At 36.7% G+C, this 90,606-nt stretch carries 81 protein-coding genes, 2 tRNA genes, 2 other RNA genes, 2 pseudogenes and 1 riboswitch (1 of these 88 cut by a window edge); of the genes and pseudogenes, 23 read left to right on the forward strand and 64 right to left on the reverse strand.

What is annotated here, in order from left to right; genetic code table 11:
* A protein-coding gene (locus HMPREF2758_RS00385; RefSeq protein ID WP_070608463.1) for a DAK2 domain-containing protein crosses the window boundary here: on the reverse strand, positions 1-87 show its start. 1,596 nt of this gene lie to the left of the window's left edge; 87 of the gene's 1,683 nt are visible here — the first part of the coding sequence; it begins with the start codon at positions 85-87; its stop codon lies beyond the left edge, outside the window.
* Positions 88-106: 19 nt separating this feature from the next.
* The gene (locus tag HMPREF2758_RS00390) at positions 107-463 is read right to left on the reverse strand and encodes an Asp23/Gls24 family envelope stress response protein (RefSeq protein ID WP_006907474.1); all 357 of its coding nucleotides are present in this window, start codon (positions 461-463) and stop codon (positions 107-109) included.
* Positions 464-663: 200 nt separating this feature from the next.
* Between HMPREF2758_RS00390 and rpmB the strand changes: the two genes are divergently transcribed.
* On the forward strand, positions 664-852 hold the full coding sequence (rpmB, locus tag HMPREF2758_RS00395) for a 50S ribosomal protein L28 (RefSeq protein ID WP_006907473.1): 189 nt from the start codon (positions 664-666) through the stop codon (positions 850-852).
* 54 nt (positions 853-906) lie between these two features.
* On the opposite strand, the gene HMPREF2758_RS00400 is transcribed toward rpmB, so the two are convergent.
* The 10 genes from HMPREF2758_RS00400 to gmk all read right to left on the reverse strand — a co-directional run bounded on the left by HMPREF2758_RS00400 (position 907) and on the right by gmk (position 11,633).
* Positions 907-1,569, reverse strand: coding sequence for a thiamine diphosphokinase (locus tag HMPREF2758_RS00400; RefSeq protein ID WP_070608465.1), 663 nt, complete (start codon positions 1,567-1,569; stop codon positions 907-909).
* Positions 1,562-2,224, reverse strand: a complete 663-nt coding sequence (rpe, locus tag HMPREF2758_RS00405; RefSeq protein WP_070608467.1) for a ribulose-phosphate 3-epimerase — start codon at positions 2,222-2,224, stop codon at positions 1,562-1,564. Before rpe ends, HMPREF2758_RS00400 begins: the two co-directional genes overlap by 8 nt.
* Positions 2,225-3,160: a ribosome small subunit-dependent GTPase A gene (rsgA, locus tag HMPREF2758_RS00410; RefSeq protein WP_070608469.1), complete on the reverse strand. Its 936-nt coding sequence runs from the start codon at positions 3,158-3,160 to the stop codon at positions 2,225-2,227. It abuts the gene before it with no gap.
* Between the two features lie 20 nt (positions 3,161-3,180).
* On the reverse strand, positions 3,181-5,166 hold the full coding sequence (gene pknB / locus HMPREF2758_RS00415) for a Stk1 family PASTA domain-containing Ser/Thr kinase (protein WP_070608471.1): 1,986 nt from the start codon (positions 5,164-5,166) through the stop codon (positions 3,181-3,183).
* Positions 5,159-5,932 (reverse strand): Stp1/IreP family PP2C-type Ser/Thr phosphatase, encoded by a 774-nt coding sequence (locus HMPREF2758_RS00420; protein ID WP_070608473.1) that lies wholly within the window; start codon positions 5,930-5,932, stop codon positions 5,159-5,161. Before HMPREF2758_RS00420 ends, pknB begins: the two co-directional genes overlap by 8 nt.
* Positions 5,933-5,940: 8 nt before the next feature.
* The gene (gene rsmB / locus HMPREF2758_RS00425) at positions 5,941-7,305 is read right to left on the reverse strand and encodes a 16S rRNA (cytosine(967)-C(5))-methyltransferase RsmB (protein ID WP_070608474.1); all 1,365 of its coding nucleotides are present in this window, start codon (positions 7,303-7,305) and stop codon (positions 5,941-5,943) included.
* A gap of 1 nt (position 7,306) precedes the next feature.
* Positions 7,307-8,290 carry a methionyl-tRNA formyltransferase gene (gene fmt / locus HMPREF2758_RS00430; RefSeq protein ID WP_070608476.1) on the reverse strand — a complete coding sequence of 328 codons (984 nt, stop codon included), beginning with the start codon at positions 8,288-8,290 and terminating at the stop codon, positions 7,307-7,309.
* Positions 8,291-8,304: 14 nt separating this feature from the next.
* Positions 8,305-10,719: a primosomal protein N' gene (gene priA, locus HMPREF2758_RS00435; protein ID WP_070608484.1), complete on the reverse strand. Its 2,415-nt coding sequence runs from the start codon at positions 10,717-10,719 to the stop codon at positions 8,305-8,307.
* A gap of 75 nt (positions 10,720-10,794) precedes the next feature.
* Positions 10,795-10,992, reverse strand: a complete 198-nt coding sequence (gene rpoZ / locus HMPREF2758_RS00440) for a DNA-directed RNA polymerase subunit omega (RefSeq protein WP_006907464.1) — start codon at positions 10,990-10,992, stop codon at positions 10,795-10,797.
* Between the two features lie 5 nt (positions 10,993-10,997).
* Complete coding sequence (gene gmk, locus HMPREF2758_RS00445; protein WP_016647676.1) at positions 10,998-11,633, reverse strand: guanylate kinase; 636 nt, start codon at positions 11,631-11,633, stop codon at positions 10,998-11,000.
* 209 nt (positions 11,634-11,842) lie between these two features.
* Here gmk and HMPREF2758_RS00450 point away from each other — a divergent pair, with 209 nt between their 5' ends.
* The gene (locus tag HMPREF2758_RS00450) at positions 11,843-12,193 is read left to right on the forward strand and encodes a hypothetical protein (protein ID WP_016647675.1); all 351 of its coding nucleotides are present in this window, start codon (positions 11,843-11,845) and stop codon (positions 12,191-12,193) included.
* Positions 12,194-12,260: 67 nt separating this feature from the next.
* Here HMPREF2758_RS00450 and HMPREF2758_RS00455 read toward each other — a convergent pair whose 3' ends face one another.
* From HMPREF2758_RS00455 to uvrB, 10 genes and pseudogenes are all read right to left on the reverse strand, one after another.
* Positions 12,261-12,860, reverse strand: coding sequence for a hypothetical protein (locus HMPREF2758_RS00455; protein ID WP_070608486.1), 600 nt, complete (start codon positions 12,858-12,860; stop codon positions 12,261-12,263).
* A 5-nt stretch (positions 12,861-12,865) separates the two neighbouring features.
* Positions 12,866-14,548 carry a ribonuclease J gene (locus HMPREF2758_RS00460; protein WP_070608488.1) on the reverse strand — a complete coding sequence of 561 codons (1,683 nt, stop codon included), beginning with the start codon at positions 14,546-14,548 and terminating at the stop codon, positions 12,866-12,868.
* A gap of 222 nt (positions 14,549-14,770) precedes the next feature.
* A complete protein-coding gene (pnp, locus tag HMPREF2758_RS00465; RefSeq protein WP_016647672.1) occupies positions 14,771-16,885 on the reverse strand; it encodes a polyribonucleotide nucleotidyltransferase in 2,115 nt (704 codons plus the stop codon).
* Between the two features lie 219 nt (positions 16,886-17,104).
* Complete coding sequence (gene rpsO, locus HMPREF2758_RS00470) at positions 17,105-17,374, reverse strand: 30S ribosomal protein S15 (RefSeq protein ID WP_006907457.1); 270 nt, start codon at positions 17,372-17,374, stop codon at positions 17,105-17,107.
* A 129-nt stretch (positions 17,375-17,503) separates the two neighbouring features.
* Positions 17,504-18,064, reverse strand: coding sequence for an NUDIX hydrolase (locus HMPREF2758_RS00475; RefSeq protein ID WP_016647671.1), 561 nt, complete (start codon positions 18,062-18,064; stop codon positions 17,504-17,506).
* Positions 18,057-19,337: a bifunctional folylpolyglutamate synthase/dihydrofolate synthase gene (locus tag HMPREF2758_RS00480; protein ID WP_070608489.1), complete on the reverse strand. Its 1,281-nt coding sequence runs from the start codon at positions 19,335-19,337 to the stop codon at positions 18,057-18,059. The genes HMPREF2758_RS00475 and HMPREF2758_RS00480 overlap by 8 nt, the downstream gene beginning before the upstream one ends.
* 1 nt (position 19,338) lies before the next feature.
* Positions 19,339-20,402 (reverse strand): annotated as a pseudogene (folE, locus tag HMPREF2758_RS09100) (GTP cyclohydrolase I FolE).
* Positions 20,403-20,407: 5 nt separating this feature from the next.
* Positions 20,408-20,758 (reverse strand): dihydroneopterin aldolase, encoded by a 351-nt coding sequence (folB, locus tag HMPREF2758_RS00495; RefSeq protein ID WP_070608491.1) that lies wholly within the window; start codon positions 20,756-20,758, stop codon positions 20,408-20,410.
* A 10-nt stretch (positions 20,759-20,768) separates the two neighbouring features.
* Entirely contained in the window at positions 20,769-21,758 is a 990-nt protein-coding gene (folP, locus tag HMPREF2758_RS00500; protein ID WP_070608493.1) for a dihydropteroate synthase, read from the reverse strand.
* Positions 21,759-21,828: 70 nt separating this feature from the next.
* A riboswitch (THF riboswitch) is annotated at positions 21,829-21,921 on the reverse strand.
* A 59-nt stretch (positions 21,922-21,980) separates the two neighbouring features.
* Complete coding sequence (gene uvrB / locus HMPREF2758_RS00505) at positions 21,981-23,978, reverse strand: excinuclease ABC subunit UvrB (protein ID WP_070608495.1); 1,998 nt, start codon at positions 23,976-23,978, stop codon at positions 21,981-21,983.
* Between the two features lie 256 nt (positions 23,979-24,234).
* On the opposite strand from uvrB, the gene rpsT reads away from it, so the two are divergent.
* On the forward strand, positions 24,235-24,495 hold the full coding sequence (gene rpsT / locus HMPREF2758_RS00510; RefSeq protein WP_006907449.1) for a 30S ribosomal protein S20: 261 nt from the start codon (positions 24,235-24,237) through the stop codon (positions 24,493-24,495).
* A 74-nt stretch (positions 24,496-24,569) separates the two neighbouring features.
* On the opposite strand, the gene holA is transcribed toward rpsT, so the two are convergent.
* Positions 24,570-25,589: a DNA polymerase III subunit delta gene (gene holA, locus HMPREF2758_RS00515; protein ID WP_016647664.1), complete on the reverse strand. Its 1,020-nt coding sequence runs from the start codon at positions 25,587-25,589 to the stop codon at positions 24,570-24,572.
* A gap of 99 nt (positions 25,590-25,688) precedes the next feature.
* On the opposite strand from holA, the gene HMPREF2758_RS00520 reads away from it, so the two are divergent.
* Positions 25,689-26,411: a gamma-glutamyl-gamma-aminobutyrate hydrolase family protein gene (locus HMPREF2758_RS00520; RefSeq protein ID WP_016647663.1), complete on the forward strand. Its 723-nt coding sequence runs from the start codon at positions 25,689-25,691 to the stop codon at positions 26,409-26,411.
* An 80-nt stretch (positions 26,412-26,491) separates the two neighbouring features.
* Here HMPREF2758_RS00520 and HMPREF2758_RS00525 read toward each other — a convergent pair whose 3' ends face one another.
* The 5 genes from HMPREF2758_RS00525 to HMPREF2758_RS00545 are packed head-to-tail and all read right to left on the reverse strand — an operon-like array spanning position 26,492 to position 32,537.
* Positions 26,492-27,190, reverse strand: a complete 699-nt coding sequence (locus tag HMPREF2758_RS00525) for a cysteate racemase (RefSeq protein WP_016647662.1) — start codon at positions 27,188-27,190, stop codon at positions 26,492-26,494.
* A gap of 10 nt (positions 27,191-27,200) precedes the next feature.
* Complete coding sequence (locus HMPREF2758_RS00530; protein ID WP_016647661.1) at positions 27,201-28,376, reverse strand: carboxylate--amine ligase; 1,176 nt, start codon at positions 28,374-28,376, stop codon at positions 27,201-27,203.
* Positions 28,377-28,403: 27 nt separating this feature from the next.
* Entirely contained in the window at positions 28,404-30,311 is a 1,908-nt protein-coding gene (gene asnB / locus HMPREF2758_RS00535) for an asparagine synthase (glutamine-hydrolyzing) (protein WP_070608497.1), read from the reverse strand.
* A gap of 51 nt (positions 30,312-30,362) precedes the next feature.
* Positions 30,363-31,550 carry an FtsW/RodA/SpoVE family cell cycle protein gene (locus HMPREF2758_RS00540; protein ID WP_016647659.1) on the reverse strand — a complete coding sequence of 396 codons (1,188 nt, stop codon included), beginning with the start codon at positions 31,548-31,550 and terminating at the stop codon, positions 30,363-30,365.
* Between the two features lie 18 nt (positions 31,551-31,568).
* Entirely contained in the window at positions 31,569-32,537 is a 969-nt protein-coding gene (locus HMPREF2758_RS00545) for a YihY/virulence factor BrkB family protein (RefSeq protein WP_016647658.1), read from the reverse strand.
* A gap of 159 nt (positions 32,538-32,696) precedes the next feature.
* On the opposite strand from HMPREF2758_RS00545, the gene HMPREF2758_RS00550 reads away from it, so the two are divergent.
* Positions 32,697-33,380 carry a histidine phosphatase family protein gene (locus tag HMPREF2758_RS00550; protein WP_016647657.1) on the forward strand — a complete coding sequence of 228 codons (684 nt, stop codon included), beginning with the start codon at positions 32,697-32,699 and terminating at the stop codon, positions 33,378-33,380.
* Between the two features lie 34 nt (positions 33,381-33,414).
* On the forward strand, positions 33,415-34,371 hold the full coding sequence (locus HMPREF2758_RS00555) for an NAD(P)-dependent oxidoreductase (protein WP_016647656.1): 957 nt from the start codon (positions 33,415-33,417) through the stop codon (positions 34,369-34,371).
* A gap of 134 nt (positions 34,372-34,505) precedes the next feature.
* On the opposite strand, the gene HMPREF2758_RS00560 is transcribed toward HMPREF2758_RS00555, so the two are convergent.
* Positions 34,506-37,400 (reverse strand): insulinase family protein, encoded by a 2,895-nt coding sequence (locus tag HMPREF2758_RS00560; protein ID WP_070608499.1) that lies wholly within the window; start codon positions 37,398-37,400, stop codon positions 34,506-34,508.
* A gap of 115 nt (positions 37,401-37,515) precedes the next feature.
* On the opposite strand from HMPREF2758_RS00560, the gene HMPREF2758_RS00565 reads away from it, so the two are divergent.
* Positions 37,516-37,851 carry a phage holin family protein gene (locus HMPREF2758_RS00565; protein WP_070608503.1) on the forward strand — a complete coding sequence of 112 codons (336 nt, stop codon included), beginning with the start codon at positions 37,516-37,518 and terminating at the stop codon, positions 37,849-37,851.
* A gap of 98 nt (positions 37,852-37,949) precedes the next feature.
* On the opposite strand, the gene trkA is transcribed toward HMPREF2758_RS00565, so the two are convergent.
* Both trkA and HMPREF2758_RS00575 read right to left on the reverse strand, forming a co-directional pair.
* A complete protein-coding gene (trkA, locus tag HMPREF2758_RS00570; RefSeq protein WP_070608505.1) occupies positions 37,950-39,320 on the reverse strand; it encodes a Trk system potassium transporter TrkA in 1,371 nt (456 codons plus the stop codon).
* 10 nt (positions 39,321-39,330) lie between these two features.
* Positions 39,331-40,779: a TrkH family potassium uptake protein gene (locus tag HMPREF2758_RS00575; RefSeq protein WP_070608507.1), complete on the reverse strand. Its 1,449-nt coding sequence runs from the start codon at positions 40,777-40,779 to the stop codon at positions 39,331-39,333.
* A gap of 204 nt (positions 40,780-40,983) precedes the next feature.
* Between HMPREF2758_RS00575 and HMPREF2758_RS00580 the strand changes: the two genes are divergently transcribed.
* The 5 genes from HMPREF2758_RS00580 to HMPREF2758_RS00600 all read left to right on the forward strand — a co-directional run bounded on the left by HMPREF2758_RS00580 (position 40,984) and on the right by HMPREF2758_RS00600 (position 44,884).
* The gene (locus tag HMPREF2758_RS00580) at positions 40,984-42,015 is read left to right on the forward strand and encodes a phosphate/phosphite/phosphonate ABC transporter substrate-binding protein (RefSeq protein WP_006907435.1); all 1,032 of its coding nucleotides are present in this window, start codon (positions 40,984-40,986) and stop codon (positions 42,013-42,015) included.
* A 93-nt stretch (positions 42,016-42,108) separates the two neighbouring features.
* Positions 42,109-42,867 (forward strand): phosphonate ABC transporter ATP-binding protein, encoded by a 759-nt coding sequence (gene phnC, locus HMPREF2758_RS00585; protein WP_070608509.1) that lies wholly within the window; start codon positions 42,109-42,111, stop codon positions 42,865-42,867.
* Positions 42,868-42,878: 11 nt separating this feature from the next.
* A complete protein-coding gene (phnE, locus tag HMPREF2758_RS00590) occupies positions 42,879-43,700 on the forward strand; it encodes a phosphonate ABC transporter, permease protein PhnE (protein WP_070608511.1) in 822 nt (273 codons plus the stop codon).
* A gap of 10 nt (positions 43,701-43,710) precedes the next feature.
* Positions 43,711-44,526, forward strand: a complete 816-nt coding sequence (gene phnE / locus HMPREF2758_RS00595; protein ID WP_070608513.1) for a phosphonate ABC transporter, permease protein PhnE — start codon at positions 43,711-43,713, stop codon at positions 44,524-44,526.
* Between the two features lie 268 nt (positions 44,527-44,794).
* Positions 44,795-44,884: transfer RNA gene (locus HMPREF2758_RS00600), tRNA-Ser, on the forward strand.
* Positions 44,885-45,177: 293 nt separating this feature from the next.
* Here the strand turns inward: HMPREF2758_RS00600 and HMPREF2758_RS00605 are convergent.
* The 16 genes and pseudogenes from HMPREF2758_RS00605 to alaS all read right to left on the reverse strand — a co-directional run bounded on the left by HMPREF2758_RS00605 (position 45,178) and on the right by alaS (position 59,415).
* Positions 45,178-46,490: pseudogene (locus HMPREF2758_RS00605) on the reverse strand (ISL3 family transposase).
* Between the two features lie 242 nt (positions 46,491-46,732).
* Entirely contained in the window at positions 46,733-48,373 is a 1,641-nt protein-coding gene (gene merA, locus HMPREF2758_RS00610) for a mercury(II) reductase (protein WP_006907428.1), read from the reverse strand.
* Positions 48,374-48,397: 24 nt separating this feature from the next.
* A complete protein-coding gene (gene merR / locus HMPREF2758_RS00615; protein WP_006907427.1) occupies positions 48,398-48,790 on the reverse strand; it encodes an Hg(II)-responsive transcriptional regulator in 393 nt (130 codons plus the stop codon).
* 353 nt (positions 48,791-49,143) lie between these two features.
* Positions 49,144-49,505, reverse strand: a transfer-messenger RNA (tmRNA) gene (gene ssrA, locus HMPREF2758_RS00620).
* Positions 49,506-49,566: 61 nt separating this feature from the next.
* Positions 49,567-50,160: an ECF transporter S component gene (locus HMPREF2758_RS00625; protein ID WP_070608515.1), complete on the reverse strand. Its 594-nt coding sequence runs from the start codon at positions 50,158-50,160 to the stop codon at positions 49,567-49,569.
* Positions 50,161-50,175: 15 nt separating this feature from the next.
* Positions 50,176-50,505, reverse strand: coding sequence for a HesB/YadR/YfhF family protein (locus tag HMPREF2758_RS00630; protein ID WP_070608517.1), 330 nt, complete (start codon positions 50,503-50,505; stop codon positions 50,176-50,178).
* 12 nt (positions 50,506-50,517) lie between these two features.
* Positions 50,518-51,150, reverse strand: coding sequence for a response regulator transcription factor (locus HMPREF2758_RS00635; RefSeq protein WP_016647646.1), 633 nt, complete (start codon positions 51,148-51,150; stop codon positions 50,518-50,520).
* A 14-nt stretch (positions 51,151-51,164) separates the two neighbouring features.
* Positions 51,165-52,238 (reverse strand): sensor histidine kinase, encoded by a 1,074-nt coding sequence (locus HMPREF2758_RS00640; RefSeq protein ID WP_070608519.1) that lies wholly within the window; start codon positions 52,236-52,238, stop codon positions 51,165-51,167.
* Positions 52,235-52,993: a cell wall-active antibiotics response protein LiaF gene (gene liaF, locus HMPREF2758_RS00645; protein WP_083304829.1), complete on the reverse strand. Its 759-nt coding sequence runs from the start codon at positions 52,991-52,993 to the stop codon at positions 52,235-52,237. Before liaF ends, HMPREF2758_RS00640 begins: the two co-directional genes overlap by 4 nt.
* 111 nt (positions 52,994-53,104) lie before the next feature.
* Positions 53,105-53,587, reverse strand: coding sequence for a transcription elongation factor GreA (gene greA, locus HMPREF2758_RS00650; protein WP_016647643.1), 483 nt, complete (start codon positions 53,585-53,587; stop codon positions 53,105-53,107).
* Between the two features lie 14 nt (positions 53,588-53,601).
* Positions 53,602-54,222 (reverse strand): uridine kinase, encoded by a 621-nt coding sequence (gene udk, locus HMPREF2758_RS00655; RefSeq protein WP_070608521.1) that lies wholly within the window; start codon positions 54,220-54,222, stop codon positions 53,602-53,604.
* Positions 54,223-54,381: 159 nt separating this feature from the next.
* Entirely contained in the window at positions 54,382-55,569 is a 1,188-nt protein-coding gene (gene mltG / locus HMPREF2758_RS00660; protein WP_070608523.1) for an endolytic transglycosylase MltG, read from the reverse strand.
* Positions 55,570-55,662: 93 nt separating this feature from the next.
* A complete protein-coding gene (locus HMPREF2758_RS00665; RefSeq protein ID WP_016647640.1) occupies positions 55,663-55,962 on the reverse strand; it encodes a DUF1292 domain-containing protein in 300 nt (99 codons plus the stop codon).
* Positions 55,963-55,971: 9 nt separating this feature from the next.
* The gene (ruvX, locus tag HMPREF2758_RS00670) at positions 55,972-56,406 is read right to left on the reverse strand and encodes a Holliday junction resolvase RuvX (protein ID WP_070608525.1); all 435 of its coding nucleotides are present in this window, start codon (positions 56,404-56,406) and stop codon (positions 55,972-55,974) included.
* A 3-nt stretch (positions 56,407-56,409) separates the two neighbouring features.
* A complete protein-coding gene (locus HMPREF2758_RS00675; RefSeq protein ID WP_006907415.1) occupies positions 56,410-56,670 on the reverse strand; it encodes an IreB family regulatory phosphoprotein in 261 nt (86 codons plus the stop codon).
* Between the two features lie 99 nt (positions 56,671-56,769).
* Entirely contained in the window at positions 56,770-59,415 is a 2,646-nt protein-coding gene (gene alaS / locus HMPREF2758_RS00680) for an alanine--tRNA ligase (RefSeq protein WP_070608527.1), read from the reverse strand.
* A 348-nt stretch (positions 59,416-59,763) separates the two neighbouring features.
* Between alaS and HMPREF2758_RS00685 the strand changes: the two genes are divergently transcribed.
* Positions 59,764-60,702 (forward strand): diacylglycerol/lipid kinase family protein, encoded by a 939-nt coding sequence (locus HMPREF2758_RS00685; protein ID WP_070608529.1) that lies wholly within the window; start codon positions 59,764-59,766, stop codon positions 60,700-60,702.
* 9 nt (positions 60,703-60,711) lie between these two features.
* Here the strand turns inward: HMPREF2758_RS00685 and HMPREF2758_RS00690 are convergent, their stop codons facing one another.
* The 4 genes from HMPREF2758_RS00690 to HMPREF2758_RS00705 all read right to left on the reverse strand — a co-directional run bounded on the left by HMPREF2758_RS00690 (position 60,712) and on the right by HMPREF2758_RS00705 (position 66,058).
* Complete coding sequence (locus tag HMPREF2758_RS00690; RefSeq protein ID WP_070608532.1) at positions 60,712-63,195, reverse strand: SF1B family DNA helicase RecD2; 2,484 nt, start codon at positions 63,193-63,195, stop codon at positions 60,712-60,714.
* 150 nt (positions 63,196-63,345) lie between these two features.
* Complete coding sequence (gene mnmA / locus HMPREF2758_RS00695) at positions 63,346-64,491, reverse strand: tRNA 2-thiouridine(34) synthase MnmA (protein ID WP_083304830.1); 1,146 nt, start codon at positions 64,489-64,491, stop codon at positions 63,346-63,348.
* 75 nt (positions 64,492-64,566) lie between these two features.
* Complete coding sequence (locus tag HMPREF2758_RS00700) at positions 64,567-64,902, reverse strand: hypothetical protein (RefSeq protein ID WP_016647633.1); 336 nt, start codon at positions 64,900-64,902, stop codon at positions 64,567-64,569.
* Positions 64,903-64,921: 19 nt separating this feature from the next.
* Positions 64,922-66,058, reverse strand: coding sequence for a cysteine desulfurase family protein (locus HMPREF2758_RS00705; RefSeq protein WP_070608534.1), 1,137 nt, complete (start codon positions 66,056-66,058; stop codon positions 64,922-64,924).
* Between the two features lie 171 nt (positions 66,059-66,229).
* On the opposite strand from HMPREF2758_RS00705, the gene HMPREF2758_RS00710 reads away from it, so the two are divergent.
* Positions 66,230-67,501, forward strand: a complete 1,272-nt coding sequence (locus HMPREF2758_RS00710; RefSeq protein WP_016647631.1) for a replication-associated recombination protein A — start codon at positions 66,230-66,232, stop codon at positions 67,499-67,501.
* A 67-nt stretch (positions 67,502-67,568) separates the two neighbouring features.
* A non-coding RNA gene (gene ssrS, locus HMPREF2758_RS00715) (6S RNA) lies at positions 67,569-67,752 on the forward strand.
* A 369-nt stretch (positions 67,753-68,121) separates the two neighbouring features.
* Here ssrS and pyrR read toward each other — a convergent pair.
* Together pyrR and HMPREF2758_RS00730 are read right to left on the reverse strand one after the other, a co-directional pair.
* On the reverse strand, positions 68,122-68,658 hold the full coding sequence (gene pyrR / locus HMPREF2758_RS00725; RefSeq protein ID WP_016647629.1) for a bifunctional pyr operon transcriptional regulator/uracil phosphoribosyltransferase PyrR: 537 nt from the start codon (positions 68,656-68,658) through the stop codon (positions 68,122-68,124).
* Between the two features lie 195 nt (positions 68,659-68,853).
* Positions 68,854-70,056 carry an acetate kinase gene (locus HMPREF2758_RS00730; RefSeq protein ID WP_070608537.1) on the reverse strand — a complete coding sequence of 401 codons (1,203 nt, stop codon included), beginning with the start codon at positions 70,054-70,056 and terminating at the stop codon, positions 68,854-68,856.
* A gap of 202 nt (positions 70,057-70,258) precedes the next feature.
* On the opposite strand from HMPREF2758_RS00730, the gene HMPREF2758_RS00735 reads away from it, so the two are divergent.
* Positions 70,259-70,339: transfer RNA gene (locus HMPREF2758_RS00735), tRNA-Leu, on the forward strand.
* Between the two features lie 137 nt (positions 70,340-70,476).
* Here HMPREF2758_RS00735 and HMPREF2758_RS00740 read toward each other — a convergent pair.
* Positions 70,477-71,664, reverse strand: a complete 1,188-nt coding sequence (locus tag HMPREF2758_RS00740) for a M20 metallopeptidase family protein (RefSeq protein WP_070608539.1) — start codon at positions 71,662-71,664, stop codon at positions 70,477-70,479.
* A 249-nt stretch (positions 71,665-71,913) separates the two neighbouring features.
* Here HMPREF2758_RS00740 and HMPREF2758_RS00745 point away from each other — a divergent pair, with 249 nt between their 5' ends.
* Positions 71,914-72,870: a glutathione S-transferase family protein gene (locus HMPREF2758_RS00745; RefSeq protein ID WP_070608541.1), complete on the forward strand. Its 957-nt coding sequence runs from the start codon at positions 71,914-71,916 to the stop codon at positions 72,868-72,870.
* A gap of 49 nt (positions 72,871-72,919) precedes the next feature.
* On the opposite strand, the gene HMPREF2758_RS00750 is transcribed toward HMPREF2758_RS00745, so the two are convergent.
* The 4 genes from HMPREF2758_RS00750 to HMPREF2758_RS00765 all read right to left on the reverse strand — a co-directional run bounded on the left by HMPREF2758_RS00750 (position 72,920) and on the right by HMPREF2758_RS00765 (position 78,608).
* Entirely contained in the window at positions 72,920-73,489 is a 570-nt protein-coding gene (locus tag HMPREF2758_RS00750) for a xanthine phosphoribosyltransferase (RefSeq protein ID WP_006907402.1), read from the reverse strand.
* Positions 73,490-73,518: 29 nt separating this feature from the next.
* Positions 73,519-74,841 carry a uracil-xanthine permease family protein gene (locus tag HMPREF2758_RS00755; RefSeq protein WP_070608543.1) on the reverse strand — a complete coding sequence of 441 codons (1,323 nt, stop codon included), beginning with the start codon at positions 74,839-74,841 and terminating at the stop codon, positions 73,519-73,521.
* A gap of 226 nt (positions 74,842-75,067) precedes the next feature.
* On the reverse strand, positions 75,068-76,870 hold the full coding sequence (locus tag HMPREF2758_RS00760; protein WP_016647622.1) for an ABC transporter ATP-binding protein: 1,803 nt from the start codon (positions 76,868-76,870) through the stop codon (positions 75,068-75,070).
* Positions 76,863-78,608, reverse strand: coding sequence for an ABC transporter ATP-binding protein (locus HMPREF2758_RS00765; protein ID WP_070608545.1), 1,746 nt, complete (start codon positions 78,606-78,608; stop codon positions 76,863-76,865). Before HMPREF2758_RS00765 ends, HMPREF2758_RS00760 begins: the two co-directional genes overlap by 8 nt.
* A gap of 198 nt (positions 78,609-78,806) precedes the next feature.
* Here HMPREF2758_RS00765 and HMPREF2758_RS00770 point away from each other — a divergent pair, with 198 nt between their 5' ends.
* The 4 genes from HMPREF2758_RS00770 to HMPREF2758_RS00785 all read left to right on the forward strand — a co-directional run bounded on the left by HMPREF2758_RS00770 (position 78,807) and on the right by HMPREF2758_RS00785 (position 82,309).
* On the forward strand, positions 78,807-79,817 hold the full coding sequence (locus HMPREF2758_RS00770) for an ornithine cyclodeaminase family protein (RefSeq protein ID WP_016647620.1): 1,011 nt from the start codon (positions 78,807-78,809) through the stop codon (positions 79,815-79,817).
* A gap of 106 nt (positions 79,818-79,923) precedes the next feature.
* On the forward strand, positions 79,924-80,586 hold the full coding sequence (locus HMPREF2758_RS00775; RefSeq protein WP_016647619.1) for a metal-dependent transcriptional regulator: 663 nt from the start codon (positions 79,924-79,926) through the stop codon (positions 80,584-80,586).
* 64 nt (positions 80,587-80,650) lie between these two features.
* The gene (locus HMPREF2758_RS00780; RefSeq protein WP_016647618.1) at positions 80,651-81,373 is read left to right on the forward strand and encodes a YebC/PmpR family DNA-binding transcriptional regulator; all 723 of its coding nucleotides are present in this window, start codon (positions 80,651-80,653) and stop codon (positions 81,371-81,373) included.
* Between the two features lie 99 nt (positions 81,374-81,472).
* Entirely contained in the window at positions 81,473-82,309 is an 837-nt protein-coding gene (locus HMPREF2758_RS00785; RefSeq protein ID WP_016647617.1) for a PrsW family glutamic-type intramembrane protease, read from the forward strand.
* Positions 82,310-82,438: 129 nt separating this feature from the next.
* On the opposite strand, the gene mgtE is transcribed toward HMPREF2758_RS00785, so the two are convergent.
* From mgtE to HMPREF2758_RS00815, 6 genes are all read right to left on the reverse strand, one after another.
* Entirely contained in the window at positions 82,439-83,767 is a 1,329-nt protein-coding gene (gene mgtE / locus HMPREF2758_RS00790) for a magnesium transporter (RefSeq protein ID WP_016647616.1), read from the reverse strand.
* 392 nt (positions 83,768-84,159) lie between these two features.
* Positions 84,160-84,807, reverse strand: a complete 648-nt coding sequence (locus HMPREF2758_RS00795; RefSeq protein ID WP_016647615.1) for a P-II family nitrogen regulator — start codon at positions 84,805-84,807, stop codon at positions 84,160-84,162.
* A 13-nt stretch (positions 84,808-84,820) separates the two neighbouring features.
* Positions 84,821-86,290, reverse strand: a complete 1,470-nt coding sequence (locus HMPREF2758_RS00800) for a DUF1538 domain-containing protein (RefSeq protein WP_016647614.1) — start codon at positions 86,288-86,290, stop codon at positions 84,821-84,823.
* A 161-nt stretch (positions 86,291-86,451) separates the two neighbouring features.
* Positions 86,452-87,159, reverse strand: a complete 708-nt coding sequence (locus tag HMPREF2758_RS00805) for a 5'-methylthioadenosine/adenosylhomocysteine nucleosidase (protein WP_016647613.1) — start codon at positions 87,157-87,159, stop codon at positions 86,452-86,454.
* Between the two features lie 9 nt (positions 87,160-87,168).
* Positions 87,169-87,576, reverse strand: a complete 408-nt coding sequence (locus tag HMPREF2758_RS00810; RefSeq protein WP_016647612.1) for a hypothetical protein — start codon at positions 87,574-87,576, stop codon at positions 87,169-87,171.
* Positions 87,563-88,144 (reverse strand): NUDIX hydrolase, encoded by a 582-nt coding sequence (locus HMPREF2758_RS00815; RefSeq protein ID WP_016647611.1) that lies wholly within the window; start codon positions 88,142-88,144, stop codon positions 87,563-87,565. The genes HMPREF2758_RS00810 and HMPREF2758_RS00815 overlap by 14 nt, the downstream gene beginning before the upstream one ends.
* Before the next feature lie 104 nt (positions 88,145-88,248).
* On the opposite strand from HMPREF2758_RS00815, the gene HMPREF2758_RS00820 reads away from it, so the two are divergent.
* Complete coding sequence (locus HMPREF2758_RS00820) at positions 88,249-89,247, forward strand: 5-bromo-4-chloroindolyl phosphate hydrolysis family protein (RefSeq protein ID WP_016647610.1); 999 nt, start codon at positions 88,249-88,251, stop codon at positions 89,245-89,247.
* Between the two features lie 29 nt (positions 89,248-89,276).
* Entirely contained in the window at positions 89,277-90,539 is a 1,263-nt protein-coding gene (locus HMPREF2758_RS00825) for a toxic anion resistance protein (protein ID WP_016647609.1), read from the forward strand.
* Positions 90,540-90,606: the final 67 nt, after the last annotated feature.

A 90,606-nucleotide genomic window follows, 5' to 3' on the forward strand; every position in this document is an offset into this window, starting at 1 on the left:
CACTAAATCAACATTATTTGCTAAGTTGTCAGCACCTGTCATAAACATTTTTTTGAATTCAGATGCTTGCATCGTTGTTAATTTCACACTTTACCTCCTAAAGCAATTAGTCAATCTTAACGCCTTGAACGTGAACATTGACATAAGCGAGTTCAAAGCCTAAAAGTTGTTCAACATTATATTTAACAGCTTGTTGTATATTCTGACAGATGACAGAAATTTTTGTCCCATAAGATACCACAATATAAATATCTACAGAGATGTCACTTCCATCTTGAGTGATAACCACTCCTTTGGAATAATTTTCTTTTTTCAAAATTTCTGTTAAATTGTCACGGAAGAAGTGTTTGCTAACCATTCCCACAACACCATAATTATCAGTAACAGCTGCTCCAACGACAATTGAAATCACATCATTGGTGAGCGTTATTTCTCCGTTAGGAGTTTGAATATTAATAGCCATTCTGATACCTCCTTTTTGATATCTTTATCAGTTTAGCACAAACTAGCCGTAGAATCATCTATTATTCACTGACTAAATAGTAATCTTGAAAAATAATCCATTATTTATATTCAAAACTTGCTACTCATGCGAAATTATGGTAAATTATTCAAGTATGAAATCAAGCAATTCATTTGCTAGCAGAAGAAGGAGGCTAGACTATGGCTAAAGAATGTTATTTCACTGGACGTAAAGCTGTCTCAGGTAACAACCGCTCGCACGCTATGAACAAATCAAAACGTCGTTTTGGCGCCAACTTACAAAAAGTTCGTGTGATGATTGATGGTCAACCTAAAAAGGTTTGGGTATCAGCTCGTGCTTTAAAATCAGGCAAGGTAGAACGTGCCTAAGGCCTTAATTACCAGTCTATAAAAAAGAGATCTTTCAAAATGAAAGATCTCTTTTTATTTGTCAATAGTCTGAATCACTCCAATAATACCCTTTTCAAAACTCAATATAAAATCTTGATCCACTAAAAATTCATTAGAAATATAAGCGCAAGGATGATTGGTTCGTATATGGTCCAACTCATACTTCACCCCTTTTAAAGTCAACCTATCTAAAGGAGTTAGTCCAACAACTGATACATATGGGCTTTGGAATAAGGGATCAATTAGGTGATCACCTGGTAAATAGAAGCGGATAGACGTCTTTTCTTCCAAAAAATGGATTTTCTCAATCAGATTTCTAAATCGTTCTTGATAGACTAAATAGAAATTGGCTATGAGATGATCTATTCGCCCCTTACCATTACCAATTCCCCCTAGTATAGTAACCGACCCTATCTCTGTCATCGATAAAACCTTTAGTAAGGCTAATTCTAAATCAGTGTCGTCTTTTTCGGGAGGAAATTGCTCAAACTCCCCAGCATATTGGCGAATCTGCTTTAGTTCATCCTCTGAAATAGAGTCAAAGTCTCCGACTGCATAATCAAGGGGAAGGCCTGCTTTTTTAAGCAACCAGGCTCCCCTATCCACTCCAATAGAATAGTTTTCTTTCGCATCAAGATCGAATAACCAGCTCAGATCTGGATTAGGACCGCCAGCAACTATGACAATGTTAGTCATCCGAAGCGCTCCTTAATTGATCAATCGCTTGTTGAGGATCTTCATGATTAAAGATGTATGACCCTGCTACTAGCACATCGGCGCCAGCTTTAACACAGTCTCGAGCTGTACGGTCATTAACACCACCATCCACCTCAATTTCAAATTTTAAATCTTCTGAATTGCGTATTTTGGCTAGCTGAGCGACCTTTTTCAATGTGGAAGGGATAAAAGCTTGGCCTCCAAATCCTGGATTTACCGTCATTACCAATACTTGATCTACCATATCTAAAATCGGAATAATAGACTCAACCGAAGTAGCCGGGTTAATTGCAACTCCTGCCTTCTTGTTTAACTGGTGAATCTGTTGAAGTGCTGAATGAAGATGCAAGCACGCTTCCTGGTGAATAGTGATAATATCCGCCCCAGCCTCTGCAACACTTTTAATATATCGTTCTGGTCGATCAACCATCATATGACAATCAAAGACCAAATTCGATTTCTTTCTTAAACCTGCATAAACCATCGGCCCAAAGGAGATATTAGGAACAAATTGTCCATCCATAAGATCAATATGAAGATACTCTACTCCCATCCGCTCAATTCGTTGGATATCGGCTGCTAATTGATTAAAATCTGCACTTAACATGGACGGTGCTATTTTCATGATAGTCACTTACTTTCTGTTATAATTTTTTGGACGTTCCGCCAATTTTTGATAAAGAGATAGATAATTTTGATAACGGGACTCAGCAATTTTGCCTTCGTCAACCATGGATTTCACATGACAATGAGGTTCATTAAGATGAACACAGGTTGAAAAACGACAACCATAACTTGCTTCTTTAATTTCAGGAAAACACAAGGACAAATTTTCGAGGGATAAATGGTCATAGGAAATCGACGAAAAGCCTGGTGTGTCTGCGATTAAGCCATCTTTATAAGCATACAGGCTCACCTGTCTTGTAGTATGCCGGCCTCGATTTAATGACTGCGAAATCGCCGATGTTTCTAATTCTAAATTAGGAATCAAACGATTTAATAAGGTCGACTTCCCAACTCCTGATTGTCCAATAACCACATAAACCCCATCATGAATTTTATCAATTAAAGGACTTAGGTCATTCTGCCCAGTCCTATCCAAGGCTATCACTGAATAACCGATATTTTGATAAAGTGTCATAATTTCCTGTATCCGGTCCTCAGCTTTTTGAGGCGAAATAGACCCTTTTAATAAGTCAACTTTACTCAAAAGAATAATCGGCTTGATTTTATAGGACTCAAGTAACACTAAAAAGTGATCTAATAGATTATAGGAAAAATCGGGTTCTTTTAAAGAGAGCATTAATAGAGCATAATCGACATTTGCTATGGGTGGGCGTAGCAGCCTATTTTTGCGAGGCTCAATTTTAAATATTCGTCCTACAGATGTATCATCTTCTAAATCCATCTCAAATTGGACATAGTCTCCCACCAAAGGTTTTAATTTTTGATGACGAAAATTCCCCCTTGGCTTAGTTGTATAGGATTGACCGTTTGACCACACATAATAAAAACCTGCTACAGCTTGATAGATGATTCCCGTTAGAACTTTTTTATCCACTTCTACCATAGCCCCTCCTAGATATAAGATTATGAATTAAGATATACACTTGAACTTTCTTCAATCACTTCACCATCACGGACAATTCGATATTGTCCATATCCGTCATCGGGAATATAGAGCGTTATCTCTAATTCTTGTGACTGAGTAATCTCAAATTCCTTAGCGACATTATTGATATTATTTCGCTGATCTCCAATAAAAACTTGAATTTTATTAGGTAGTGGCTTTTCTTTTTGATAATCTTGTTTGGCATATTGAGGAACATATTCAATATAAAAACTTTGACTTACCTTTAATTCTTGCTTTTCTTCTTTTCCTTGAGAAATAACCACATGAATGGTATCACCAGCAGTTAGAGGCGTACCTGATAGAGGATCTTGACGAATAACTCGACCCTTAGGTATATAGTCATGATACTCATAAGACTCCTCAATATATAAGCCATACGCATCAGCAAACTTATAAACCATATCCAATGACAAATTATAAAAGTCTTGCATGCTGGTATCTTTAGAATCTGAGCCAATCACTAAAGTAATGGTCGAATCTTCAGCAACAACTTCCTGCCCTGGTTGAATCGATTGCTCTAAAATTTTGCCTGCTTCATCGGACCCTGAAGCCAAATAACGTAAATCAACGATAAATCCAGAATCGATCAATTCTCGTCTTACAGGTTCATAGTCTCTACCCACATAATTACCAATTTTCACACGGGGCTTACCATCAGAAATCACAATGTCTACTGATGAATGACGATTAACACGTTCCCCCGCTTTTGGTTGCGTCTCGATCACTTCGCCTTGTGGAACAGTTTCATCGTAAACTACCTCTGTTTTACCTAGCATCAAATCAAAATCCGCCAATAATGATTGTGCTTGATCCTGAGTTAAATCCGTCAGTTCAGGCACATTAACTCGCCCCATAACCATTCGATAAGCAAAAAACAACATTAATCCTACCAGAGATATTAACAAGGCAGACAAGAAATATTTAAACCCTTTTACCCATTTTTGAGATTTTTTTAGATTATCAGAATAGTCATAACCTGCATAAAGTGTTTCATCTAAAGGTTCAGGAGCTACTAGCTCTTCTGCCTTTGGTGCTTCTTCCAAAAGTTTTTGAGAATCTTTATGAGAAGTTTCCTTTGATTTTGTCTTGCCTGGGGTAAATATTGGCTCGTTCATGCGCTTAAGCGATAAAGCGGTTGTCAAGTCATTCAACATTTCCTGAGCTGATTTATAGCGGTCTTCTGCATCTTTAGCGGTCGCTTTTAATACCACATTTTCTAGACTTTGAGGAACATAATCTAATTGATCTTTAATCCTTGGAAAAGGTTCCTGGAAATGTTTTAAAGCAATCGATACAGCCGATTCCCCATCATGAGGAACTTTACCAGTGATTAATTCATATAAAACAACACCCATAGCATAGATATCTGATTTGGTAGTTGCTGCAGATCCTCTGGCCTGCTCTGGAGATAGATAGTGTACCGAACCCAATAAAGTATTGGTCTGAGTAATTGATGTGTCAGAAAGAGCCACAGCAATCCCAAAGTCCGTTATTTTTGCCACATTTTGATCTGTAATTAAGACGTTTTGTGGCTTAATATCACGGTGAATAATCCGATTGCGATGAGCAGCATCAATACCAGCTACAATTTGACTCATAATGGATACAACAAGTTCTAGTTGAACCGGCGCGTGTTCACGAATAAATGATTTTAAATCTTGTCCTTTCACATATTCCATTACTATATATTGCTGCTTTTCATGTTCATCAACATCATAAACTTCAACGATATTAGGATGAAGTAATTGACTAGCAGAAATAGCCTCACGTTGAAAACGCTTTATTGCATCTTGATTATCCTGAAAGTCATATCGAAGAACTTTGACAGCTACATCTCGATCTAAAATAAGGTCGTGTGCCAAGAATACATTAGCCATTCCTCCAGAACCTATCAAAGCGTTCAAAACATAACGATTCGATAATTTATCATGTATTTCAATCATGGCACTCCTCCTCCCCACTTATTCTAAATTCCTTGGCTAAAATCAGCGTAATATTATCTAACCCACCCGCTTCATTAGCCGCTTCAATTAATCGATCCGCTAAATAATCGAGATCTGACAAATCAATAGTGGAGTGAATAATGGCTTGAATCTCTTCGTCACTTACCATCGTATTTAATCCATCTGAACATAGTAACAATAGACGGAGATCTTCAACCGAAAAATTATTCACTTCCGTTTTTAAATCAACAGGCTGCCCAATCGATTGAGTAACCACATTTCTTCGTGGGTGATTAATTCCTTCTTCAGGGGTAATTTGACCTGATCGAATCAGCTCATTCACTAAAGAATGATCATCCGTTAGACGAATTAACTGGCCTTGATTATTATATGCATAAGCTCTTGAGTCTCCCACATGTGCAACAAGAAGTTGATCTTCGACCTGTGTCGCCAATACAAGTGTCGTCCCCATTCCATGTTGGTCCTCATTATTTTGAGCCTCTAAACTAATATATTGGTTAACCTGACTCATAATTACCTGTAACCAGTCTTTCATTTGTACAAGATCCAATGGATCTTTAAGAGTTAAAAAATGTTGACCAATAAACTCCGTTGTCTTTTTACTCGCCACATCTCCAGCTAGGTTGCCACCCACGCCATCACAGAGAATAAGTAAAGCTTGTTTTCCCGGTGATACAAAGTAATCTGCGTAATCTTGATTGCTGGTCCGCTTTTTACCAATATGCGTATGAACTACGATCTCCATCTTCCACCTCAATCCTTTGATTTTATGAATCGACTAATAAAAAAGCCATCTGTATGATAAACCTGAGGCCACACCCGGATATACCCTTCTTCGGTTAAGAGCTTTTTAGGCACACCCTCTTCTTCCTTTACAGGATCTATCTTAAAATTTGAATGTTTTTTTAGGAAACTTTGAACCTGATACTCATTTTCTTCATATACCAAAGAACATGTTGAATAAATCAATCGACCTCCTGGTTTTAAAAGACTAGCAGCTTTCTCCAGCAGCTGATCTTGAATTTGGCAAAGTGAGTCAATCGATGTTTGATCTTTTCGGTATTTAATTTCTGGTTTCCGACGCATCAGTCCAGTACCTGAACAGGGTGCATCTAAGTATATCACATCAAATAAATCTTGAAAATCTGGAGAATACTTCAGAGCATCCGTTGCGTGTAATGTTACCCGATCGCTCAAGTTCATCCGATCTAAATGATCAGACAAAATTTTCAACTTGCGTTTGGAAATGTCTAGAGCCCATAAATGCCCGTTGTCTAGTAAACTAGCAATATGAGTTGCTTTCCCCCCAGGTGCTGCACAGGCATCCAGAACTTTTTCATGCCCTTTCAATTGTCCAAGTGGAGCTACCAACATGGAAGATTCATCTTGAATGGTTAAAGCACCTTCTTTAAATAGATCAGAGTGAATCGGTGTCTTCTTTTCAAAACGTAACCCAAAACTTGAAATTGGACTTCCTTCAACCGGCGTCCCTCGCAAATTAAACCAATCGATAGCTTGTTTCTGTGTGATCTTCAAAGGATTGATCCGAACGCTGATTAGAGGTTCCTCATTTAGGCTCGCTAAAAATAGTTCTAATGACTCCTCCGAAAGATGCTTGGAGAAATATTCGACAAGCCAATCATCGATTGAATAAGTAATCGCAAGACGTTTAATAGGATCTTTAATGAGCTCTATAGAACGCAGTGGATGACGCATAAACTGGCGTAATACACCATTCACAAATTTACCAAGTCCTTGATGCCCATTCGTTTTAGCAATCGTTACTGCATCATCAACAATAGCATAATTAGGAATACGGTCTAAATAGACCATTTGAAAAACTGACATTCTTAAAAGACTTCGAACCCAAGAATCCACTTTTTTCCCTTGTATGTATGGTTCGATTAAAAAATCAAGCGTCTTACGTCGTTGAACGCTTCCATATACAACTCTAACCAAAAGATCTATATCACGTTGATCTCGCTTACTATTTTGAATATAGCGATCCAGGACCACATTTGAATATTCACCACCCTGGTCAATCTTATCCAAAATGTATAACATATCCCATCTTAAATAAGATTTTAATTTATGTTTGGCCTTGACTTTTACTTTCATATTATTCCCCTATTTCACTCATAAATTGTTGACCAATAAATTCTTTTAAATTTTGTCCTTTCAAAAATTCAGAAACAGGCATTTTCTTTTTCCCAGCAGGCTGGTAAATTTCGACAGCATAATAGGTCTGATTGCCACATTGGACATAAAAAGCTTGATCATCACTTGCAACAATCGTTCCTGGGCTATACTCTTTTGTCGTTAACCGATTCATCACATCCGTTTTTTGAACTGGATGTCCATCCCAAATTTTTACGCGTTGGCCTGATAAAAATGTATAGGTCGTTGGATTGGGCCTAAAAGCACGAATGTGATGATCAATTTCAATCGCTGTTTTTTCCCATTGAATGATTTCGTCGCTTTTTTTCAAGACTGGTGCATAAGTAACTTGATCTTCCTCTTGTTCCACTGGTTGGATTGCTCCTTCAAATATTTTAGGCAAGGTAGAGAGCAACAATTCTTTGCCTATTAAAGCTAATTTTTGAAATAAGCTGCCGGCATCATCGTGTTCTTGAATTGCAAGACTAGTTTGAGCATAAATAGCTCCTGCATCCAACTTTTCAGTCATTGCCATGATTGATACTCCGGTTTCCTCTTCCTGCTGCCAAATAGCATACTGAATAGGGGCTGCACCCCGATATTTAGGAAGCAAAGAGGCATGGACATTAATAGCGCCCTCTTTAGCACTATCCAGTATATCTTTAGGGAGTATCTGGCCATAGGCCGCCGTTATAATCAAATCCGCACCTAATTTGAGCAAAGCAGCATGTTCATTAGAACCCTGAAGCCGTTCTGGTTGATAAACAGGGATTTGATACGATTGGGCTAGTAATTTTACCGGTGGTGGTGTCAAAACCCTTTTTCGACCTACTGGACGATCAGGTTGCGTAACAACTGCCTGCACATGCACATCAACATCTTCGACTAATCCTTGTAGAATGGTTGCTGCAAACTCAGGCGTTCCCATAAAAATAACTTTTTTCACTCAAATCCCACTTTCTATATAAAATACTGCGGCTCATGATCAATTTGGATGTAAATTCCTTTTTTTTCTGCAAGTTGACTATCTAAAGTCTTAAATTGATATTTTGATAAAATATCGCGTTCTTTAAACTTTAATAAAAGCATAAAATGATAATAATCATTAATCCGCTCAATCCCACTATTAGATGGGCCTAGAATAATTACTTCTTTATCCTTTAATATATTTTGTAGTTCCAACTTCACTTCAAAAATAGCTTGCTGTGCTTTGGCTCGGTTTTTGCTTGATAATTTAATGGAACAGGTATAGTAATAAGGTGGATATTTCCCAAGATGACGACGCTTCATTTCGTAATAAAAAAACTCTTCATAATCATGTTGACTAGCGAATTGAATCACATAATTATCTGGATTATAGGTTTGAATAATAACTTGACCCTGCAGTCGTCCTCGTCCTGTTCGCCCAGCAACTTGAGTTAAAAGTTGAAAGGTCTTTTCTCCTGCACGAAAATCAGGTAAATTTAGGCCCGTATCTGCATTAATTACCCCTACTAAGGTCACGTTCTCAAAATCAAGCCCCTTTGCAATCATTTGTGTACCTAGAAGAATCGCTGATTTCTGGTTTGAAAACTCATTCAATAACCTTGCATGAGCTCCCTTTCGTCGAGTAGTATCATTATCCATTCGAATAACTGGGGTATTCGGAAATAACTCTTTTAAATTTTCAAAGACTTTTTGAGTCCCCATTCCCTGTTTTCGTAAATGATCACTCCCACATCGAGGACAATGATGAATCAAAGGAGTATGATAATCACAATAATGGCATTTTAAGGATTGGTCATACTTATGATAGGTTAAGGAAATATCGCAATGCGGGCATTGCAATACATTCCCACAAGATCGACACATAATATAAGAAGCATAGCCTCGGCGATTAAGCAATAGGACTACCTGCTCTTCACGATCAATCCGCTGTTGAATCGCTTTTTCTAACTTTTGAGACAAAATGAGCTGCCCCTGCTCCTCCAGATTTTGCCGCATATCTATAATTTCTACGGGAGGTAAGGGGCGTTGATTAATTCGTTGATCCATATGAATTAATTGATATCGATTCACTTCGGCTCTAGCCCTAGACTCTAAGGAAGGGGTAGCAGATCCTAATAGTAAACAAGCTCCATGATATTTTGACCGCCACTGAGCAACATCACGTGCATGGTAACGTGGATTTTCATTTTGCTTATAGGTTGTTTCATGTTCTTCATCGATAATAATTAACCCAATATTCTTCAGTGGTGCAAAAACAGATGAACGTGCTCCAACAACAATCTTAGCTTCTTGATTAATAATTCGCCGCCATTCATCATACCTTTCACTAACAGAAAGACCAGAATGAAGAACAGCTACTCCCTTTCCAAAGCGTCCGACTACCTGTTTTACCATCTGAGGTGTTAAGGAAATTTCCGGAACTAATAACATAGCTGTTCTCGAATCAGATAGAACTTTAGCAATTAACTGCAGATATACTTCCGTTTTTCCAGACCCGGTAACACCTTCTAATAAAAATGTTTGTGCTTTCTTTTGATCAAGACACTCCGCAAGTTGGTCAAAGGCCAACTGTTGAGATGTTAATAAGGGGCGAGCGGGATTAACTTCAATCTGATCAATTTGATCAGGTCGACGGTATTCATCCGCTTCATAGACTGCTAAAATTTCTTGGTCAATGAGACGATCAATGACCGATTTTGATACCTCAGCCGCTTTCGACAATTGTTGAATGGTCAATGGACTTTTTGGTGGATGATTCTGTAAATACTGTAATACCTGGATCTGCTTTTTACTTCTTTTAGATAAAGTTTGAATCTTTTTTATAAGTTTATCTGGATCGTATGATTCCGGAGAAATGTAGTGCAATTTCTTTTGAGTTTTTTGATCCAAGACTCGATATTCGATTCGTATTTTATTTAATTGAATTAATTGTTTAATTTGATTAGGGGTTAGGTATGTTTCCAGATCATGCTTAGTTATTTCAAGATCCTGATCCATATCAGAAAATCCCACTTTCGATAATAAAGGGTCTTTGTCAAGAATCCTAAAGACGGTTTGATATTTAACTTTAAGCATAGAAGGCAGCATCGCCTGTAGAACAGTTATCCAATAGCATTGTAAACGATAACTCAATTCTTGTGATAATTTGATCAGTTCTTCATTAAGATAAGATTGATAATCTAATACGGCTGTTATATCACGGATTGTTCCTTCAAATTCAACTTGATCTTTGATAGCTACGACAATAGCCATTAACTTACGAGCACCAAAGGGAACTTCAACTCGCATCCCTAATTCCAGCGCATCTTGCCATTCCTTAGGAACATGATATTCAAAAGTATGATTCACTTGAGCACTCGGTATATCAACAACCACCTCAACAAACATCTAATCACCCCCTTAACAAAAAACCCCTATGCCTTTCTAACAAGTTAGACATAGTGGTTTTCATTTAAATTATCATTAAGAACGATCTACAGACAACAAACCTGCATTCACTTCTTCAAGTGCTTTACCGATTGTCTTAACTGATTTATATTGATTCAATTGCATCATTTTGAACTCATGCATCTGTCTTGCCCGCTTACTCGCTAAAATGATTAAAGAATATTTTGAGGGTTCCTTTTCTAAGAGTTCATCAATTGACGGATATAACATCATAATACTCATTCTCCTTTATTATTTAAATACTGATCCATGCCAATCTGGATCTTATCAATCACACGCGAAACACGCAAATGCTCGCATTCTATTATAGCATTTATTTTGCGAACTGCATTATCAACTTGATCATTAACTACTACATAGTCATACTCAGCCATCATTTCAATCTCACGCTTGGCTTGTTTCATACGCTGAGCAATCTTTTCTTTTGAGTCTGTTCCACGATCAACCAAACGAGTCTCAAGCTCATTTAAAGATGGTGGAGCTAAGAAGATAAAAATTCCTTCCGGCATCCTTTGACGTACTTTGCTAGCTCCTTGTACTTCAATCTCTAGAAAGACATCGTAGCCTTCCGCTAAATTCTTTTCAATGTTGTCTAAAGGAGTCCCATAATAGTTTCCAACATATTCGGCATATTCCAACAGAGCTTGATTTGCAATTAAAGATTCAAATTCCTCTCGTTTTACAAAAAAATAGTCTTTTCCATCAATTTCTCCGGGTCTAGCTGAACGAGTGGTGGCAGATACGGAATAGACATACTCACAATCTTCCTGCTTGAATACCGCTGCTCTGACAGTCCCTTTTCCAACTCCTGACGGTCCAGATAGAATGACAAGTAACCCTCTCTGTTTGGTCATAATATACCTCCCATACATAATATGATTTATTCTAGCACATTTTATAAAGAACTCAAAGTTTCTCGGAGCAATTTACTCAAGTATTGATCAATTTCTCAATTAATAAAACGAATTTATGTTCGTATTTCTCTTGACATAATGAACGTACGTTCGTATAATAAGATTATAAAGAAAGAACAAGCGTTCGCATTGAGAGGAGTTATGATTACATGGAGGCAAGTTATTCTCATCGAAAAAAACTATTAGGTCGATTTACTCAAAGATTTTTTCAGCCTTTCCTTCAACCTGCACATTTAGATTCTGATACAGAGATTATGCAAGAACTTAATCATGTAAAGAAATCTTTGCAGGTCCATTATATTAATCAAAAGGCGATCAGAATTCTTTTTGAATATTATGATTCTAATAATACACTCAAGATGACAGAACAAAATTGTCTCATCTTATCACCAATCCTCAACAATGCTTGGATAAAGGTACAAAGCCAAGGAGAAACTTTTTTTCTTGAACTCAATCAAATTATTCGAGTGACTGCCATCACACAAGCGAATATTGCCTAGATTGTTTGAAAGAGATTTTCCACCTATCCCCGCTTATTAAAAAACCGCAGCAAATAGCTGCGGTTTTTTAATCATTTAACAGAGCACTTGTCTCCTTGCGACTTAAATATTTGCTTCTTTTTGGAATTAAGAAAGACGGCTTTAACTTAGCTATAGTAATAAATAACAAACTAACTACGACTGTCATTACTAAAGAACTAATCCAAAAAGACCCAGTCATGATGTTTAAGGGCGATTCTTGTCCCATTGCAAGGGGACCTATATAAAATCTTAGAAAATAAAACAAAACATTGCTTAATAGCGCTCCCGTAATAATATTTAAGCTTGTAGAAGAGTAACGGCGATTATTCAATGTTTTCTGGGTATATTTAGCAAAAAAGCCCATTACAAGAACGCTGATAAATGGAATCATAGCGAAGACAATCACTGATAACCAGTCACTGATGGGAATAGAAATCATTCCACAAACAAGACCAGCTATTCCCCCATAAATACCCGCCGCAGCCGCTCCTTGTCTAAGAGCAAACCACAAAAGTGGCCATATAAAAACAGCCCAATAATAAGGCATTAGAGAAGATTCCATACGACTATAGAAATAAAAGATCAATCCTGTTAAGGCAATAGCTAGTAACCCTTCTCTAATTTGTAGCAAAAGACGTTTATTCATCTTAACTATCCTTTCTTCGGTTGATAACTCGACGCTTCCATAATAATTGGTAAAATAACAGGCCGTCGCTTAGTTTCCTTATAAAGGAATTTTCCGATCTTTTCTTTTAACTCTCCCTTTAAGTTACCCCAATCAAAATTATCTGAAGCGAGTTGGCTTTCTAGGACATCTAAGGTGATATCTGAGCAAGCTTCTACCAAATCAATCGATGCCTTCATAAAGACAAATCCTCGTGAGGTAATCTGTGGTCCCACCAAGACTTGCTTTAACCGCCGAGATATGGTTGCCACTACAACGAAAATACCATCCTCACTCAAAACTTGTCGATCATGTAAGACCACATTTCCAATATCTCCAACACCGCTTCCATCGACTAAGACGTCACCAGCTTCAACACTGCCAGAAATCGACATCTTATTCTTCTGATACTGAACAACATCTCCTATTGCTGGGATAATGATTTGATCCGAAGTCATTCCAACTTGTAAAGCTAAATCTGCATGAGCTTTGAGCATCCGATACTCTCCATTAATTGGGATCAAATACTTTGGCTGAATAAAATTCATAAGCAATTTAAGATCATTCGGGGTAGCATGTCCCGAAGTTTTGTAATGGTCGTTGACACTAAGCACCTTAGCGCCCGCTCGATAAATCATGTCCTTCGTTTTTGCCACATTTGTTTCCATTGATACTGAAGGCGTTGTCGCAATATAGACAGTATCCTTTTCCTTTAATTTTACACTACCATGTTTACCCGTTGCCATACTTTGAATAATATTCAAAGGTTCCCCAACAGACCCCGTTGCTAAAATAACAATTTGTTCATCTTTATAATTTTTAATTTTGTTAAATTGACCAATAATATTTTTGCTTGGAATCTGTATTTTATCTAATTTTAGGGCAACATCCACAATCTCATAAACATCCTTGGTTGGGAAAAAAATGGTTCTTTCAGATTTATAAGCAGCAGTCATAACCTGTTGAATCCGAGCAATATTAGAACCAATCGTTCCAACAATGACTCTCCCTTTTGCATTTCGAAATACTTCAGTAATCTCATCAGCAATCACTAAATCTGAAACATTCTCAATTGAAGACTCTGCCGCTGCAGAATCGCTTAACAAAGCGATCACATTTTCTTTACCCAAATCAGTGAGACGCGAAAAGTCTGTTTTATAAGGTTGACTAGCAGATGGGTCAAAACGGAAATCTCCTGTATAAACAATCGATCCTTCTTTAGTTTCCAATACAATACCGACAGAATCAGGAATCGTATGAGTGGTTGAAAAGAAAGACACGGTTACCTGATCAAACTCAATTTCTGTTTCTGCATCCACGGTAAAGAAGTTCTCCAAGCGATCCTCTAGGTGGTGTTTCCTAGCAGCAATACTCGCTAATTCCATGGTCAACTGTGTCCCAAAGACGGGTGCATCGATTTCGCCTAATAAAAAAGGAAGTGCTCCGACAGCATCGGCATGTCCATGGGATAAAAAGATCCCTACAACGCGATCCGCATTTTCTTTCAAATAAGAAAAATCGGGAATTACAAAATCAATCCCTAATAGATCATCCTCTGGATATAATAAACCACAATCCAATACAAAAATAGATTGATTGACTTCAACAACATACAGACTCTTCCCTTCTTCACGAACACCGCCTAAGGGAATAATTTTTATATTTGTCATTTTTCACCTCTATAATTTTTTATCAAAACTGTCTTGTGTTGATTAACACAGTAACCCTAGTATATCATAGATTAACCAATAATAAAAAGAAGAGGCTGTGATATTCCTATCATAGCCTCTTCCTTGCCAATTATTTTATTACAAAATAGCCTCTCAATGTCTTTTAGCCCATAACTTATGGAGAGTGAATCGAACTCTTAGAACATCCACTTACTCAACGAGCTATTCTGGCTTAGCCATCAAAGCCTTACGGGATAAGTCGATACGCCCTTTGTCATCAATCCCCATCACTTTAACCGTTACCTTATCACCAATATCAAAGATATCTTCTACCCGATCAATACGACGGTGATCAATCTGTGAAATATGTAAAAGACCGGACTTACCAGGCAATACTTCTACAAAGGCCCCATAGTTTTCAATTCTCAAAATGGTTCCTTCATAAGTTTTACCTACCTCGACTTCTTCAACTAATTGTTCAATCATTTCAATAGCCTTTTTAATCATGCTTAGATCACTTGAAGCAACACTAACTAGACCTTCTTCAGTAATATCAATCTTAACCCCTGTTTGATCAATAATTGAATTGATGGTTTCGCCGCCCTTACCAATGACTACTTTAATCTTATCCGGGTTAATCTGAATCATTTCAATCTTAGGTGCATATGGACTCAATTCTGGTCTAGGCTTATCGATGGTTGCCAGAATATTTTCAAGGATTTCCAAACGTGCTCTTTTCGCTTGTGATAATGCTTTTTCAAGGATCTCCGCGGTAATTCCTTGGATTTTAATATCCATTTGGAGCGCTGTAATTCCTTGGCTAGTTCCAGCCACTTTGAAATCCATATCACCTAAGTGATCTTCAAGTCCTTGAATATCTGTTAAAACAGTATATTTGTCATGATCCTCTTCATCCATAATCAACCCCATCGCAATACCTGCTACAGGAGCTTTAATTGGCACACCACCATCCATTAAAGCTAAGGTTCCAGCACAAATGGAAGCCTGCGATGAGGAACCATTGGACTCAAGCACCTCCGCTACTAAGCGAATAGTATAAGGGAAATCTGCTTCACTTGGTAGTACCTGTGCTAAAGCACGTTCTCCTAAGGCTCCGTGTCCTATCTCTCGACGTCCTGGAGAACCGACACGTCCTGTTTCTCCAACAGAAAAATTTGGAAAATTATAATGGTGCATGAAACGTTTCTCTTCTTCCAATCCAAGTCCATCAATAACTTGGTGTTCGCTCAAAGGAGCAAGCGTTAAAACTGAAAGTGCTTGGGTCTGTCCTCTCGTAAACAAACCGGATCCATGCGTCCGATTTAAAAGTCCAACTTCTGATTCTAATGGCCTGATTTCATCAATTTTGCGACCATCTGGTCTAACTTGTTCGTGAGTAATTAATCGGCGAACTTCTTTCTTCTCCAAATCATTCATCGCTGAACTAGCATCAGCTAATAGCAGTTCAATCTCCTCGTTATCTGCTAACTTTTCTTCAAAGTATTCCATAGCCTCTTCTTTTAATTGATTAACCGCTTCTTCACGAGCTTGTTTTTCAGGAACTTGAATTGCTTGGACCATTCTCGATTGGTATTGTTCTTGTACCTCTGATAAAATTGCAGCATCTTTTTGCCGAATATCAAATTCGAATTTTTCTTTACCAATGACTGCTTGCACTTCAATTTGGAATTGGCATAGCTCTTGGATTGCTTGATGACCAAAAAGCAAAGCTTCTAACATTGTCGATTCATCCAATTCTTTTGCTGATGACTCTACCATATTAATGGCTTCGGCGGTTCCAGCTACTGATAAATCCAGGTCGGATTTTTCCATCTGACTCGGTGTAGGATTTAAGATAAACTCACCATCAATCCGTCCCACTTGAACTCCAGCAATCGGGCCTAAAAAAGGAATATCTGATAACGTTAAAGCAAAGGATGACCCTAACATGGCAGCCATTTCCGGCGAACAATCTTGATCAACAGATAAAACTGTATTGGTTATTTGAATTTCATTACGCACTCCATCTGGAAATAAGGGACGAATAGGACGGTCAATCAAGCGGGATGTTAGAGTCGCATGATCAGATGGCCTACCTTCTCTTTTAAGAAATCCACCTGGAACTTTCCCAACAGCATACATTTTTTCAATATAATGTACGGTTAAAGGAAAGAAATCCATTCCAGATGTTTTTTTTGAAGCAACCGCTACGGATAAAACGGCCGTATCTCCATAACGAACCAAGACAGCTCCATTAGCTTGTTTAGCCATTTGTCCAACTTCAATAGTTAAAGGACGGCCCCCCCAAGTCGTTTGAAAAATTTGTTTATTTGACATAAATATACTCCTTTAAATAATGTACCTGTCTACTCGACCACTAAACAAACATCAACTCACTGTAACCAATCAGCTCATGTTTGGTTAGTAGTTGAGAGTAAATCAAGCTACTAGTAATATAACAAAACTCTTCCTGAAAAGCGAATTTGCTTAAATAATAAATCATATTTCTTCAACAAAAAAATGGTTGGGGCTCAACCCCAACCACCTTAACAATGACTAGCGACGTAGTCCTAAACGTTGAATTAATTCACGGTAACGTGTAACGTCTTTTTTACGTAAATAAGCAAGCAAGTTACGACGGTGACCGATCTTCTTCATCAGACCACGATATGAATGAAAGTCTTTCTTATGAATCTTAATATGGTCATTTAAAGTATTGATATCTTCAGTCAAGACAGCTACTTGAACTTCAACTGAACCTGTATCTCCTTCATGACGAGCATATTCCTTCATAATTTCATTTTTACGTTCTTTAGAAATTGCCATCATTTTCACCTCTTTCTATTTTGTCTGTGCCTCAAGCTAAGTATGGCGTTGGTGATTCGCCAAACTGAGCTTGGGTCAAAAGTTCATAGTCGGTATGTTACAGCAACTTAGAACCACTTCATTATGTTACTACAAGTGGCTTTCTGATGCAAGTATTAATTGTGCTTGATTCAGATCTTGAAGCAAAAAATAAGGCTGAAATTCTTCCGGAGCTTCTTCTTGTCTTAAAAGATGCAGTCCTAACTCTCCTTGTCGAAAGCGATTTGTATCCATGCAGAGATTAAATCGAAAATCTATGTGATGGTGGTCCCCTTCATTTTTTATAGGATTAGCTGGTATTGAATGATAATTCACATCCAATAAGAACACGGGTGCTTGAGACAGAGCTTTGAAGCCAGTCTCCTCTTCAAATTCACGTTTAGCAGTCTGAATAAGCTGTTCACCTTTTTCAACATGTCCAGCTGGTAACAACCGCCGATTTAAATAAGGGTGGTCTATAAAACAAGCAGCATTCTCTAGTAACACAAATGCTGATGCTGTTAAATGCAAGCTACTAGATCGGTCATCCAACTGGTCGTTAGCTGTTTTTAAAAGAAGACTTTCAATCTCCTTCAATTTTTTATTTGATAGCCAAGGATAGGTTTGAGTCTTCAATTGTTTGATATAAGCTAATGCTTCTTTTTTAAGCATCACTTAACAGCTCCATTCGTACACATTTAATTAAGTGAAAAGAACCCAGAATAATCAGTGGTTGTAGCTTTGCATCTAAGGCATAATTAACTGCTTCCAAAGGGTTTTTAAATTGCAAAGTCGAAACATTTTCCTTGTCAAAGATTACAGCTAAATCTTCTACCTCTAATGTCCTCCCTGGAAAATCTGGCTGAGTCAATATAAAATCAGCCTTTAACTCTTTTAAGAGCTTAACCATCGAATTAACGTCCTTATCTTTCAAAAAACCACAAATAATATAGATTTTTTGATCTTTAAATTCTTGTTTAAGGGTATCAATCGTGGCTTCCATTGCATCCATATTATGACAGGCATCTAAAATAATCAGTGGACTTTGACTTACTGTTTCATACCTTCCAGGCAAAGAAAGGTCTCGAAGAGCGTGATTAACCCGATTTTCATCGACGAGCAAGCCCTCCTCCTGTAACCAAGCTTGATACCATAGACAAGCTGTCGTAAGATTTTCTACCTGATAGTCTCCCTGGAGTCCTAAAGAAACCTGCAGGGTACAATCATCCGCTAAACGTAGGAGATACCGTCTATTTGGTTGAATCTCAGCTAGCGGCTTAGGCGAATAAACCCAATGACAAGCCAACTGTTCTGACTTCTCCCGAAGAATATCGATCGCTTCTTGCTTTTGATTTGGAGCAACAATGACCGTCTGGTTCGGTCGCATAATACCAGATTTAGTCCTGGTAATTTCAGATAAATTATGTCCTAGAATATTCAAATGATCCAAACCAATTTTAGTAAATACGGCATAATCGGAAGATGTAATGGCGTTGGTAGCATCTAATGCCCCTCCCATGCCACATTCAAAAACAACCCAATCACAAGCTAAATGAGCATAATAAAGTGTAGCAACTAAAAAGGATAACTCAAATTGTGATAGATCCACTTCTGGATTCAACCCTTCTAAGATGGCCGCTTGATATACTTGATCCAAAAGACGATTAAAGGCTGTCTTATCAATCATTTTCTGGTTAACTTGAATGGACTCACACTCACTAAATAAGTGAGGGCTTGTAAATAAACCTACTCGAAGATCGTACTCAGCCAGTATGCAAGCGATCATGTTTGCAGTCGATCCTTTTCCATTAGTTCCGGCGATATGAATAATTCGATAGGCTTGATCAGGATTACCCAATCTATTTAATAAACGCCTTAATAAAGCTAAACGATCTCCCTGACCATAAAGCATGGCTGGAGTTTTGTTTGAAAAATCACTTATCATTTTAGTTCACCTTTGGGAGGGATTGAAGAAACTCATTTCTAAGTTGTATATTTTCCTTAAATTCTCCAACATAATAACAAGTTCGAGTGATCGAATTCATTTTCTTAACCCCACGCATTTCAACGCACATGTGTCTTGCATCGACAATCACTGCGACTCCTCTGGCATTGGTTACTTCCATTAAAATATTCGCCACTTCTCGGGTAATATTCTCTTGTACATTCAATTTTTTTGAGACATAGTCAACCAATCTTGGAATTTTAGAAAGGCCAATAATTTTACCACCTTGCGGTAGATAGGCGACAGAAACCTGACCAAAGAAAGGAAGCATGTGATGTTCACACATCGAATAAAAAGGAATATTGTTAACTGAAACAAATTGGTCATCATCTTCCTGTTCAGTCGGGAACATCTTTCCTTCAGAAAACTCTGTCAAACGAGTTGAAGCGGTTGTTTCCGCCAGCGCTTTAGCAACACGCTTAGGTGTTTCAATTAATCCATCACGATCAGGATCTTCACCAATTTCAATTAAAATTTCCCGTACTAGTTCTTCCACTCGACTTAAATTCATTTCTTTCATTTTTACACTCTTTCTATTTTTTGCTGTCCCTGAACTTCGAGCAATTCAACGGCATCAAGAACGGCATCTTTTTGATAAAAATCATCTTGCATAATTTCCCTTAACGGAATTAGGACAAATAAACGGTTGAAAACCTGAGGGTGAGGCAATATTAATTTAGGATCATCTTGCTTTTTATGATCAAAAAATAAGATATCAATGTCTACCGTTCTTGGCCCCCAACGAATAATTCGTTCACGATGCAACTTGGCTTCGATCTCATGAATATAATCCAATAGACAATACGGCGATAAATTAGTTTCAATCAACAGTGCTTGATTTATAAAATCATCCTGAACAACTCCTCCAACTGGAGAAGTTTGATAATAAGAAGATGCGCGAATGATTTTAATAGCCTCATGCATTTGCAAATACATCTGTGCACTTTTTAATTGCTGAATACGGTCTCCCATATTCGACCCTAAACTCAGATAAACCTGATGCACCACTCCTAAGCCTCCAATTCAATTTCAGCACTATCCATAAAACCTTCGATAGGTAATTGTAGCTTACGAACATTTACCTTTACAGAATCAATTTTTTCGGGGCTCGAATCCTTGATTAGGCGTACAATATCAAAGGCGAGTGTTTCAATCAAATCTGCCCGTGTTTTTTGAATGTACGTTTCAATTATTTGATAAAAATGAGCATATGAAACTGTTTCATCTAACTGGTCAGCTTTCACTGAGTTCTTAATAGTCACACAAAGATCGATCGCTAACTTTTGACCTAATTTTTTTTCTTCTTCAAACACTCCGATATGAGAATAAAAAGACATATTATTTAATTTAATCTTAAACATTCATAACTCCTTACTTCTTCTTATAGGCCGAAAAATTAATATCATCCAATTGATCCGCTAAACGAATATTTGAGCCAATTAATCCAGCAACGACGTGTTCTTTAGCCACATGAACCCGCACAACTTCAATCCCCATATAAGATGCGACAGCAGTCAGTGCTGCGGACGCTTCATCTCTTAATGCAAAACCTTCTTCCTTACTTGGATCCGTATCAAAACCTGCTTCCGCTAACGTATTTTGAATAAATCGTTTTCTTGAAACACCCAAAAAACAAGTAAATCCCCAATCGTGAATACGCTGCGACTCACGAACAAGGTGATAGTTTTCCTTTTTAGTTAATCCAAAACCGATTCCTGGATCTAACATGAGTCGATTTAAAGAAATCCCTGCTGCTTGAGCTATTTCCAAGGTTTTGTCAAAATAAGCCTCCATTAAACTTAAATCATCCATTTGACTGAATGCTTGTAGTTCTTGATGAGTAAAGATGCCTTCTGCGCCAAAATGAGGAAAAATTTTGGCTGAAGGATGTTCTGGACGAACAATGACAGGATTAAACATGGCCACGCAGCCTACTTGGGACTGACTAATTACATTAGCCATTGCCGGATCACCTAATAAGCCAGTAATATCATTAATTATATCTGCCCCGGCTTCAATCGCTGCCTTAGCAACTTCTGCCTTCCAAGTATCCACTGAAATAATAACATCTGAATCTTGTCGTAATGCCCTAATAACAGGTACTACGCGGGCAATCTCTTCATCAATTTCAACATAGCTTGATCCCGGACGGGTCGATTCCCCACCAATATCTATCATTTTACAGCCTGCTTGAATCAAATACTTTGCCCTTTTAATGGCTTTATCTGTTTGAAACCATTGTCCTCCATCAGAAAATGAATCCGGAGTTACATTGACAATGCCGCAAATGATAGTAGCTTGCCCATGACAAATCTTTCGTTGGTTAAAATGAAAATCTCTTACTACTTGCTTTACTTCCATAATATGCTCCTTGAGAAAAATTATCAGAAAAAGAGCACCTTAGATTAACTAAGGTGCCCCCGCAAGGATTAACAGCGGAGGCAATGATCAACCGCGTGATAGCCACTTCGTCTACCGGCAACATCCCATCCGGAAGCACTTAACGTTAATCATTTACTCTGTTCTAATTCCACTCTATTGTAGTGGAATATATTTCTTTTTACAATGCTTATTATAAGAATTTTATTTCATCGAAAACTTAGCTTTTAGCTCCATAATGACATCCCGCATCAAGGCTGCTTGTTCAAAATTAAGCTCTTTGGCATAAGTTTTCATTTGAAGTGTCATCCGCTCCAACTCTTCCTGTCTTTGTAAACGAGATAGCTTTTTGAATTTAGCCAAAGTATTTTCTTCTTTTTCTTCATGACTAACATCCGTTGTAATACGGATTAAATCACGAATATCTTTTTTAATAGTTTTCGGCGTAATGCCGTGCTTTTTATTATAAGCTTCTTGAATCTCACGGCGACGCTTTGTCTCATCGATGGCATTTTTCATCGATTCTGTAATACAATCCGCATACATGATAACCGTTCCATCGGCATTACGCGCAGCTCGACCAATGGTTTGGACCAAAGCCCTCTCAGACCTTAAAAAGCCTTCCTTATCTGCATCTAAAATAGCCACCAAGGAAACTTCTGGAACATCGATACCTTCTCTCAAAAGATTGATCCCCACTAAAACATCGAACACTCCCAATCTAAGATCGCGAATAATCTCAGTTCGTTCGAGAGTTGCAATATCCGAATGAAGATACTTCACTTTAATATCAATTTCTTTGAGATATTCTGTTAAATCTTCCGACATCTTCTTAGTTAAAGTTGTAATAAATACCCGTTCATTCTTGTCGACTCTTCGATTAATTTCATGGACTAAATCATCAATTTGACCTTTAATCGGTCGAACTTCTACTATTGGATCCAGTAAACCAGTAGGTCGAATAATCTGCTGCGCCATTGGAAGAGTGGCTCTTTCCATCTCATAAGGACCTGGTGTCGCTGAAATATAAATAATTTGATGAACATGTTCTTCAAACTCATTTAACTTTAAAGGACGATTATCTAAAGCAGACGGTAGACGGAAACCAAAATCAATCAACTGCTGCTTACGTGCACGGTCTCCATTATACATACCACGAATTTGCGGCATCGTCATATGCGACTCATCAACCACAATTAAATAATCATCGGGAAAGAAATCAAGCAAGGTAAAGGGCGCTTGCCCCGGTTTTCTACCATCCATATGCCGAGAATAATTTTCGATTCCAGAACAATATCCCATTTCTAATAACATTTCAATGTCATAGTTTGTCCGTTGCTCTAAGCGTTGGGCTTCTAATAGCTTATTTTCTTTACGTAAAAATTCCAATTGCTCTTCCAATTCTTGACGGATTGTATCAACAGCCCGCAAAATTTGAGGTTGATCAGCGACGAAGTGAGTAGCGGGATATACTGGAAAATGGGCAACATCATTCTTTACTTCTCCTGTTAGAACATCCACTTCTCGAATACGATCAATTTCATCTCCAAAAAATTCAACCCGAATAACTTCCTTATCACGAGATGCTAAAAAGATTTCTAAAACATCCCCTCTTGCTCGAAAAGTTCCCCGTTGAAAATCTATATCATTACGTACAAATTGCATATCTACTAGGCGCTTCATTACTTCTTCACGAGAAATTTCCTGACCCTGTCGTAAGGATAACACATGATCTCGATAAACTTTAGGATCGACTAACCCGTAGATACACGAAACAGAAGCAACCACGATGACATCATTTCTTTCTAATAAAGCGGATGAAGCGGAATGTCGCAACTTATCAATTTCATCGTTGACTGAAGACTCCTTCTCAATATAAGTATCTGATGAAGGGACATAAGCTTCTGGTTGATAATAATCATAATACGATACAAAATATTCTACGGCATTTTCCGGAAAAAACTCTAACAATTCTGAATACAATTGTCCCGCTAAGGTTTTATTATGAGCCAAAACTAAAGTTGGTTTATTAACTTCTTGAATAACATTCGCAATTGTAAAGGTCTTACCAGTACCTGTTGCCCCCAGTAATATCTGTTCCTTAGTTCCCCTTTGTATACCTTGGGTCAGTTGCGCAATGGCTTCAGGCTGATCTCCAGCAGGTTTATAGGGGGCCTTAATTTTAAATTTATTATTTAACACCTTCTGTACGCCTCCTCATTGGCATCATCTCCCTAAATTTAATGAAGATGACTGACATTGTCAAATAAATCAATCTAATTACTCAAACCGATTTTTAGCCATAATGGTCACTATCAAACTAGTAACACCGATATATCTAGGTATTTGAGCCTAATTGTGCAATAAAAGATTGCATCTTTAATATGACTTCGGTATAATGTTTTCTGTTGACTAAGTTTTAGCTTAGACGATTCTATAGGAAAAGGGGTGACCATAAATGGCCAATACTAAATCAGCCTTAAAACGCGTACGTCAAACTGAAAGTGTGAATTCTCGCAAGCGTTCACAAACAGCAGCTCTTCGTACTGCCATTAAAAAAGTTCGCCAAGCAGTTGAAACTGGCGAAGGTGATAGCCAAGCTTTATTCAATGCAGCGGTTAAAGCCATTGATTCAGCAGTTAACAAAGGCTTAATCCATCACAACAAAGCATCACGTGATAAATCACGTTTAGCAAAATTAGTTAATTCAGCAAAATAAGCTTGAATCAACTCAATAAACAATCAAGGCCAAGGACGACTATCGTTGCTCCTTGGCCTTTTTAAGTATGCTCATTAAGAATGAGCTAACTGACTTAAAATAAGATAAAAAGACGTGTCCGCTTGCACTTTTCCAGTCTTAATAAAAAAATCTGCCTCAATTAAAGAACGGTAAAGTGATTCTAAATCCTGCCGATCCATTGACGTCGCATAATTCATAGCTAATTTAACTCGATAAGGATGTACATTTAAACTTTTTGCCATCTCACCCTGATTTTGACCCGCTGCAAAGAGAATTTGTACTTGTAAAATTAATCGAAATTGTGAAATAATTAAAGCCTGCAAAGCCAAAGGATCGTTCTTCATCAAAATCAAATCTTGATAGATTTGAATTGCATCCACAAAACGACGTCGAAGAATAGCGTCCGTTAATTCAAAAATATTTGACTCGAGACTCCGCGTTACCAAATTTTTAACAACTTCTAAATTAATCGTTTCATTATTTTGGGCATATTGTTCTAATTTTTTAATTTCCGCCATGGTCTGACTCAATTGAAAATTACTACGTGTCAATAATTCTTCAAAGGCTTCGTTTGTAACATTTAGTGAAGCTGTTTTAATATAGTCTTTTAAGTATCGTCTTAACTCTCTTTCTTCTAGAGCCAGAACCTCAATAAATTGACTATATTTTTGAATTTGTTGAGTCAATTTTCGTCGTTTATCTACTTTTTCATAAGGCATCAAAAACACCAGACAGGTCCCAGGGTTAGGATCTTTTAAATAAGCTTGAAGTCTTTTTTCTTCAGCGATTGTCAGCTTTTTCTGAGGATTGGTTGAAATAAAATCTGCCTCCTCCACCATAACTAACCTTAATTCAGCTAAAAAAGAAAAACTCTCAGCCTCATCTAAAACCTGATCCATTGTCACTTCACGATAGTCAAGGACAGATATATCTAAATCACTATAATATCTCTCAACATTTTTCATCAACGTTTCACGAAATTCCTGAATCAGGAAATATTCCTTACCTAATAAAGTATAAATTGCTTGAATATCATTTTGATTTATCGCTTGAATGGCTTCTTGATAACCCATATTTTTCTCCTAATCTTACCATTTCAACACTACAATTATTTACTATCCTATCCATTTTAGCTATAATAACAAACAAATTCAATCGAAAGGATACAGACTATGAAGCCTCTAATTGGTATCACTACTTCTATCACCTCGATTCATAATGATCCTCGTTATCAGCCGTTTGATGCTACCTATCTTCCTCACTACTTAGTGACCGCAGTCGAAAAAGCAGGAGGAATTCCAGTCGCTATACCTATACTGAATATTGATAATCTAGAAGAAATTACTCAACGACTAGACGGCCTAATTCTAAGTGGTGGTCATGACCTTGATCCAAGTTATTACCAAGAGGAACCTCATCCCAACTTAGGGCCGATATTTCCAGCCAGAGACCGACATGAAATGAATCTCATCCGACAGTTTTATCCCCTCAACAAACCAATATTAGGAATTTGCCGAGGAATGCAACTACTTAATATTGCCTTTGGTGGTAGCCTCTACCAAGATTTAAGTCAAAACCCCTCAATACAGATACAACATTGTCAAAGCAGTGAGATGGAATATTCCACCCATTCTATTAACATTGCAGAGGATTCATTCCTTAAATCCTTAATATCCGATGATAATCGAGTAAACTCTGTTCATCATCAAATTATCAAGCAACTGGCGCCTAGTTTGAAAGCAATCGCTTGGTCCCAGGATCAAGTGATTGAAGCACTAGAGGATCGGGATCATCCCTTTTTATTGGGTTTACAATGGCATCCTGAATATACATATAACTATTCGCCAGCTTCCCAAGCTATTTTTAATTGTTTTATTGAAGCTTGTCAAAAATAATCAATAAAAATCCCTAGACTTTTATCAGTTTAGGGATTTTGTTTATTATTATTCGTAAAAAAGTCGAATGACTCTTAAAATTAATGGTAATTTTTAACAATATAATCAACTAACAGCTTCATAGGATCAATGAATTCCACCGAGTAATCCGCTTGTCCTGTAGCTAATTCAATTTCAGTACAACCTGCAATAATAGCCTGTGCACCTTCATCAATGAGATGATGACCCGCTTCTTGCAATAATTGATTAGGGTATGTTCCCACGTGCCCATTTTTTATGCCTTCAGGGCCATAAATTGCCTCCATCACTTTCTCTTGATAATCTCTATTTGGGTAAATGACCTTTTTAGAAAGATGATGTGAAAAGAGATCTATCTTTCGTGTGCCATCAGTACACATGACTCCAACTTTTTCCATACTTGGATAGTTATCTTCGAGAAATCGGTTTAAAACTTGATAAGCATTTAAAATTTTTACTGAAGATTGTGCTTGAAGAGCGTCTATATAATAATGACATGTCATACATGGTATAGCGATCAAGTCACAGCCTGCTTTTTCTAAAAGTTGAACGGATTCCATTAAAGCATCCAAGGGACTAGGACCTTTATGAAGAATTGCCTCTGTACGGTCAGGAATTTGTGGGTGGCTATCTATAACTACCCTAAAATGGTCTTGGTCACAATGAATATCTGTCGTCTGCTGAATAATGTTTTGAAAGAAAGAAGCGGTTGCAGCTGGGCCCATGCCACCTAAAACCCCAATAACGGTTTGTCGTGCCATAGTTTCCTCCTTATTTTTTAAAACGATGAGCGATTAATTGGTAACAGTATGCAAATCCAGGCAATGGATCAGACCAAGACCAAATAGCTCCAACTTTTCGATTAAATAAGCTTTTAATCATAGTTGTCAAACTTAGTTGGCCAGTTCGGTAATAATCTCTCATCGCAACTAAATCTTCTTTTAAATATTGAAAATAAATATGACTATCATAATCAATGACTTTTTGTCCTATTTCATGCCCAGTTAACTCAAGGTAGGCTAAATAGGGCATGTTAATCCCGACCTTTTCAATCATCGCATTAAAATTGGTAGTCCGTGCATTAATCTCAATTAAGAAAAACTCACCCGTTTGAGCATCTTTCTTGAATTCAATTTCAGCAAAACCCTTAAATCCAATTGATTGAAGAAATGGAATTCCTAACTCTGCCAAACGAGGAACATATTCTTGGCGAATATAGGTCGATGCTCCAAAATTGATCGGAAACTGTCGTAATTTATGGCCAGTCATCCAATGAGTTACTTTAGAATTTTGGTCCAAATAAGCATCAAAGGTATACATATGGTCATCAAAACCTTGTATGAATCGCTGGACTACCATTTCATAACCTGCGTTTTGTGTCATTTGGATTTTTTGCATGAGTTCTTCATCTGAATGAATAATAAACAATTTTGTTCTAAAACGCGAAACAAAGCCCATCGAATCAACAGGTTTTAAAATAACTGGATAAGCTAAGTTAGCATGCAACTTAGCTAATAATTCAGGGTCTTGAGCAGACAAAGTGATCGGATAAGGCATCTGATGCCTTTCAGCTAATCGATATAATTGATCCTTATCAATCACTTTTTGCCATAAGCCTTGCTCAGTCATGGTGATTAAATAATAGTCTTTCAATAGATCCATGTAGCGATCAATATATAAAGCTAAGGTATCAGTTGTTGGGAAAAGAACTGGTTTTTCACTTTGCTGTTTCCCATAATCTATTAAAAATTCGAGCATCGCTTCAGGATCTTTATTATAATCTGGTCCGATTAATTTTTCTTGTACGTAACGCGAATGCATCGCAAAAGCTCGACTTTCATCGTAGTCATAGAGAGTAACTGATACCCCTTTTTTACCTAAACACCGTACGATACTCAAACCAATATAATAATTTCCTCCTAAAACTAAGGCCTTATGATTAGCCATCCCCTTACCTCCTTTAATCTGTAGCTCTTATATTTCCTGAATGCATGGGTAAGTTTGCTCAAAGAATCGTTGATACCAAACTAAAAATGCATAACAAACATACAATTTATGTCCATGGTCTGCTTTTCCTTCTTGATGTTCTTTTAATAAGTTCAATAGCGTGCCCACCTCAAAAAATTCCTGGGCTGTTTCCGAGGTGAAACGTTCTTCCATCGCATGATACCAATTACTTTCCTGCATCCATTTTCTAACGGGTGTGGGGAATCCTAATTTGGGTCGTTTAGCCCACTCCTCTGGTAAAACATCCTGGGCTACTTGACGCAAAGCGACCTTGGTTGTCTCATAATTAACCCGCTCCGAATTCTTTAAAGTGCGCGCTAAATGATACATTTCCTTATCTAAAAATGGCGTCCTTAATTCTAACGAATGAGCCATCGACATTTTATCTGCTTTTTGAAGAATATCATGTGGATTCCAAACTCTTAAGTCTAAGGATTGCATTTGATTTAGATCACTTTGACCTCTAAACTCTTCATAATAATCCGATAATAAGTCATAAGGTGTTTCTTCTTTTCGATAACTTGCTTGTAGAACCTCATTAACATCATTTTCTTCAAAGACTTTTGATTGTCCCATAAATTTATGAGAAACATCCATCAAACTGCGTTTAGCCATCTGGCCGATTCGTCCGATTTGACCTTTCTTGTCAGCATATGGTACTAAACCTTTACGAAGAGATTTTGGAAGATGCCGCATTACTTTTTCTTCCATTTTTGAAGGTTTATACCATGTATACCCTGCGAAAAGTTCATCGGCTCCTTCTCCTGATAAGACGACTCGAACATCTTGAGCTGCTAATTTATTTAGAAACCATAATGGAATACAAGAATAATTCGCATCTGGTTCATCCAAATGGTAAAGAATTTCAGGCAATGCTTCAAGTGCTTCATGACTTGACACATAATATGAGGCGTTCTCAATTGATAAATGTTCTGATAATTGTGCTGAAAAGGCTGTTTCATCAAATTGAGGATCTCTCAATTTAGAATTATCAGGATTTTCAAAGCCAACGGAGTAGGTTTTCACAGGATTACATAGACTCGTAATTAGACTGGAATCAACTCCACCAGAAAGAAAACTCCCAACTGGCACATCAGCAATTTTATGATAATCAATCGATTCAATGAGCGCATCTTTAATAGCCGTTTTGGTCTCCTCTTCACTTCTTGATTGATCTTCATATTCATCTCTAAAGTCGACTTCAGCAAAACAGAATTGCTCAACCAATTCACCATCTTTGAACTTCAGATATGATCCTTGAAGCATATGATATACCCCTTTAAAGAATGTTTCATTCATTGGATTATATTGAAACATAAGATATGGACGCAATGCATCTTGATTTAGGCTTTCAATAAATAAAGGATAGTCTAAAAAGGATTTTATCTCTGAAGCAAACAATATAGAGTGATCCTGGGTGTTTTTTGTATAGTATAAAGGTTTTATACCAAATTGATCTCTTGCTAATGATAATGTTCTCTCTTGACGGTCCCAAATAGCAATAGCAAACATGCCCCTTAAACGAGAAAAAACTTGAGATCCCCATTCTTCAAAACCACGAATGATAACTTCTGAATCGGTTGTCGAGATGAATTCATACCCTTTTGCTAGCAAGTCTTCTTTAATATCATGATAATTATAAATTTCACCATTAAAGACCATAACATAGCGCTCGTCTTGTGAATAAAAGGGCTGATTCCCTGCTTGCGAAAGATCGATAATTGCTAAACGGCGAAAGCCTAATTGACAATAGTCATCTCTAAAATAACCCGCTGAATCAGGTCCACGGTGTTGAATCCGGTCCAACATATTCTCTAGTACTTCTGATTCCAATTCCAATTTTGTTTGATTAACAATTCCACAAAAACCACACATCAATAAAAACTCCTTCCAGTATAAACAGCACTCATCATTTAGCAATACAATCTAAAAATGATCCTCTTTAGCAAAAAGATAGGAACGATGATGATAACGCATCGACAAAATTAAACCTACACCGATCATATTTGAAATAATCGCTGAACCCCCTTGAGAAATAAAAGGCAGCGGAACCCCTGTAATCGGTAATAGTCCAATCGTCATTCCCACATTTTCTAGAACGTGAAACAAAATCATTGAAATAACGCCTGAAGCAATATAGGTATAATATTCATTTTGCGTTTCAAAACAAGTTTGAACCATTTGGTAAATCAAGATAAAATACATCACCAAAATAAAAGAAGATCCTACAAATCCAAAGTTTTCACCGATCGTTGTAAAGATAAAGTCTGATTCCCTAACAGGCACCGGAACATTAGATACTCCAAATCCTTTACCACTTAACTGTCCTGAACCTATTGATAAAAGGGACTGAACTAACTGATACCCTTCACCTGAAGTGTCTTGAAAAGGTCTAATCCATGTTGTAATCCGACTTAGTTGATACGGCTTAAAGCCTAACTTAAATAATAGCTCAGGGAAGAAAACCGCAAGAGCAATTAATCCTCCTCCTAATATACTAGCCATTAAAAAGCTAGGAACAAGAATTTTCCAAGAAATTCCTGATAACAAAATCATCCCCGCTAAAATTGATAACATAACCAAGTTGGTTCCCAAGTCGTTTTGCAATTGAACTAAAATCAATACTGGCGCTGTAGCTAATAAGAGCTTTCCTATTAATTGAAAGTCTGATCGAATTGTTCGTTGAGAAAACAGACTATTATGATTAGTAATAATTTTTGCAAGAAAAATTATTAAAGCTGGCTTCATCACTTCGGAGGGCTGGAATGAGAAAGGTCCTACCGAAAACCAAGACTTAGCCCCTGTCTCAGCCGCAGTTGATCGATCGTGAAAGAAGAATACCAGTACTAACAATATAAGCCCTAAAGCATACAAATAGTTCGATAATTTCCAGTATTGTTCACTGTCAAATTGCATCACTGCAATCACAACTAAGGCCCCCACAGAATACCATAGTGCTTGCTGCAAAGTGGGACCTAATCCTTGATTTTGAATAATCGCTGTTGTCGCATAAACAACAACTAACCCAATTAAACAAATTATTAAGACGGTTAATATAATCCCATAATCAATCCGATTATCATGATAATTAGCTAGACGTTTTTTCAGATTCATAGCGCCTCTCCTTTAGCGTTAAAATTCTTTCTTACTGCAGGGCTTTAATTTTCCGGTTAAGTAGGGCCGGTACTGCCATTGAGGATCAAAGTCTATCGAATGAACTTGAAGATTCTTTTGTTGCTTCACTCGATACAACAATTCATCCGACGAGATATGTTTGAAATCAAATACTAATACATTCACATAGGCTCCTGCAAGTAATACAATCCCATTAAAATAGAGCCACATCAAAATAACAATCCCTACACCTAAAGCAGTATTAGACGATGCAGAAGGATTAAAGTGATTGATATATATATCGAACAGTCGGCTAATTAAAGTAAAACCTATCATCGCCAGAACAGCTCCTGGGATTGAATCGACCCATCGACGATGATTATTCGGTAAATAAGTATATAACAAAACTAAACAAATAAACAAGACTAAGCTTGCTAAAAACCATCCTTGTTGAATAAGCGTTATGACTATATTCAAATTGATTAAAAGATACTGATTCAATTGTGTAATTAAATATTCACCAAACATAAAAATGAAGGAAGTAATTAAGGCGACCATCACAATTAACCAGGTAAATAGATAGGCAAATAAACGTTGAAACATAAAGTTCTTAGATCTTTCAATCTTGTAAATTCGATGAAATACTCTCTGTAAAGTATTAAAAACTTGAGATGCTGGCCATAAAGAAAAGACCAACCCTAAAGAAAATGCCCCCGTTGAAGTATGATTCAAGTAGGATACCACAATAGGTATCACAACTTGTGCCACTTCACTTGGTAATATATTCTTAAGTGTCAATGCCACTTCTTGAGGATTGGTTGGTAGTAATGCCAGAACATTGGTAAATACCAAAAGTAACGGAATGACGGCTAATAGAATATAAAAAGTAAGTTCAGCAGCATAAGAAGTCAAATGACCTTGTCCAGAATTTAAGCGAAGTAAATATATGAATTTCTTCAATGGATCCATCTTTGTTTTTTGGCGCATCAATTAAGACTCTCCTTTAATCATTAACTCCTTAAGATTAACACAGTCATGAATAAAATGCACTGGATTCTCCTTATTCATAAATATTTCTTCCTTTTTTAGACAAGCTATCTGAAAAGCACTATAATAATATATGAAAAAATAAATAGGAGGTTTAACATGTCAAAAGGTGTCACTTTTTATTTTATGCGCCATGCTGAAACCTTTTTCAATCGAGAAAACCGAGTCCAAGGCTGGTCCAACGCTGAATTAACACCCCAAGGAATTGAAGATGCACTTGCCTCAGGTCGAGGTTTTGCTGACCTGCATTTTGATGCCGTTTATACAAGCGACTCCAAAAGAGCAATTGAAACAGCTGAATACTTTCTTTCTGTCAACCACTACCGTGATGACTATCAAATGAAACCCATGCAAGAACTACGAGAAGTCAATTTTGGTTCCTATGAAGGGCTGCCTTCCAGTAAATTATTTAACGATCTCAATGAAGCGTTCCATCAAGACAACCCATCTAAGGAGTCCTTTGTACTGCCATATGATAGTCCACAAATCTTACGAATGATAAAACATCTCGATCCCAGTCATACCGCTGAAAACTATGTTGAATTTTGGCGTCGAGTTGAGTCAGGCTTATTAATTCTACTTAACAAACATGCTGGTACCAACCAAAATATCTTAGTGGTGAGTCACGGATGGACTATTCGAAATCTTATTCATGGTTTGGTAGCTGACTATGAAGTCGGAGAACCTTTAAAAAATGCATCCATTTCAATCGTCGAATATATTGACGGTCAATTTCGATTAAAAGCAATAAACCAAGTCAACCATTTCGTTCATACACTTTAATAAATAATAAATGATTAAATAAAGGAGAATAACAATGAAAATAGTTTTAGCAGAACCTTTATCAATTGCCCCAGAGTATCTAGATCAACTAATTCAGCCTTATTTGGATCTAGGGCACGAATTTATCTCTTATGATACAGTTAGTGATAATGATTCAGAATTGATTAGAAGAACCCATGACGCAGATATTGTTTTGCTTGCCAACCATCCTTTTAGTGAAGAAGTTGTTGATGCCTTAGACAACTGTCAATATCTAAATATTGCGTTTACTGGTGTGGATCATGTCGCTGTTCAATCTGCCAAAAAGAAAAATATTCTACTATCAAACGCTTCTGGCTATTCTAATACTGCAGTCAGCGAATTAGTCTTAGGTTTAACACTTGATCTCTATCGAGACATCTCAAAGCAAAATCAAATGATTCGCCAAGGGCATACCTTTTCTGGGCCTATCATGGGACAAGAAATCAAGGGGAAAACAGTCGCTATCTTAGGAACTGGAAAGATCGGTAGTCAAACAGCTGAACTATTCCATGCACTTGGAGCTAAACTTATCGCCTATGATCAATCGGAAAACGAAACTCTAAAACAAGCCCTCCCCATTCAATACTTATCACTAGATAATGTGTTAAGCCAAGCAGATATTGTGACATTACACCTTCCATTAACGGATGACACTCACCATCTGATTGATCAGCGAGCATTGCAACAGATGAAATCATCTGCCGTATTAATAAACGCAGCTAGAGGTCCAATAATCGACCAAACGGCTCTTTGCCAAGCACTAGATCAAGGCCAAATTGCTGGTGCAGCTATTGATGTCTTTGATCAAGAACCCCCTCTCAATAATGATCACCCTTATTTTAAACCTGCAAACTTACTACTCACCCCTCATATCGGCTACCTAACCCAAGAAGCAATGAATAAACGTGCCCAAATTGTCTTCAATAATTTGAAATCCTTCTTAGATGGCGAACCACAAAATCTCGTTTAATTAAAAAGGACCTTGTCAATATGCTAATGCAATTGGCAAGGTCCTATTAATTTTAATAGTTAAAATATGACTTTTTCTTAAGTTTTCACTCTTCCATATCCTACATCAATTTATAACAAACAAATGTTTATTTTTTAGTAGAGATCTCTAATTACGTCAAAATGATCCTTGGTCGCATGAATAGCTGGATCATTTCCAATAACAACGGTTCTAGCCTCTTTTAGACTTGTGTTTAGAGCATTGTATAAACTTTTAAGATCATCTAATTGACAATTAATAATTTCCTTCTTAAGTTGACGTAAATCTTCCCAATCACGTCCAGATAAAGCGAGAGCTAAAGCAGAGTATGCGCGGTCTATCGGTGACTTTGGTGCTTCTAATTGTGAAATTGTTCCAATAATATCCTTCAATAAAGCTTCTTGCGAGAGGTTCAAATTAGCTACATAATCGGGAGTTGCTTTATAAATAGCTAAGGTTCTTTCAATATTAGGATCTCGGTATGAATAAAATCCAATTTGACCAAATCGATTATCTTGGAATCCTGCCCCGTAGGCGCCTCCCTTAACACGTACCTCATTCCATAAATATCCATAATTAAGCTCATTAGCTAATACATGATTGGCTCCTGTAAAGTCATTCGAATCAGGAGTTTTAGAGGCTAAAGCGACATAATTCACATCTTGAGCAGTGACAAAAGCTTCGTTTAATGACTCCCCGCAAGGATAATTAACAGCAGTAGCTAACTCCAATGATTTAATTTCTTGTAATGACTTTTCAATTTGTCCTTCAATATCTTCTTGATCCGAAGCTGGCCCTAGGAAAAGATATGAAAAGCGCTTTTTATTCAGTAGTTGCAAGTATACATCCTGAAGCCGTTCAATAACCTTTCGCCACTCTTTACCCTCAAGCTGAATCTTTAGATTCTTTAAATAATTATAATAATCAATTCCAGCTATGGCTTCTTGCAATTTTTTTACAGGATGAAATTGACTCAGTGCTCGGTTTAAGGCCAGAGCGTTCGCTTGATAATTGATCGTCATTTGGAAACGCGAAATAGATTGATTAATTACTTTGAGAAGCTGATTTTTATCTTCAATCACACTAGTCAACATTACTTCACTCATTAAATCGATCAAATATTGGCGATAAATCTTAAGCCCTTTCGCTTGTAAAGTAAAATAAGGCAGTGGACGACCGTTTTCATCTTGATAAACTCGTAATCCAGCACTAATACCTCCCGTATAAATATCAATCTGTTTACGTAGTTCTGAAGTTGAATATTTCTTAGTTGATAATTGAGTCATCAAACTCGCTAAGAATGACAAGTCACTATAAAAGTCCCAGTCTAAATCTGATAAGTCCCAAAAATATGTAAGATAATCAATCCCCGCCGTATATAGATCTACCTGATAACTTGACTGGCCAAAAGCAATCGAACTCTTTTTTAAGGGTGTTTCTTGAACGCTGGTAGATAAGTCCTCTTTAGTCAATGTTGGAATTTTTAATAGATCCTCTGGCTTGTCAGGGCTTGCTTGCCGTTCAATTAAGGACTGAGTATTTGCCACAAGTTCTTGAATCTGATCTTTGGTGAGCGAAGCCTTATAGTCTTGTAATTTTTGAAAAACTTCTTCTTCTTCACGATCACTTTTACCTGGATTCGCATTCAAAATAACTTCAACTCGGTGTGAATTGTTTAAAAATTTTTCCTGAATAAATGCTTCAAGATAACCTTCTTTAGCTCTTTGACGAATTTCTTCTAAGAGTAGACTCGATTCAAAAACACTATAAGGCGATTGACCATATAACCAAGTTTGGTAACTTGAAATGGCATAAATTACTCCTCTTGGATTAGACTCGGAAATAGCTCTTTCTTTAATAAAGAAGTCAAAGCGGTTTAAAGCTGCCTCAATCAACTCAGGATCAATTTTTTGAATCACTAAATCAGATAAAACTTTATAAACTAATTCTTTAAAGGCAGGCATATTTTCGGCTTCCGCATATTTTCCTGTTACAGAGAATGATTGAACATAACCAGAAAAATCTAGCCCCCCTATCACATCACCTACTAATCCGGAATCTAATAAGGCTTTTTTCAATGGGGCCTCTTGATTGCCTAAAAGAATTTGTTCCAAGACTTCCAAGGTCGCCAATTCTATAACATCCTCAGCTTGACTAACATGCCAAGCTAAGGAAAGATAATCTTTATTTTGTGGATCATCTTTCCCAGCGATTGAATAATCACTAACCACTTCTTTGACCGATTGATCAGCCAGTTTAATTCGTAAATCAACCTTTTCTGACTGTTTTTCATAACGATCAAAATATTCCCCAAGCAAGTCAAAGCTTTGCTCTAAATTTAAATCTCCATATAACATTGTTAATGAATTACTTGGATGATAATAATTTTTATGAAAATCAACAAATTCTTCTTGCGTTAAACTAGGAATCGCTGCTGGAGTCCCGCCAGACTCAAAAGCATAAATTGTATTAGGATATAATGCTTGATTAATCTTACGATTTAATTGCTGTTCAGCTGAAGCCAAAGCTCCTTTCATTTCATTGAAGACAACCCCTTTATAAATCAAATTGTCTTCTGCTGATTCTAAATGATAATGCCAACCTTCTTGAGCCAATACCTGAGGATCTGTTCGGAAATTTGGTTCAAATACCGCATCTAAATAAACAGACATTAAATTCTTAAAATCCGCTTCATTCGTTGAAGCAACTGGATAGATTGTTTTATCGTCAAAGGTCATGGCATTTACAAAAGTATTCAACGATCCCTTGATTAATTCAACAAATGGCTCTTTACTTGGATATTTAACCGATCCATTCAGCACTGAATGTTCAATAATATGACAGATTCCATTATCCGAATAAGGTGGTGTCTTAAACCCAATGGTAAACGCTTTATTAGGATCATCATTCTTTATATAAAATACTTGAGCACCTGTTTCTTGATGCTCATATAGATAGCCTTGACAATCAAGATCTATCAAATAATGTTGGTCGATTAAACTAAAAGTCATACTCTGCCTCCCAAAACTTTAATTAATTATGCCCTCTATTATCTCATAAGTCATCGACTATTTATAGTGAAATCCCTTTAAAGACATGTTAAACTAATTAAAAAGGAGGATAAACATGCTGAATATTTTTATCACGACAGCCTCAATGATGCTTTTAAGTTATATCATCCCTGGTGTTTCCGTCTCAACTGCTTGGGCTGCTTTAGGATTTTCAATCTGGTTGGCAATTTTTAATGCAACCATTGGACGTCTTTTAAAATTTATTGGCTGTGCGATTAACTTTTTAAGTCTTGGACTCTTTAATCTGATTATCAATACATGGATGATCACATTAGCTGATCGTATGATTGAAGGGATTGAAATTAAATCCTTTTTTACTGCCATTCTATTAGGCATCGCACTAAGCTTAATCGCTACCTATTTCTCTAATAAAGAAGCTCGTGAAAACTAAAAAAGGCCAACCTGTGTATAGTGAAAGACCTCAAAGAAGCGGAGTTTTACTTCCAACTTTTTCAAGTCACATCACACTAACACCAGGTGGCCTATTTTTTATTTGACTTTGGCGACAATAAGTTGATTAATATCTGTAATATTTTTTTGGCTGGTGACCACGGTCACCAGATCCCCAACTTGAATTACATCGTTTCCATCAGGAATAATATGTTCACCTTGACGATAAATCCCCGTCACTAAAGTGCCAGATAAAAAGTTTAACGTTTTTAAATCAGCTGCAGTGATCTCACTTTCATTTAAAACCTCAAATTCCAAAGCCTCCATTAGTCCATCTGCTAATTGATAAAAATTCACTAAAGAGGAGTTTTGACTAGCTTTAAGAGAGCGTACCAATCGAATGATCTTATCAGCCACAATTTTTTTAGGAGTAATAATAGTATCTAAACCCAAATCATTAAATGGCTTGAGAAGATAAGGACGATCAATCTTAGTAATAACCTTTCGCATATTATGAGCCTTTGCATAAAGTGACACGATCATATTTTCTTCGTCATTTGAATTTAAAACGACAACCGCATCATAATCATCCATCCCCTCCTCATCCAATATTCGTTGGTCAGTCCCATCGGCATGAATAAACTCAAACTGAGGAAAGGCTAAGGCTAGCTCATGGCAGAGATGATAATTTTTTTCAATAACTTTAACTTGTTTTTTTCGAAGCCCTTTAGAAAAACGCTCTAAAAGATAATAGGTCATCTGCCCTCCTCCCACAATAAATATCCGGTTAGCGGAACGCCTTTGACCACCAAGAGAATTATACAAGCGCCTTAAATTTTCTTTAGTTGCCGTAACATAAACAATATCGCCCGATTGTACTCGGAAAGAACCATTAGGTATGGTAATTTTTCCCTTGCGATCCACCGCGCAAACAATTACCCGCAAATTTAATTCAGACCGCAACTCGTCCAATTTTTTACCATCAATTAAGCTACCAGCTTGAACTGTGACACTCACAATTTGAAGTTTCCCATCAGCAAACTCATCAATCGAATTTGCTGCTGGAAATGTTAGAATCTGATCGATTAACTTCACTGCATCCATTTCAGGATTAATCAATCGAGTCAACCCAATAGCTGATTTCATGAAATGAATGTCTTCTAGATATTCAGGATTACGAACTCGACTAAAGACATAAGGAACTCCCTTATTTTCAGCAATAATTGAAGAGATAATATTGGCTTCATCGGATGAGGTCACCGCCACAAATAAATCTGCCGTCTCGACTCCGGCTTCCTCTAGAGTCTTCATGGAGGTTGCAGAACCGACAATTCCTTGAATATCATAATGCGAGTACAAATCATCAACTATGGACTCATCCTTATCAATTAAAACAATATTAGTTTTCTCCCACAAAGCTTCACAAACGGCACTTCCCACTTGTCCAGCACCACAGATTATAATTTTCATAACAAACTCCTTATCTCTTCTTCCAAATGGATGTGTTGATCAATATTAATACAGGGAAAATCTCTAGACGTCCAATAATCATTAATATAGTCATCACTATTTTTGAAAAATCATTAAAGTCACTAAAATTCATCCGTGGCCCAACCCCAGCAAGCCCCGGTCCAATATTATTTAGAGTGGCTGAAACAGCCGAGAAATCCGTTAAAAAGTCGCCTCGATCAAGAGAAAGTAAAAGCAATCCAGTGATAAAAATAAGCACATAAGTTCCTAAATAAATAAAGGTTTGTTTAATAAAGGCTTCTGAAATTGGATTTCGATCAATCGTTAATGGAAACACACGACGGGGTTGAATGGCTAACTTGATTTCCCGCTTAATTGTTTTTAAATAAACAAGAATACGAGAGATTTTTATACCACCTGCAGTAGACCCCGCCATCGATCCGGTAAACATTAATAACATAATAATCAGTTTACTGAATAAGGGCCACTGATCAAAATCAGCGGTTGCATAGCCGGTAGTTGATACAATCGTCGTCACTGTAAAAAGACTATCTCTAAATAACGGTTCTACTTGATTATAGTTCGTTGAAATATTGATCATAATGAGTACTAAACTGACCAAAACAAAACCTAGATATAGTCGTAATTCCTCATTCTTAAAGATTGTTTTAATTTGTTTATTCAGTAAAAAATAATACAAATTAAAGTTTACTCCAAATAATAGCATAGCAATCGATAAAATATACTCTACAGCCGGATTATTAAAATGCGCAACACTTAAAGCTTTATTTGAAAATCCTCCTGTCCCAGCCGCACCAAAAGCGTGGATCATTGCATCAAATAAATTCAAACCTGACAACCATAATAAAATTATGAAAATTAATGTCATAACTAAATAAATTCGATAATTAATTCGTGCAGTATTCTTATTTTTTGCTACTAATTTTCCAAATTGTGGTCCAGGTACCTCTGCCTTCATAATATTTACTGATCCTTCTCCTTGTTGAGGAGCAAAGGCAAAAGCAAATACTAAAATTCCCATCCCACCAATCAAATGAGAGAATGACCTCCAAAATAGCATCGACTGACTAAGTTCTTCAACGTTTTCCAAAATCGATGATCCAGTAGTTGTAAAACCCGAAGCCATCTCAAAGCAAGCATCAACGAGTGAAGGGATTTGTCCAGAAAAAACAAAAGGTAATGCGCCAAAAAAAGACAATGCAAACCAAGATAAAGAAGTGATGGCCAACCCTTCTTTTAACGTGTAACCATTCTTTTTAGGCTTTAATTGATACGATAAAAAAGATACAAAGATTAATATTATAATCGTTATTAAAAAAGCCTGTAGATTAAGCCAGTTTTCACGATAAATAACAGCAACAATCATTGGTAAAATTAATAGTAGTGCTTCAATGAAGCATAACTTACCAATGAAACTGAAAACTAATTTTTTATTCATAATTTCTCCTTCATGTCATCAGTAGCTATAGTCTATCACTTTCTCAAGATATTTGAAATCCATCAGTCAGTTTTATAGATTTTATAAAAAATCCATTAATTATGAAAGTTCTATGAAAATTAAATTATTTTAATCATCTTTCCCATTCTTCTATCAATAAATGGTACAATATTCTTGATAATATTTTTAAAGGAGGAATTCATAATGAATTTCAAAAAGATGTTAACAGCAGGTTTAAGTGCTTGTTTAGGCCTAGCAATGGCAATAACACCACTTACTCATGCACAGGATGCAACTACGGTTAAAGAACTGACCGTTCAATTCGTTCCTTCTCGAGATCCAGAAGAAATTATGACCGAAACAGAACCTCTTAAAAATCTTCTTAAAGATGAACTAGCAAAATTAGGTTTTAATGTTGAAAATATTGACATCTCAGTTGGAACGAGTTATGAAGCAACCGGAGAAGCCTTAGCAGCTGGTACCGTTGATATCGGTTTTATTCCTGGTGGAACCTATGTTCTTTATGATGATGGTGCAGACGTAATTTTAACGGCGACTAGAGAAGGATTGTCTAATGATTCTGAAAACGCCAAAGACTGGAATGATAATAAGCCAACTGAAAAATCAAGTGAACAAGTAACCTACTATCGTGGCCTCTTCCTTGCTGGACCTTCTGAAAAAGGTCGTGCCTTAGCTGAAAAGGTTAATAATGGTGAAGCTTTAACTTGGGATGATTTAAACAATGTAAATTGGTCTGTGATGGGTACTTCTTCACCAGCAGGATATATCTACCCTTCCCTATATCTATCGAAAAACTATGACGGTAAGACAATTGCCGACCTTAATTCAGCTGTTCAATCCGATTCATACGCTTCCGCATTTAGCCGTTTAGCTACTGGTCAAGTCGATGTCTTATTAACCTATGCTGATGCACGGATGGATTATGAAGACCAATGGCAAAAAGAATTTGGCGGAAAAAATGATATTTGGACCGATGTTGATGTTATCGCGGTAACAGACGGTATGATGAACGATACGATTTCGGTTTCTAAGAATTCTGATCACTTGACACCTGAATTAATTGAAGCTATTCAAGAAGCGATGATTAATATTAGTAAAACAGAAGAAGGTCAAAAAGTCATCGCAGTCTATTCTCACCAAGGATACTCGAAAGCAAAATCTGAGGACTACGATACAGAAAGACAAGCTCAAAAGTTCCTACGTGACATGAAATAATTTATTAGCTAGTCTTGACAGAGACCTTAGAATGAATCATATTATGATACATCTAAGGTCTTTTTTAATACCTATTTGAAGGAGGAAATTTGATTGATCGAATTTACAAATGTGGATAAAGTCTATCCAGGTGGATATAAGGCTTTGAGTAATATTAACTTAACTATCGAAGATGGGGAATTTGTCGCAATCATCGGTCGTTCAGGTGCTGGAAAGTCGACTTTTATACGTACTATTAATAAAATGCATGATATCAGTCAGGGACAGCTAAAAGTTAATGGGGTTGATGTTAGTCAACTAAAAGGCCGTGAATTAAGAGCTTTTCGGCGAAATATTGGAATGATTTTTCAACATTTTAACCTAGTTGATAGAATCTCTGCCCTAAATAATGTACTAACTTCTTTTGTTCCTGATCTAAATCCTGCTCAAATAATATTTGGACTCTATACTGAAGAAATGAAACTCCGTTCACTGGAAGCACTTGATTCAGTGGATATTCTAGATAAAGCTTTTACAAGAACAGACCAGTTATCTGGTGGTCAAAAGCAACGTGTTGCCTTAGCGCGAACGATCGTTCAACATCCTCAAATTATATTAGCCGATGAACCCATCGCCTCTTTAGATCCAGTTACCGCAAAACAAGTCATGACCTATTTTAAAGACTTAAACAAGAAGCAAAATATGACCATCCTTTTAAACATCCACGATGTTGAAATGGGACTTGCATATGCTAGTAAAGTTCTTGGTATCAAAGATGGACAAGTTGTCTTTTATGATGACCCACAAAAGGTTACTCCACAAGTTTTAAATGAGATCTATGAAAATAATCCGATAGATCAAGATTTGGCTTAGGAGGTAGAAAAATGACCTTATACGATAAAATATTCAAGCCAAAAAACTATCAATTATCCAATGGTAAAATGATTCAAGAAAAAAAGAGTCGAACGCCTCTATATTTATTATTAACAATTATCATCTTAATCATTGCATTAAAAGTCACTGAATTTTCCTTAGAGACCATCCTCTCCAAAGGGAAAAATGCCATAGTTATGCTTGAAGCCATGTTTCATCCTGATTGGGATTACCTTCCCAAAGTTATAGAACCACTTTTCGACACCCTGAAGATGTCATTTTTTGGTTCTTTCATCGGTTCTCTTCTTGCCTTACCCGCCGCCTTCTTAGCAGCTAACAACATGATAAAAGTCCCTTTGATAAATTGGTTAATAAAACTTCTTTTTACCTTGATTCGTACCATTCCAACTCTTGTATCTGCATTAATTGCTACCTACATTTTTGGTTTGGGGACTCTCGCCGGAACGGTCGCAATTTTCCTTTTTTCATTCTCATATATCGGTAAAATCATGTATGAAGAAATTGAAACCGTTAATATGGGAGCCCATGAAGCGATGATATCAATGGGATTTTCAGAATCATCGGCCTTTTTAAAAGGAATTATCCCATTGATCATGCCAACTTATATCTCCACATCGCTCTTCAATTTCGAAGGAAACGTCCGTTATGCTTCAATTTTAGGCTATGTGGGCGCCGGGGGGTTAGGTTTACTGATTAATGAAAATATAGGTTGGCGAGATTATGAGCGCGTTGGAACTATTTTATTTTCCTTATTAATCACCGTCTTTATTATTGAACAAATTAGCCGGTACTGTCGGCATAAATTAAGTTAGGAGGTATATTATGGCTCAAAAGTTTACAGAAGTATTAAAGAATGAGCCGAATTTTCGTCTCATCCAAAGCTGTTTAACTCTGATCGTGGTCATCCTCTTGATCTGGTCCTCATCAGTCGTTGATTTTTCGAATTACAGCCAAAACGGTTGGCAAGTGGCCTTAAATATTATCAAAGGAATATTTACACCTAGCCTTGATATGTTAGCTGATTTTTCAACCAAGGGTATTTGGTTTCTGCTTTTTGAAACCATCTGTATTGCAATAATTGGAACACTTATCGGTGGAATTTTATCACTACCTTTAGCCTTTTTTGCAGCACCAAATATCGTCCCTCGATGGTTAGCTTTTATTGTCAATTTTTTAATCATGATGATCCGTACCATCCCTGCAATTGTCTATGGACTGATGTTTATCCGAGTTACAGGACCAGGCCCATTTGCTGGTGTTCTTACAATGACCTTTACCTCGATCGGAATGTTAACGAAACTTTTTTCAGAAAGCATTATGAATATAGATCGATCTGTGATTGAAGCTTTTACTGCAATGGGTGCTAATACCTGGGAAAAAATCCGATTTGGTATTGCTCCACAATTATCTGCTTCGTTTTTATCGACTTTAATTTATCGATTTGATATGAATATTCGAGATGCAACAACACTCGGGTTAGTAGGTGCAGGAGGGATAGGGGCACCGCTGATGTTTGCAATTAACTCCTATCGATGGAATCAAGTTGGTGCCATATTGCTCTCCTTAATCTTATTAGTTATTCTTGTTGAATATGCTTCGACTCGTATTCGAAGCTATTTAGCATATGGGCATCGATAATAGTTTTCGCTTAAAATCAATTTTATAAAAATAGTGATAGGCTCTCTCTAATGTCGTTTTACTTGTCTTAGTATCGACTTTAGGGGGAGCTTTTCATGTTAAGTATCATAAACCATTATCTACTTAACTATCTAATTGATAGAAATGTTCAACTCTTTAAATTTTTAATTTTTCCTAGTCAACTTAATCTCAACGTTTAAATTTTTCTAGTCCTTCCCCCTTTTCAAATCTTAAAGAATATGATACGATATTTTTGTTGTCAAATATTGGAGAGTTGGCCGAGTGGCTGAAGGCGGACGCCTCGAAAGCGTTTAAACGGTGTTGAGCCGTTTCGCGGGTTCAAATCCCGCACTCTCTTTTTTTATAAATTATTCAATCAATCAAATGAATCATAACATATAAAGAGTGTAATACCACTACTTCAATGGCACTTTATATATCATCAGTCTCAAATCAAACCATTCCCATACATTTTAATATGGGGATGGCTTTTTATATACTTTTCTATATCAAGCGTTATTTTTTATTTTCTAGTGCTATATGTCTAGCTTTAGGACTCTAGGTTAAACTTTTTTAGTTAAAAAAATAGACCGCATCAAATTGATGCGGTCTATCATTTATGGGTATTCGGATTTCATGGTGGAAAAGGGCTTATAAATCACCGTTCTCCAAATTCTTAATAAGTGTGGAAAAATCGACACCAAAGTTGTCTGTAATGTTATGATCATTCACTTCATACCAATTGAAATTATCGTGTAACATAGCTTTATTGAAAGCACTTGAATTAAATCGTGGCTTACGCTTTTTATGGAGCTTCTCATTGAAAAGGATTTTGGCTCGTAAGGCATCTCTACCCATTCGCTCTACCTGCCTAATAATGCTGTTAATTGACTCCGTATAAGCGTTAGTGAGCCTTTTATCAAAGTAGTTGAATATTTTTCGACATGCCAGTTGTCTACGGCTCTCACGAGGTCTTTATATGCATCTTTATAGTTACTGGACATACAACGGTGTCTCCATTGACTATAACGAAGACGACCTTCATCTGAATCAGGAGTATCCCATATTCAGTAAAACTCTTCTTTGAGTTCATAGGCTTCTTTTAAGGCAGGAAGATTACCTAACCAAGTCTCTAAGAGGAATGATTCACGTACATTTAGATCGTGTTTACGCTTTAGAAGGATAAACCTTTCACGCATAAGGGTACGTCTTTCTTTTTGGCTCATATGAGCTTTCAAAGACTTTCTGACGTTATCTAAGGCTTGATTAGCCATTCTAACTACATGAAACTTATCTACGACAACTTTAGCGTGTGGAAGGATAGTGTTCACTGCGTCTTTGTAGGGCTTCCACATATCCATTGTGACGTACTCAATATAAGTCCTGTCACTGATTTCTGAAAGACGTTGGATGACTGTTTCCTTGTCACGGTTTGGCTTGATGTCATAAATAGTCCTGCGTTCAATATTAGTCAATACAAGCCGAGGTCTACGGATAATATGTATCTCGTCTATCCCAAGCCACTTAGGAGTTTCAAACTGGTATTCACGTTCTTTGAGTGCCACATAGTCCTTAAAAACGTTCCTAATAGTTTTCTCGTCAACACCAACGCTTTCTGCGACTTCTACAAAGGTCTTAGACATGGATTGCTCTTGAATAGACTTTAAAAGCCTTTTGGTCATACTACGCTTTTCATCTACAGATACTAGGCGTTCCCAGAAGGTAGATCCGCATTCACGACACTTGTATCGTCTACGGTTCAATTGTAAGCCCACTCGCTTTAAACGAATGGGCAAATCCATAATTAGTTGATTTCTTGAACTGTGTTTGTACAACTTGTCAAAACCACATTCAGGACAACGTTCAGGTGGTCCGACTGATTCAACTTTAAACATCATATCGGTTTCATTTTCTTGTGGTGATTCTATTGTTTTAATGTCTGGTAGGGATAATAAGTCTGACATATTGTTCATCCTTTATTACTCTGCGGTGTTACTGTATCAAATATAGATTTGATGTCGAAATCATCAGTGTTAAATTATTTTTGTGACCACAAATGTACTTAGAAAATCCCTTAAAGCATTTATATAATGGGTGATCGCAAAATAGTGTATGAAATCCTTTTGTAGACTTTGCTAAACTACTGCACACTTTAGTACAGTATTAGCTGGTTCACTTGAATAGGGAATTGTAAAAAAAAGTTCCCTTAGCCTGCACAACAAGATAATTTCGAAACATTTTTATCGAACGTAAGTGCAGCTAATTTTAGCCCTTCAGCCATTGTTAAATATGGTGCTAGGGTTTCTGTTAAATCTTCTATCGTTAAGTTAAATTTAACAGCTAATGATGCTGCATAGATGACATCTCCTGCATTCTCAGATACAATATGAACCCCTAATACTTTTAGTGTTTCTGCATCTGCTACTAGTTTAAATACACCGGTTGTTTCATGGTTTACAATTGCTCTTGGAACAGCATCTAAAGGTAATACAGATGTCTTCACATCATACCCTTTCTCTTTTGCTTGTTCTTCTGTTAAACCAACCGTTGCAACCGTTGGATTCGTAAACGTAACAGCAGGAACTACCGATAAATCTATTTTTTTGTTTAACCCACCAATAGCATTATCAGTAATAATTCCACCTTCATAGGCTGCTACATATACAAATTGCGGTCCTAACGTCGCATCTCCTGCTGCATAAATCTTTTCATTACTTGTTTGACCAAAATCATTGATCAGGATTTCATTATTTTTTCCGGTTTCAACACCTGCCGCACTTAAATTTAAAGAATCGGTATTTGGTTTTCTTCCAGTGGCAACAAGTAACTGATCTGATTCAATAACTTCTTTACTGCCATTTACTGTTACGTAAACCTTTTTTATCTCTCCACTTTGTACAACACGCTCAAAAGTTGCCCCTTTGACAAGATTTATACCCTGTTCAATTAACGCTTTTTCAACTGACTCTGAAATCTCAGGATCATACTCCTTTAAAAGTCGCTCACTTCTTTGCATAAGCGTTATTTCTGAACCTAAATGATGAAATAGTTGTCCAAGCTCCATTCCAATGTATCCTGAACCAATTACAGTTAATCGTTTTGGTATTTTCTTTAACTCAAGAAGTGTTGTACTAGTTAAATAGTCCGTTTCTTCAAGTCCTGAAATTTGGGGCAATGAAGGAGATGCACCTGTTGCAATTAAAAAGCGTTTTGCAGATAACTTTGCCCCATTGACCTCAACCGTACTAGCATCAACGAATTTTGCTTCACCTTTAATTAAATCAAAATTATATTCATCAATTAAATCCACATATTTTTGATTCCGAAGTTCGCTCACCAATTTATCCTTTTGCGTGATTAAACTAGCTAAATCCACTTCTCCAGCGGATGTTTGTAAACCTATAAACGGGTTGTCTTTTGATAAATGATTGATTTCCCCTGCCCTAAGAAGAGTTTTTGACGGAACACAGCCAATATTCACACAGGTTCCCCCAACCGTTCCACGCTCAATCATTCCAACTTTTGCACCGTATTCTGTAGCTTTAATTGCCGAAGAAAAGGCAGCAGCACCAGAACCAATAATAAGAAGGTCATAATCGTCTTCATTAATTAACGCCACGTTTTCTAGTGATGATACTTCTTCAATTTCTCCGGCTTGGTAATTTGCTTCATCAATCGCCTTTATTGCACTTTCAACCTCAATATCATCGGGCAGTTCAAATACTGCTTCACCACGACGAAAATTAGACTCAATATTTTTAGCACCTATCTTTTCAAGTGCTGATTCAACGTGTTTTTCACAACCCGCACAGGTCATTCCTTGAATGTTTACCTTAAATTTATTCATAATAAAGCCCCTTTCGTTAATCTCTCATGTTAATGTTTCTATTATTGGACACGAATGTGATTGCTTTTCATCTGGACATCGTTGTTTTAAGTTGTCTAACATAGTTTCAATTCGTTTTAAATCCTCTATTTGTTTTTGAACTTCCATTTGTTTTTTAGAAACAAATTCGAACATATCTTGACAACGAACTTCATCTTTATCTACAACACTAAGTAATTTATAAATCTCGTTTAAAGAAAATCCAAGTTCCTGTATTCGTTTAATAAACCCAACACGCTTAACGTCATCATATGAATATATCCGATAACCAGCTTCCGTTCGGTGAGGTTCTTGTAGTAAATTTTTTCGCTCGTAATATCTAATCGTTTCTTTATTAACACCACATTTTTCTGCAAACTCACTAATGCGGTAAATCATCTTATTTCACCCCATGAATATTATAAACCGTGTACCATAGTACACGGTCAAGTAAATTGGACTATTTTATTTTTTTCCCAACGTATCACTCGTATGTGATTGATACTTTTATAATACTATTGATTGTCCTAACATTACACTAGAAAATCCGATTTAAACACCAGTTGTTTTTAAACTATTAAAAAAGTAATTCCAATATATATTCCGAAGACCCTCATTTATTAACTATAAACTTTACAAGCTAAATTATTATCTAAAAGTCCAATAATTTGTCTGAAATATTTGAAGACTCTTTTTATGAAACCTTATACTATCAACAGCTTTAAGTAACATTTAACTATATTAATAAGTGATTATGGAGATGAGGGGAGTCGAACCCCTGTCCAAATACCTCGCCATCAAGGAATCTACGCCAATAGATTAGTCAATTTAATTTTGCTTACACATAGCCGACTAACAGGCCTCTGTGCTTGCGAGTCTGATTATCTCTTCAATGACTTGCAGACGGAAAGTCATTGCGTATCCCACTAATTTGAGACCAGTAACTAATACATGGGCGATACTAGGCTGATCTTAGCTCGCTGTTTTTAGGCAGCTAAAGCTAAATTATTTTCGTTGTTTGCAGTTATATTTAACTGTAGCGTTGTTGTGGTAGTCGCTGCCTACCTGACGCATCCAAGATTCGAACAATACCTGTCGAAACCATGACACCCCCGAATATAGTTTTATTGTATAAAAGAAAACGATCCTTGTCAACTTATTGTCCTTGACCCATTTTATATGATCTGCTTAACTGCACGCATCAATAGTGGCATCACAAAGGCTGAAAAAATAGCCTCTGGAATTCCATTGACCAAAATAATCCCCATTAAAACAGACCATAAATTAGCCATTGAAGCGCCCTGGATTTGTAGATAGTCTTGCCGTTTGAATACAACGATTGCTGATAAAACCAAAATAGTATTTAATAAGGCACCTGCTAATCCCATTAGTCGATAATAATTTGCTTGAGTTAATCGATTCTTTATAGCGCTGGAAATGGCCATCAAACAAACAGGCATTAAAAAACGAGGCAAAACTGAAACCAGAGGCGATGAAAATATATAAATATACATCGGAGAACTTGGAATAGTATATGCACGAATTAAACTGTTAAGTCCCCAAAAGAAACCAATAAAAGCTCCCGTTTTTCCCCCCATCACCAAACTAGCTAAAATTACCGTTACATGTATAATCGTAATATTTAAGGGGGGAATGGCAATATATCCTAAAAAGGGGATCCACGTTTGAATAAGAATAATAGCCATAAATATACTAATAAGCGTTATCTTTTTTACTGAAAAATTATTTCTAGACTTGAAATATCGCATACTATCACCTTTAATCTATTCAAAAATTTTACCATCTTTTAAAAATTGGTAAGCAGGCTCATTCCTTGTCTTATCATATACAATATGTAAATCATATTCTTTAAAATACCAAGCATCCTGCTCCTCTATGAAGAAAGAAATGCCGTTATCTGCTCGAAAAAAGGCGATTGGTGAATCAGCTTCAGCAGATTCAATACCAATACCAATTCCTGGATCGATCGGGCTAGAAGAATAAATTTTAGTTTTTATACGAATGCCCCAATCTGGTCTCATTCCCACTTCATCCTTAAACCACTCTGCCGCTAAATTATCAACCGTTAATTTCATATGTTTGTGGAATACCACATACCCTCCTTATTAATCGACTAAGTCATGCTGAAAAGCATAAATCGTTGCTTGAGTTCGATCATCAACTTGTAATTTGGCTAGAATATTCGATACGTGTGTCTTAACTGTCTTTAAACTAATAAATAAAGTATCCGCAATTGCTTGGTTAGTATAGCCTTTAGCAATTAACTGGAGTACTTCTATCTCCCGTTTCGTTAATTCATCATGAAGTCCCCCTTGTTTTTGTTGGTCTTCCTGATGGAGGATTTTTTGAGTAACCTCTTCCTGCATAAAGGATTCACCAGAAGCCGTCATTCGAATAGCCTGAACAATTTCTTCAGCTGATGAAGTCTTAAGAATATATGACTTAGCCCCAGCTTCTAAGGCAGGATACACTTTTTCATCATCTAAAAAAGATGTCAGTATAATAATTCGTGCCTCAGGCCAAACTTGGATGATCTTTTGGCTCGCTTCTATACCATCCATCACATCCATCACTAAATCCATTAGAATAATATCTGGTCGAAATTTCAATGCCTGATCATAAGCTTGTAAGCCGTTTTCTGCCTCTGCCACAACTTCAATATCATTTTGAATTTTTAAAAAACTTGAGATACCCAATCGTACCATTTCGTGATCATCAACAATTAATACTCTTATCAATCGTGCCCCTCCTTTTAAGCTGGATGATTAAAAAGCGGTTTATAGGGAACGGTCACGGTTAAGATGGTTCCCTGACCGGGGGAGGAGATAATGTTACTTCTCCCCCCCATCCCCTTAGCTCTTTCTTCAATATTACTCAAGCCATAAGATCCTAATTTAGCTTTCTCCTTTAAGTCAAAACCTTTCCCATCATCGACAATTCGAATCGAAACCGTATCACGACTGGCTGATAAATAAACATCTAACTTCTTAGCCTTGGCATGCCGCATCGTATTTGAGATACCTTCTTGTACAATTCGAAATAAATGATCTTCCATTCCTGTCTCTATCTCGGGATCATCTAGATTCCAAGTAATTTCAAGCGCCACTTTATGCTGTAATTCTCGTAATAATTGCTCAATTCCTTGCTTTAAGGATTTGCCTTGAAGGTCAATAGGCCTTAGATGAAGAAGTAGGGCTCGCATCTCTGTCTGTGCATCATTAATGACTTCATTCACCTTTTTTAATTGATCATCAACCGGTGAAGGTAAGCTTCCCTGTGTGGAGTAATTAATTGCGGATAAGAGCATCATAGCTGCGAATAATTCTTGAGAAACCGAATCGTGTAACTCTCTAGCAATTCGACTTCTTTCTGATTCAATCACTTCTTCTTTGGTCTTTTCACCCAAAAAAACAGGTGCTGAAGTAAACTCTTGCAAGTCAGACGTGAGATGAATCAGTCTTTGGCGAAGATGATCAATATCAGAAGCCAATAATTGCTCATTATCATACCAAGAAGTTGTGACCAACTTAGAATCAAAAATTGTATGGTGATATTTTCCCAATAATAACCAATTAATCTTTGCACGCACCTCTTCAAAAACACTAGATAAATGGACTGCTATATAAAAACTAAAAACTAAATTCAAGGCAACGATAATTGCTAGGATCCATATAAATAGGCGAACATTCCATATTTCATTTTGGTAAAGAAAACTAATCGAAAAGTAAGGTAGAAAATAATGTGCACAAGCAAGAAGAATACCTAAAACAAATAAATTCATCAAACATTGACCCAGAAAAAGCCGGAAAAACAATCTGAAATTCATAAGATAATCACCTCAACATCCCCAAAGACGCTTGAAACAATTAACTTAATTTTCCGCTTAGCCTGTATATAATCAGGACTTTGCCAGCGAAAATTCTCCAGGGCCAGTGTATAACTTTGCGATTCAAAAATCACTTTACCCGATATTAAAGAAATATTAAGACTTAAACCAATGTCCCTAGGTATTATTAAGCGAAGGCGACCGTACATTTTTCGTACCATTACAATATATTCACCCTCTGGAAAAAGGCTATTTCCTAGATCAACAATCGTATTGCCACCAAAGTAAATCAGATTAATATCATCCCATTCAATGATTGACCGATCTGCTGATTTTTGTTCCCACACAGCATTTTTATCTAATATCGATCGTTGAGAAGATTGTGGTTGCACTAATTGAATTCCATGATATTCTCCTAATTTATCATGATTAGGAAGCAACCAATTATCACTTAAATTAATTAACTGATTTACTTGATCATCTTGAAAAACTAAAAAAGTTAATAGTAATGTGACGATGAACAACCAAAAAGACCGAGTCAAAGCTAATGATACCAACACCATTACCAAAGCAGGAAACAAGACTATCTTTCTTAAGGTGGTGTTTTTTATAAACAGACTAAGATAGGATAGAGCCATCCCAGTCGTAAATAAAAGTAAAAAACGAAAATCTAGCACTAATTCCAAAGCGATAAAAGCAATCGTTAATACTAAAATATAAAGAATACGATAACGCCATTTTTTCAAAGACTCCACCCCTTCCCTCTTATTTAAAGCCTATTATCGCATATTTGAAGCCATTCGCCAATATAAAAAGCCAATCTCAGACGAGCTATTAGTGAAAACAACCGCTGGATTGGCCAAAAATTATTTACTTTTTTCAACTTTTAAGATTTCAACATCAAAAGCACCGCCTGGTGTTTCAATGGTGACTGTCTCACCCACTTTTTTGCCAATAAGAGCTTGGGCCATTGGAGAGTCATTTGAAATCTTGAAAGACATTGGATCAGCTTCTGCAGACCCTACAATTGTATACGCTTCTTCATCTCCATCAGGTAATTCTTTAAAGGTTACCTTCCGCCCTAAAGTGACTTCGTCATCGGCATAATCTTGATCATTGATAATTTCTGCGAAGCGAATCATATTCTCTAATGTTGAAATCCTACCCTCCACAAAAGCTTGTTCATCCTTAGCAGATTCATACTCAGAGTTTTCAGATAAATCGCCAAAAGACCGTGCAATCTTAATACGTTCGATAATTTCTGCACGTTTATTAACTTTTAAATCTTCTAACTCTTGCTCTAACTTTTCTTTACCTTCTTGTGTCATTGGAAATGTTTTTTCTACCATTATTTTACTCCTTTTTATTTTAAAATAGATTCTATCTTTGTAATTAACAAATCAACTGCGACATGATTCAGCCCACCCTCGGGTATAATGACGTCAGCATAGCGTTTAGTCGGCTCAACAAATTGATGATGCATCGGTTTCACAACATCAATATATTGAGTTAACACTGATTCAACCGATCGACCTCTTTGAATGACATCACGCTGAATACGTCTTGCTAAACGTATGTCATCTTCAGTATCAACATAAACCTTTATATCACATAAATCACGAATGGAAGGTTCTTGAAAAATTAAGATTCCTTCTAAGATTAAAACTTGACGAGGTGGTTCAAAATGAACTTCTTTGGACCGGGTATGATTTACATAATCATACACTGGGACTTCAATGCTATGTCCTTTCAAAAAATCCTGAATATGTTGATAATACAAGTCATTATCAAAGGCTAAAGGATGATCATAATTCGTCTTAAGACGCTCCTCAAAGGTTAAGTGACTTTGATCCTTATAATAATTATCCTGAGCCAGAATAAGAACAGAATTTTGTGTGAATTCTTCTAAAATTCTTCGAGACACACTGGATTTACCTGATCCAGAACCTCCCGTTACCCCAATTACGATTGGTTTGCCAGTCATAAGCTTACAATCCTTTCTTTAATCTTGGCACATAAAATAAAGCAATCATCCCCTTAGGGATGATTACTTCACTTGAAAATCGCTTTCAAATCTATATCATAGAAAATACCACACTCGATGATTAAATGCAAGTCAATTTTTATAATAATCTTTAAAGATTTATTCAGAAGAACGGGAAGTTTCCTGCTCTTTATTTGATGATTCCTCAAACAAAGGTTGAACATATTCTTTAACTAAAGCATCATGCTCTTCTTGACTCTGTGAATAATAAATCTTACCTGTTTTTAAATCTGCCACAAAATAATAGTAATTATTTGAACTTGGATAAATGCAAGCTTTAATCGCTGATAAACTTGGATTATTAATCGGACCAGGCGGTAAAGCTGAAGCTTTATAGGTATTGTATGGTGAGTCTACTTCCAAATCTTGATACGTTACTAATTCCTTATGCTCTCCTAAAGCGTACGAAACGGTAATATCAGATTGGAGTGGCATACCAGCATTGAGTCGGTTATAGAAGACCCCTGCGACTAATGCACGATCTTCGTCCGTTACTGCCTCACGTTCAACAATCGAAGCGAGGGTCAAAATTTGATGGTAAGAGAAAGCTGTATTATTTAAATCTTCCAGCAATGACTGAAATTCTAAATTGGCCTTGGTAACCATTTGAGTAATTAAATCCTCCGCCGTTGAGCCGGATATATAATCGTAAGTTGCTGGATACAAATACCCTTCTAACGGATGCTTCAAATTTTCTATTTCCGTTAGTGGCTTCAAAAGTGACGGAAAGGAAACCGTGAGTTGATCGATCAAATTCTGATTATCAGCAGCTTTAATAAAATCCTCTGCACTAATCGGAGTATTTTCTTCAACCAACTTCGCAATTTCCTCCAGTTGCATCCCTTCAACTACCGTGAGTGTCGTATCGACATCTTCATAGATAGGTTTACCACCTTCCTCAAGTGTAGCTAAAAGTTCATTAGCTCCCATCTGTTTTGAAAATTCATAGGTGCCCGCTTGAAAATTATGTGACCCTTTAAATTTCATATAAAGTGAAAAAATTTTACTCGATGAAGTTAGCCCCTTATCCTCTAAGATCTGTGCGATATCCGATGAAGTCGATCCCATAGGGATCGTCACCTCAAGCTTTGAGCTATCTTTAACATCTGACGGACTTAAAGCTCCATCAATTTTAATATATGCAAAAATTGTCACTAACAAACCGACTACAAGCAATCCTAACATAAAAACATGGATAATGCGATTAGTCCATAATGTTTCTTTGACATGGATTGTTTCATTTCGTTTTGCTTCTGCTTGAATTTTTTCCCAATTAATTTTTGCCATAGAACCTCCTTAAAGATCTAAAAATTCGATCTAATTTGAATAAATAAGGCTGCGACTTGAAGGTCACAGCCTCTTTCACTATCATCCTAATGGTTACTCATCCTCTGAATCAAGAAAAGTATTCAACACTTCTTCCACTAAGTCCCATTCTTCATCCGTTGTAATAGGTTGTAGGTCTCCACTTGTTCCATCTTCTTGCTCTTGATAAGCATAAGCTTGAAGCTCAACTTCTTCATCTTCAGATGTTCCTGCTGGATAAATCAATACATAGGACTTACCAAAATCTTCCGAGTCAAAGGTAAAAAGAATTTCGTATAGAGATTCATTCCCTTCTTCATCGACAACAGTAATATATTCTTGTTCTTCGTGTTCGTGTAAATCTTTTTCTGTCATAATATTCTCCTAATGTGGTGTGTCTAAATAATTTTGTAAAATCATCACAGCTGCTAACTTGTCAATAACCTGCTTGCGCTTCTTTCTTGAAACGTTTCCTTCTTCAATAAGCATACGTTCAGCCTGAGAAGTAGTTAAGCGTTCATCTTGATAAACAATTTGACAATGAGGGAGTCGCTGTTTAACCGCTTCACCGTATGCCATGGAAGCTTCTGCTCTTTGTCCGATACTATTGTCCATATTTTTAGGTAACCCAATCACCAAAGTAGTTACTTGATAAACATCCACTAATTCTAGCAAACGATCTAAACCAAGATCTCCCTTTTCTTCATCGATTTGGATGGTCTCTAGCCCCTGGGCTGTCCATCCCATTGGGTCGGAGATCGCGACACCTACTGTGCGCGAACCAACATCCAATCCCATACTACGATTTAATGTCACCATCAACTATGATTCCTTTTTTGTCAAATAATACTCAACTAATTTTTCAACGATCTCGTCGCGTTCATGTCGGCGGATAATATTTCGCGCATCTTTATGACGAGGAATATAGGCCGGATCACCTGATAAGAGATAGCCAACTATTTGGTTAATTGGATCATATCCTTTTTCTTCCAATGCTTGATAGACGATTTCCAGACTTTCTCTAACTGTATGTTGATTTAAATCATCCAGTCTAAATAAAATTGTTTCATCGAGAGATTGCATGGACTAATCACCCAACCTTTCTAAATTAAAATTTCACTCTTTGAGCTTCTAAACTACTTTGAGATCCATTTTAACATATTCTGAATTAAATTGCTTGTTTTATAATAATTTTTCAATTTCTCGAGCCACTAGGTCTATCATTTCTTGAATGGCTTCTGGTTTCTTCCCACCGGCTTGAGCCATATCAGGGCGTCCACCACCACCACCACATATGACCTTCGCTAAAGGTTTTATCAAATCTCCTGCTTTTATTCCCATATCATTAGCCTCTTTATCCACTAAAACTAATAATTTGGCACTTTCTCCTTCATGACTTGCTACCACGAAGATATTGGAAATTTCTTTCGTCTTCCATTGATCACCAAGACTTCTGAGGGCGTCCATCGATTGATTATTCAAGGAAGCTGCAATATAACGAACTCCTTTTACTTCTTTAACTTGTTCAAAAATTTCGTTGGAAGCTTCTTTCATCAATTTTGCAGATAGGGCATCGATTTGAGCCTGCTGATCTTTGAGTTCTGCTTGTAATTGATCGATCTTATGGAGAAACTGACTAGATTGAGCTACTTTTAATTTTTCTTGTGCTTCATGAAGTAGATTTTCTTTAGCTTGGTAATCCGCAATAGCTGCCTGACCAGTTAAGGCTTCGATCCGTCGAATACCAGCACCGATTCCTGTTTCAGATAAAATCTTAAAGGTACCTATTTCATTGGTATTAGAGACATGGGTACCACCACACAGCTCAATCGATTCATTCGCAACATTCACTACTCGAACAACATCACCGTATTTTTCACCGAATAAAGCCATTGCGCCCATGGCCTTTGCTTCATCTATAGGCATCTCATTGATATTAACGGCTTCAGCATTTTCAATCATGTAATTCACATAAGTTTCAACTTGTTTTAATTCCTCTTGGGACATTTTCACAAAATGTGAAAAGTCAAAACGTAGGCGATCAGGTCCTACATAAGATCCAGCTTGATTAGCATGTGACCCTAGAACATTCTTCAAACCACGGTGAAGCAAATGAGTAGCCGTATGATTCTTATTAGTTTTTAAACGATTTGCCCGATCAACACTCAAGGTATACGATTGATCCACATTTAATGGCAAATCAAATGTTCTCACTTTGTGCATAAACTGACCATGGGGACTCTTTTGAACATCAAGAACCTCTGCAATCATCGTTTCCCCATCAAAGATCCCTCCATCATCCGCAATCTGACCTCCCATTTCAGCATAAAATGGGGACCGATTAAAGAAGGCATAACCTTCGCTGTGACTTGGTAATTGGTTAACTTTTTGATCTCCAGCCACAAGATACTTTAAGGTTGCATTAGTACTTAATTGATCATATCCTACAAAATCAAAATCATAATCAATCTCTTGTAAAGCAGCTGATTGAACAGACATGGAGCCCTCATTAGAGCGAGCAGATCGAGCTTGTTCTTTTTGTTTAGCCATTGCCTCATCAAAGGCTTGTAAATCAACCTCCATACCAGCTTCTGCAGCCATCTCTTGAGTCAATTCAAGTGGAAAACCAAATGTGTCATAAAGCTGAAAAGCCTGTTGCCCAGGAATCACTTTTACTCCCTCAGCCTTCAATCCCTCAATTACAGTCTCTAAGTGAGCTTCCCCTTCCCCAATTGTTTCATGGAAACGTTGTTCTTCCTTGATCAAAACTTTTTGTACAAAATCAGCATTGGTTTGTAATTCTTGATAAAACTCACCCATGATAGATACGATAACTGGTACCAAATCTGCTACAAAAGAATTTTTAATACCTAATTTACGACCATGCATAATCGAACGACGTATTAATCGTCTTAAAATATATCCACGGCCTTCATTTGAAGGTAATGCACCGTCAGAAATTGCAAAAGTTACTGCTCGAATATGATCGGCGATTACTTTGAAAGAAGTATCGATTTTATCAGATTCACCATAATTATAACTTGTTAATTGAGCAATTTTATCAATAATTGGCTTAAAAAGATCAGTTTCAAAATTGGTTGGTGTATCCTGCATGACTGATGCCATACGTTCCAAGCCCATACCCGTATCCACATTTTTGCTAGGAAGAGGTTGGTAAGTATGGTCCGGCATATGGTTAAATTGTGAGAATACTAAATTCCATATTTCTAGATAACGTTCATTTTCGCCACCTGGATACATTTCAGGATCATCATCAGATAGATTCTGGTATTTTTCACCTCGATCATAAAATATTTCAGTATCTGGTCCACAAGGTCCCTCTCCAATATCCCAAAAATTATCCTCCACTGGTATTAAATGATCACTTGCTAGGCCCACTTTATTTAACCAGATATCGCGAGTTGTTTCATCCTCTGGATAATAAGTAACATAAAGACGACTGGGGTCCATGGCAAACCAATTTTCTCCAGTCAATAACTCCCATGCCCAAGTAATTACTTCTTCTTTAAAGTAATCTCCAATCGACCAATTTCCTAGCATTTCAAACAGAGTATGGTGGCGAGCGGTTACCCCCACATTTTCAATATCATTCGTCCGAATACATTTTTGTGCATTGGCAATTTTAGGATTATCTGGAATTTCTGATCCATCTAAATATTTTTTTAATGCGGCAACCCCCGAATTTATCCATAATAAACTAGGGTCATTGATCGGAATCAAGGAAGCGGACGGAATAATCTCATGATTTTTTGATTTCCAAAAATCCAAAAATTTTTGACGAATCTCTTTACTACTCAAAGCTTGCATTATATTTCCCCTTTTTATAAATTTAATAAAAAAATGCCCTTATATGTAAGGGCGCCAAACCGCGGTACCACCTTACTTATAAGGACTTTCGTCTTTCTTTTATACTGTTAAGGCCAGTCTACCTCAGTCTTTCAACTGACTTCTTAAGAGGAGCACTATCTATCGTGATTATTCTCAGCAATCTAATCTCTCTGTACGGGATAAACAGCATATCTCTATGATAATTTTACCAATTTTTACTAAATAGGTCAATCATTTATCTAATTGGAAAATTCATGATTTCTTTTTAACGCATTTCCAGTATAATGGTTTTTAGACTGTTGAAAATTAATTAGAAGAGGTGACACCTTGATCGAAAAAATATACATTATAGCCTATCCTATGGCTGGATTTGGAAAAGGACAACAGGTCTTAAATCAAGTACGTCAAGAACTTCAAGCTTTAAGAATACCCCATCTTACTTATGAAACTGAATACGCTCAACATGCAGTATCTATCACAAAACAACTTGTTACACAACAATTTGATCCAAATAAGCACCGTTTAGCCGTCATTGGTGGTGATGGAACGCTAAGTGAAGTTATTAATACCCTCCTATCACTCAGATTAAAAATTCCCATAACCTATTTTGCAGCTGGAACAGGCAACGATTTTTACCGAGCACGGTTTAACGAAGCCTCCGTACCGGATATGATTGATAAAATGCTTTATCAACGCCAAGCCAAACATATTCCTATTGGCTATTATCAAAATAAAAGTCAACACAAAGTTGGCTATTTTATTAATTCTTATGGATTCGGTTTTGATGCAGAGGTTATCCATAGTATGACCCATTATAATCTCAAAGAAAAACTAGACCGCTTTAAGTTATCCCATTTATCATATTTTTTCGCGGTCTTCTTAGCCTTAAAAGATATTAAAACATTTTCATTGGATGTGAATCATGAGGGATCTCAGCAACATTTTGAAAATTGTGGGCTCGTCTTGATGATGAACCATCCATTTGTCGGAGGTGGAATTCAGATAGCACCACAGTTTGATCCCCACCAAAAGGATTTTTCACTTTATATTTTTCATCACTTAAATTTCAAGGTTATTCTTAATTTAGTTTGGAATATTCTTTTTAGCCACAAACCCATCAATTCTAATAACCTCACTCACCTTAGAGGAAATCAATTTGAATTGTGGAGTCCTCAGATTATCCGCTCAGAATATGATGGTGAACTAAACACTTCTTCTCCAATTCATTGTCAATTTAAAAAAAACAGCTATCCTTTTTTTATCTAGGCTAGCTGGTTATTTTTGGACTTTCATAAAATCAAATGGGGTTAAATCTCCCATTCCAATCATCGGATCAATCATAAAAATAGATTCATTCGTTAGCTGGATCTGTTCATCACTTAGTTTCGATGAAGCAATATGCAACTGATGATGATTCAAGTCTGGTTGAGTATTAAGAATTGTCAAATCTGAATTTTGGCCTTGAGTAATCGATTTTTGACTTGAAGTAATTGATTGTGATTTTTGATTATCTAATTTCTTATTAAAAAGAAGTTGTAGATAATCATTTAAATGTGTCTCTCGTTCAACTTGTTGTGAGGCTACCGCCTTTTGAAAACTATTTGGATTACCTAATAGAATCAAAAACTTACTAGCACGTGTTACAGCTGTGTAAACAACGTCTCTTCTTAGTAATGGCGAATGCATATCAATTAAAGGAAGAATAACTAGATCATACTCACTTCCTTGCGCTTTATGAATTGAACAACAGTATGCCAGGGTCAATTGGTCTAACTCATTCTTCGTATAGTGTACTTCGGTTCCATCAAAGTCGACCACTAACTCTTCTTGTTTTGAAGGAGATTCTTTGGCGGTCAATATCGCTGAAACCCAACCAATATCTCCATTATAAACGCCCTCATCGGTATTATTCACCAATTGCAAGACCTTATCTCCTTGTCGAAGCACTTGATCATAATGCTTGACCTGTCTTTTCTTAACACTAGCAGGATTCAATTGTTCTTGTAACAAATAATTAATCTGAGTTATCCCGGCCTGTCCCTTATACATAGGAGCTAAAACCTGCATATTTTGCCCACTAAAGCCTTTCTTTTTAGCATAGTCAATTACTTGTTGAATCATATAACTAATCTGTGAAGAATCACAAGGGATAAATGATCGGTCTTCTTGCTTGTCTAAGAAATTACTTGGCAAATAGCCTTTGCGAATGTTATGTGCTAAAGAAACAATCGATGAATCCTGTGCTTGTCGATATATCTTAGTTAGGAATATCGTAGGAATGACCTGAGAAGCAATTAAATCAGCAAATACTTTTCCTGGACCAACTGAAGGAAGTTGGTCTTGATCTCCTACAAATACCACTTGAATATGAGAAGGTATCGCCTGTAACAACCAATTCATCAACCAAACATCCACCATCGACATCTCATCAATAATTAAGAGAGAACCTTCAATTTCCTCTGGAGTAAAGTTTTCAATCACACTCTCTCTGGTAAAACCAATTAAACGATGAATAGTAACTGCTGGTAATTGACTACTTTCTTGCATCCGTTTGGCTGCTCTTCCTGTAGGAGCCGATAATCGAATGGGTGAATTAATATTAGAAGGGGTCAAATCATCTAGATCGTAGCCTTCTAGCTTAGCATGTAAATAGATTAGTCCTTGAACGAGTGTTGTTTTCCCAGTACCTGGTCCTCCAGTAATAATTGACATAGGAGACTGAATTGCTAATTTTAATGCAGCTTTCTGTTGACTATCATAGATAATCTCTAGTAGGTCCTCAATTTCATTAATCGCTTGATTTATCTCATCGTCTTCAATATCAAAGTGCTGACTTTCCTGCATAAAACGATGTATTTTCTGACTGGCACCATATTCTGCATAAAAAATAGACGGAAGCATCAGAGATTCTTGATCTAAAATTAAACGTTCTTGTAATATAGCTTCATCCAAGGCTTGAATTAAATCTTCTTTTAAAATTAATACAGATTGGCATCTTTCAAGAAGGCTTTGTGCTTTTTTTTGAGCTAATGGAACACTAACTGAAGTGTTACCTTGCTGATAACAAATCTGCTTAACAACTTCAACCCATGCTGCTGATAAACGTTGACTTGCACTTGGCTCGAACCCTAAATTTATCGCTAATTGATCGACTTTTTGAAAACCAATCCCATCAATTTTTTCAATTAATTCATAGGGATTATCTTTTATTTTATTGATCGTCTCGGTTTGATAAATTTTGTAAATTTTTTCTGCAATCTTAGGTCCAAATCCCCATAAATTTAGCTGAACAAATATGCGCTCCGTTCCTTGATGCGCCAACAAACTATCCGTTAGATTTTTAGCATTTTTGGCGGATAATCCAGGAACTTTATCTAAACAAGCTGGATCATTCAGGATCTGATCGATTGCATCCTCGCCTAAACAATCAATTATTTTTTCAGCAGTCCGAATTCCTATTCCCTTAAATCGGTCACTCGATAGGTAATTAACTAGCCCCTCTTTCGATTGAGGGGCAATCTGACGATAATGAGATACAGCAAACTGTTGACCATACTTAGGATGTTGGACCAATTGGCCAAAAAATTCATAGGAAGTATCCATTTGCAAGCTAATAAATTGACCTGTCATCACAATCTCGTCATTCTGAATAACTTGTTGAGGATCTTCTTCTACAAATACTCGTACTACTTTATAGAAGTTACTAGGATTTTCAAAATAAACTGCCTGAGCAGAAGCTATAATGTTTATTTCCTCCATGTTATCCTCCCCCTTCACATCTAAGACAAGACCATTATAACAAATGTATTTCTTAAAGTAATTAAAGTTCGATACCTAGCAAAAAAGCTCAGAACTCATTGGTCTAGCAGACTATGAGACTCAGAACTCCTCGATTAGCGGCTATTTATACTAAACATATTGTCTTTTTATACCATCCTTATAAACCGCATCTATCAACCCACCCCCTAGGCACTCTCTACCTTGATAGAAAACGACAGCCTGTCCTGGGGTTACTGCACGGGCAGGTTGGTGAAATTCGACTTTTGCCTTCTGACCATCTTCGAGTAAATGTACTGTAACTGGAACATCTTTTTGACGATATCTAAATTTTGCTGTGCATTCAAAAGAAGAAGAAGGGGGTGTCTTTTGGGTAAAGGAAACTTGTGACGCTATCAAATCATCGGCATAGAGGTTTTCATGATGGAAACCTTGACCTACATAGAGAGTTTGAGTCGACATATCTTTACCTACTACAAACCATGGTTCATTCGATCCATCGGAACCTGCACTTCCTCCAATTCCTAAACCGTGACGTTGCCCAATCGTATAATACATTAGGCCCATGTGATCCCCCATGATACGTCCATCGATCGTTTTCATTTTTCCAGGTTTATTCGGTAAATAGTTAGAAAGAAATTCATTAAAATTTCGTTCACCAATAAAGCAAACTCCCGTCGAATCTTTTTTATTGGCAGTTGCAAGCCCAGCATCTCTTGCAATCTCACGAACTTGTTTCTTCTCAAGATGACCAATTGGAAAGAGCGACCGTGCTAATTGTTCTTGCGAAAGTTGACTTAAAAAGTAACTCTGATCCTTATTTGAATCTGCTCCCCTTAGCAAATGAACATGGCCTTGATCATCACGCTCAACTTGCGCATAATGTCCCATGGCAATATAATCTGCACCTAGCCCCATGGCATAATCCATAAATGCCTTAAACTTAATTTCTTTATTACACATAACATCTGGATTAGGAGTGCGTCCATGGCGATATTCTGAAAGAAAATACTCAAAAACCCGGTCCCAATACTCTTTTTCAAAGTTAACAGCATAGTATGGAATCCCTATTTTTTCCGCCACTAAAGAAACATCTTCATAATCTTCTGTCGCAGTACATACACCTGACTCATCGGTATCATCCCAATTTTTCATAAATAAGCCCACGACATCATAGCCAGCTTGTTTTAATAATAAGGCTGCCACCGAAGAATCTACACCCCCAGACATTCCAATAACCACTCTTTTTTGGGAATTATTTAATAGATCACTTTCCACACTATCACCCTTTCTAAATGATGAAAGACGAACCCTCTTAGATTGGTGTTCGTCTTATTTTTTTAAATGAAAGTATTATACTTCAACCAAGACATTTCGATCAACAAAGCCATCAAAAATAAAGTTTATTTTTTCAATCACCATTTCATTATTAGCCAGTTTTTCAACATTGACTGCTTGAAGTCCATTCGCCGTCACTGTTGAAATTTTCAGCTGATTAATCTTTTGATTGACGGTAACCTTCAGTACTAGTCCTGATCGATGGGTCGAATCTAAAGGACGCTTATATAAATAGTTTCCGCCACTTGTTTCTACAAAACCATTATCTCTAAGTGTATAGGGCTTACATTCAGAGCTCACCTTAAACTGTCGATTAAATCCTTTTAAACTTGCTTCTGTTGAGAATGCCATAGTCTTTTCCTCCTCTATGTTAAATCTTTTTTAATGCCATAACCAATTGATCAATTTGAGCCTCACTTGTATAACGTCCGAAAGAAACCCTTAGACTTTCCCGCCAAAGAGCTTCATTTTCAGGATAATAAGCTTTCAAAATTCGGCTTGGCTTTACCGAACCTGCTGAACAAGCAGACCCTGCCGATAAGTAAATCCCAGCCAGATCAAACTGAATCATCATCTGACTTGCTAAATGCCCCTTTATCCATATGTTGTGAACACGATGATTATGATGAACAATATCCCCATTTTGCTCAAATTCAATTCCTGCTTTCGTCAATTGATCAAAAAAGTATTGAGAAAGTATCTGATAATGATTAGGACTTTTTCGCTGATCCTCTAGCATTAATTCTAATGCCTTAGCTAAACCAACTATATAAGGAATATTTTCAGTCCCTGAACGCATCTTATACTCTTGGCCACCACCTAAAATCATCGGCTTTAATATCATCGCATCATTCCAAGGTTGATAGACCAAAAAGCCAATCCCTTTTGGTGCATAAAATTTATGACCTGATGCACAGAATGAAGTACAGGGCATATTTTCCGGATCAACCTTTTGATATCCAACAGCTTGTGTTGCATCAACATGAAACCACAAGCCCATAAGTTTTGCTTGCTGACCCAAATCTTGAATCGGTAGCACTGAGCCTAATTCATTATTAACAGCCATAGCTGTCCAACCAATTGTATTTTCATTACTTGCATCGACAAATTGATCCACCGAAAATTGATGATCCGACTGAGGATAAATCCATGTGATCTCAAAGCCCTCTTTTTCCAGTGCTAATAATACTTCTCTAACAGCAGAATGCTCAATTGAACTAGCGACAATATGATTACCTAAGCCTAATTCTTTTGCTTTCCTTGCTTGAAACATCAAAGCCCAATTAATGGCCTCTGTAGAACCCGACGTAAAATATAATTGACTCTCTTTAGGCAATCCTAGAAGATCTTTTATCTTTTGACGACTCGATAAAAGAAGATGCTTACTTTCTTTTCCTAAGTGATAGGTTGATGAGGGATTCCCAAAAAACTTTGTCATTGTATCAAAGATACATTCAGCCACTTGAGGATCAACTGGCGTTGTTGCTGCATAATCTAAATAAGTCATTCTATCACCCTTACTTTAACACTTATTCATATTATACCTTAAATCCCTAAATTTGTAATCGAATAAACATCAATTTTCATCGAAAAAGAACTTGAATATAAAACAGAAATGGTTAAAGTCTTAGCTCATTATGCTACAATGAAACTAATCGACAAAGAAAGGAGCGGTCTTATGGAACCTTTAGCTTATCGAATGCGTCCCCAAAACATTGATGAGGTTCTCGGTCAGACACATTTATTGGGCCCAGGAAAAATAATTCGTCGCATGGTTGAAGCCAATCGACTTTCGTCGATGATCCTATACGGTCCCCCAGGTACAGGTAAGACCTCTATCGCTGCAGCTCTAGCGGGTTCTAGCCACTATGCATTCCGTCAAGTTAATGCTGCCACTGATGGTAAAAAAGAACTTGAAATTGTTGTTCAAGAAGCAAAAATGTCTGGTGCAGTCATACTTCTACTTGATGAAATACATCGATTAAATAAAATTAAACAGGACTTTCTCCTTCCCCATTTAGAAAAAGGACGAATTATTTTAATTGGAGCCACAACCGAAAATCCTTTTATTGCGATCAATCCAGCTATTCGTTCAAGATTACAACTTTTTGAAGTGAAAGCTCTAACATCTGATGATATTAAAAAAGGACTTCAACGCGCTCTAGTTGATAAAGAAAGAGGCTTAGGCGACTATTCTGTAAAAATAGATGAGGCAACCCTCAACCATTTTGCAGGTGTTACAAATGGAGATATTCGCTCAGCCCTTAATGCACTCGAGCTCGCTGTGTTATCAACTCCCAAAGATGACCAAGGCAATATTATCATTGACCTTGAAATTGCTCAGACATGTCTTCAACATAAGGGGTTTAGCCATGACAAATCAGGCGATGCTCATTATAATGTTATTTCTGCATTCCAAAAATCTATACGTGGTTCCGATCCCGATGCTGCCCTCTATTATCTTGGTCTACTCTTGGAGGCGGGAGAACTAATTATCGCTTGCCGTCGACTTTTAGTCATTGCCTATGAGGATATTGGCTTTGGCAATCCGGCTGCAACACAACGTACGGTTGCAGCTGTTGAAGCTGCAGAAAAGCTTGGTCTTCCCGAAGCACGAATTCCACTCGCTTTTTCCGTAGTAGATCTTGCTTTAAGTCCTAAGTCAAATACTTCTTATCGTGGAATCAACCAAGCGATGAGTGATATTCGTTCAGGAAAAATCGGACCCATTCCTGATCATTTAAAAGATACGTCCTATGCTAGCCAAGAAGCAAAACAACTAGCCAAGGAATATCGATATCCTCATGACTATCCGCAACATTTTATCAAACAAAGCTACTTACCTGTCAACCAAGCCCATCAACGGTACTTTAATCCACAGCCTACCGGAAAATACGAAGAAGGAATCGCTCGTTACTACCAATCTCTTTGGCCCGACCGAAAAAAATAATTACTTTATAAAAAAGCTGATAACCCTTGCATAAAATGAAAAAACTGCTATAATTAAATCATAGGAAATACATCTGAAGTGTTCGAGAATATTTACACTGTGTTGACCGAACATTTTTTAATTGGGATCCTATGAGCAGCTTTATCTGACAAGCCATCGCATGTGGAAGTCATTAGAAGACTGTGTGGAGCCCACCTGATTGCTAGCGGGTTCAACCTAGCTTTATTGATACGGCACGATACGGATGTATTTCAAGGACTGGTTTTACCAGTCCTTTTTATTATGTTATCTTTCCCTTACAAGCTTGGCTTTTCAAATCGACTTTATAAATTACTTGATTGGAGAATTTTTATGTCCCTTTTATTTTATTGTTTACCCATTTCATTACTCCTATTAGCAGTTTATACTCGAGTCTATTATAAAGAATTAATGGTTCTTCTAGGTATTACATCAAAAAAGACAGTCCACAGATTTTCTTGGACTGTCCTTATCTTTGCAATAACTGGCGCATTATTATTCTATAAAGGAACAAAGTTATTTTGCATAATCTGGTTAATTGCCCTACTTCTTCTTATTGGAATCCTATCTTTCTTCATTTTTAATTTACTCTTAAAAAAAGATTAGGGTCGGGTAATCACCACTTGGTCTTCTCCATCTACTTCTGTTAGACGCACAGCAACGCGCTCTTCCTTAGAAGTTGGAATATTCTTGCCAACATAATCCGCTCGAATTGGTAATTCTCGATGACCACGATCGACTAAAATTGCCAATTGAATCCGTTTAGGTCGATCATATGTTAGAATCGCATCCAATGCCGCTCGAATTGTTCGCCCTGTATATAAAACATCATCCACCAAAATAATTGTTTTATCTTTTAAAACTTGAGTAAAATCGGCTTTTTCAACTTTAGGTAATTGTGATTCATACCTATAAGTTAAATCATCTCGATAAAATGAAATATCAAGATGGTCCAAGGCAACCTCATTGCCATCAATTTCCTGAATCTTTTGAGACAAACGATTTGCCAAGAAAATTCCCCGAGTTTTTATCCCAATCAGAACCAAATCTTCTACATTTGAATGAGCTTCTAAAATTTCATGGGCAATTCGCTTCAATGTCCGATCTAATTTAGCTTGATCTAAAATTACATTCTCCATTAATTGACTCCTTAGATAGTCAAAAGGCTGTGACAATCGAGTCATAGCCTTTTTAATAAAACTTTTTACTTCTAAAGTGTGCCTCCCACTATATGCAATAACTCTTAGACCCATCCCGCAAAGACTAATCAAGTATATGGAAAAGGTCCATAAGCCGCAGTGTGAGGCATTGTTAACTATAGTTTCTTTATAAAATTATTTTCTTAATCGTTCTACATCACGAGCAATCGCAATCTCTTCGTTAGTTGGAATATTAATAACAACCACACTCGAATCATCCGTTGACACAACTGCTTCAGAACGTGTATCATTGCGTTCTTGATCGATTTTGATTCCCATATAACTGAAATTATCCATAACAATTTGGCGAGTTTCTTTAGAATTTTCACCAATACCAGCTGTAAAGACAATCACATCCACACCATTCATTAATGCAATATATTGTCCCACATACTTAATAATTCGATTAAAGAAAATATCTAAGGCTAATTGAGCTCTTTCGTTTCCTTTTTCAGCCGCTTCTTCAACATCACGCATATCTGATGAAACGCCAGAAATACCCAATAAACCAGATTTTTTATTAAAGATACTAATGACTTCATTGATATCTTTGATTCCTTCTTTTTCCATTAAATATGGAATGAGCGAGGTATCTAAATCTCCAGTACGAGTTCCCATTGTAACACCTGCTAATGGCGTGAATCCCATTGAAGTATCAATCGATTTTCCTTCTTTTACGGCAGTAATTGAAGCACCGTTACCTAAATGACAGGTAATAATCTTCAATTCTTCAATTGGTTTACCCACAATTTCTGCAGCACGATGCGCTACAAAATGATGACTGGTTCCATGAGCACCGTACTTACGGATTGAATGCTTTTCATAGTATTCATAAGGCAAGCTATAGAGATAATTTTCAGCTGGCATTGATGTATGGAATGACGTATCAAAAACTGCTGCCATCGTTGCATGAGGTAACTTTTCTTGGAAGACCCGCATAACAACAGCTTCAGCTGGATTATGAAGCGGAGCAAATTCTGAAAGTGATTCAACATCCTTGATAACTTGTTCATCCACTAAAGCAGAATCTTTAAAGATTTCACCACCGGCAACTACCCGATGGCCCACACCTGTGATTTCTTCAAAAGAAGCAATTACGCCTAAATCTAACAAGTTTTTCAGTAGTAATTCAACAGCAACCGCATGATCTGGAATATCTTGTGTTAAAGTGAACTTTTGATTCTGTCCATTTTCATCTGTGTATTTAATCTCAAGATTTGAATCAGCAATTCCAATTCGTTCAACTAACCCTTTTGATAGTAATTTTTCTTCAGGCATTTCAATGATTTGGAATTTCAATGATGAAGAGCCTGCGTTAATTGCCATCGTTTTTGACATAGTCTTATTCCCCATTTCTTAATATATTCCAATAACTTAATTATAACATTGTTTGATGAATAAGTTAAATAAAAATCAAACTTGTCATGCGAATTATCAAAAAAAGGCACTTTTAAGGATAGGATATTAAAATTAACAGTTATGTAAATATCATCTAAGAAATTCTTTACAAAGTTATCTAAAAGCATAAAATAGAAGTTAAGCGGGCGTGGCGGAATGGCAGACGCGCTGTCTTCAGGCGGCAGTTTCTTTTGAAGTGTGAGTTCGACTCTCATCGCCCGCATAATACTAAGTCATATATATAACCCCCATCCTAGCTTTCAAGATAGAGGGCTATATATTTTATCAAAAAGAGCCAGCTTTCAGAGAAAGCTGGCTCTTATAATCAAATAGTCCTAATACTTATTCTTGTTTAAAAGCTTATTTATTGTCTCTTAACCAATTAAAGGCAGCCGTTGCCATTGTGGCAGAACCAACAATAAGTGCTTCTTCATTAAACTGTACAAGCGGATGGTGAACTGGATATGTTTTTCCATTTTCATCCGGTTCGGGACAACCAATAAAGAAATAACAAGTTTCTGGTAACTTTGCTGCAATATGGGCATAATCTTCTGAAGCAAGATAAGGGCCAACATTTTTAACTGGGTACTCACCTTGTAATGCTTCTTCCGCTGAGCTTTGTAATTGCTCAGTAATCGCTTCAGTATTGATTAAAGCAGGAACATCTGCTAAAACTTCAAATTGTGCTTCCGCACGGAATGTCTTTGCGATATGGTCTACCACTTCCGGTAATCGATGCTTCATATGTTCAGCAGATTCTGGATACAAGGATCTGGATGTCCCTTCCAATACAACCGTATCAGGGATTACATTAACCGCTCCACCGGGTGCTGACAGATAGCCCATCGATAGTGAAGCTCCTTTGTTCGATGGTAATTCACGTGCTAGAATTCCGTTGGTTGCATTTATAATTTGACTAGCTACAAAGACAGGATCCACCCCATTATATGGCATAGCGCCGTGTGCTCCCACACCTTTAATCGTAATTCGGAAGTTTAAAGCTGAAGCCAATGAAGCTCCTTTTTGAATCTCTACCCCTACTTCCTTAGCAACTGGCCACATATGAATAACCATTCCAGCATCCGGTTTTGGATTTTCTAGGATACCATTCTTAAGCATCACTTCTCCACCAGTCAGTGTCTCTTCTCCTGGTTGGAAGAGGAATTTAATTTGTCCTTCTAATTTGTCTTCATCTTCTTTAAGCATTTTTAATACCATTAATAAAATAGTCGGGTGAAGGTCATGTCCACATAGATGACCATTGTTATTTTTAGAAACAGCTACCCCTTTAGACATTTCTGTAATGGCAAGGGCATCCATATCTGCTCTTAAAAGTAATGTTTTACCTTTAGATGGGTCTCCAATGGTTCCAGTAATACCATCACTATCACCAACGTTTTGATAAGTAATACCAAATTCATCTAACTTACTTTTAATCAGTCTGGTAGTTTCAGGTAAATCAAACCCTACTTCTGGATTTTCGTGTAATTGACGACGTACCTTGACAGCCTCATCAAACATTTCTCTTGCTCGTTCTAAATAGGTCATACTAACCTCCTAATTTTGTAATGATTAAATTCTACTACAAATAATTAAACTGTCTAGTCTTTTATAAAAAACTTATCGAAAAGAATACCTTTTATTTAGGTTTTAATCGACAATAAATAGTGAGTAACCTCTAGCATCCCAAAATTTACAGTCAGTGTAGGATATTATGAATACTTTCTAAAAAGCTAAGCAATAATCAAAGACAAATTTGATTATTTGAGTTAAACTAGTTAAAAAGGAGGCGATTTAATGGGATTACTCGTTAATGGAAAATGGCAAGATAAATGGTATGATACAAAGTCTACAGGAGGTAGATTTGTTCGTAAAGACTCTCAATTTAGGCAATGGATTACTCCAAATGGGAAAGAATTCATTAATCATCTTGAAACCCTTCCTGCGGAGAAAAACCGCTATCATCTCTATGTCTCATTAGCCTGTCCATGGGCTTCAAGGGTTATGATTGTGCGTGCTCTAAAAGGATTAGAAGAGATACTCCCTGTATCGATTGTTAGTCCTTATATGCTTGATCAAGGTTGGAGCTTTGATAACTACCCTGGAGTCATTGCTGACCCAGTCATCAAAGCAAAGTATCTACACCAAATCTACACCTTATCAGCCCCTACTTATAGTGGAAGAGTCACCGTCCCAGTCTTATTAGACAAAACAACGAATAAGATTGTCAACAATGAATCATCGGATATCATTCGAATGCTAAATACTGCCTTTGATAATCTTGGTGCTAAAAATGGCCACTTCTACCCTCAAGAATTACAGGCTGAAATCGACCAATGGAATGATATTATTTATGATCATATTAATAATGGAGTCTATAAGGCTGGCTTCGCTACAGAGCAAGCGGTATATGAAGAAGAAGTTCAAGCTGTTTTTAAAACACTAGATGAACTAGAAAATCATCTCAGTCAGTCTGAATACCTAGTTGATCATCAGTTTACGGAAGCAGATATCCGCTTATTCGTAACCCTTGTCCGCTTTGATAGTGTGTATTTTGGCCATTTTAAATGTAATCTAAGGCCTCTTACATCTTACCCCAATTTATGGAATTACACTAAAAGAATCTATCATTTGCCAGGTATCAAAGAAACGATTAATTTTGATCACATAAAAACACATTATTACGGATCTCATCCGACGATCAATCCCAATGGAATTATTCCAAGCGGACCCATTTTAGATTGGGGATTATAAAATTAAAAAAGCACTATCACTTTATTTCAGTGATAGTGCTCTTTATTAGCTATTCAAAAATAACCTTACCCTCTTCAAAAGCCTTAATCCTTGCTTGAGAATAAACCTCATAGCCTGCTTGACGAGCCTTGTCGCCTCCGCCTTGAAAGACTTTTTCAATTCCAATTCCAATACCAGCCACTTGAGCTTTAGCTTGATCACAAAGATCAATTAACCCCTTAAGAGCTTCTCCATTCGCTAAAAAATCATCAATGATTAATACACGATCTTGGTCATTAAGGAAACGTTTATCCACTCGAATTTCATAGGTAGTTTCTTTCGTATATGAATATACCTGGCTCACAAAAACTTGATCATTCAAAGTTAGAGATTTAATTTTTTTTGCAAAAACCATCGGTACACCTAGCTCTAGAGCTGCCGTTAAGGCCATTGCTATCCCTGAGACCTCTAACGTTAAAACCTTAGTTATTCCCTTTTCTCTAAAATGCTCTGCAAAATCCTTACCCATGAGCATCATTAATTCAGGATCTACTTGGTGGTTAAAAAAAGAATCAACTTTTAAAATATTCCCATCTAAAACTCGTCCTTTTTCCTGAATTCGCTCCTCTAATGCACGCATAAATATCCTCCTTATTACTCATCAAAGATTTAATCAATGGTCTGTTGATCTTTTAAGATCAGATTTAATAACAGAGCCACAATCGTTCCTGCAGAAATTCCCGATGAAAAAAGACCTGCTAGAAATGATGGTAACTGACTTGTAATTTCAGGTCTAAATGAAACTCCTAATCCAACTCCTACTGAAGAAGCAATAATAATTAAGCTACGTGTATTAAACTCAACACGACTTAATGACTGAATTCCTGCTGCAGCAACCGTACCAAACATTAAGATTCCTGCACCACCAAGGATTGGTAAAGGCATTACTGAAATAATGGTCGCCAATTTAGGGCTCATAGATAATAGTATCATAATTAGCCCAGCGACTAAAGCCACAATTCGAGAAGCATTTCGTGTTAAAGGAATCAAACCAGCATTTTGAGAGAAGGTAGCTGCTGGTCCTGAACCAAATAGCGGTGCAATAAATGAACCAAACCCATCTGCCCTCACCCCAGCAGCTACTTGGTCATCTGTTAGTTCAGTTTGTGTTACTTGTCCTAAAGTCTGCATGACACCTACGGTTTCAATAACGGTAACTAAATAGCCAGATAAAAATGGAATTGCATAACTTGGAGTAAAATCAATACCAATCTTATTAAAACTTGGCAGAGAGATCCATGCTGCTTCTCCCACCTTGGCTAAATCTACCATATCCAATGGAATGCACACTAGATAACCAACAGCCATACCAATTAAAACGGCATAAGACGAAAACTTCGAGGGAGCATAATGATTAATTAACACAACTAATAAAAACACCCCTACTGCAACCGATAGGTTTAAGGGAGAACCGTAGTCTTCTGCTCCAGCACCTCCAGCAACCCAATCCATAGCAGCGGACATAAGAGTGGCTCCCAATAAAGTGATGACCGATCCGGTAACCACCGGAGGAAAGTATTTCATCAGTGGTTTTACAAAATAAGACATTACGATTTCTAAGAGGGATGCAAGCATGGATCCTCCAAAATAAGCTGGTATTCCCCCTAAAGCGATCACTGAGGCTGCCGGGCCAATGAAAGCAAAGTCTGTCCCCATGATAGTTGGAAGCCCTGCTCCAACGCGGAACCACCGAGGGCCAAAACCTTTTGATTGAATGATCGATACTAAACCAGATACAAATAATGCCGCCGAGATCAGATAAGCTATCTCTTCAATCGATGAATTAGCCATTGAACCAATCAAAATAGGAACTGCCACAAGTCCCCCAAAAGATGTGATCACATTTTGGAATCCTAAGAGAATCGTCTCTCCAACTTGTGGTCGATCCTCAACATGATACCTTAATTTAATTGCTGATCCTGAATTTTCCATACTTATCCTCCTTGGATGCTTGATGCCTTTTATTATAAGCAATGATTCTATCTTTATCATGAAAATCCACTAATAAACACATTCTAAAATTCAAACGTTCGGATTTTACCCTAAAAGGTCTACGATTGCTTCCTTGTATTAAAAAAAGATTTAAATAGCTAATTTCTAGTCACAAATAAAAGGTGGCAACCTTGGTCACCACCTCTTATAAAATAGATAATTCATATTAAAAGGCCATATGAACATCCACTGGATTATTATTAAACTGACTGTTATATAGATCAGCATAGACGCCTCCAGACGCTAATAAGGAGTCATGCGTCCCTGTCTCAATAATATTCCCATTCTTCATAACTAAAATGAGATCCGCATCTCGAATGGTTGAAAGACGATGAGCAATGACAAATGATGTTCTTCCTTCCATTACTTTATCCATCGCTTCTTGAATTAATTTTTCTAAACGCGTATCAACTGAAGAAGTCGCTTCGTCTAAAATTAAGATATCAGGATCAGATAACACGGCTCGAGCAATTGTCATTAATTGTTTTTGACCTAAGGAAATATTAGATGCCTCCTCATTGATTTCCATATCATAACCGCTCGGTAATGTTTTAATGAAATGATTTACATTGGCAATTTCTGCTGCTTCTTTAACTTCATAATCTTTAGCATCCAAATCACCAAAACGAATGTTCTCCATTACTGTATCGGTATATAACCAAGCATCTTGAAGTACCATTCCAAAATGTTTTCTCAAGTCTTGACGACTAACCGCTTGTGTATCGACCCCATCAATCAAAATTTGACCACTATCAATATCATAAAAACGCATCAACAAATTAATGAGAGTCGTCTTACCAGCCCCAGTGGGCCCGACTACCGCGATCATTTCGCCAGGGTTCGCCTTAAAAGAAATATTCTTCATTAAAGGCTGGTCCTTTTTATAACCAAAACAAACATTTCTAAATTCAACCCCTCCTTGTATTTTATCAGGGAAGGTTTGGGTCACTTGGGGATCAGATTCTTCCTCTTCATCTAAGAAACCAAAGACTCGATAAGAAGCAGAAAGTGCTGATTGAATAACACCAGATAATTGTGAAATTGTTTGGATCGGTTGAGTGACTTGCCATACATAGGATAAAACAGCATTCAGATTCCCGATAGCTAGTACACCTGCAAATACCAATTGTAGCCCATAAATAACTACAACAATATAGGTTAGGTTAGACATCATTACCATAACGGGCATCATCATTGAAGAAATCAACGATGCTTTAAAACCATGATTTCGTAAATTCATATTTCTTTTTCGAAACTCTTCCACCGAATCCATTTGTTTATCAAAAACCTTTATTTCCGTAAAGCCAGATAATTGTTCTTGCGCATAACCAAATAAATGTCCTAATGCATTAGATTGTTGATTGTATGCCGGCTGTGATTTTTTCAAGAAATAACGAGCAACAAGACTAGTTAATGGGATCATGACTAACATTATGAGCGCAATACGCCATTGAATCCAAAAAACCATCGTCATCGATAATATAATTCCCAATATAGCAATCACTAGTTGAGAAAAAGACTGTTGGATGGCATTTGAAATAGTATCCACATCATTCGTCATCTTAGACAAAATATCTCCCGTTTCTTGTTGATCAAAATAAGAAACAGGTAAGCGATTGACTTTATTCGATAAATCATGACGCAAATCAAAAATTGAATTCTGAACAACATTCGTTAATAAAAATTGAGAAAGGTAGCTCGATCCATAATAGAAAAACCCTCGAATAGCGTACAGAATAAGAATATTTCGAATATAGGAAAATTCAACATGGGCACCTGGAACCCCCCGAGATATCTGAATGACATTCTCAGCTAACTTTGTAATAGCTAACCCAAAAATATAAGGTTCTAAAGCAGAAGAAATAATCGAGATGACTAAGGCAATATTTGAAAAAATAAACTGCCATTTATATGGGCGCATATAGACCCAGATTCTATTTAACACTTGTCTGGTTTTCATTTTAGCCATGAGTTAATTCCTCCTCACTTAATTGAGATGAAGCAATATTATAATAGATCTTTGATTTCTTTAATAGTTCCTTATGTGTGCCTATTGCATCAATTCGACCTTGGTTTAATACAATAATTTGATCAGCATGCATTATCGTACCAACTCGCTGAGCAACAATAATTGTTGTTGCATCTTTGGTCTCTTGCTTCAACGCTGCTCGAACTTGGGCATCAGTCTTATAATCTAAAGCAGAGAAAGAATCATCAAAGATATATATTTCACGATCTTTAATAATTGAACGAGCAATTGATAAACGCTGTTTCTGACCCCCCGATAGGTTTGAGGCTTTCTCTGTTAGTTCTGCTTGATATCCTTGGTCTAGTTTCTCAACAAATTCTTGAGCTTGAGAAATTTGTGTCGCGTGCTCCATATCTGTTTCATCAGCATCATGCTTACCATATCGTAAATTATCTGCAATATTCCCTTTAAATAGTAAAGCACTCTGGGGAGTAAATCCTATTTTACTGCGTAAATCTGCTAAACGATAATGCCGAATATCTACCCCGTCCACCAATATTTGCCCACGGGTCACATCATAAAAACGCGGAATTAATTTAACAATCGTGGACTTCCCAGATCCCGTTGAACCTATAAAAGCCACCGTCTGACCGGGTTCCGATTTAAAGGAGATATCACGAAGAACCGGCTCATCCGCGTCTGGATAAGCAAAGTCAACATTAATAAACTCTAGAGTCCCCTGCTCTTCAATTTGGTCAGGGTCAACGATTTCATCGTCACTTAACTCTCTTACGGTGATGGGTGCCTCCAGTACGGACTTCAACCGATTAGCTGAGACAGAGGCTTTCGGATACATCATAAAAACCCAAGCAAAAACCACTAATGAAAATAAACCCTCAAACATATATTCAATAAATGCAGAAAGAGTCCCCACTTGCAAAGAGCCGGCATCAATTAAATGGGCTCCGATCCAAATAATAAAAACCAGTGCCAAGTTTGTCGTTAAATAGAATAAGGTCGGCGCACTGGCCATTAATTTAAATAATTTACTAGCAGTTCGTCGATATTCTTCATTAACAGCCATAAAACGTTGATTTTGAAAATCCTCACGATTAAAGGCTCTGATTACCCTCAATCCAGTTATAGATTCTCTTAAAATTCGATTGATTTTATCAAGATAAATCTGTTGTTTTTCTGATAAAGGTTTCGAAAATATTGAAATGATAACCACAAAAGTAATAATTACTAGAACAGCTGGAATCAAACGCAGTCCTAAATAAGGCTGCATCCTAATAATCATGATAACTGAAAACAGAATCATCACAGGACCCATTAAGCCTTGCTTAAGAATCATTTCAACAAATTGTAACAGAACAAATGCATCATTCGTAATTCGATTTGTTAATGAAGGTACACCGAACTCCTGAAATTCATGGTGCGATAAGGCCATCATTTTATGATAAACATCATTGCGCATCGCCATCGTCATATCATTCACAACTTTGCTCGCCATATACATCCGGACCGATCTTGCGATAAATCCTAAGGCCGTACATAATACCATTCCCCAAACATAAGGCCAGGCTCGATCCATTTGATTAACCACAATGGCATTGTCAATTAATTTTGCTAGCATCGTGGGCATGCCTAAAATCGCCGCACAAGTTACAGCTGTAGCAATCATTACAGCTGATAACTCAGCCGGATATCTTTTTAAATATTTAAAAATGTAGCCCATAGGAAACTCTCCTTTGTTTATAATACTGATATTGATGGTAAAGGATTTAGAGACTAGATGCAAGTTGTAGGAGGTTTAGCTTCAAAAATTCTAATTTATCGTCATTTTAAGTTTTCGAAAACAATTCTTTAGACAAAAGATCGCTTTCATTTTTAAAATAAGTTATTCTATATATATAGAAATAGGGGGAATGAATTTATGACAAAAACACGTTTACTTGATCGTTCAACGATCGAACAGCTGATTTCCTTTAAATTAGCTAATCAAGTCGTTGACCAAACCTTTCAAGCCTTTGGTCACCGACACGTAAAAAATCCAACTAAAATTACTTTGGATCTAGGTCAAAATTCAATTTGGCCAGCTTATCACGGCTATATGAATGCCATGCCGGCTTATATAAAGACAGATACACTCGATATTGCAGGACTTAAATGGGTGGGTGGATTTGATGGCAAACGAAAAGCCGCTGGCTTTCCTTACATTAATGGTTTAATACTTTTGATTGACCCCCAAATGGGAACTTTTGAAGCGATTCTAGACGGTAGTTTAATCACTAATTATCGTACTGGATCTCAATCAGCTGTTTCTCTTAAATATTTAGGATTTAATAAAAATCAGTCCTTTCGCCTAGGCTTATTTGGAACCGGTGCCCAAGCATCTACTCAAGTTCAAGCATTAGCTGAATGGTTTACGATAAAAGAATTAAAAATATGGGATTATCAACCACATAATATCCAAGATTTTATCACAAAACATCAATCCTTCATTGATGGACCCATTCAAATTGCCGAAAATTCTAAGGACGCTTGTGATGCTGACGTCATTATTACAGCAACTAAGTCAAATCATGCCTTATTTCAAATAAAAGACCTTTCCGGTGATACCGTCATTATTCCAATCGGTTCCGTTCATGAGATTGATAATCAAATTATTAAAGATGCTGATCGAATTATTGTAGATCATGTGGCACAAGCGCTACATCGTGGAGCCCTTGCTGATGCTTATCGAACTTCATTAATTGATGAAGATACAATCGATACAACGATCGGTAATTTAGCAGCAGGTAATACTCAAATTAAACAATTAAAGGGATTAACACTTTGCGTTCCAATTGGAATGGGAGCATTAGATATTGCGCTAGCGGGTACTATCTACCAAATGGCCTGTCAAAAGGAATTAGGGTCCATTTATGAATTTAGTCCTTTTTAAAAAGTCTACTATAAAACTTGCCAATCTTTAAAGCTCTGCTATAGTCACTCCTATAAATAATGTTTATAATATAGTCAAACAAATTGATCAAAAAGAAGGTGAATCCATGACACCCAGTAAAGAAGATTATCTAAAAGCTATTTATATTTTAAAGGGAGATAGTCAATTCATATCCAACAAACAAATTGCCGATCATCTTCGTGTCTCAGCAGCCTCCGTCACTGAAATGAACACTCGCTTGCTTGAAGAAAATTACCTACAACACATTCCATATAAAGGCGTCAAACTAAACCCCAGTGGTATTGAGATTGCACGAAAAGTTATTAGAAAACACCGCTTATGGGAAGTATTCCTTTATGAGTGTCTGCAGTACCAATGGGATGAGGTACATGACGAGGCGGAAATTCTAGAACATGTTTCCTCCGATAAATTAATAGATCGACTCGATCAATTCCTTAAGTACCCTAGTCACGACCCTCATGGTGGTAAAATTCCAAAGTCAAATACGCTTAAGCGAAATAACAAAGGAATCCCGCTTCATGAAATGCCTCTTTTAAGTAAAATTATTATTGATGAAGTAGCTGATGATCCAGAATTATTGAAATATTTGAGTCATATCGGCATTGAGCTTAATCAAGAATATCAAATTAGTCATATTGAAGAATTTGATGGATCTATGACTCTTACTAATGGACAAGATAATGATCTAATTATCGGGGCAAAAGCCACAGAAAAAATATGGGTGCTTAATGCTAAATCTGTAGAATGAATCTTTTTTTAGTATAAGCGTTGTGATATAATTTAATGTTGTTAAATTCTAGAGAGGTGAGATTATGTCAGGACATAATAAATGGAGTAAGATCAAAAATAAAAAAGGGGCAGAAGATGCCAAAAAAGGGGCAATCTTTGGAAAGTTATCGAAAGAAATTTTTCAAGCTGCTAAAAATGGAGGTGGCGATCCAGATATGAACGCTAACCTTCGAACTGTATTAGATAAGGCACGTGCAGCTAATATGCCTAAAGATAATATTAATCGTGCTATCAAGAAAGCTACAGATGCTGGTGATACAACCAATTATGATGAAATAACCTATGAGGGCTATGGACCTGGTGGTGTCGCTATTCTAATTCATGCACTTACCGATAATAAAAATCGAACAGACACCAATATGCATGTTATTTTCAGTCGAAATGGTGGTAATCAAGGATCCAATGGATCAGTAGCCTATCTTTTTGACCGCGTGGGTTACCTAGCAATTGATCGCGAAGACTTAGATGTTGATGAAGAAGCGATGTTTGAACAGGTTCTTAATGCAGGAGCTGAAGACTTAAAGGTTTCAGAAGAAGTTTTTGAAATTTTCTGCGAACCTCAAGATTTTAACCAAGTCAAAGATTCTTTAAAAGAAGCTGGTTTTGAATTTGCTGAAGCTAGTGTCATCATGGAAGCTAAAACTAAGGTTGCATTAAATGATACTGATCAAGGCAAATTAGAAAATCTAATTGATAAATTTGAAGATGACGATGATGTACAAGAAGTTTTCACAAACGCTGAATAATTTAAAAAGCTAATCCAGCGAACTCGACATAAATAAGCAGCTGCGCAAATACTTTGCAGCTGCTTTTATACTAATAAAATTTTATATAAAAGGTGCTTTATGATAATTAATCGAAAAAAAACAACTTCTTTTATCTTAATCCTCTTTCTTTTCTTTTTTGGATTAGATTGGGAATCCGTTCAATTAATGGACTCTAACTTCCTTAGTTATTCAACCAATCAGCAAGTCTACCTAATGATGGGCCCTCTCCTAATGGCCATTGCCATTTTTATATGGATTGGCTACTTAGCAAAACGTTGGAATCAATTCAACTGGTTAACTAGCTGTCTACTATTCTTGGTTTGTAGCTTTGCAACAGGTTGGCTAGCTGCTGAGTATAATGACTTTGTAGATACTTGGCTTGGTCAACAATTTGATCAATCAGCCTTTCTTGATTATCTTCTAGCCTTTACGGGAGCTGTGGGTGAAGAAGTCATTAAATTAGTTTTAGTCGGTCTTTTAGCTCACTGCTTAAATTACAAAACACCCGCCCAATTATTTATTATTGGCTGCCTTGTTGGTTTAGGTTTTCAATGGGTAGAAGACTTATCCTATGTCTTTTTAGCGGAAAATCTAGATGATTCACTTGTCACTGCAATCACACGATTAAGCAATGGATTCTGCTCACACTGGGTCTACACAGGAATTACAGGATATGCCCTTTCACACTGGTTTTCTACTGATCTAAAAATTCAAGGTCCAAAAGTGATAGGCCTCATCTGCTTAATTATTTTACTACATTTTATATGGAATTCACCCCTCAGTGAATTTTTCCTTCTCCCGATTACCTTAAATTTAGTAACAGCACTCATCTACTTGACAATCGTCTTAATATTAGACCATCAATCCATTAATCCTCTTTTTAAGCAACAAACGCTCATATATTTTAAACAGTGAATTGATTAAAACAGGGTTGGTGAAAGAGCTTAGTTCTTTCATCAACCCTGTTTTATATTTTGTCTCTATGACTTTAAAATTTTACAACTCTTATGCAGGCTGTCACATACCAGTTAGAAAAATAATTCATTATAATCCTAACATCAAACTTGCGACTTCAAAATAAATTAATAAAGATACAGTATCCACTATTGTTGTAATGATCGGCCCTGCCATAACTGTCGGATCAATCTTTAACTTTTCTGCAATAAGTGGCAGAATTCCACCCATCATTTTAGAAATAATTACTGTGATAATTAACGTAAATGAAACCGTTAAATTTATGCTAATTGGTACATTATCCATGATCAAAATTCTTAGGAAATTAACTACCGCCAAAATAATTCCGACATATATACCAATAGACATTTCTTTGAACATGACTTGAAAAAAGTTTGCTAAAGTAATATCGCCTGTAAAAAGCGAACGGATCACCGTAGTCGAAGATTGACTTCCTGCATTACCCCCTGAATCCATCAGCATCGGAATATAGGCAGCTAAAGCAACTGATCCTGCTAACATACTCTCATAACGATGAATAATAAATCCGGTGATCGTTGCTGTCACTAGACAAATAACCAACCAAGTCGTACGAGACTTAGCAATTGCAAAGTTGGATGATTCTAAATATCCTTCATCTGGTTCATCAGTAATCCCGTGAATATTGGATAAGTCCTCATCATATTCTTCACGTACAACATCAATGGCCCATTCCACAGGTACTGTCCCGATTAATCGATTTTCACGATCCACTACTGGAATTTGGGATAAATCATAACGTAGGGCTAACTTAGCAACCACTTCTTGATCATCATGAGCCGAAACAGTTCGGTTCACAGACTGCATTAAAGGCATCAAATTATCTTCTTTCGCCCGAAAAAGATCCGCCAAGAAGATAAAACCAATTAATTTTAAATAAGGGTCGGTCACCCAGATTTGTTCAAGCTTGTCAGCATCAAGATCAGAATTTAGGACTGCTTGTTTCACCTTATCAATAGGATCGTTCATTTTACAAGATATAAATCGAACTGACATAATTGAACCGACACTGTCTTCTGGATAGCCTAATAACTGATTAATAATAGGCCGACGATCCTCATCAATATAACGTGTCATAATCTGTTTAACCATATTGGCAGGCATTTCTTGCAGAGTATCAACCAATTCGTCTTCATCAAGCTCCTGCATTAATTCCTGAATACGATCTTGTGATAAAATTTGAATAATTTCTAGTTTTTTATCTTTTGTTAACTCCGCAAAAGTATCTGCTAATAAATCCTTATTCAATAACTTAATTCGAATGGCTACTTCATAAGGGGTTAAGTTGGAAAAATGTTCTGCCAAATCGACAGGGTTCATCTTATTTAGATGTTGCTGTAAGTCTTTTAATTCTTGACTTGAATATATTCTATTAACCATTTAAATCCTCCTTTTTCAACACAAAAACATCGTTTCAGTGTCTTATTCAGTGGATTAAACCGCAAAAAATCGGCGAATCAAATGAATTCGCTGAGATTTAATCTGCCATTTAATCATATGACTAAAACACAAAGGATAATCATCCGATTGACTATCATGCGAATCCATTAAAATCACCTTCCTTCTCACTTACTGACTAAATATACCCTATTCTTTTTCAACTTTCAATCCGTTTTAAGCAAATCAGTAATCAAAATGACTATTTTTAAAAAATTAAAAGTTGCTGATTACTTCTAAGTCACTATTAACGATTAGTCAAATAAGTAGTTATAAGTAGTTCAATTATCAAAAGCAGATAAAAGGCTACGACCCTCATGTCGTAGCCTTAGCCTCTAGACTCCTTCAAATAAACCCGTAGCATTATTAACATTCATTGTAAAAACAATTCCCGCTCCAGGGCGATTAATATCTAATTCATGATCAATGACTTGAACAATTTGGGTCACATTTTTTGATTCAACAACCATCAAAACTATTTCTTTTTCAGGTTCAATCTGAATATTAAAGATTTTAGATTCCATTTTTGATCCTAAGCCTCTACCATGCAAAATGGTTGCACCACTCGCACCAACTTGACGAGCAGCCTTTACCACCTCATCCCCAAGGTCTCGATCTACAATTGTTACAATTAGCTGATGTAATGCCAATCCGTTCTCCTCCTCATTAAAATCCTCATGAATTCGTTGACTCCCATAAACAGAGGTCGTATCAAATGAAAACAAGACCCCTTCACCCTTCTTTGATAGATGACATTCATCCTCTAGTACTCGATGCAGATGCTCTTCTTGAGTTTTCTCAACAAGCATCAATAAAGCTTCTCTTTTTGAATCATGAAGCCCTAAAAAATTTAAAACAGGATGATTAATGGTCCCTTCTGCTCGAATAATTGTGCCACCTCTTGCGCCAGCTTGACGCGCTTTTTCTAAGAAAAATGAGGCGGTATGATTTTTAACAATGGCTAAAAATAAAACTGTTCGCATTGAATAACCTCCTCTAATTTGATTGTGTCTTCTTTAGTTTAATCTTAAAAATTAAGCCCAATAATTGTATCATGACTACTGGTGTCATAGCAACCGTAGCAATTACCCCAAAACCATCCGTCACACTATTAGCCTGAGGAATAAAAGTGGCAGCCCCTTGTGCAAAGGCTAAAATAAAAGTAGCTGTCATAGGCCCAGACGCTACTCCCCCGGCATCAAAAGCAATCCCAGTAAAAAGATCATCGACAAATAAAGATAAAATTACGGCTAGTAAGAATCCTGGCAAAAGATAGTGCCAAATTTGAATAGAGGGAGTCATAATACGGTATAAGGAGGCTGCAAGGGCAATTCCTACCCCGATTGAAAGCGATCCTAAGAGCAAACGATTATTTATGTATCCCCCGGTTACCTCTTCCACCTGATCACCCAAAACATGAACTGCAGGTTCCGCTAAAACAACCACCATACCAATTATAAAGCCTAAAAAGGGTAGGAAGAACAAATAATTTTCAGCCAAGTGTGAACCAAGATAACGCCCCATATCCATGAATCCTTGATTCACACCGATTAAGAACAAGACCAAACCAACTAAAACGTAAATAATCCCCTTAAAAATATCCGTCAACTCAGATTTTTTTAATCGGAATAAGGTCTTATTCATAATAAAGAAGACGATAATTAGGGGAGCTAAAGCAAGTAATGATTCTTTAAAAGTATGCCCGATTGCATGTACAAATGGACTAAGGATTCCTTGGGTATAGACGTACTCAGCCTCAACACCTTGAAAGGTCGTATTAAATATCAATGCCATCAACAACACTGCTAAAATAGGCCCAACTGACATCGCTCCAACCAATCCAAAGGAGTCTTCCTCCGCCTGTTTTCCCCCTTTTCTTGCTGAAACAGAAGCTGATAAGGCTAGAATAAACGGAGTGGTTAAAGCCCCTGTCGTCGCACCAGAAGCATCAAAAGCGATCGCTAAGAAATCGTTAGAAACTAAGAGTGACATCACAGCAATCAATCCATAACATATCGCAAAAAAATACTTCATTGGAAAGGAAGATAGGATCCGATAAACTCCAAAAGAGATCATAAACCCAACTCCGATTGAGACCATAAAAACAATCAATTGTGTGGAAAGTAGCCCTCCCATAGCATCCGAAACCTCTTGACCTAAAATTAGTAAGTCAGGTTCAGCTACAGTAACTGAAAAACCAATCACAAAACTTAATGCACCCACCATCCATCTTGCAGTTGATCGAGCAACTGCTCGCCCCATGTGTTGTCCTATAGGTGCCATTCCAACATCAACACCGAAAAGGAAAATTGTTAATCCGATAATCAAAAATAATCCTCCCAACAAAAATCGAATTAACATATCACTTGAAACATGAACAAAAAATGTACATAGAATTAAGACAATAAAAATAATCGGTAAAACAGCTGCTAAGACTTCTTTTAACTTGTCTAATAACAAACCCATATATGTCCTCCTTTTTTGTTAATTATTTAATAATATTATAGCATAAATCTCTTTTAAAGTTTACTAAAAAGCTTTATTTTTAAAAATCAATATTATTATAATTCAAAAAAAATAAAAAGCACTCATCTAGATCAGATAAGTGCTATTACTTTTAGTATTCTTTAGATTTCATAGTTAATTTGTAGTAAAAGAGCCTTTACCAATTGAGCGGACCGAGCGCCAGCTTGAATTAAAAATTCATCAAAGGAAAAGGCGGCTTCTTGATCACCATTATCGGAAATCGCCCTGATAATCACAAAAGGAACATCTAAAACATAAGACGCTTGAGCAATGGCAGCAGATTCCATTTCAACCGCCCTAACATGAGGAAACTTAGCTTTAATTTGATCAATCGACTGAGCATGGCTAACAAATTGATCGCCTGAAGCTATTTGGCCTACAACAGCTCTCATTTGTAGAGTATCAGCAGCTTCCTTGGCTTTTTGAAGCAAGAGACCATCTGAATAATAAGCAATGGGCATTCCTGCCATTTGACCAAATTCATAATCAAATGCTGTTACATCAACATCATGGTGAACTAAACTCTGACCAATTACTAAATCCCCCACTGTTAAGCCAGGATCAACTCCACCAGCTGTGCCGGTATTAATTAATAAATCAACATCAAATAAAACTTTCATTAAGCTAACACAGATACTCGCATTTACTTTACCGATACCTGATTGACAAAGCACCACTGTATTGCCCGATAGCACTCCTTCATAAAAGTCAAAAGAATGATACGTCGTTTTTTTAATGGAGTCCATCGATTGTAATAACAATCGAATTTCTTCCTCCATCGCTCCAATTATTCCAATTTTTTTTATCATAGTTCCCTCCTAAGCTAAGAATGCAATCAATAGGACTAACAACAAAAGAACACCTACAATGAGGATTCCATTATTTAAAAAGTGATCTATCCGATAGGAATAACGAGACCGCTGAAGATTATGAGAATTTTGATGATCTAGCGTATCATTTTCTACGACATCTGACGTCACTGAGGAGATAGTTTGAGTATTTTCATCAAATCCATCTAAATCATAATAAACATTAGACACTCCAGTATCATTATTATTTTCTGTATGTTCCCTATTTGAATTATAAATATTATCTTCTATTGATTCATTTAATGAATCCCATGAAGTAGAAGGAGCATCATCGACTATCGATTTATTCTGTAAATAATCTAAATATTCTTGATAAGTACTTTGCTTATTGGCTCTTTTTCGCTTAAATAACCCCATGATAACCTCCTGTTCCTAAAAAAATCTGCAATGCAAATAATGTTTTAAGATCTTGAATTTCTCCCTGCTCCAGCATTGTTTCAATTTGCTCACGATCATACCATTCACAGCTTACATCTTCATCATCATCTTGAGACAAAGCGTCCTCAACCAACTTAAGATTCTTAGCAAAGAATAAATAAATTTTTTCATCTAAAAAGCCTGGTGAAACATAAAAAGAAGGCCCTTTGACCCAAGTTTTTGCTTGATAACTCGTTTCTTCTTCAAGTTCTCGCTTAGCGGCACAAATTGGTTCTTCCAACTGACCTTCAATTTGATCGATTAAACCTGCAGGAATCTCCAACAAATCACTAGCCACTGCAGGTCGATACTGCTTCACTAAACAGACTTGCTGCCTTTCATTAATAGCCAAAATAGCAACCGCCGGCAAATGGTGAACTAATTCACGTTGTACCTGAATTCCGTTCGGTAATTGAATTTGATTTGAAAAAACGCGCAACATTTTTCCCTTAAAAACTTCCTGCTCTTTTAATGTTTTATTTTCTTGAATAAAACGAATCGAAGACATCACTATAACAACTCCTTTATAATTAGTTTTCAAAATAGGCCTTAAGTCCGATCTAGCATTTCAACTAATTATGCTATTATAATTATACTAGAGGAGGGACAATCATGGTCACGTTTTTAAAGTTAGCCTTTTATATTTATCTATATGGAAATCTTTTTCAATATATTAAACACCTCAATCAAGATTTTAATCAAGGTAAAAATTTAAAGCAAGTTTTTCTTGGTGAATCCACACAATCTCTAAAAAAACTCTTTATTGCTACAATTATCTCACAAATTATAAGTTTTATTAGCGGAATTGTTTTCCAGCTTAGCCTCTATCCTATTATACTCATTATTTTAAGCTGTTGGCTGTTAATTAGCTGTCTATTCATCTTAGAAAATATACTCGGATATCAAATGAACTCAAAATCTTATTATACCATTCAAATTTTTATATCCATTTGTCTACTTATCGCCTACACAGATAATCAATATCCATTCAGTTTATTTAATTTTATGGACGATATACGAGTGATTACCCTTTTAGTTATCGGAACTGCTGTAATTTCTGGTCTCTTTAACAAAATTACAGGACGTCATTCAAAATCATCTAAAATCAAAAAAAATAAAACTAAATCTAAAAACAAACTTCGCCCCGAACGATTAAAACTCTATCAGGAAGCAGGACTTAGTGATCAAGAAATTGATCATTTTAGACAACAAATGCAGACTAGTCGTAATCAAATCAAATCCATTGAACAAGAATTGGCCAAAAATGCTAAAACGCGGGCAATTGAAGCAAATTATCATTTAATAGATATTCTAAAAAACTATTTTAAAGATATTGTAAATCAGCCCCAACGTCGACTTTTAGCTGGAAATTTTTTAATAAATTTACTTCCCCAACTCGAAGATATCTTGAAAAAATACAATGAGATTAATCGACATGTAGCTAAAAATAAAGAAAGCTATCTCATCCTAGAAAAATCCGCCCAAGTCATTGATCGTTTAGCTCAAGAAATCACAGACGATTATCTGCAATTTCACGCAAAAACCTATCAGGATCTAGCTGATGACCTTGCACTCGCTGAAAAAACACTCAATCAACGAATTAACCAGTAAATCTACCAAAAATTTAAGGAGGAAAAATAATGCCATCTAATCTATCAAAAGAAACAAACGATCCTTATAATAGCTATGATGTTCTAGATGATCTCTTAGCCAATCCCTTTAATAACCAAGATAGACCTCTTAACAATGATAAGCAATTTGATACACTATCCATTAATACATTTTCAATGGATACAGACCCTACTTTGATCAAGGATCCCGTACCACTTATCGAACGACTCAACGAAGCACATCAAGCTCAGGCTCAAAAAATCGCCGAACAAATTGACCCAAGTCAAAGTCAAGCCATCCTCAATTATGGAAGTCAAGCTCAAAAAAAACTATCTGACTTCTCCCATTCCATGCTGCACCAAATCCAAATCAAAGATACTGGTGAAGTTGGAGATTTACTCACTGAGCTAATGGAAACTTTAGGCGACACTGATCCTCAGGAATTAAGTAGACAGCCCAATTTTTGGCAAAAATTTCTAGGAAAAGCACGTCAATCAATTACTGACACACAACTAAAATATCAAAAAATTAGTAGCCAACTTGATAAAGTTTCTATCCGACTAGAAAGAGAAAAAAATGCCTTAATTCAAGATAACCTCTTACTAGATCAACTATACCATAAAAATAAAGATTATTTTGATGCGTTAAATATTTATATTGCTGCCGGTGAGTTAAAGCTTAAAAACATGCAAGAAAAAGATCTTAAACAAGCCATCGAAAAAGCAAATGCAAGCAAAAATCAAATGGACGTTCAAGTTGTCAATGATTTACAACAATTTATTGAACGGTTAGATAAACGAATTTACGATCTTAAATTAACGCGTCAAATCACCTTACAACAAGCTCCCCAAATTCGTATTATCCAAAATACAAATCAAGCCTTAGCAGAAAAAATTCAAGTTTCCATTCACACAGCAATTCCACTCTGGGAAAATCAAATTACCTTAGCTTTAGCAATATTACGACAAGAAAAAGCGGCTAATTCTCAACAAATTGTATCGAAAACAACCAATGATCTTTTAAAGAAGAACTCAGCTATGCTCAAACAGTCAACCCTTACAACGCTTACTGAAACTCAAAAAGCAGTGATTGACATGGATACACTCAAACAAACTCAAAAAGATTTAATCGATACGATTGAATCGACCCTCTCCATACAATCCCAAGCGCGTAAACAACGATTAGCTGCTAGCATTGAACTTGAAAATATGGAAAATCAACTGCGCGAAAAATTGTTAGAGTTTTCAAAACAAGAATCAAAAGATTCAATGACCAAGCAAGAAGCTCAATAAATGTCCTCTATTTTCAGTATTAAACTAAATATAATAGAGGCTGTGACACAAGTCTCAAAAATACCCA

Origin of the sequence: Facklamia sp. HMSC062C11, assembly GCF_001810675.1 — a bacterium.
GTDB lineage: Bacteria > Bacillota > Bacilli > Lactobacillales > Aerococcaceae > Facklamia > Facklamia hominis.

Excerpts from the sequence above, each read along its gene's own strand:
- HMPREF2758_RS00640 (WP_070608519.1), bottom strand. The coding sequence starts at position 52,238 with ATGAATTTCAGATTGTTTTTCCGGCTTTTTCTGGGTCAATGTTTGATG.
- HMPREF2758_RS00770 (WP_016647620.1), top strand. The coding sequence starts at position 78,807 with ATGACAAAAACACGTTTACTTGATCGTTCAACGATCGAACAGCTGATT.
- HMPREF2758_RS00390 (WP_006907474.1), bottom strand. The coding sequence starts at position 463 with ATGGCTATTAATATTCAAACTCCTAACGGAGAAATAACGCTCACCAAT.
- HMPREF2758_RS00760 (WP_016647622.1), bottom strand. The coding sequence starts at position 76,870 with ATGGCTAAAATGAAAACCAGACAAGTGTTAAATAGAATCTGGGTCTAT.
- gmk (WP_016647676.1), bottom strand. The coding sequence starts at position 11,633 with ATGACCAAACAGAGAGGGTTACTTGTCATTCTATCTGGACCGTCAGGA.
- HMPREF2758_RS00785 (WP_016647617.1), top strand. The coding sequence starts at position 81,473 with ATGATAATTAATCGAAAAAAAACAACTTCTTTTATCTTAATCCTCTTT.
- merR (WP_006907427.1), bottom strand. The coding sequence starts at position 48,790 with ATGATTTACCGCATTAGTGAGTTTGCAGAAAAATGTGGTGTTAATAAA.
- HMPREF2758_RS00730 (WP_070608537.1), bottom strand. The coding sequence starts at position 70,056 with ATGTCAAAAACGATGGCAATTAACGCAGGCTCTTCATCATTGAAATTC.
- rsgA (WP_070608469.1), bottom strand. The coding sequence starts at position 3,160 with ATGGTAGAAGTGGATAAAAAAGTTCTAACGGGAATCATCTATCAAGCT.
- HMPREF2758_RS00805 (WP_016647613.1), bottom strand. The coding sequence starts at position 87,159 with ATGATAAAAAAAATTGGAATAATTGGAGCGATGGAGGAAGAAATTCGA.
- merA (WP_006907428.1), bottom strand. The coding sequence starts at position 48,373 with ATGAATAAATTTAAGGTAAACATTCAAGGAATGACCTGTGCGGGTTGT.
- HMPREF2758_RS00575 (WP_070608507.1), bottom strand. The coding sequence starts at position 40,779 with ATGAATAAAAAATTAGTTTTCAGTTTCATTGGTAAGTTATGCTTCATT.
- HMPREF2758_RS00400 (WP_070608465.1), bottom strand. The coding sequence starts at position 1,569 with ATGACTAACATTGTCATAGTTGCTGGCGGTCCTAATCCAGATCTGAGC.
- HMPREF2758_RS00765 (WP_070608545.1), bottom strand. The coding sequence starts at position 78,608 with ATGGGCTACATTTTTAAATATTTAAAAAGATATCCGGCTGAGTTATCA.
- HMPREF2758_RS00450 (WP_016647675.1), top strand. The coding sequence starts at position 11,843 with ATGGAGGCAAGTTATTCTCATCGAAAAAAACTATTAGGTCGATTTACT.
- HMPREF2758_RS00550 (WP_016647657.1), top strand. The coding sequence starts at position 32,697 with ATGTCAAAAGGTGTCACTTTTTATTTTATGCGCCATGCTGAAACCTTT.
- alaS (WP_070608527.1), bottom strand. The coding sequence starts at position 59,415 with ATGCAAGCTTTGAGTAGTAAAGAGATTCGTCAAAAATTTTTGGATTTT.
- HMPREF2758_RS00745 (WP_070608541.1), top strand. The coding sequence starts at position 71,914 with ATGGGATTACTCGTTAATGGAAAATGGCAAGATAAATGGTATGATACA.
- greA (WP_016647643.1), bottom strand. The coding sequence starts at position 53,587 with ATGGTAGAAAAAACATTTCCAATGACACAAGAAGGTAAAGAAAAGTTA.
- phnE (WP_070608511.1), top strand. The coding sequence starts at position 42,879 with ATGACCTTATACGATAAAATATTCAAGCCAAAAAACTATCAATTATCC.
- priA (WP_070608484.1), bottom strand. The coding sequence starts at position 10,719 with ATGTTTGTTGAGGTGGTTGTTGATATACCGAGTGCTCAAGTGAATCAT.
- HMPREF2758_RS00690 (WP_070608532.1), bottom strand. The coding sequence starts at position 63,195 with ATGGAGGAAATAAACATTATAGCTTCTGCTCAGGCAGTTTATTTTGAA.
- pnp (WP_016647672.1), bottom strand. The coding sequence starts at position 16,885 with ATGTCAAATAAACAAATTTTTCAAACGACTTGGGGGGGCCGTCCTTTA.
- pknB (WP_070608471.1), bottom strand. The coding sequence starts at position 5,166 with ATGATTGAAATACATGATAAATTATCGAATCGTTATGTTTTGAACGCT.
- mgtE (WP_016647616.1), bottom strand. The coding sequence starts at position 83,767 with ATGGTTAATAGAATATATTCAAGTCAAGAATTAAAAGACTTACAGCAA.
- rpsT (WP_006907449.1), top strand. The coding sequence starts at position 24,235 with ATGGCCAATACTAAATCAGCCTTAAAACGCGTACGTCAAACTGAAAGT.
- HMPREF2758_RS00560 (WP_070608499.1), bottom strand. The coding sequence starts at position 37,400 with ATGACTTTTAGTTTAATCGACCAACATTATTTGATAGATCTTGATTGT.
- HMPREF2758_RS00460 (WP_070608488.1), bottom strand. The coding sequence starts at position 14,548 with ATGACAAATATAAAAATTATTCCCTTAGGCGGTGTTCGTGAAGAAGGG.
- HMPREF2758_RS00580 (WP_006907435.1), top strand. The coding sequence starts at position 40,984 with ATGAATTTCAAAAAGATGTTAACAGCAGGTTTAAGTGCTTGTTTAGGC.
- HMPREF2758_RS00810 (WP_016647612.1), bottom strand. The coding sequence starts at position 87,576 with ATGGGGTTATTTAAGCGAAAAAGAGCCAATAAGCAAAGTACTTATCAA.
- pyrR (WP_016647629.1), bottom strand. The coding sequence starts at position 68,658 with ATGGAGAATGTAATTTTAGATCAAGCTAAATTAGATCGGACATTGAAG.
- folP (WP_070608493.1), bottom strand. The coding sequence starts at position 21,758 with ATGGAAGTAAAGCAAGTAGTAAGAGATTTTCATTTTAACCAACGAAAG.
- rsmB (WP_070608474.1), bottom strand. The coding sequence starts at position 7,305 with ATGAAAGTAAAAGTCAAGGCCAAACATAAATTAAAATCTTATTTAAGA.
- mltG (WP_070608523.1), bottom strand. The coding sequence starts at position 55,569 with ATGGCAAAAATTAATTGGGAAAAAATTCAAGCAGAAGCAAAACGAAAT.
- HMPREF2758_RS00545 (WP_016647658.1), bottom strand. The coding sequence starts at position 32,537 with ATGCGCCAAAAAACAAAGATGGATCCATTGAAGAAATTCATATATTTA.
- rpoZ (WP_006907464.1), bottom strand. The coding sequence starts at position 10,992 with ATGATGTTATATCCGTCAATTGATGAACTCTTAGAAAAGGAACCCTCA.
- HMPREF2758_RS00795 (WP_016647615.1), bottom strand. The coding sequence starts at position 84,807 with ATGCGAACAGTTTTATTTTTAGCCATTGTTAAAAATCATACCGCCTCA.
- HMPREF2758_RS00825 (WP_016647609.1), top strand. The coding sequence starts at position 89,277 with ATGCCATCTAATCTATCAAAAGAAACAAACGATCCTTATAATAGCTAT.
- HMPREF2758_RS00755 (WP_070608543.1), bottom strand. The coding sequence starts at position 74,841 with ATGGAAAATTCAGGATCAGCAATTAAATTAAGGTATCATGTTGAGGAT.
- trkA (WP_070608505.1), bottom strand. The coding sequence starts at position 39,320 with ATGAAAATTATAATCTGTGGTGCTGGACAAGTGGGAAGTGCCGTTTGT.
- HMPREF2758_RS00705 (WP_070608534.1), bottom strand. The coding sequence starts at position 66,058 with ATGACTTATTTAGATTATGCAGCAACAACGCCAGTTGATCCTCAAGTG.
- HMPREF2758_RS00665 (WP_016647640.1), bottom strand. The coding sequence starts at position 55,962 with ATGACAGAAAAAGATTTACACGAACACGAAGAACAAGAATATATTACT.
- HMPREF2758_RS00710 (WP_016647631.1), top strand. The coding sequence starts at position 66,230 with ATGGAACCTTTAGCTTATCGAATGCGTCCCCAAAACATTGATGAGGTT.
- rpmB (WP_006907473.1), top strand. The coding sequence starts at position 664 with ATGGCTAAAGAATGTTATTTCACTGGACGTAAAGCTGTCTCAGGTAAC.
- HMPREF2758_RS00455 (WP_070608486.1), bottom strand. The coding sequence starts at position 12,860 with ATGAATAAACGTCTTTTGCTACAAATTAGAGAAGGGTTACTAGCTATT.
- HMPREF2758_RS00555 (WP_016647656.1), top strand. The coding sequence starts at position 33,415 with ATGAAAATAGTTTTAGCAGAACCTTTATCAATTGCCCCAGAGTATCTA.
- HMPREF2758_RS00775 (WP_016647619.1), top strand. The coding sequence starts at position 79,924 with ATGACACCCAGTAAAGAAGATTATCTAAAAGCTATTTATATTTTAAAG.
- asnB (WP_070608497.1), bottom strand. The coding sequence starts at position 30,311 with ATGTGTGGTTTTTGTGGAATTGTTAATCAAACAAAATTGGAATTGGAA.
- HMPREF2758_RS00480 (WP_070608489.1), bottom strand. The coding sequence starts at position 19,337 with ATGATAAGTGATTTTTCAAACAAAACTCCAGCCATGCTTTATGGTCAG.
- HMPREF2758_RS00815 (WP_016647611.1), bottom strand. The coding sequence starts at position 88,144 with ATGTCTTCGATTCGTTTTATTCAAGAAAATAAAACATTAAAAGAGCAG.
- HMPREF2758_RS00750 (WP_006907402.1), bottom strand. The coding sequence starts at position 73,489 with ATGCGTGCATTAGAGGAGCGAATTCAGGAAAAAGGACGAGTTTTAGAT.
- HMPREF2758_RS00740 (WP_070608539.1), bottom strand. The coding sequence starts at position 71,664 with ATGACCTATTTAGAACGAGCAAGAGAAATGTTTGATGAGGCTGTCAAG.
- HMPREF2758_RS00420 (WP_070608473.1), bottom strand. The coding sequence starts at position 5,932 with ATGGAGATCGTAGTTCATACGCATATTGGTAAAAAGCGGACCAGCAAT.
- rpsO (WP_006907457.1), bottom strand. The coding sequence starts at position 17,374 with ATGGCAATTTCTAAAGAACGTAAAAATGAAATTATGAAGGAATATGCT.
- HMPREF2758_RS00780 (WP_016647618.1), top strand. The coding sequence starts at position 80,651 with ATGTCAGGACATAATAAATGGAGTAAGATCAAAAATAAAAAAGGGGCA.
- folB (WP_070608491.1), bottom strand. The coding sequence starts at position 20,758 with ATGTTTAAGATTAAATTAAATAATATGTCTTTTTATTCTCATATCGGA.
- HMPREF2758_RS00625 (WP_070608515.1), bottom strand. The coding sequence starts at position 50,160 with ATGCGATATTTCAAGTCTAGAAATAATTTTTCAGTAAAAAAGATAACG.
- HMPREF2758_RS00700 (WP_016647633.1), bottom strand. The coding sequence starts at position 64,902 with ATGGCATTCTCAACAGAAGCAAGTTTAAAAGGATTTAATCGACAGTTT.
- HMPREF2758_RS00520 (WP_016647663.1), top strand. The coding sequence starts at position 25,689 with ATGAAGCCTCTAATTGGTATCACTACTTCTATCACCTCGATTCATAAT.
- HMPREF2758_RS00820 (WP_016647610.1), top strand. The coding sequence starts at position 88,249 with ATGGTCACGTTTTTAAAGTTAGCCTTTTATATTTATCTATATGGAAAT.
- ruvX (WP_070608525.1), bottom strand. The coding sequence starts at position 56,406 with ATGGTGACATTAAATCGTAGTATGGGATTGGATGTTGGTTCGCGCACA.
- phnE (WP_070608513.1), top strand. The coding sequence starts at position 43,711 with ATGGCTCAAAAGTTTACAGAAGTATTAAAGAATGAGCCGAATTTTCGT.
- HMPREF2758_RS00475 (WP_016647671.1), bottom strand. The coding sequence starts at position 18,064 with ATGCTTAAAAAAGAAGCATTAGCTTATATCAAACAATTGAAGACTCAA.
- HMPREF2758_RS00675 (WP_006907415.1), bottom strand. The coding sequence starts at position 56,670 with ATGCAATCTCTCGATGAAACAATTTTATTTAGACTGGATGATTTAAAT.
- HMPREF2758_RS00540 (WP_016647659.1), bottom strand. The coding sequence starts at position 31,550 with ATGAATCTGAAAAAACGTCTAGCTAATTATCATGATAATCGGATTGAT.
- udk (WP_070608521.1), bottom strand. The coding sequence starts at position 54,222 with ATGACTGGCAAACCAATCGTAATTGGGGTAACGGGAGGTTCTGGATCA.
- HMPREF2758_RS00525 (WP_016647662.1), bottom strand. The coding sequence starts at position 27,190 with ATGGCACGACAAACCGTTATTGGGGTTTTAGGTGGCATGGGCCCAGCT.
- HMPREF2758_RS00800 (WP_016647614.1), bottom strand. The coding sequence starts at position 86,290 with ATGGGTTTGTTATTAGACAAGTTAAAAGAAGTCTTAGCAGCTGTTTTA.
- holA (WP_016647664.1), bottom strand. The coding sequence starts at position 25,589 with ATGGGTTATCAAGAAGCCATTCAAGCGATAAATCAAAATGATATTCAA.
- HMPREF2758_RS00565 (WP_070608503.1), top strand. The coding sequence starts at position 37,516 with ATGCTGAATATTTTTATCACGACAGCCTCAATGATGCTTTTAAGTTAT.
- HMPREF2758_RS00530 (WP_016647661.1), bottom strand. The coding sequence starts at position 28,376 with ATGGCTAATCATAAGGCCTTAGTTTTAGGAGGAAATTATTATATTGGT.